Annotated in this window: 99 protein-coding genes and 6 tRNA genes (1 of these 105 cut by a window edge); 61 read left to right on the top strand and 44 right to left on the bottom strand. The window is 72.0% G+C overall.

What is annotated here, in order from left to right:
* The 3 genes from ACFWTE_RS00525 to ACFWTE_RS00515 form a co-directional block, all read left to right on the top strand.
* Nucleotides 1-202: the 3' end of an MFS transporter gene (locus tag ACFWTE_RS00525; RefSeq protein ID WP_378776439.1), read on the top strand. The gene continues 1,124 nt to the left of window position 1, outside the view; only the last 202 of its 1,326 coding nucleotides appear in the window; its start codon lies beyond the left edge, outside the window; the stop codon is at nt 200-202.
* A gap of 28 nt (nt 203-230) precedes the next feature.
* The gene (locus ACFWTE_RS00520; RefSeq protein ID WP_378776437.1) at nt 231-1,031 is read left to right on the top strand and encodes an SDR family NAD(P)-dependent oxidoreductase; all 801 of its coding nucleotides are present in this window, start codon (nt 231-233) and stop codon (nt 1,029-1,031) included.
* Nucleotides 1,032-1,230: 199 nt separating this feature from the next.
* The gene (locus ACFWTE_RS00515; RefSeq protein WP_378776435.1) at nt 1,231-1,449 is read left to right on the top strand and encodes a hypothetical protein; all 219 of its coding nucleotides are present in this window, start codon (nt 1,231-1,233) and stop codon (nt 1,447-1,449) included.
* Nucleotides 1,450-1,479: 30 nt separating this feature from the next.
* On the opposite strand, the gene ACFWTE_RS00510 is transcribed toward ACFWTE_RS00515, so the two are convergent.
* A complete protein-coding gene (locus tag ACFWTE_RS00510) occupies nt 1,480-2,691 on the bottom strand; it encodes an FAD-dependent monooxygenase (RefSeq protein ID WP_378776433.1) in 1,212 nt (403 codons plus the stop codon).
* Between the two features lie 445 nt (nt 2,692-3,136).
* Between ACFWTE_RS00510 and ACFWTE_RS00505 the strand changes: the two genes are divergently transcribed.
* From ACFWTE_RS00505 to ACFWTE_RS00425, 17 genes are all read left to right on the top strand, one after another.
* Entirely contained in the window at nt 3,137-3,589 is a 453-nt protein-coding gene (locus tag ACFWTE_RS00505) for a pyridoxamine 5'-phosphate oxidase family protein (RefSeq protein ID WP_378776431.1), read from the top strand.
* Nucleotides 3,590-3,936: 347 nt separating this feature from the next.
* Complete coding sequence (locus ACFWTE_RS00500) at nt 3,937-4,245, top strand: hypothetical protein (protein WP_378776430.1); 309 nt, start codon at nt 3,937-3,939, stop codon at nt 4,243-4,245.
* A gap of 231 nt (nt 4,246-4,476) precedes the next feature.
* Nucleotides 4,477-5,490, top strand: a complete 1,014-nt coding sequence (locus ACFWTE_RS00495; protein WP_378776428.1) for an oxidoreductase — start codon at nt 4,477-4,479, stop codon at nt 5,488-5,490.
* Nucleotides 5,483-6,352, top strand: a complete 870-nt coding sequence (locus ACFWTE_RS00490) for a sugar phosphate isomerase/epimerase family protein (RefSeq protein ID WP_378776426.1) — start codon at nt 5,483-5,485, stop codon at nt 6,350-6,352. The genes ACFWTE_RS00495 and ACFWTE_RS00490 overlap by 8 nt, the downstream gene beginning before the upstream one ends.
* The gene (locus ACFWTE_RS00485) at nt 6,349-7,629 is read left to right on the top strand and encodes a M20/M25/M40 family metallo-hydrolase (RefSeq protein ID WP_378776424.1); all 1,281 of its coding nucleotides are present in this window, start codon (nt 6,349-6,351) and stop codon (nt 7,627-7,629) included. Before ACFWTE_RS00490 ends, ACFWTE_RS00485 begins: the two co-directional genes overlap by 4 nt.
* Nucleotides 7,626-8,762, top strand: a complete 1,137-nt coding sequence (locus ACFWTE_RS00480) for an Ldh family oxidoreductase (RefSeq protein ID WP_378776422.1) — start codon at nt 7,626-7,628, stop codon at nt 8,760-8,762. Before ACFWTE_RS00485 ends, ACFWTE_RS00480 begins: the two co-directional genes overlap by 4 nt.
* Entirely contained in the window at nt 8,759-9,682 is a 924-nt protein-coding gene (locus ACFWTE_RS00475; protein WP_378776420.1) for a Gfo/Idh/MocA family protein, read from the top strand. Before ACFWTE_RS00480 ends, ACFWTE_RS00475 begins: the two co-directional genes overlap by 4 nt.
* The gene (locus ACFWTE_RS00470) at nt 9,679-10,149 is read left to right on the top strand and encodes a DUF6917 domain-containing protein (RefSeq protein WP_378776418.1); all 471 of its coding nucleotides are present in this window, start codon (nt 9,679-9,681) and stop codon (nt 10,147-10,149) included. The genes ACFWTE_RS00475 and ACFWTE_RS00470 overlap by 4 nt, the downstream gene beginning before the upstream one ends.
* Before the next feature lie 160 nt (nt 10,150-10,309).
* Complete coding sequence (locus tag ACFWTE_RS00465) at nt 10,310-10,840, top strand: EF-hand domain-containing protein (RefSeq protein WP_378776416.1); 531 nt, start codon at nt 10,310-10,312, stop codon at nt 10,838-10,840.
* 87 nt (nt 10,841-10,927) lie between these two features.
* Nucleotides 10,928-12,133 carry a DegT/DnrJ/EryC1/StrS family aminotransferase gene (locus ACFWTE_RS00460; protein WP_378776414.1) on the top strand — a complete coding sequence of 402 codons (1,206 nt, stop codon included), beginning with the start codon at nt 10,928-10,930 and terminating at the stop codon, nt 12,131-12,133.
* Nucleotides 12,130-13,275, top strand: coding sequence for a DegT/DnrJ/EryC1/StrS family aminotransferase (locus ACFWTE_RS00455; protein ID WP_378776412.1), 1,146 nt, complete (start codon nt 12,130-12,132; stop codon nt 13,273-13,275). Before ACFWTE_RS00460 ends, ACFWTE_RS00455 begins: the two co-directional genes overlap by 4 nt.
* Nucleotides 13,272-14,261, top strand: a complete 990-nt coding sequence (locus ACFWTE_RS00450) for a UbiA family prenyltransferase (RefSeq protein ID WP_378776410.1) — start codon at nt 13,272-13,274, stop codon at nt 14,259-14,261. The genes ACFWTE_RS00455 and ACFWTE_RS00450 overlap by 4 nt, the downstream gene beginning before the upstream one ends.
* The gene (locus ACFWTE_RS00445) at nt 14,258-15,607 is read left to right on the top strand and encodes a protoporphyrinogen/coproporphyrinogen oxidase (protein ID WP_378776408.1); all 1,350 of its coding nucleotides are present in this window, start codon (nt 14,258-14,260) and stop codon (nt 15,605-15,607) included. The genes ACFWTE_RS00450 and ACFWTE_RS00445 overlap by 4 nt, the downstream gene beginning before the upstream one ends.
* Nucleotides 15,604-17,211 carry a class I adenylate-forming enzyme family protein gene (locus ACFWTE_RS00440; RefSeq protein ID WP_378776406.1) on the top strand — a complete coding sequence of 536 codons (1,608 nt, stop codon included), beginning with the start codon at nt 15,604-15,606 and terminating at the stop codon, nt 17,209-17,211. The genes ACFWTE_RS00445 and ACFWTE_RS00440 overlap by 4 nt, the downstream gene beginning before the upstream one ends.
* Nucleotides 17,208-18,857 (top strand): CoA transferase, encoded by a 1,650-nt coding sequence (locus ACFWTE_RS00435; protein WP_378776404.1) that lies wholly within the window; start codon nt 17,208-17,210, stop codon nt 18,855-18,857. The genes ACFWTE_RS00440 and ACFWTE_RS00435 overlap by 4 nt, the downstream gene beginning before the upstream one ends.
* Entirely contained in the window at nt 18,854-20,470 is a 1,617-nt protein-coding gene (locus ACFWTE_RS00430; protein ID WP_378776402.1) for a class I adenylate-forming enzyme family protein, read from the top strand. Before ACFWTE_RS00435 ends, ACFWTE_RS00430 begins: the two co-directional genes overlap by 4 nt.
* A complete protein-coding gene (locus tag ACFWTE_RS00425; RefSeq protein ID WP_378776400.1) occupies nt 20,467-21,270 on the top strand; it encodes a methyltransferase in 804 nt (267 codons plus the stop codon). Before ACFWTE_RS00430 ends, ACFWTE_RS00425 begins: the two co-directional genes overlap by 4 nt.
* A gap of 111 nt (nt 21,271-21,381) precedes the next feature.
* On the opposite strand, the gene ACFWTE_RS00420 is transcribed toward ACFWTE_RS00425, so the two are convergent.
* The 10 genes from ACFWTE_RS00420 to ACFWTE_RS00375 form a co-directional block, all read right to left on the bottom strand.
* On the bottom strand, nt 21,382-21,834 hold the full coding sequence (locus tag ACFWTE_RS00420) for a carboxymuconolactone decarboxylase family protein (RefSeq protein ID WP_378776398.1): 453 nt from the start codon (nt 21,832-21,834) through the stop codon (nt 21,382-21,384).
* 285 nt (nt 21,835-22,119) lie between these two features.
* Entirely contained in the window at nt 22,120-24,051 is a 1,932-nt protein-coding gene (locus tag ACFWTE_RS00415) for an IucA/IucC family protein (RefSeq protein WP_378776396.1), read from the bottom strand.
* Complete coding sequence (locus ACFWTE_RS00410) at nt 24,048-24,668, bottom strand: GNAT family N-acetyltransferase (RefSeq protein ID WP_378776394.1); 621 nt, start codon at nt 24,666-24,668, stop codon at nt 24,048-24,050. Before ACFWTE_RS00410 ends, ACFWTE_RS00415 begins: the two co-directional genes overlap by 4 nt.
* Nucleotides 24,665-26,113 (bottom strand): lysine N(6)-hydroxylase/L-ornithine N(5)-oxygenase family protein, encoded by a 1,449-nt coding sequence (locus ACFWTE_RS00405; protein WP_378776392.1) that lies wholly within the window; start codon nt 26,111-26,113, stop codon nt 24,665-24,667. Before ACFWTE_RS00405 ends, ACFWTE_RS00410 begins: the two co-directional genes overlap by 4 nt.
* Complete coding sequence (locus ACFWTE_RS00400) at nt 26,110-27,747, bottom strand: pyridoxal phosphate-dependent decarboxylase family protein (RefSeq protein ID WP_378776390.1); 1,638 nt, start codon at nt 27,745-27,747, stop codon at nt 26,110-26,112. The genes ACFWTE_RS00405 and ACFWTE_RS00400 overlap by 4 nt, the downstream gene beginning before the upstream one ends.
* Nucleotides 27,748-28,125: 378 nt before the next feature.
* Nucleotides 28,126-28,578: a thioesterase family protein gene (locus ACFWTE_RS00395; protein ID WP_378776388.1), complete on the bottom strand. Its 453-nt coding sequence runs from the start codon at nt 28,576-28,578 to the stop codon at nt 28,126-28,128.
* Nucleotides 28,575-29,564 (bottom strand): 3-hydroxyacyl-CoA dehydrogenase NAD-binding domain-containing protein, encoded by a 990-nt coding sequence (locus ACFWTE_RS00390; protein WP_378776386.1) that lies wholly within the window; start codon nt 29,562-29,564, stop codon nt 28,575-28,577. Before ACFWTE_RS00390 ends, ACFWTE_RS00395 begins: the two co-directional genes overlap by 4 nt.
* Nucleotides 29,565-29,776: 212 nt before the next feature.
* Nucleotides 29,777-30,676: a 3-keto-5-aminohexanoate cleavage protein gene (locus ACFWTE_RS00385; protein ID WP_378776384.1), complete on the bottom strand. Its 900-nt coding sequence runs from the start codon at nt 30,674-30,676 to the stop codon at nt 29,777-29,779.
* A 110-nt stretch (nt 30,677-30,786) separates the two neighbouring features.
* The gene (locus tag ACFWTE_RS00380) at nt 30,787-31,671 is read right to left on the bottom strand and encodes a TetR family transcriptional regulator C-terminal domain-containing protein (RefSeq protein WP_378776382.1); all 885 of its coding nucleotides are present in this window, start codon (nt 31,669-31,671) and stop codon (nt 30,787-30,789) included.
* A gap of 410 nt (nt 31,672-32,081) precedes the next feature.
* Nucleotides 32,082-33,638, bottom strand: a complete 1,557-nt coding sequence (locus ACFWTE_RS00375) for a polysaccharide lyase family 1 protein (protein WP_378776380.1) — start codon at nt 33,636-33,638, stop codon at nt 32,082-32,084.
* Between the two features lie 871 nt (nt 33,639-34,509).
* Here ACFWTE_RS00375 and ACFWTE_RS00370 point away from each other — a divergent pair.
* Nucleotides 34,510-35,034, top strand: a complete 525-nt coding sequence (locus tag ACFWTE_RS00370) for a hypothetical protein (RefSeq protein WP_378776378.1) — start codon at nt 34,510-34,512, stop codon at nt 35,032-35,034.
* Nucleotides 35,035-35,228: 194 nt separating this feature from the next.
* Here ACFWTE_RS00370 and ACFWTE_RS00365 read toward each other — a convergent pair whose 3' ends face one another.
* Entirely contained in the window at nt 35,229-36,353 is a 1,125-nt protein-coding gene (locus tag ACFWTE_RS00365; protein ID WP_378776376.1) for a saccharopine dehydrogenase family protein, read from the bottom strand.
* Between the two features lie 101 nt (nt 36,354-36,454).
* Here ACFWTE_RS00365 and ACFWTE_RS00360 point away from each other — a divergent pair, with 101 nt between their 5' ends.
* Nucleotides 36,455-37,429 (top strand): helix-turn-helix domain-containing protein, encoded by a 975-nt coding sequence (locus ACFWTE_RS00360; protein ID WP_378776374.1) that lies wholly within the window; start codon nt 36,455-36,457, stop codon nt 37,427-37,429.
* Nucleotides 37,430-37,482: 53 nt separating this feature from the next.
* On the opposite strand, the gene ACFWTE_RS00355 is transcribed toward ACFWTE_RS00360, so the two are convergent.
* The 9 genes from ACFWTE_RS00355 to ACFWTE_RS00315 all read right to left on the bottom strand — a co-directional run bounded on the left by ACFWTE_RS00355 (nt 37,483) and on the right by ACFWTE_RS00315 (nt 46,105).
* Nucleotides 37,483-38,472, bottom strand: coding sequence for an NAD-dependent epimerase/dehydratase family protein (locus ACFWTE_RS00355; RefSeq protein ID WP_378776372.1), 990 nt, complete (start codon nt 38,470-38,472; stop codon nt 37,483-37,485).
* Nucleotides 38,463-39,065, bottom strand: a complete 603-nt coding sequence (locus tag ACFWTE_RS00350; RefSeq protein WP_378776370.1) for a dTDP-4-dehydrorhamnose 3,5-epimerase family protein — start codon at nt 39,063-39,065, stop codon at nt 38,463-38,465. Before ACFWTE_RS00350 ends, ACFWTE_RS00355 begins: the two co-directional genes overlap by 10 nt.
* 92 nt (nt 39,066-39,157) lie before the next feature.
* Nucleotides 39,158-39,871 (bottom strand): class I SAM-dependent DNA methyltransferase, encoded by a 714-nt coding sequence (locus tag ACFWTE_RS00345; protein ID WP_378776369.1) that lies wholly within the window; start codon nt 39,869-39,871, stop codon nt 39,158-39,160.
* A 305-nt stretch (nt 39,872-40,176) separates the two neighbouring features.
* Entirely contained in the window at nt 40,177-41,301 is a 1,125-nt protein-coding gene (locus ACFWTE_RS00340) for a DegT/DnrJ/EryC1/StrS family aminotransferase (RefSeq protein WP_378776367.1), read from the bottom strand.
* A gap of 3 nt (nt 41,302-41,304) precedes the next feature.
* Complete coding sequence (locus tag ACFWTE_RS00335; protein WP_378776365.1) at nt 41,305-42,654, bottom strand: NDP-hexose 2,3-dehydratase family protein; 1,350 nt, start codon at nt 42,652-42,654, stop codon at nt 41,305-41,307.
* A 394-nt stretch (nt 42,655-43,048) separates the two neighbouring features.
* The gene (locus ACFWTE_RS00330) at nt 43,049-43,879 is read right to left on the bottom strand and encodes a hypothetical protein (RefSeq protein ID WP_378776364.1); all 831 of its coding nucleotides are present in this window, start codon (nt 43,877-43,879) and stop codon (nt 43,049-43,051) included.
* Entirely contained in the window at nt 43,879-44,766 is an 888-nt protein-coding gene (locus ACFWTE_RS00325) for an LLM class flavin-dependent oxidoreductase (RefSeq protein ID WP_378776362.1), read from the bottom strand. The genes ACFWTE_RS00330 and ACFWTE_RS00325 overlap by 1 nt, the downstream gene beginning before the upstream one ends.
* Nucleotides 44,763-45,635 (bottom strand): hypothetical protein, encoded by an 873-nt coding sequence (locus ACFWTE_RS00320; protein ID WP_378776360.1) that lies wholly within the window; start codon nt 45,633-45,635, stop codon nt 44,763-44,765. Before ACFWTE_RS00320 ends, ACFWTE_RS00325 begins: the two co-directional genes overlap by 4 nt.
* A complete protein-coding gene (locus ACFWTE_RS00315) occupies nt 45,632-46,105 on the bottom strand; it encodes a VOC family protein (protein ID WP_378776358.1) in 474 nt (157 codons plus the stop codon). The genes ACFWTE_RS00320 and ACFWTE_RS00315 overlap by 4 nt, the downstream gene beginning before the upstream one ends.
* A gap of 454 nt (nt 46,106-46,559) precedes the next feature.
* On the opposite strand from ACFWTE_RS00315, the gene ACFWTE_RS00310 reads away from it, so the two are divergent.
* From ACFWTE_RS00310 to ACFWTE_RS00260, 11 genes are all read left to right on the top strand, one after another.
* Nucleotides 46,560-47,675, top strand: a complete 1,116-nt coding sequence (locus ACFWTE_RS00310; RefSeq protein ID WP_378776357.1) for an aminotransferase class V-fold PLP-dependent enzyme — start codon at nt 46,560-46,562, stop codon at nt 47,673-47,675.
* Nucleotides 47,672-48,484, top strand: coding sequence for a tryptophan 2,3-dioxygenase family protein (locus ACFWTE_RS00305; RefSeq protein ID WP_378776355.1), 813 nt, complete (start codon nt 47,672-47,674; stop codon nt 48,482-48,484). Before ACFWTE_RS00310 ends, ACFWTE_RS00305 begins: the two co-directional genes overlap by 4 nt.
* Nucleotides 48,481-48,633 (top strand): hypothetical protein, encoded by a 153-nt coding sequence (locus ACFWTE_RS00300; protein ID WP_378776353.1) that lies wholly within the window; start codon nt 48,481-48,483, stop codon nt 48,631-48,633. Before ACFWTE_RS00305 ends, ACFWTE_RS00300 begins: the two co-directional genes overlap by 4 nt.
* Nucleotides 48,630-49,676 (top strand): methyltransferase, encoded by a 1,047-nt coding sequence (locus ACFWTE_RS00295; protein WP_378776351.1) that lies wholly within the window; start codon nt 48,630-48,632, stop codon nt 49,674-49,676. Before ACFWTE_RS00300 ends, ACFWTE_RS00295 begins: the two co-directional genes overlap by 4 nt.
* Entirely contained in the window at nt 49,666-50,499 is an 834-nt protein-coding gene (locus ACFWTE_RS00290; RefSeq protein WP_378776349.1) for an alpha/beta hydrolase, read from the top strand. Before ACFWTE_RS00295 ends, ACFWTE_RS00290 begins: the two co-directional genes overlap by 11 nt.
* Nucleotides 50,496-51,683, top strand: coding sequence for a glycosyltransferase (locus ACFWTE_RS00285; RefSeq protein WP_378776347.1), 1,188 nt, complete (start codon nt 50,496-50,498; stop codon nt 51,681-51,683). The genes ACFWTE_RS00290 and ACFWTE_RS00285 overlap by 4 nt, the downstream gene beginning before the upstream one ends.
* Nucleotides 51,680-52,708, top strand: a complete 1,029-nt coding sequence (locus tag ACFWTE_RS00280) for an FAD-dependent monooxygenase (RefSeq protein WP_378776345.1) — start codon at nt 51,680-51,682, stop codon at nt 52,706-52,708. Before ACFWTE_RS00285 ends, ACFWTE_RS00280 begins: the two co-directional genes overlap by 4 nt.
* 97 nt (nt 52,709-52,805) lie before the next feature.
* Nucleotides 52,806-55,109, top strand: a complete 2,304-nt coding sequence (locus ACFWTE_RS00275; RefSeq protein ID WP_378776343.1) for an ATP-binding cassette domain-containing protein — start codon at nt 52,806-52,808, stop codon at nt 55,107-55,109.
* Between the two features lie 43 nt (nt 55,110-55,152).
* Nucleotides 55,153-56,961: an amino acid adenylation domain-containing protein gene (locus ACFWTE_RS00270; protein WP_378776341.1), complete on the top strand. Its 1,809-nt coding sequence runs from the start codon at nt 55,153-55,155 to the stop codon at nt 56,959-56,961.
* Entirely contained in the window at nt 56,958-61,361 is a 4,404-nt protein-coding gene (locus ACFWTE_RS00265) for an amino acid adenylation domain-containing protein (protein ID WP_378776339.1), read from the top strand. The genes ACFWTE_RS00270 and ACFWTE_RS00265 overlap by 4 nt, the downstream gene beginning before the upstream one ends.
* Nucleotides 61,354-62,739: an FAD-dependent oxidoreductase gene (locus tag ACFWTE_RS00260; RefSeq protein ID WP_378776337.1), complete on the top strand. Its 1,386-nt coding sequence runs from the start codon at nt 61,354-61,356 to the stop codon at nt 62,737-62,739. Before ACFWTE_RS00265 ends, ACFWTE_RS00260 begins: the two co-directional genes overlap by 8 nt.
* A 69-nt stretch (nt 62,740-62,808) precedes the next feature.
* Here the strand turns inward: ACFWTE_RS00260 and rfbB are convergent, their stop codons facing one another.
* Together rfbB and ACFWTE_RS00250 are read right to left on the bottom strand one after the other, a co-directional pair.
* Complete coding sequence (gene rfbB / locus ACFWTE_RS00255) at nt 62,809-63,786, bottom strand: dTDP-glucose 4,6-dehydratase (RefSeq protein WP_378776335.1); 978 nt, start codon at nt 63,784-63,786, stop codon at nt 62,809-62,811.
* A 69-nt stretch (nt 63,787-63,855) separates the two neighbouring features.
* Nucleotides 63,856-64,920, bottom strand: a complete 1,065-nt coding sequence (locus ACFWTE_RS00250; protein ID WP_378776333.1) for a glucose-1-phosphate thymidylyltransferase — start codon at nt 64,918-64,920, stop codon at nt 63,856-63,858.
* 458 nt (nt 64,921-65,378) lie between these two features.
* Between ACFWTE_RS00250 and ACFWTE_RS00245 the strand changes: the two genes are divergently transcribed.
* Nucleotides 65,379-66,311, top strand: coding sequence for an SAM-dependent methyltransferase (locus ACFWTE_RS00245; protein ID WP_378776331.1), 933 nt, complete (start codon nt 65,379-65,381; stop codon nt 66,309-66,311).
* A 117-nt stretch (nt 66,312-66,428) separates the two neighbouring features.
* Here ACFWTE_RS00245 and ACFWTE_RS00240 read toward each other — a convergent pair whose 3' ends face one another.
* Complete coding sequence (locus tag ACFWTE_RS00240) at nt 66,429-68,231, bottom strand: gamma-glutamyltransferase family protein (RefSeq protein ID WP_378776329.1); 1,803 nt, start codon at nt 68,229-68,231, stop codon at nt 66,429-66,431.
* Between the two features lie 4 nt (nt 68,232-68,235).
* Nucleotides 68,236-69,594, bottom strand: a complete 1,359-nt coding sequence (locus ACFWTE_RS00235) for an FAD-binding protein (protein WP_378776327.1) — start codon at nt 69,592-69,594, stop codon at nt 68,236-68,238.
* 539 nt (nt 69,595-70,133) lie between these two features.
* On the opposite strand from ACFWTE_RS00235, the gene ACFWTE_RS00230 reads away from it, so the two are divergent.
* The 3 genes from ACFWTE_RS00230 (at nt 70,134) to ACFWTE_RS00220 (ending at nt 73,062) form a co-directional block, all read left to right on the top strand.
* Nucleotides 70,134-71,018: an NAD(P)H-binding protein gene (locus ACFWTE_RS00230; protein ID WP_378776325.1), complete on the top strand. Its 885-nt coding sequence runs from the start codon at nt 70,134-70,136 to the stop codon at nt 71,016-71,018.
* 560 nt (nt 71,019-71,578) lie between these two features.
* Nucleotides 71,579-72,277: a response regulator transcription factor gene (locus tag ACFWTE_RS00225; RefSeq protein ID WP_378776323.1), complete on the top strand. Its 699-nt coding sequence runs from the start codon at nt 71,579-71,581 to the stop codon at nt 72,275-72,277.
* A gap of 404 nt (nt 72,278-72,681) precedes the next feature.
* The gene (locus ACFWTE_RS00220; protein WP_378776321.1) at nt 72,682-73,062 is read left to right on the top strand and encodes a helix-turn-helix domain-containing protein; all 381 of its coding nucleotides are present in this window, start codon (nt 72,682-72,684) and stop codon (nt 73,060-73,062) included.
* Between the two features lie 134 nt (nt 73,063-73,196).
* On the opposite strand, the gene ACFWTE_RS00215 is transcribed toward ACFWTE_RS00220, so the two are convergent.
* The 3 genes from ACFWTE_RS00215 to ACFWTE_RS00205 form a co-directional block, all read right to left on the bottom strand.
* Nucleotides 73,197-73,270: transfer RNA gene (locus ACFWTE_RS00215), tRNA-Val, on the bottom strand.
* A gap of 16 nt (nt 73,271-73,286) precedes the next feature.
* A tRNA-Cys gene (locus ACFWTE_RS00210) sits at nt 73,287-73,357 on the bottom strand.
* Nucleotides 73,358-73,398: 41 nt separating this feature from the next.
* A tRNA-Gly gene (locus ACFWTE_RS00205) sits at nt 73,399-73,471 on the bottom strand.
* Between the two features lie 261 nt (nt 73,472-73,732).
* Between ACFWTE_RS00205 and ACFWTE_RS00200 the strand changes: the two genes are divergently transcribed.
* Nucleotides 73,733-75,061 carry a molybdopterin molybdotransferase MoeA gene (locus ACFWTE_RS00200; protein WP_378776319.1) on the top strand — a complete coding sequence of 443 codons (1,329 nt, stop codon included), beginning with the start codon at nt 73,733-73,735 and terminating at the stop codon, nt 75,059-75,061.
* A 104-nt stretch (nt 75,062-75,165) separates the two neighbouring features.
* Here the strand turns inward: ACFWTE_RS00200 and ACFWTE_RS00195 are convergent, their stop codons facing one another.
* The gene (locus ACFWTE_RS00195) at nt 75,166-76,872 is read right to left on the bottom strand and encodes an MFS transporter (RefSeq protein ID WP_378776317.1); all 1,707 of its coding nucleotides are present in this window, start codon (nt 76,870-76,872) and stop codon (nt 75,166-75,168) included.
* A gap of 179 nt (nt 76,873-77,051) precedes the next feature.
* Between ACFWTE_RS00195 and ACFWTE_RS00190 the strand changes: the two genes are divergently transcribed.
* Nucleotides 77,052-77,603 carry a TetR/AcrR family transcriptional regulator gene (locus ACFWTE_RS00190; RefSeq protein ID WP_378776314.1) on the top strand — a complete coding sequence of 184 codons (552 nt, stop codon included), beginning with the start codon at nt 77,052-77,054 and terminating at the stop codon, nt 77,601-77,603.
* Nucleotides 77,604-77,614: 11 nt separating this feature from the next.
* Here the strand turns inward: ACFWTE_RS00190 and ACFWTE_RS00185 are convergent, their stop codons facing one another.
* On the bottom strand, nt 77,615-78,112 hold the full coding sequence (locus ACFWTE_RS00185; protein WP_378776312.1) for a GNAT family N-acetyltransferase: 498 nt from the start codon (nt 78,110-78,112) through the stop codon (nt 77,615-77,617).
* Nucleotides 78,113-78,486: 374 nt separating this feature from the next.
* Here ACFWTE_RS00185 and manA point away from each other — a divergent pair, with 374 nt between their 5' ends.
* Both manA and ACFWTE_RS00175 read left to right on the top strand, forming a co-directional pair.
* Complete coding sequence (gene manA, locus ACFWTE_RS00180) at nt 78,487-79,671, top strand: mannose-6-phosphate isomerase, class I (RefSeq protein WP_378776309.1); 1,185 nt, start codon at nt 78,487-78,489, stop codon at nt 79,669-79,671.
* Between the two features lie 121 nt (nt 79,672-79,792).
* A complete protein-coding gene (locus ACFWTE_RS00175; RefSeq protein WP_378776307.1) occupies nt 79,793-80,167 on the top strand; it encodes an FKBP-type peptidyl-prolyl cis-trans isomerase in 375 nt (124 codons plus the stop codon).
* A gap of 81 nt (nt 80,168-80,248) precedes the next feature.
* On the opposite strand, the gene ACFWTE_RS00170 is transcribed toward ACFWTE_RS00175, so the two are convergent.
* On the bottom strand, nt 80,249-81,424 hold the full coding sequence (locus ACFWTE_RS00170; RefSeq protein ID WP_378776305.1) for an acyl-CoA dehydrogenase family protein: 1,176 nt from the start codon (nt 81,422-81,424) through the stop codon (nt 80,249-80,251).
* 257 nt (nt 81,425-81,681) lie between these two features.
* On the opposite strand from ACFWTE_RS00170, the gene ACFWTE_RS00165 reads away from it, so the two are divergent.
* The gene (locus ACFWTE_RS00165; RefSeq protein ID WP_378776303.1) at nt 81,682-82,323 is read left to right on the top strand and encodes a TetR/AcrR family transcriptional regulator; all 642 of its coding nucleotides are present in this window, start codon (nt 81,682-81,684) and stop codon (nt 82,321-82,323) included.
* Between the two features lie 124 nt (nt 82,324-82,447).
* Here the strand turns inward: ACFWTE_RS00165 and ACFWTE_RS00160 are convergent, their stop codons facing one another.
* On the bottom strand, nt 82,448-84,118 hold the full coding sequence (locus ACFWTE_RS00160; protein ID WP_378776301.1) for a hypothetical protein: 1,671 nt from the start codon (nt 84,116-84,118) through the stop codon (nt 82,448-82,450).
* Nucleotides 84,103-84,876: an ABC transporter ATP-binding protein gene (locus ACFWTE_RS00155; protein ID WP_378776299.1), complete on the bottom strand. Its 774-nt coding sequence runs from the start codon at nt 84,874-84,876 to the stop codon at nt 84,103-84,105. Before ACFWTE_RS00155 ends, ACFWTE_RS00160 begins: the two co-directional genes overlap by 16 nt.
* A gap of 148 nt (nt 84,877-85,024) precedes the next feature.
* Here ACFWTE_RS00155 and ACFWTE_RS00150 point away from each other — a divergent pair, with 148 nt between their 5' ends.
* From ACFWTE_RS00150 to ACFWTE_RS00135, 4 genes are all read left to right on the top strand, one after another.
* The gene (locus tag ACFWTE_RS00150; RefSeq protein WP_378776297.1) at nt 85,025-86,326 is read left to right on the top strand and encodes a sensor histidine kinase; all 1,302 of its coding nucleotides are present in this window, start codon (nt 85,025-85,027) and stop codon (nt 86,324-86,326) included.
* Nucleotides 86,326-87,078 carry a response regulator gene (locus ACFWTE_RS00145; protein ID WP_378776295.1) on the top strand — a complete coding sequence of 251 codons (753 nt, stop codon included), beginning with the start codon at nt 86,326-86,328 and terminating at the stop codon, nt 87,076-87,078. The genes ACFWTE_RS00150 and ACFWTE_RS00145 overlap by 1 nt, the downstream gene beginning before the upstream one ends.
* A gap of 320 nt (nt 87,079-87,398) precedes the next feature.
* Nucleotides 87,399-87,845, top strand: a complete 447-nt coding sequence (locus ACFWTE_RS00140; RefSeq protein WP_378776293.1) for a carboxymuconolactone decarboxylase family protein — start codon at nt 87,399-87,401, stop codon at nt 87,843-87,845.
* 265 nt (nt 87,846-88,110) lie between these two features.
* Nucleotides 88,111-89,913: an AMP-dependent synthetase/ligase gene (locus ACFWTE_RS00135; protein ID WP_378776291.1), complete on the top strand. Its 1,803-nt coding sequence runs from the start codon at nt 88,111-88,113 to the stop codon at nt 89,911-89,913.
* Nucleotides 89,914-90,070: 157 nt separating this feature from the next.
* Here ACFWTE_RS00135 and ACFWTE_RS00130 read toward each other — a convergent pair whose 3' ends face one another.
* Nucleotides 90,071-90,583 carry a hypothetical protein gene (locus ACFWTE_RS00130; RefSeq protein ID WP_378776289.1) on the bottom strand — a complete coding sequence of 171 codons (513 nt, stop codon included), beginning with the start codon at nt 90,581-90,583 and terminating at the stop codon, nt 90,071-90,073.
* 251 nt (nt 90,584-90,834) lie between these two features.
* On the opposite strand from ACFWTE_RS00130, the gene ACFWTE_RS00125 reads away from it, so the two are divergent.
* The 3 genes from ACFWTE_RS00125 (at nt 90,835) to ACFWTE_RS00115 (ending at nt 92,851) form a co-directional block, all read left to right on the top strand.
* Nucleotides 90,835-91,371: an ArsR family transcriptional regulator gene (locus tag ACFWTE_RS00125; protein ID WP_378776287.1), complete on the top strand. Its 537-nt coding sequence runs from the start codon at nt 90,835-90,837 to the stop codon at nt 91,369-91,371.
* A 65-nt stretch (nt 91,372-91,436) separates the two neighbouring features.
* Entirely contained in the window at nt 91,437-92,468 is a 1,032-nt protein-coding gene (locus ACFWTE_RS00120; RefSeq protein WP_378776285.1) for a serine hydrolase domain-containing protein, read from the top strand.
* On the top strand, nt 92,465-92,851 hold the full coding sequence (locus ACFWTE_RS00115; RefSeq protein WP_378776283.1) for a hypothetical protein: 387 nt from the start codon (nt 92,465-92,467) through the stop codon (nt 92,849-92,851). Before ACFWTE_RS00120 ends, ACFWTE_RS00115 begins: the two co-directional genes overlap by 4 nt.
* A gap of 86 nt (nt 92,852-92,937) precedes the next feature.
* On the opposite strand, the gene ACFWTE_RS00110 is transcribed toward ACFWTE_RS00115, so the two are convergent.
* Complete coding sequence (locus ACFWTE_RS00110) at nt 92,938-93,357, bottom strand: nuclear transport factor 2 family protein (RefSeq protein ID WP_378776280.1); 420 nt, start codon at nt 93,355-93,357, stop codon at nt 92,938-92,940.
* Nucleotides 93,358-93,491: 134 nt separating this feature from the next.
* On the opposite strand from ACFWTE_RS00110, the gene ACFWTE_RS00105 reads away from it, so the two are divergent.
* The 10 genes from ACFWTE_RS00105 (at nt 93,492) to ACFWTE_RS00060 (ending at nt 103,983) form a co-directional block, all read left to right on the top strand.
* Nucleotides 93,492-94,061, top strand: coding sequence for a PadR family transcriptional regulator (locus ACFWTE_RS00105; RefSeq protein ID WP_378776278.1), 570 nt, complete (start codon nt 93,492-93,494; stop codon nt 94,059-94,061).
* A gap of 128 nt (nt 94,062-94,189) precedes the next feature.
* The gene (locus ACFWTE_RS00100; protein WP_378776675.1) at nt 94,190-95,182 is read left to right on the top strand and encodes an alpha/beta fold hydrolase; all 993 of its coding nucleotides are present in this window, start codon (nt 94,190-94,192) and stop codon (nt 95,180-95,182) included.
* 463 nt (nt 95,183-95,645) lie between these two features.
* On the top strand, nt 95,646-95,831 hold the full coding sequence (locus tag ACFWTE_RS00095; RefSeq protein WP_378776276.1) for a hypothetical protein: 186 nt from the start codon (nt 95,646-95,648) through the stop codon (nt 95,829-95,831).
* A gap of 82 nt (nt 95,832-95,913) precedes the next feature.
* Nucleotides 95,914-97,146 (top strand): diaminopimelate decarboxylase family protein, encoded by a 1,233-nt coding sequence (locus tag ACFWTE_RS00090; protein WP_378776274.1) that lies wholly within the window; start codon nt 95,914-95,916, stop codon nt 97,144-97,146.
* Between the two features lie 23 nt (nt 97,147-97,169).
* Entirely contained in the window at nt 97,170-98,474 is a 1,305-nt protein-coding gene (locus tag ACFWTE_RS00085) for an arginase family protein (RefSeq protein WP_378776272.1), read from the top strand.
* The gene (locus ACFWTE_RS00080) at nt 98,471-99,592 is read left to right on the top strand and encodes a diaminopimelate decarboxylase family protein (RefSeq protein WP_378776270.1); all 1,122 of its coding nucleotides are present in this window, start codon (nt 98,471-98,473) and stop codon (nt 99,590-99,592) included. Before ACFWTE_RS00085 ends, ACFWTE_RS00080 begins: the two co-directional genes overlap by 4 nt.
* The gene (locus ACFWTE_RS00075; protein ID WP_378776268.1) at nt 99,589-101,148 is read left to right on the top strand and encodes a hypothetical protein; all 1,560 of its coding nucleotides are present in this window, start codon (nt 99,589-99,591) and stop codon (nt 101,146-101,148) included. Before ACFWTE_RS00080 ends, ACFWTE_RS00075 begins: the two co-directional genes overlap by 4 nt.
* Before the next feature lie 11 nt (nt 101,149-101,159).
* A complete protein-coding gene (locus ACFWTE_RS00070) occupies nt 101,160-101,624 on the top strand; it encodes a hypothetical protein (RefSeq protein WP_378776266.1) in 465 nt (154 codons plus the stop codon).
* A gap of 8 nt (nt 101,625-101,632) precedes the next feature.
* A complete protein-coding gene (locus tag ACFWTE_RS00065; RefSeq protein WP_378776264.1) occupies nt 101,633-102,961 on the top strand; it encodes an MFS transporter in 1,329 nt (442 codons plus the stop codon).
* Nucleotides 102,958-103,983 carry a GNAT family N-acetyltransferase gene (locus tag ACFWTE_RS00060; protein ID WP_378776262.1) on the top strand — a complete coding sequence of 342 codons (1,026 nt, stop codon included), beginning with the start codon at nt 102,958-102,960 and terminating at the stop codon, nt 103,981-103,983. The genes ACFWTE_RS00065 and ACFWTE_RS00060 overlap by 4 nt, the downstream gene beginning before the upstream one ends.
* 213 nt (nt 103,984-104,196) lie before the next feature.
* On the opposite strand, the gene ACFWTE_RS00055 is transcribed toward ACFWTE_RS00060, so the two are convergent.
* From ACFWTE_RS00055 to ACFWTE_RS00035, 5 genes are all read right to left on the bottom strand, one after another.
* On the bottom strand, nt 104,197-105,042 hold the full coding sequence (locus ACFWTE_RS00055; RefSeq protein WP_378776260.1) for an NAD-dependent protein deacetylase: 846 nt from the start codon (nt 105,040-105,042) through the stop codon (nt 104,197-104,199).
* Between the two features lie 162 nt (nt 105,043-105,204).
* Nucleotides 105,205-108,579: a pyruvate carboxylase gene (locus tag ACFWTE_RS00050; protein WP_378776258.1), complete on the bottom strand. Its 3,375-nt coding sequence runs from the start codon at nt 108,577-108,579 to the stop codon at nt 105,205-105,207.
* Between the two features lie 198 nt (nt 108,580-108,777).
* Complete coding sequence (locus ACFWTE_RS00045) at nt 108,778-109,140, bottom strand: UBP-type zinc finger domain-containing protein (RefSeq protein ID WP_378776256.1); 363 nt, start codon at nt 109,138-109,140, stop codon at nt 108,778-108,780.
* A 52-nt stretch (nt 109,141-109,192) separates the two neighbouring features.
* The gene (locus tag ACFWTE_RS00040) at nt 109,193-109,840 is read right to left on the bottom strand and encodes an ATP-binding cassette domain-containing protein (protein ID WP_378776254.1); all 648 of its coding nucleotides are present in this window, start codon (nt 109,838-109,840) and stop codon (nt 109,193-109,195) included.
* A gap of 397 nt (nt 109,841-110,237) precedes the next feature.
* On the bottom strand, nt 110,238-110,411 hold the full coding sequence (locus ACFWTE_RS00035; RefSeq protein WP_378776252.1) for a hypothetical protein: 174 nt from the start codon (nt 110,409-110,411) through the stop codon (nt 110,238-110,240).
* A 698-nt stretch (nt 110,412-111,109) separates the two neighbouring features.
* Between ACFWTE_RS00035 and ACFWTE_RS00030 the strand changes: the two genes are divergently transcribed.
* Complete coding sequence (locus ACFWTE_RS00030; protein WP_378776250.1) at nt 111,110-111,469, top strand: hypothetical protein; 360 nt, start codon at nt 111,110-111,112, stop codon at nt 111,467-111,469.
* Between the two features lie 139 nt (nt 111,470-111,608).
* Here the strand turns inward: ACFWTE_RS00030 and ACFWTE_RS00025 are convergent.
* The 4 genes from ACFWTE_RS00025 to ACFWTE_RS00010 all read right to left on the bottom strand — a co-directional run bounded on the left by ACFWTE_RS00025 (nt 111,609) and on the right by ACFWTE_RS00010 (nt 112,509).
* A tRNA-Val gene (locus ACFWTE_RS00025) sits at nt 111,609-111,682 on the bottom strand.
* A 30-nt stretch (nt 111,683-111,712) separates the two neighbouring features.
* Nucleotides 111,713-111,784 (bottom strand) — tRNA-Cys (locus tag ACFWTE_RS00020).
* A 49-nt stretch (nt 111,785-111,833) separates the two neighbouring features.
* Nucleotides 111,834-111,906 (bottom strand) — tRNA-Gly (locus tag ACFWTE_RS00015).
* 171 nt (nt 111,907-112,077) lie between these two features.
* Nucleotides 112,078-112,509 (bottom strand): roadblock/LC7 domain-containing protein, encoded by a 432-nt coding sequence (locus ACFWTE_RS00010; protein WP_378776248.1) that lies wholly within the window; start codon nt 112,507-112,509, stop codon nt 112,078-112,080.
* A 383-nt stretch (nt 112,510-112,892) separates the two neighbouring features.
* Here ACFWTE_RS00010 and ACFWTE_RS00005 point away from each other — a divergent pair, with 383 nt between their 5' ends.
* Nucleotides 112,893-113,735 (top strand): aminotransferase class IV, encoded by an 843-nt coding sequence (locus tag ACFWTE_RS00005; protein WP_378776246.1) that lies wholly within the window; start codon nt 112,893-112,895, stop codon nt 113,733-113,735.
* Nucleotides 113,736-113,803 lie beyond the last annotated feature (68 nt).

The raw sequence follows: 113,803 nt of genomic DNA, 5'->3' as shown, positions 1-113,803 counted from the left end.
CCGCTACAGCGGGATCGCCCTCGGCAACAACGTGACCAACACGCTCCTGGGCGGCACCGCTCCGTTCGTGGCGACCTGGCTGATCAGCGCCACGGGCCAGTCGCTGGCACCCGCCGGCTACTTCGTCCTCACCGCGCTGATCACCCTGGTGACGGTCTTCTTCGTCGCCGAGACGCGCGGCACCGAGCTGCGGGTCGACTGAGTACACGGACGAGGAGGAAGGAGCGGGCATGGGGCACGGACTGGAGGGACGGACCGTCCTGGTGACGGGGGCCGCCGGAGGGATGGGCAGGGCCGAGGCGCTGGCGCTGGGGGCCGAGGGGGCCCGCGTCTGGGTGGCCGACCTCGCGGAGGAACGAGGCGGGGAGCTCGCGGACCGGATCCGCGGGGACGGGGGATGGGCGCGGTCCGCGCGCCTGGACGTCGCCGACCCCGGCGGGTGGAGGGAGCTGCGCGACCGGATCGGTGAGGAGGACGGACGGCTTGACGGCCTGGTCAACAACGCCGGGGTCAGCCACCGCTTCGGGATCGAGGACACCACCGACGAGGACTGGCGGCGGGTGGTCGAGGTCAACCTGTCCGGCGTGTTCTACGGGATGAAGTACATGGCGCCGCTCCTGAGGGGGGCCGGGGCGGCATCGGTGGTCAACGTGTCCTCCATCGCGGGCATGACCGGCTACTTCGCGGCGGGGTACGGCGCGAGCAAGTGGGGGGTGCGCGGACTGAGCAAGGTGGGTGCGCTGGAGTTCGCCGGGGCCGGGGTCCGGGTGAACTCCCTCCACCCGGGCCTGGTGGACACGCCGCTGCTCCGCTCCGGTTCGGACGACTTCGTCGACGAGAGCCTGAGGTCGGTGCCCGTCGGCCGGGTCGCCGCCCCGGAGGAGATCGCCGACGTGGTGCTGTTCCTGCTGTCGGACGCGTCCCGCTACGTCACGGGCGCGGAGATGGTCGTGGACGGCGGACTCACCTCCGGAGGCCTCTACCACCGCATCACCGGGGCCCTGCGGGAGGGCGGCGGGCGGGACCTCTGACGAGGCCCGCCACCGGGTTCCGGGGACCGTCCGCCACGGCCCCGCGCCCGACGGCGGCGCGGGGCCCCACGGGCCCCCGGGTGCCCGACCGCCCCACCAGGGTGCGAGTCGGACGAAAGCGGATGAGAAGGACAAAGGAAGTCCTCCCGGAGACGATTCCCCTGCGTCGGACCCGACGCGACAGACGTGGGGAAGTGACATGGACAAGCTTCGCAAGCTCATCGCCACGAGTGCGCTCTGCGCGGTTGCCGCCGCGGGTTCGCTCCTGCTGGCCAGCCCGGCCAACGCCGCGACGGACGCGGGCTACTACACCACCTGCGCCGGCCCGGTCTACCTGAGCGCTGCGGGGCACTGCGTCGACTGGTACGGCTACATCAGCGGCACCAACGAGCACCGCAACAACACCAACTGCGGCTGACCCCCGCCCGGTCGTGCACCGGCATCGCGGTCAGGGGGCGAGGATGCGCGCGTACCGGTCGGCGGGGAAGTCGTTCCCGACGTACTCGTAGGCGGAACGGGCGCCGTACTGGGCCATGAGGCGGCTACCGAACAACAGCGCCGCATCGGTCCGCTCACGCAACCACACCTCGCCACGGCTGCCCTCGGGGGCGAAGTCCCTCGTGAAGACCGGTCCAAGGCTCTGCGCCGCCCGCACCGTCCCGCGCATGGCCGCCTCGTACGAGAAGAAGGCCCGTTCGTGGTCGCCCTCGGCGAAGACGAGCTCCCCGGCCAGCGCCGTCGCACCCATCAGGGCCAGGGCCGTCCCCTGGCCCGCCATCGGGTCCGCGGCGTGCGCGGCGTCACCGACCAGCACGGTCCGGCCCCTGCTCCACACGTCCATCCTGATCTGGGTCGACGGCGCCAGGCGCACGTCCGCCCCGCGCATGGCGCGCAGCAGGCCGGGAACCTCCCAGCCGTCCTCGCCGTAGACCTCCTCCAGGAAGCGGTACCGCGCCTCCAGGTCCATCTCCGCCGGGGCGGCCGGGGTCCTGTTGCGCATCAGGAGCTCCACCTCCAGGCGGTCGTTGCCCGGGAAGGTGGTGACGACGCATCCCCGGTAGGGCCACACGTGGCACATCATCACGTCGCTGACGCCGAGGAAGTTGTCGACCTCGAAGGTGGCCAGGTTCGCGTCCAGGTGCTCGGCGTGCCCCTCCGCGTCCGCGCCGAACACCAGGCCGCGCACGGCCGAGTCCGGCCCGTCGGCGCCCACGACCAGGTCGAACCGGCGCGGCGGCGCGTGCGCGAACGCCACGTCCACACCGTCGGCGTCCTCGTCGACGGAGGTGACGGAGTCACCGAGGAGGTACTCGACGCCGTCGTCCGCGCGGTCGCGCAGGATGCTGGACAGGTCCCCGCTCCTGATCGCGACCGCCCCCACGTGCCCCTGCGGCAGGACGATCGGCCGCTCGCGTCCGCTGATGTGGGAGTGCACGTCCGGGAGGGGGCCGCCCGCCGCCCGGACCCTCTCGCCCACGCCCATGCGGTCCAGCACGCCCATCCCCTGGGGGGACACCTCGACGAGGTAGCCGCCCGCCGCGGGGTCCGGCGCCTGCTCGACGACCGTCGGCGCGAACCCGTGCCGGGCCAGCCAGTGGGCGAGCACGGGTCCTGCCGCTCCGCCGCCGGCGATGAGCATGTTCCTGTTGCTGATCGGCACTCGAACCTCCGTGTAGGGGGGCGGGGCGGGGGCCCGTCCGCCTCGCCCGCTGTGTGGGGGCCGTCCACGGGTTGTGGGGCCCCGGGGCCGGGTCGTGTTTCCTCGCCTCCGGGCCCGCGTCCACCGGGCAGCCTCCTGCCGCGTCCCCGCGTTCGTGGAGCACCGCCGGGCCGGACGTCGCACACCGTCGTGCGGGGGAGGGCCCGGAGAGCCGCTCGCCGACCCGGAAACCGGCGAACAACACTTTCTAGAACGTACCGTCCAGGCGGTTCACCGGCGGGGTCGGGCGTCGCGGCCATGTGCGGGTCCCGACCCGCAGGGGAGGCGGTCGCGGCCACCGCACCCGGTCCGGTGCGGCCTGCTCGACGGGTAGGCTCGCGAGGCCGACGACCGGAGCACGGGGGCGGTGTCCCCCCGCGCATCGCCAACGAAGCGGGAGCACAGGGTGAGGGAACAGCGCCGTGGCCGCAGGATCGCGATGGACGAGGCCGAGAGGTCGGCGTTCCTGCGTGCGGAGCACACCTGCCGGGTGGCCACCACGGGCGGGGACGGACCGCACCTGACACCCCTGTGGTTCGTGTGGGACGGCGCCGCCCTGTGGCTGTGGTCGATCGTCAGGAGCCAGCGCTGGACCGACCTCGAACGCGATCCCAGGGTGGCCGTCCTGGTCGACGCGGGCCGTGAGTACGGGGAACTGCGCGGGGTGGAGCTCAGGGGCAGGATCGAGAGGGTCGGCGACGTGCCCCGTACCCGAACGCCCGATCCGGTCCTTGCCGAACCCGAGCGGCTCTACGCCCGCAAGTACTTCGGGACCGACGAGATGCTGGTCGACGGCCGCCACGCCTGGCTCCGGCTCGTGCCGGAGAAGGCCACCAGTTGGGACTTCCGCAAGCTCTGAGCGGGCGTCCGGACCGCGGTTCCGGGCCGCCCGGCACAACGCCGCGGGGGTTCCGTCGCGTTCACCCCACCGGTGCGTGCCCCGGGGCCCAGGGCTTCGTGTGCGCACACCGCGGTGAGGGCCGACCTCTGCCCGTTTAGTCATCATAGGGGCGAAATGATTTGTTTTTCATGGCCGTGATGTCAGGGTTTTATTCGGTGTCACCCAGTGGTCCGAAAAGGGATTGCGATATTCCTCTTGCGGTGGGCGGTGGCTTCGGGGAGGATCGTCCCGGCGGTCCTCCGTCTTATTGGTGGAAGAGGGGATCGTCTCCGTGAAACGCGCATGCAGTGAGAAAGGATGGTGGAATGAAAGCTCTTTCCGCCGTGGTCGCCATGGTCGTGGGGGGCGTGCTCCTGGGCGCCGCGCCCGCGCAGGCGGCGACCGGTGAGGTCGTGGTCTTCACGACCGAGTTCGAGGACCTCGTCCGCTACGCCGACCCGGCTTCGGGGAGCTGTGTCCGGCTTCCCGCCACGGCACACGTCCTGGTCAACCTGACCGACGCGAACGTACGCCTCCACGCCGATCCCCTGTGCTTCGGTCCCGGGGTGACCGTGGAACCGGACCGGGGGTGGCACGCCCCGCCCAGCGGCCTGTTCAGCTTCTCCGTGGCCTGACACCGGAGGGCGCCCAAAAGGCGCAATACTCTCCTTTGGTGCACCACACGCTTTTCATCTTCTTTTTCCCGATGAGGGAATGGCTGGGGCGGGGGTTTGGGGCGCGTGCGGGCGTTACGCGCTTTGACGGTTTTTCCGTGATGCTCCAGTGTTGGTTTCCGTTCGATGGTTCCGACCGCCCCGAAAGGCGCGGAGCGATGGTGACGGCGAACTGAAAGGCGCGCTCCCTCCATGCTGCACACCCTCATCGTCGGCCTGGGCAGATCGGGAAGAGGGCTGCACCTGCCGTCGCTCGCCAAGGTGCGGGCGGTGGCCCCCGCCCTCTTCGCGCCGGGGCCGGTGATGGGCCACGACCCCCTCCGCCCGGAAGGGGACGGGATCCTGGCGGTCGCCTCCCCGCAGGAGGCCGCCCGCCGCCGCCCGCCCCGGGACACCGTGGTCCACCTGTGCACACCGCCCCACCTGCGCGCGGAACCGATGGAGTCGCTGGCGCGCCTGGGCTACCGCAGGATCATCGTGGAGAAGCCGCTGGCCCTGGACCTCGTCGAACTCGCCGTCATCGCCCGCCTGCGCCGCCGCTGGGACCTGGACCTCAGCGTCGCCACCCCCTGGTCGGCCAGCACGTTGAGCAGGCGGTTGTCGGCGGCCCGGCGGTCAGGTGCCTTCGGTCCGCTTCGCGCGGTCACCGTGCTCCAGCACAAACCCCGGTTCACCAGGAGCCTGGAGTCACCGGGGCACCCCACCGCGTTCGACATCGAGGTCCCCCACGCCCTCGCCGTGGTCGTGGCACTCGCCGGCGGCGCCGACGTGGCCGCGGCCGAACTGGAGGACATGGTCGTCGACGGGGCGCGCCTGCCAGGCCTGGGATGCGCGCGCCTGGACCTGGTCCACCACACCGGGGTGCTCACCCGGATCGAGTCCGACCTGACCGCGCCGCTGCGCGAGCGGCGCATCGTGCTGGAGTTCGACGAGGTCGTCCTGACCGGCCACTACGCGTGCAGCGAGGCCGACCACACGGCGCAGCTGTCGGTGTCCGTGCCGGGACGGGAACCCACCCGCTCGGTCTTTCGCGACGACGCCTTCACCGCGTTCCTGCGCGCCTGCTACACCCGCTACTCCCGGCCCCGGCGCGACAGGGGCGACCTGCCCGTCCACGTGGAGGCAGTCCGCCTGCTGGCCGAGGCCAAGAACCTCTGCTCCCCGTCCACCGCCCCCCGGGAGGTCGACAGTGTCGTCGGTGCCTGAACCGCCCCGCCTGGCCGGGATCGGAGACGAGGCCGCCCCGGGGCTGCCCGACCAGATCGCCGCCGTGCGCGCGCTCGGGTGGAACCTGCTGGAGGTACGCACCCTGGACGGCGTGCCGGTCGCCGCGATGGCCGAGGCCGACTTCGCGCGGGCCGCGGAGCGTATCCGTGCCGCCGGCCTGGAGGTGGTCGCCGTCGCCGCCAAGATCGGCGACTGGTCCCGCCCGGCCACCGGGGACTTCGCCGTGGACCTGGCCGAACTCGACGTGCTGGCCCGGCGCTGCCCCGTCCTCGGCACGCGCCTGGTGCGGATCATGTCCTATCCCTCCGGAGGGCTGGCCGAGCCCGAGTGGGGGCGCCTGGTACGCACGCGGGTGCGCGCACTGGTCCACCGCGCCGAGGACGCCGGTCTGGTCCTGGTGCACGAGAACTGCGCCGGTTGGGCGGGGGAGGACGCCGACCGGGTCCTGGACCTGATCGCCCACGTCGACAGCCCGGCACTGCGCGTGCTGTTCGACACCGGCAACGGGGTCGCCCACGGTTACGACGCGGCCGCGATGCTGCGCCCGCTCGTGGAGTACGTGGCCCACGTCCACGTCAAGGACGCGGTCGACGCCCCCGGAGGCGGCACCGCCTACGTGCTGCCCGGGCAGGGACGGGCCGGGGTCGCCGGGTGCCTGCGGATCCTGGCCGACCACGGCTACCGGGGAGCCCTGTCCATCGAACCCCACCTGCACCTGCGCCCCCATCTGAGGGGGACCGGTACCGACCCCGGCCGGGGCGATCCCGCCGCGTTCGCCGAGTACGGGCGGGCCCTGGAGGGGACGGTGCACCGGGTCTGGCGCACGGAGGCGGTCCGATGACGCTCGCCCGGGACGACCGCTCCCTGCTGCTGCGGCTGCTGGCCACCCCCACGGCCGGCCCCCTGGAGGTCGGTGCGGACGGCCCCCCGCCCCGGCTGTGGGAGGCCCAGCGCGACTACGCCCGCGCCGCCGCGCGGATCGGGTTCCGGGTGGTACGCCATGCACCCGCCGACCCGGCCGACCTGGCGGGGACCGGGGTGCCCGCGACCGTGCGCGCCGCCGCAGCGGACCCCGGCTTCCTCACCTGCCAGCCCAGCCTGGTCCTGCGGCTGGGGCCCGACACGGTGCCGCGCGAACGCACCGTGATGTTCAACGTGCACCTGGACACCGTCGCGGGCGGCCCCCCGGCCTCCTTCGACGGCGAGGTCTTCCGCGGACGCGGCGCCATCGACGCCAAGGGCCCGGCGGTGGCGCTCCTGGCCGGGGTACGCGCCGCCCGCGAACGCTCACCGGCCCTGGGCCGCGACAGCGCGGTCGTCGTCCAGGCGGTCGCGGGCGAGGAGGGCGGGGCGATGGGAGTGCTGGGCACCCGACCCCTGGTCGAACGCGGCTACACCGGCCGCCTCAACGTGTTCTGCGAACCCACGTCCGGGCGGTTCCTCACCCGCTCCACGGCGTCCATGACCGCACGGGTGTCGGTCCGCGGCGACGACGCCGTCGACGACCGGCCCCACAGCGGGCACAACGCCTCGGTCCTGTTGGGGTTCCTCGCGCAGAGGATGGGACGCGCACTGGACGTCCACGCCCGGAACGGGGCGGTGTGCGTGGCGGGGCTGCACACCGGAACCCTGCACAACCGGGTCTACGGCACCGGCGACCTGCTGTTCAACCTCTCCTACGCCGACGCCGGAGCGGGCAGGGCCCTGGAGGGGGCGGTGGACGACGCCTTCGACACCGCCCTGGCGGAGTTCGGCGCCGCCTTCGCCGGCACCGCCCTCTTCGCCCGGACCGCGACCGACGCGCGCCGCCTCACCCGCCTGGACTGGACCAAACGGGGCCTACCCGTCCTGGACGACCGGGACGGGTGGGGGCACGACCTGCTGCGCCGGGCCGGGGCGCCTCCCTGGCCGGACGACGAACCCGCCTTCACCTGCGACGCCATCTGGATGGCGGGGGTCCCCGACACCTGCACGGTCGTGCTGGGCCCCGGGGATCTGGCCGCCGACGGCGCGCACGGCGACGACGAGCGCGCCGACCTGTCCGACCTCGACGGGTTCGCCGACACGGTGGCCCGTCTCCTGACCGCCTTCACCGACGAGACCGACGGAGGATCGTGACCACCCTCTCCCCAGAGTCACCGCAAGCACCGGAACGCGGGACGGTTCCGGTCGACCACGACGCGCTGCTGGCCTTCCTCACGGAGGTCTTCGCCGGCCGGGGCCTGCCCCGGGGCAGGGCGGCCGAGTCGGCGCGCGCACTGTGCCACGGCGACCTCACCGGGATGGACTCCCACGGCGTCGCCAACCTGGCGGGGCTCTACCTGCCCCTGCTCGACGAGGGGCGGGCCGACCCCCGGGCCGAACCCCGCGTGGTGGCCGACCTGGGCGCCGCCGTGCTGCTCGACGCCCGGCGCTCGCTCGGCCTGTGGGCGGCCTCGGAGGCCATGGACCTCGCGGCACGGCGGGCCGGGCACCACGGTGTGGGGCTGGTGTCGGTGCGCGGCGCCACCCACCTGGGCTGCGCCGGATACCACGCGCTGCGCGCGGTCGACCGCGGCATGATCGGCGTGGTCGCGAGCAACTGCGGAGGCCAGCGCATCGCCCGGCCGCCGGGCGGCGCCGCCGCCCTGCTGGGCACCAACCCGCTCAGCGCGGCGGCCCCGGCCGGGGCACACCCGCCGTTCCTGCTGGACATGAGCACCACTGCCGCGCCCACGGGGCGGGTACGGCAGGCGGCCAGGGAGGGGCGTCCGCTGCCGGAGGGGGTCTTGTGCGACGACCACGGTGCCCCGGTCACCGACCCGTCCGCGTTCGACGCGGGACGTGCGCACCTGATGTGGCTGGGCGGTGAGGCGGGCCGGTTCAAGGGGTTCGGCCTCGGGCTGCTGGTGGAGGTGCTGTCCGCGGTGGTCTCCGGCGCCGGGCGGGGGCCCGCACCCGAGGCACTGGCCGGGGACGGGGGGCCCTCCGGCCGTGACGACGACATCGGCTTCCTGATGCTCGCCATCGCCCCCGACGCGCTCAGGGAGGGCGCGGACGCCGACGCAGAGGAGCTGTTCGGCGTGGTGACGGCGTGCCCGCCGGTCGACTCCGGCGACCCGGTGCGCTATCCCGGCTGGCACGAGCACCGCACGGCGCGTGAGCGCCGTGCCAGGGGCGTGCCGCTGGCCGCCGAACTGTACGCCGAACTCGTGGAGGTGGCCGAACGCGCGGGGATCCCCGCACCGGCGGTCGCGGGGGAGGGACGATGAGCGCTCCTCTGCGCGTGGGCGTGGTCGGTCTGGGCGTGATCTCCCGGTTCCACCTGGCGGCGCTCGTGGCGTCCCCGGACTGGGACCTCGCGGCCGTGTGCGACCTGGACCCGTCCAGGATCGCGGGGCCGCCGCCCGGGGCGGCCGGGTACACCGACCACACGAGGATGCTGGCGGAGGCGGGCCTGGCCGCGGTCGTGGTCACCGCCCCCAACGACGCGCACGCCAGGATCTGCGCGGACGCACTCGCCGCCGGGGTCGCGGTGTGCGTCGAGAAGCCGCTGGCCCTGGATCTGGCGGAGGGGGAGGCGCTGGCCGCTCTGTCCCGGGAACGGGGGGTGCCGTTGTCCACCGCCTTCCACCGCCGGTACAACTCCGGCTTCGCGGCGTTGCGCGAGCGGATCCACGGGCGTGAGGTGAGGGAGGTGACCGTGCGCTACCTGGAGCGGATCGAGGAGCACGCTGGTGACGACACCTGGTACCTGGACCCGCAGCGCTGCGGCGGCGGGTGCGTGGCCGACAACGGGCCCAACGCCTTCGACCTGGTGGAGACGCTGCTGGGACGGGCCGAGGTGACCGGTGCGCGGGTCGGGTACGACTCCGCGGGCGTGGACCGGCGGGCGGACATCGCGCTGGAGGCCGGGGGAGCCCGGGCGAGGGTACTGCTGGACTGGTCCCATCCGGGGGAGCGCAAGGACGTGGTGGTGCGCACGGCCGACGGGCGGGAGTGGACGGCCGACCTGCTGGCCGGCCGGCCGGCCTTCAAGGAGTCCCTGTGGCACGAGTACGAGGGCATCGCCGCGGACTTCGCGCGACGGGTGCGCGAGGGGCGGGTCGAGGACGCGTCCGGGGTGTCCGCGCTGCGCCTGGTCGGTGACGCCTACCGGGCGGCGGCGCTCGGGGAGCGGGTGGGCCCGTGAACCCGGTCGAGGACGGGGCCAAACGCGACGTGGCCGCGACCCTGCTCAAGGTCCTGGTGCACCGCAGGACCGAGCGGGGCATGCGGTTGGAACCGTTCGCGAGCCGGTGCGTGCGGGCCGGCGAGGTCCACGAGCTGGTCGCCACCGACCACACCGAGACCGCCGAGGGCGCCCGGATCGACCGGGTCGGGTTCCTGGGCTTCGCCGAGATCACCGCGGCCGGTGTCGTGGACCGCGGGGACGAGGTGTGGATCGGCCCGCGCAGGGTGGGCGTGGTGTTGGGGTTCGACGCCTGCCACACGCCCAACCACTACAACGTGCTGATCCACGCCGACCCGGCTCCCACCGGGCGCGATCTGGGGCTGCGCCCGGAGGAACCCGTGGTGTTTCGCCAGGGGAATGCGCATACCGTGGCCGAGACCTTCTCCATACCATCCGAGAGTAATGTCAAAAAATGTCCGAAATAAAATTCGCGCAGCGTCGATAAATTTCCTGAACTGGTTTTTTCAGGGCCCTGGGTTCGGTAATATTCGAATCGAGGGAGGGCGATTCTCGAATCGCATTGGAGTTCTCCTCCCTCTGGTATTCCTTTTGTTTTTATCGATTTGTTTACGTGAAGGAGAACGGATGACGACCGCCGTCAAGGCCAGTGACCGCCTCGAAGAGCGTTTCCGCCTGTGGGACCACAACGGCAACGGCGTGATCGAGCGCGCGGACTTCGAGCAGGAGGTCGAGGGCATCCTCACCCGCTTCGGCGTCGAGGCCTCGGCCCCCGGGGCCGCCGGCCTCCGGGCCGCGTACCTGGGCCTGTTCGACCGTCTGGCGCAGGCCGCCGGTACTGAGCAGATGAGCAAGGAGGACTTCGTTCGGGCGGCCGAGAGCGAGATCGTCAGCAGGGGCGACGCCGGTTTCTCCGAGGTCCTCCAGCCGACCATCCAGGCGATCATGACCATTGCCGACACCGACGGTGACGGCCGGATCAACCCGAGCGAGCTGGAGCGGTGGTTCGCCGCCATCGGCCTGAACACCGAGCAGGCCGACGAGGCCTTCCGCGAGATGGACACCGACAACGACGGCTCCCTCACCGTCACCGAACTCGTCGCCGCGGTGCGCGACTACCACCTCGGCAAGAACGACATCCCCCTCCTGGGCGTCTGATCCCCCCGGATTCCGACCCCTTCCGGCCCGGCCGCGCCCACAGCGCGGCCGGGTTCCGGCCCCCCTGTTATTCGTAGAACGGAATACATGAAGTCGGCACTCTCCTCCCCGGCCACGGGAGAACGCGGCGGGGAGCGCTCGCGCATACCCTTCTTCGACCAGGCGGAGACCTTCCGAAGACTATGGCCGGAGATCGAGGGGAACTGTATCCGCGTCATGGACGACGGAAAGTTCTCCCACGGCTCCATGGTGGCCGAATTCGAACGGGAGATGGAGCGCTACACCGGCGCCCGCCACGTCGTCGGCGTCAATTCCGGGACCGACGCCCTCGTCCTGCTGCTGCGTGCCGCCGGGCTGCGACCCGGCGACGAGGTGATCGTCCCCGCCTACACGTTCGTCGCCACCGCCACCGCCGTGGTGCACGCCGGCGGCGTCCCCGTCTTCGCCGACATCGAGGAACACGGGTACGGCATCTCCCCGGACGCGGTCGCGGACGCCGTCACCGCGCGCACCCGCATGGTCATGCCGGTCCACCTCTTCGACCGGCTCGCCGACATGGAGGGCGTGGGGCGCGTCGCCCGCGCGCACGGGCTGACCGTGGTCGAGGACAGCGCCGAGGCCATCGGCATGCGCCTGCACGGCACGCACGCCGGCCTGCTCGGCGCGGGCGGCGTGCTCTCCTTCTTCCCCGCCAAGACCCTGGGGGCCGTGGGCGACGCCGGGGCCCTGCTCACCGACGACGGCGCCATCGCCGAGACCGCGCGGATGCTGCGGCACCACGGCCGCTCCGGGCGCACCCTGGCGGCGTTCCCCGGCATCTCCAACCCGACGGTCGTCACCGGTGGCAACAGCAAGATGGACGACCTCCAGGCCGCCGTCCTCCTGGCCAAGCTGACCCGCCTCGACGCCGACATCCGGCGCCGCGCCGTGCTGTCGCGCCGCTACGACGACCGGCTGCGCGGACTGCCCGGTGTGCGCGCCGTCCCCGGCGACGCGGCCACCCGGCCCGGCGAGGAGCGCGTGGTCTACGTCCACCTCGTCGAGGTGGACGACCGCGACGGCCTCGTCGCGCACCTGGACGCCGCCGGTGTCGGCACCGAGGTCTACTACCCGCGCCCGCTGCACCTGCAACCGTGCTTCGCCCATCTGGGGTACCGGCCGGGCGACCTGCCCCGGGCCGAGGCGGTGTGCCGGTCGGCCGTGGCGCTGCCGCTGTACGCGGACCTGTCCGAGGAGCGGGTCGACCGCGTCTGCGACGAGATCGAACGCTTCCTCACCGGGGGGTCCCGATGACCGCGACCGCCGAACGGACCATCCCGTTCTTCCCGCCCGACCTGTTCGACACCGATCGGGAGGCCCTCCTCGCGGCCCTGTACGAGGTCGGCACCGATCCCGAGCAGAAGTTCATCCTCGGCCGGCGCACCGCCCGGTTCGAGGACGCCCTGGGCGCCTCCCTGGACGCCGGCCACGTCGTGGCCTGCTCCAGCGGTACCTCCGCGCTCACGCTGGTCCTGGCCGCCATGGACATCGGGCCCGGTGACGAGGTGATCGTCCCGGCCTTCGGCTGCGCCCCGCTGGCGAGCACCGTTCTGGCGCGGGGCGCGACCCCGGTGTTCGCCGACACCGACCCGGTGACGCTGACCATGGATCCCGACCACGCCGAGACGCTGGTCACCGACCGGACACGGGCCCTGATGCCCGCGCACATGTTCTCCGTCATGGCCGACATGCCGCGCCTGCGCGACCTGGCCTCCAAAGCGGGAGTGCGGCTCGTCGAGGACGCGGCGCTGGCCCAGGGCGGCACGCTCCGGGGCCGCCCCGCCGGGCTGTGGGGCGACGCCGGGGTCTACTCCTTCGTCCAGGTCAAGGTCTTCGGCATGCCCGGTGAGGGCGGTGTGGTCCTGTCCGGCGACGCCGAGCTCGCCGGTCGGCTGCGGATGCTGCGCAACCACGGACAGGACGGCCGCCACCGGTTCCTGCACCACCACATCGGCCACAACAGCCGGTTCGACGAGGTGATGGCCGCCTTCCAGCTGCACCGCCTCGCCGGACTGGACGAACGCGTCGCCCGTCGCACCGCGATCTGCTCGTACTACTCCGCGCACCTGGCCGACCTGTCCGAGTGCGGTGTCGTCGCACCCCCCGTGGGCGGGGACGGGCGCTTCCCCTACGTCTACACGCTGTTGTGCGAGGACCGCGACGGGCTGCGCGACCACCTGGCCGCCGAAGGGGTCGACACCCACGTCTACTACCCCCGCATCCTGCCCGAGCAGCCGGCCTTCGCCCCGCACGCGAACCCCGCCGGGGAGTGGCCCCGGGCACGCGGCGCGGCGCGGCGCAACATCTCCCTGCCCCTGTACCCGCACCTGACCGACGAACGCGTCGAGCACGTGGTCACCGCCGTGCGCGCGTTCGCCCACGGGAGGAACCGATGACCGACCACCTGACCGCGCCGTCCGCGGCGCCCGCCCCGGACGTCCCCGCCGCCGCACCGCGACCCGCCCTGGGCACCTACGCCCGGCTGGCCAAACTCGACATCGTCGACTACTACATCGGCCTGCCGCTGGTGTTCGCCATGACGCTGCCCCTGCTGGGGGCGCGCGCCGACACCTTCGGGTTCCTCCTGCTCGTCCTGGTCGCCGAGGTGGCGGTGGTGGCCGCCATGGTCTCCTTCGACGACGTCACCGGCTACCGGGACGGCTCCGACGCCGCCAACTACGGCTCCGACGCCGCCCGCCGCCGACTGGCCCGCAAACCCCTGGTCCACGGGACCCTCACCGAACCCCAGGCGCTGGGCTTCGGCCGGGCGGCGACCGTCGCGAGCGTGGTCCTGTGGACCCTGGTGGTGGCGCTGGCCCCGCACCGGCCCCTGTGGGCCGTCGCCGGGGCGGCCCTGTGCCTGGTCGCGTCGGTCCAGTACTCCTGGGGCCTGAAGATCAGCTACCGGGGCTTCCAGGAGATCTTCCTCGTCGGCCTGGGCGTGGGATGGATCCTGGTTCCCTACGGGCTGCTCGTCGGGCACGTCGACGGCTTCGTCGTCGTCCAGGCGCTGGTGTTCGGCGGCGGTCCCATGATCTTCGGCCTGTACTCCAACACCAACGACGCCGCAGGGGACCGGGCCGCCGGCCGCATCACCGTCGCCGCGAGGGTCTCACCGCGCGCCAACACCGTCTTCATCGTCGCGCTCACCGCACTGGAGACCCTGCTGGTCACCGGATCGCACCTGCTCGGCATCGCCCCCTGGTGGTTCACGGTGGCCCTGCTGCCCGTCATCGCCCTGCGGGTGGCGCAGCTCTTCATCGGGTTCGTGCTCGGCGACATCCTGCGCGCCCGCCGCATGGCCATCCACACCCACAGGGCCACGGTCGTGCTCCTCATCGGAGCCAACCTGGTCGCCCCGTTCCTGTGGGGCGCCCGGTGAGCGCGCCGCTCGACGTGGCGGTGGTGGGCGCCGGTCCCGCCGGGCTCGCCACCGCTCACCTCCTGGCCACCGCGGGGCGCACGGTACGGGTGCTGGAGGCCGCCGACGCCGTGGGGGGCAGGATGCGCACCCTGCGCACCGAGGGCCACCTCGTCGACACCGGCGCCGAGATGATCCCGCCGGCCGCCGCCTACCCCGCGACCTGGCGGCTCGTGCGCGCCGTGGGGCTCGACACCGACCCCGAGGCGATCCCGCGGGTGCGCGACGCCCTGTCGGTGTGGTGGGACGGGCGCGCCCGCCCCCACGCCGGACGTCCCCTGGGGCTGCTCACCGGCATGGGGCTGTCCGCACGGGCGCGCCTGGACCTGGCGCGCCTGCTGCGACGGCTGGACAGGGCCGGACTGGACCCCGCACACCCGGAGAGGGCCGACCTGGGGGAGGCGACCGTCGCCGACCTCCTGCGCCGGTACCACCCGCAGGTGGGCGCGCGCCTCCTGGGCCCGCTGGCCTCGGGATTCTTCGGCTGGCCGCCCGAGCGGGCCGCAGCCGCCCCCTTCGCCGCCCACCTGGCCGCCTCCGGCAGCACCGCGACCTGGCGCACCTACCGGGACGGGATGGACACCCTGCCCCGGGCGCTCGCGGCCCGGCTGGACGTGCGCACCGACCACCCGGTGACGGGGGTGGTACCCGGACCGCACGGGGTGCGCCTGGACTCGCCCCTGGGGCCGGTGACCGCACGCGCGGTCGTCCTGGCCGTGCCCGCCCCCGTCGCCCTGCGCCTCCACCCCGGAGCGCCCCCGGCCGAACGGGAGTACCTGGAGGCCTGCGTGTACGCGCCGATGCTCCGGGTGTCCCTGCTGCTGGACGCTCCGATGTCCCCGCGCGGGGCGCGCCGCGGCTTCGCCGTCCTGGTGCCCGACGACCCCCTGCTCGCCGTCGTCACCGCGGACCACGCCAAGCACCCCGGCAGGGCACCCCGGGGGCGCGGCCTGGTCTCCCTGATCGCCTCGCCCGAGGCGGCGCGCGCCCTGGTCGACGCCCCGGACGAGGAGGTGGGGCGGTGCCTGGCGCAACGCGCCGAGCGACTCCTGCCCGGAGTGGCGGACCGCGTGAGGCGGACGATCGTGCACCGCTTCAGGTACGGCCTGCCCCTGCCCGAACCCCGGGCGCTGGCCGCACGCCCCGCCTTCGTCGACCGCCCCCTGGCGGCCGTCGACTACGCCGGCGACTGGACCGCGCTGCGCCCGTGCAGCGAAGGGGCGGTGGCGTCGGCCTTCACAGCCGCCGACCGCACGTCGGCCAAGCTCACCACGACCCCCGAACCGATCCCGACCGAGGCACGATGACACCGCTGAGCAAACCCCTCCACCTGGGCACCCTCTTCGACGACCTGGCCGCACGCGGCTCCACCACCGCCGTACGGCTGAGCAGGCCCCTGGACATCGCCCCCGGGTCCGGACTCGAACTCGACGTGCCGGCCGTCGCCGACCTGGTGCGCCGGGTCTCCGGGTGGTTCGCCGAGGCCGGGGTGCGGCAGGGCGACCGCGTCGCCCTCGTCAAACGCAACCACTGGGACTACGTGCTGCTCTCGTGCGCCGCCGCCCGCCTGGGCGCCGTGCCCGCGTCGCTGTCGGCGCACCTGGCCCCGGACACCCTGGGGATCCTCCTGCGCCGGCTGGACCCGGCCCTGCTGGTCACCGACACCGCCCTGCTCGACACCGCCCGGGCTGCGGGGAGCGACCCCTCCGTCCACGCCGCCCGCACCCTGGTGGTGGACGGCACCGCGGAGCGCGCCCTGTCCCTGGACGACGTGCGGGGCGGCTCCGCGCCACCGGCGCGCCGCCCGCACCTGGACGCCCCGCTGGCGATCATGCACACCTCGGGGACCACCGGTGTCCCGAAACTGGCCGTGCACTCCACCCGCACCATCCTGCGCAGGCTGGCGGGGTTCGAATCGCACCGGTGGCCGGTCCTGGGCACCCGGCGCGACGACACCGTCGCCTCCTCGATGTCCTACGCGCACGGCCGGGCCCTGGCCTGGACGGCGGGGGTCATGTGGATGTTCCCGGAGGCGGTCTCGCTGATCACCTCGCCCGACTGGGACGAGGCCGGGCCCGCGCTGCGACGGCACCGCCCCACCACCCTGGAGGCCCAGCCCTCCACCCTGGTGCGCTGGCAGCGGCACGTCGACCGGGAGGGTGACGTGTTCGGGAGGGTGCGGTTGTTCGTCAGCACCTTCGACGCCGTGCACCCGACCACCGTCCGCACCTTCCTCAACGCCGGGCGACGGCGCTCGCCGGTGTGGATGCAGGGGTGGGGGCAGAGCGAGACGGGACCCCTGACCTTCCGGTTCCTCACCCGCAGGTCGTTGGCCCGGAGGCAGTGGGTCGACCCCACCACCCGCGACCTGGGGCGCCCGATCCCGGGCCGGACCCGGCTGCGTGCCGTCGATCCCAGGACCCTGCGCCCCGTCCCGGCGGGCACGCCCGGCCTGCTGTTCTGCCGTACCGACGCCCTGTGCCTGGGCTACGTCGGCGAGGAGGGGCGCTGGCGGTCCAAACTCGTCGGCCAGTGGTGGGGCACCGGGGACATCGGGTCCATCGACCGCACCGGTGCGGTCCGCCTCGTGGACCGGGCGGTGGACGCCCTGACCGACGGCGGCTGCCTGGAGATCGAGGACGTCGTCGACGAACGGCTCCCCCAGGTACTGGAGTGCGTCGTGCTCGGAACCGCCGACGGCCCGCCCGTCCCGGTCGTGGCCACGGCGGACGGGACCCTCGCCCCCGGGGTCTGGAAGGAGGCGGTCCTCGACCTGCCGACGATGGCAGAGCCGATCATCCTCACCTGGGACGACCTGCCGCGCACCGGTACCGGCAAGGTCCGCCGAGGGGTGCTCCGCGAGAGCCTCGGGCTGGGCCCCGGCACCCCGGAGAAGGGGCGGTGGACGTGACCGCGACGGCGGTCGCGGCCCCTCCCCTGGCGGGGACCGGGGTGCGGGCCGCGGGTGACACGGTGCCGGTGCGTGTCGCGGCGGCCCGCCTGAGGGCACTGGGGTGCGAGGTCGAGCGGGTCCCCGGGACGGCGGACGGGTCGGCCGGACGGATCGACCTGCTCACCGGGCCCGGGAGGGGACGCGCCGGGTGCGACATCGCGTGGTCGGCGTCGTCGGCTCCCCTGGGCGACGAGCGCGATGTCCAGGCCGCGTGCGGCCTGGCCCACCTGCACGGGCTGGCCCGGGGCGGGCCGCCCCGGTTCCTGCCGGTCGACCACGCCTCGGTGTGCGCGGGGGTGCTGGCAGCGCAGGCGGTGACGGCCGCGGTGCTCTCCGAGTCGCGCGGGGGACCGGCGCTGAGGGCTTCCGTCTCGGTGGCCGGGGCGGCGCTCCTGGCGGTCGCCCCGTACGTCGCCGACGCCACCGCGGCCAGGGGGACGGCGCCGTCCGTCCCGGAGGAGGGGGAGCCGCCGCCGTTCCGCTCCGCCGACGGGGTCCGCTTCGAGATCGAGACCCTCGACCCCGAGGCGTGGCTCCGGTTCTGGCGCGCCCTGGGCGCACCACCGAAGGCGATCGCCACCGCGTGGGGTCCCTTCCAGCGCCGGTTCGCCACCGCCGTGTGCCCCCTGCCCGCCGCGCTGTTCGCGACCCTGGCCGCGCTGCCGCTCGCCACCGTCCGCGACACCGCCCGGGAGTGCGGGGTGGGCGTGGTCCCCCTGCGTTCGGTGCGCGAGGCCGCGGGGGAGGACCCCGTGTCGCCGTGGCGGCTGCGCGGGACCGGGGGGGTACCGGGACCGGACCTGCCGCCGTGGCCCGCGGCCGGGTCGGGGCCGCTGTCCGGGCTGCGGGTGGTGGAGGCCACCAACCGCGTCCAGGGGCCGCTGGCGGGACTGCTCCTGACCCTGCTCGGTGCGGACACCGTGCGCGTCGAACCGCCGGGCGGAGATCCCATGCGGGGTGTTCCGCCCCTGGCCGGAGACCTCTCGGCCCGCTTCGAGGCGCTGAACCGGGGCAAGGGCGCGACCCGCCTCGACCTCAGGACCGCCGGGGGCCGCCGCGCGGCGGCCGACCTGGCGGCGGCCGGCCACGTGCTGCTCTACAACTGGCCGCCCGGCCGGGCCGAACGGTTCGGACTGGGGGTCGACGACCTCGCGACCCGCGCCCCGGGCCTGGTGCACGTACACGCCGACGGGTGGGCCGACGAGGGCCCCGGCCCCGGGATCCCCGCCACCGACTTCCTCGTCCAGGCCCACGGCGGGATCGCCGACCTGGTGGCCGACGGTGCCACGGCCACGGCCCCGTCCCTGGTCACCCTCACCGACGTGCTCGGCGGGATGATCGCGGCCGAGGCGGCGCTGGCCGGTCTGCTGCTGCGCGCCCGCACCGGTACGGGCGCGGTGGCGAGGACCGCGCTGGTCGACGCCGCCCGCCTGCTGCGCCGGGTCGGACGCGGTACCGCCCACCTGCCCCGCCCCGGGACCCCGCAGGTCGCCGACCCGCTCACGGTGGCCGGCGCCTTCCCGGAGGCCTTCACGACGGTCCACGGGGTCTCCCTCCCCCGTGCCCCGTGGAGGTTCACCCCCCTGGACGGGGAGGGCCGGTGACGACCTGGACCTCCGCGGCCGGCCTGGCCCTGACCGACCTCGTCCCCGCCGCGCAGCGCGCACGGTGGGTCGGGGAGGGCCTGTGCCCCGGCCGGGACCTGTACTCCCTGTTCCTCGAACGGGTCCGCGAGGATCCCGCGCACGAGGCGGTCGTGGACGGGCGCGGGACCCTGGACCGCGCCGGGCTGGCCGCGCGGGTACGGCGTGCCGTCGCGGCCCTGGCCTCCCGGGGGGGCGGTGCGCGCGACGTCATCGGGGTGCTGCTGCCCGACGGCAGGGACGCGATCGCGGTCGAACTCGCCATCGCCGCCCTCGGCGCGGTCGCCCTGCCGATCCCGTACGGGCGCTCCCGCGCCGACGTGCTCTCCCTGCTGCACCGTTCGCGTGCCGCGCTCGTGGTCACCGACCCCGCCCGCGAGGACGACCCACAGGGCACACCGGTCTGGTGCGCGGACGGCGGGGCACTGGACCCCGGCGGCCCCTTCACGGAGGCGACTGAGCCCGCAGCGGCACGTCCCGACCCCGAGTCGCCCGCGCGCATCCTCGTCTCCTCGGGGTCGGAGGGCGAACCGGCCATGGTCGCCTACTCGCACAACGCCATGGCCGGGGGCCGGGGCAACTACGCGCGGGCCCTGCTGGGCGGCGGCCCCGTCCGCGCCCTGATCCCGGTCCCCCTGGCCTCCTCCTTCGGATCGCTGGGCATCGTGTCCCTGGTCCGGCTCGGGGCGACCCTCATCGTCCCCGGGCGCTTCGACCCCGTGGCCGTGCTGCGGTCCCTCGGACGCCACCGGCCCACCCACCTGATCGGTGTTCCCACCATGCTGCGGCGCACCGCCCTGGTCGGAGAGAAGGCCGACACCGGGTCGCTGCGGGCGCTGGTGTCCAGCGGCGCGCCCCTGCACCACGACGTTCGCGACCTGTGCGAACGGCGCTTCGGCCGACCCGTGATCAACGTCTACGGGTCCACCGACGGGGTCAACTGCCACACCGCGCACGACCCCGGAGCATGGGTGCCCGGCATGGCCGGACGCCCCGACCCGGCCGTCGCCGAGATCCGGGTGTGCGATCCCCGCGGGCGCACACTGCCGGCGGGTGAGATCGGGGAGATCCGGGCGCGGGGACCGATGACGCCCCTGTGCCACGTCGCCGCACCCGGCCTGGACGCCGAACGGCGCGGCCCCGGCGGATGGGTGCGCACCGGCGACGCCGGGCGACTGGACGACGACGGGACGCTGTGGGTCGTGGACCGGCTGCGCCGCACCGTGATCCGGGGCGGCGTCACCCTCTTTCCCGCGGAGGTGGAGCGCGCCCTGGCCGCCCACCCCGCCCTGGGTGAGGCGCAGTGCGTCCCGGTGCCCGACCCCGACCTGGGCGAGCGCATGTGCGCCTGCGTCTGCCCTCTGCCGGGGGTGGCCCCGCCCACCTCCCGCGAACTGATCGCGCACCTGCGCGACGGGCACGGCGTGGACGTCCGCGCGCTGCCCGAACACGTGCTGTTCCTTCCCTCGCTGCCGCTCGGCCCGACCGGGAAGGTGTGCACGAGCACCCTGACCCGGTGGGCGGCCGGAGCGGTCCGCGACCGACCGACCGTACTCTCAGGAGGCCCACGATGACGGACACCGCCACCGCCGCACCCGGCTACGTCTTCGACAACCACAACGAGAACGCCCACGACCAGCACCGGTTCCTGTCCGCCGCCTACGACCCGCTGACCACCGCCAGACTGGCCGAGACCGGCGTCGGCCCCGGGTGGCGCTGCCTGGAGGTGGGCGCCGGGGGCGGAGGCGTCGCCCGCTGGTTGGCGGCCAGGGTCGCCCCCGGTGGAGGGGTGGTCGCCACCGACGTCAAACCCGACCACATCACCCCGGCCGAAGGGCTGGACGTGTGGCGGCACGACGTCACCCGCGATCCCCTGCCGGAGGCCGCCTTCGACCTGATCCACTCGCGTCTGGTGCTGTTGCACCTGCCCGAGCGGATCGAGGTCCTGGGCCGCCTGGTGCGGGCCCTCAAGCCGGGCGGTGTGCTGCAACTGGACGAGTTCGACATCTCCTACGGGCCCTCCCTGCTCATGCCCGACCCCGGGGCCCGGGAGCTCTACGAGGAGTTCCTGGAGGCGAAGATCCGGCTGATGGCCCGGGCCGGGGCCGACCCCGCGTGGGGGAGGGGCGTCGCCGAGGCGATGCGCCGGGCCGGGCTGGTCGGCGTCGATCCCCGGCCGCACGTGGAACTGTGGGACGCCGGGTCCCCGGGGGTCCGCCTGATCCGCCACCACACCCTGCACCTGCGCGACGCGTTCGTGCGCGAGGGGATGACGGACGAGGGGCTGGCCAGGGTGCGGGACCTGCTGGACGACCCCTCGTTCCGGGCCTGCTCCTGCGTGATCTACTCCGTGCAGGGCCGCCGTCCCGTGTGATCCCGCCTCCCGGGAGCGGTATGACCGCCCGCCCCGGAAGGGCCGGTCCCGGCGGGCCCCGCCGGGACCGGCCGACCGGACCGCAGCCGGCGCCCGGCGGGCCGGACGCGGTCAGCGCACCGGTGGTGCCGTGCCGGTGCCCACGCCGAGGCGGTTGTAGAGGTTGACGAGGCCGACGGCGGTGATGAGCGCGACCATCTCCTGTTCGGACAGGTGGGCGGCGGCCCGCTCGTAGACCTCGTCGGGGAGGCCGTTGACACCGACCCGGGTCAGGGCGTCCACGAGTTCCAGGACGGCGCGCTCGACCTCGGTGAAGTGGGCGCCCGCCTCCCGCCACGCCGCGACGAGGGCCACGCGCTGCGGGGACATGCCGGAGGCGAGGGCCTCGTGGTGGTGCATGTCGACGCAGAACGCGCAGCCGTTGAGGATCGAGGCGCGCAGCTTGACGAGGGTGTGGAGGTCCTCGTCGAGGGCGGCGTCCACGACCGTGCCGAGCCGGGTCAGCGCCGTGTACGCCTCGGGCAGGTGCTGTGCCAACTGTGCGCGGGTCGTGCCCATGGGCATCGTCCTCTCCTTGGTGCGTCCGGACGGCGGGCGTCCGCCGAGCACACGGAAAGTACCAAGGGCACGCCCTCGGCGACGTGGGTTTCCGAATGGTCGCACTCGTGGCGATCAGTCCTGTTCGGTCCTCCGGGGGAGGGCCCCCACCTGCGCCGGTGCGAGAGGGCACGCGCCACCGCACCCCGTCCCTGTGTCGGGCCTCACACCGGGGCGTCCGGTTCCGCCGCGGAGGGCCGCGGGGCCGACTCGGGGGAGCCGGCCCCGCGCAGTCCGCGGCGGAACCGCCCTCTACCGGGAGGAGCCACCCGGCCGGTGGGCGGCGATCGGGTTCTCCAGCGTCCCGACCAGTTGGAGGGCCCCGGCCGGGTCGTCCAGGTCCACCATCTGGCGGTTGTTCCGCAGCTGGAGCCGGTTCAGGCAGGACAGGGCGAACCGGTCCGCGAACAGGTCGTGGCGTTCGAAGCGCTCGGCCAGGTGGGGCACCGACGCCTGGTAGTCGGCGGCGCACTCCGCCACCGTCCGCCAGAAGTCGTCCTCCGCCAGGGTGCCCTCGTCGGCGAGGATGCCGTTGAGGAACCGCAGGAAGCAGTCGAAGACGTCGGTGAACAGCGACAGCAGCTTCATGTCCTCGGGGACCTCCGCGCGGATGCGCTCCACCGCCTCGGGCAGCTCCACGTCCGCGCCCATCACCGCGATCTCCTCGGCGATGTCCTTCATCAGCACCCGCTGGGGCACCCCGTCGCGCAGGACGAGGATGACGTTCTCCCCGTGCGGCATGAACACCAGGTCGTGCGCGTAGAACGAGTGCAGCAGCGGGACCAGGTAGGCGTCCAGGTAGCGGCGCAGCCACACGGACGGGGCCAGGCCCGACTCGGCGATGAGCGCCCCCGCCAGGGAGCCCCCGTCCGCGTCGGTGTGCAGCAGCGACGCCATCGTCGCGAGCCGTTCACCCGGACCGAGCGCCGGTACCGGGCTCTCGCGCCACAGCCCGGCGATCATCTTGAGGTAGGGCGAGCCCTTGGCGGCGGCCCGTGCGTAGTGCGAGGTCCGGTAGCCCACCGCGGCGCGCTCGCGCAGCACCCCGACCCCGGTCCCGCGCAGCACCGGATCGCCCGCGACCAGACCGGCCAGCCAGTCGTTGATCGCGGGGGTGGCCTCCATGTACTCCGCGGACAGCCCGCGCAGGAAGCCCATGTTCAGCACCGACAGGGCCGTCTTGACGTAGTGCCGCTCCGGTGCGGAGGTGTTGAAGAAGGTGCGGATGGACTGCTGGGCCCGGTACTCGTCCGGCCCGTACCCCAGGCACACCAGGTCGCGGCGGGCCACGTCGGCGGCGAAGGTCACCGCCAGCCTGTTCCACCACTGCCACGGGTGGACCGGGATCAGGTGGTAGTCCTCGGGATCGAGGCCCTGCCCGGTCAGTTCCGCGTGGAAGGCGGACAGGACGTCCTCCCCCAGCTCCGAGCGCAGGAAGGACCCGGGGTCGGTGTCGGCGCAGTGCGAGAAGGTGGTGCGCGAGCGGCGCGCGGCCACCCACACCAGCCGCACCGGGGCCGAGGCCTCGGGGGCGTAGGCCAGGTACTCGTCGGCGCCGAAGCCCAGGCGGCCGTTGTTGGCGACGAAGCACGGGTGGCCCTCCGTCATCCCCGCCTCGATCTCCTGGAAGCCCGAGCGCGCCAGCTCGGCGGCGCCGGTCCGGCGCTTCGTCATGCGGAAGGTACTGCTGGCCAGGGTGCTGGTGATCTCCTCCAGGTAGACCGGCAGGACCTCCTCGCCCAGACCCAGCGTCTCGCGCAGGTCCAGCACCAGCTCCAGCGCGTCCGGTTGCGTGGGAGTGCCGTCCGGGAGGAGGCGGACGATGCTGTCGGCGTCGATCCGCCAGTGGTCCAGGGCCATGACACGCGCCGTGAACCGGTACTCGGTCCCGTTGCCGGAGCGGACGGTGTACGTGCCGTCGGCGCCGGGTTCGGGGGTGATCAGCCGTTCGTGGGAGAACTCGGCCAGGGCCTTGCGGACGAGCAGTCGGTTGGCCCGCTCCCACAGGTCGGGGGACAGGTGGGCGGCGGCCCCCCGGGGGTCGGCCGGGACGCCGGTCGCCGGGGGGAGCGATCGGTCCCCCGCGGCGGGGGCCCGCGTCGCAAAGGGCCGGGGGCCGCCGCCCTCGGGGGCCTGCGTGGCCGGGACTCCTGCTGAGGTCTGCCCGGGGTGGCTGACGGTCATCGGTCGTCTCCTCTCGTGGGCGCGCCCGCCGCGAGGGCGGAGCGGAACCGGTCGCGCGTGCAGGTGCTCAGGTACGCGTCCTTGCCGCTCTCGGCCAGGGCGACGGTGGACTCGATCCGGAACCCCACCGCCTCGTTGAGCGCGTGGACGGGGCGGTTGCGCACGTCCGGTTCGACCACGACGCGTTCGGTGGCGGGGGCGCTGAAGGCCAGCTCCATCACCGTGGTGATGACGGCGCGGGTGAACCCGTGCACCGGGGTGTCGGTGGGCGCCACCAGGAAGTGCATCCCCGTGTCCCCGGGCAGCACGTCGTAGTGGGGGGCCAGCTCGCTGTGGGCGGGGGAGTAGAGCTCGGCCAGGAAGCGGGGTTCGCCCTCCCACGTACCGATGTAGGCCTGTTCGTGCTCGGACTCGTGCACGGCCCGGAACTGGCGGGCCACGTCCTCCTCGGTCGCCTCGGTCATCAGCCAGAAACGGGCCCGGGGCTCGGTCAGCCAGCCGTGCAGGAGCGGGACGTCGGTGTCCGGGTCGACGGGTCGGACGGCGAACGGGCCCAGCGCGGGGTCGACCCTGGTCAGCGAGCCCGGGAACCGGGTGTTCGGTACGGACCGGCTCATCGGTTGGTCACCTCCAGCGCCACGCCCTCCGCGGGCGCGGGCCCGGGGTCCTGAAGGCCCCCGGAGCCGGGGGGCGCGGGCGCGCCGAACTCCTGGAAGGCGATCGAGCGCTCCACGGCGTAGGGCTCGCGGCCCAGCATCGCGCGCAGGATGTAGGAGTTGCGGTAGGCGCCCATGCCCAGGTCGGGGGCGACGAAGCCGTGGGTGTGCAGCTCGGCGTTCTGCACGAACACCGACCCCGGCGGCGCCTGCGCGCCCGACTCGTCCGCGTCCTCCCGGGCGGCGCCGTGTGCGGCCGCGTCCACCCGGTAGTCGCGGCGCACCCGGAAGCGGCCGGCGGCGTCCCAGGCGAGACGGTCGGAGACCGGTGCCAGGAAGTCCGGCCGCCGGTACTGGTAGCCGGTGGCCAGGACCAGACCCTGCGTGTCCAGGGTGAAGTCGCGCTCCTGGTCGGTGTTGCGCAGTTCCAGGCGGTATCCGCCCGTGTCCGGCCCGTACCCGGCCCCGGTGACCTCGGTGTTGGTGAGCAGCCGTACCGGCGGCGGGCCGAGCCTGCTCTTGACGTAGAGCAGGTCGTAGATCGCGTTGATCACGTCGGTGTCGATGCCCTTGTACAGGTTCTTCTGCGAGGTCACCAGGCGGTCCCGGGTGGACTCCGGGAGTGAGTGGAAGTGGTCGGCGTACTCGGGGGAGGTCATCTCCAGGGTGAGCTTGGTGTACTCCAGCGGGAAGAAGCGCGGCGAGCGCGTGACCCAGTTGAGCTGGTAGCCGTCGCCGTCCACGTCCTGGAGCAGGTCGTGGAAGATCTCCGCGGCGCTCTGCCCGCTGCCGACCACCGTGATGCTCCGCTTGGACCGCAGGTCCTCCTTGGCGTACAGGTAGTCCGAGCTGTGCACGGCGTCCCCGCCCAGGTCCCGGCAGGAGGCGGGGACGTAGGGCGGGGTGCCGGTGCCGAGTACCAGGCGGCGGGCACGGTGCAGGTGCCGCGCGCCGGTGGCGGTGTCGGTGCTGTGCAGCAGGTAGGCGGCCTGCTCCGGGTCGTACTCGACGGTGTCGACCCGTCGGCCGAAGCGGACCGCGTCGCCCAGCTTTCCGGCGGCCCAGCGGCAGTAGTCGTTGTACTCCGCGCGCAGGGGGTAGAAGCGTTCACGGATGTAGAACGGGTACAGCCGCCCGGACTCCTTCAGGTAGTTGAGGAAGGAGTACGGCGAGGTGGGGTCGGCCAGGGTGACCAGGTCCGACATGAACGGGGTCTGGAGCTCCGCGTCCTCCAGCAGCATGCCGCTGTGCCAGTCGAACTCCGGCTTCTGGTCCAGGAAGAGGCCGTCCAGCCCGGCGATGGGCGCGCTCAGGCAGGCCAGGCCCAGGTTGAAGGGGCCGATGCCGATCGCGGCGAAGTCGTGGATCCGCTCGCCGTCGGGGACGTGGTGGTGGTCGCCGGTCAACGGTTCCTCCCGGTCTCGTGCGCGGGGGTGGTCGGGGTGCCGGTCTCCCGGGCGGGGGGAGGAGCCGGTGCGGGGTCGGCCAACGCGCCGTGCTCGGCGGCGTAGTGCTCCGCGTGCCCGGCGAGCAGGTCCAGCACCTGCGCGATGTCCTCCCGCGTGCTCCGGGGGTTGAGCAGGGTGAGCTTCAGGTACGGGCGCCCGTCCACGGTGGTGCGGGCCGCGACGGCGCGGCCGGAGGCCAGCAGGGCCTCCCGCGCGTACCGGTTGGCGCCGTCGGCGACCTCGTCCTCCACCCCGGGCAGGACGCACCGGAACACCAGGGTGCTGAGGGTGGGCCGGGTGACCACCGTGAACCGGGGGTCGGCGTCCAGCAGCGACCATCCGACGGCGGCCAGGTCCAGCACGCTGTCGAAGAGCGATCCCACCCCCTCCGCGCCCATCGTCCGCAGGGTCAGCCAGAGCTTGAGCGCGTCGAAGCGGCGTGTGGTCTGCAGGCTCTTGTCCACCTGGTTGGGGGCCAGGGCCGGGGTGCTGCCGTCGGAGCGGGAGTTGAGGTAGTCGGCGTGGTAGGTGACGTGGCGCAGGGAGTGGCCCTCGCGCACGACCACGGCGCTGGAGCTCACCGGCTGGAAGAACGACTTGTGGAAGTCCACGGTCACCGAGTCGGCGCGCTCGATCCCGCTCAGCAGGTGGCGGTGGCGTGAGACCAGCAGGCCGCAGCCGTAGGCGGCGTCGACGTGCATCCACAGCCCGTGGCGGGAGCACAGGTCGGCGATCCGGGGAAGGGGGTCGATACTGCCGAAGTCGGTGGTCCCGGCCGTGGCCACCACCGCGATGGGCAGGAGGCCCTCCTGCCGGCAGCGGCGCAGTTCGGCGGCCAGGGCGTCCGGGCGCATGCGGCGGCGGTCGTCGCAGGCCACCGTGATCACGGACTCGTAGCCGAGGCCGAGGAGCGCGGCCGACTTGGCGACGCTGAAGTGCCCGACCTCGGAGGTCAGCACGCGCATCCGCGGCAAGAGCTCGGAGAGGCGGCCCCCGTGGCGCCCGTGGGTCTCGTCGCGGGCCATGAGCAGGGCCTGGAGGTTGGACTGGCTGCCGCCGCTGGTGAAGATCCCGTCGGCGGTCTCGCCGAAGCCGATGCGCCCTGCGGTCCAGTCGACCAGCCGCTGCTCGATGAGGGTGCCGCCCGCGCTCTGGTCCCAGGTGTCGAGGGAGGAGTTCACCGCCGACAGGACGGTCTCGCCGAGCAGGGCGGGCAGGACCACGGGGCAGTTCAGGTGACCCATGTAGCGGGGGTGGTGGAAGTAGACGGCGTCGTCCAGGTAGAGGCGCTCCAGTTCGTCCAGGGCTGCGACCGGGTCCTCCAGGGGCCGGTCCAGGTCGACGCGGTCCATCCCGGGGCGCAGGTCCTCGGCGGTGGCTCCGGTGAAGGGCCGGTCGACCCGGGCGATCCGGTCGGCGACGCGGTCGACGGCCCAGGTGGTGAGGGCGCGGTAGCGCTCGGCGCTGTGGGCGTCGAGGAGCTGGGCCCGGTGGTCGGCCCCGGGGAGGGGCGGCGCGTCGGGGGCGTCCGCGGCCCCGGGGCCGAGCTCCTCTGTCGGCGGGTCCTGTACGGACCTCGCGAGGAAGGTCATAGGTCGTCCTCCTGGAAAAGGGCATGCCGAAGGCATCCGTGGACCGGATGTGGGCACGAGGGGATGAACTACGGGGGCAACACTGCCCGCACATGAAATCCAAGCAAGGGGAGCCTAACCTAACCAAATGGCACCCGCAGTGTGACCATTCCTACACCCCGAGAGGCTTCAGCTGCGCAGTGTGATGAGGTTGGGTGGGGGGCGCCGTGGCGTTCGTCCCCGCTCGCGCGCGTGGATCCGGCCTCCGGAACCGCCGGCGAAGGGGGCCCTCCGGCCGGTCCGGGTTCCGGCCGGGAGCCGCCGGAGCCCCGAGGGACGCCGCCGCGCCTGACCTGTCGACGGCCGCGTGCACGGCGGCACCCACCGGGTGAGGCCGTACTACTGGCCGACGGCGCGGCCCGCGTAGTCGGGGGCGGGCTCGGCGAGGCCCGCGAGGTTCGCGGCGACCTCCTCGGGGAAGGGCACCGCCCGGCCCCGCTCCTGGTCGACGTGGAGCGCCAGGATCTCCTCGGTCGCCGCCAGCACACCGCCGACCCGCATCTCGTGGCAGAGCCACGTCTTCTTGGTACCGGGTCGGTCCGGGCCCGGACCGACCACCCGGGTGCGGACCTCGACCTCGGCATCGGCGGGGACCTCGTGCAGGTACCGCACGTGCGCCTCGACCGTGTACAGCGAACAGCCGGTCCGCTCGCGGTAGGCGGCGTCCAGACCGACCCGGTCCATCAGCGTGTCCGTCGCGAACCCGAAGATCAGGACGTAGTAGGCCTCGCTGAGGTGGCCGTTGTAGTCGATCCACTCGGGCCGGAGCCGCTGGACGAGGGGCGCGCTCACGCTTCTCCCCCGGCCCGCTCGGCGGCCTCCGCGCGTTCGACCTCCTCCAGTGCCCGGGCCACCGCGATCAGACGGCGGTCCCGCTGGGCGATCAGTTCGGCGTTGGAACGCCCGGCCACGACCTCGTCGGTGCCCGCCACCATGCGGTCCCGCAGGTCAGCGGTGAGCTCGGGCGCTTCGAGGCGGGTCCACGGGGACTTCAGGGACGGGCCGAAGTGGTCGAGCATGTGCGCCATGCCGCCCTCTCCCCCCGCCAGGTGGAAGGTCAGACAGGGCCCGAAGAAGGCCCAGCGCAGCCCGGGGCCGCTGGTCATCGCCAGGTCGATCTGCTCGACGGTCGCCTCCCCCTCGGCGACCATGTGCAGGGCCTCGCGCCAGGCGGCCTCCTGGATCCGGTTGCCGATGAACCCCGGGAGCTCCTGCTCCATGCTGATCACCGACTTGCCCGCGGCGCGGTAGAAGTCCGAGGCCCAGTCGACGGCCCACCGCTCGCTCCGCCGGCCGCCGACGACCTCGACCAGGGGCACGAGGTAGGGCGGGTTGAACGGGTGGCCGACCACGAGCCGTTCCGGTGTCCGCGCCTTCACCTGCATCTCGCTCATGCTGTAGCCGGAGGTGGACGAGGCGATGACCACGCCCTCCGGGGTGGCGGCGTCGATCTCGGCCAACAGGTCGGTCTTCAGGTCGAGGCGCTCCGGTGCGCTCTCCTGGACGAAGTCCGCGTCGGAGACGGCCTCCGCCAGCGTGTCGGCGACCCGCAGGTTCGCCATGGCGGCCCCCTCGGCCAGGCCCAGGCTCTCCAGAGCGGGCCAGGCCGAGGAGACCAGCCCGCGCAACCTGCTCTCGGCGTCCGGGGCGGGGTCCCAGGCGACCACCTGGTAGCCGCGGCCCAGGAAGTGGGCGACCCAGCCGCCCCCGATGACACCCGCTCCGACGCAGGCGACCGTACGCACGGCCTCGGGGGTGGTTCTCGCGTTCTCCGTCATCGTGCTCCTCCGAGCGGTCGGCGGTTCGGGCCGGAGGCGGCCCGGGGAGTGTTCTCCGCAGGTTTTCGGGTCGGTGGGCGGCCGTCCGGGCGATCTCCCGCACGGCGGTGTGCGACGTTCGGCTTGGTTGTGCTTCACGGGCGCAGAGGCGCAGCGGCGCAGCGGGAGGAAGCCCGGTGGGGGCGAGCCCGGAAGGAGGCAGAGAACACGACCTAAGCCGCGCTGCGGAGCCCGAGCACGGCGCGGGTCTCCTCCGGCGTGGCCACCCGGGCGCCGAGCTGCTCGATGATGTTGACCGCCTTCTCGGTGAGCTGGCCGTTGGTGGCCTTCACCCCGCGGCTGAGGTAGAGGTTGTCCTCCAGGCCCACCCGGGCGTGCCCGCCGAGCAGCACCGACTGCGCCACCCACGGCATCTGTTTGCGGCCGATGGAGAAGCTCGCCCACTGCGCGCCCGCCGGGAGCAGGTTCACCATCGACTGGAGGACACCCGGGTCCGACGGCGCACCGTAGGGGATGCCCGTGCACAGCTGGAACATCGACGGGTCGTCGATGAGGCCTTCGGCGTGCATCGTCTTGGCGAACCACAGCTGGCCGGTGTCGAAGATCTCCAGTTCCGGACGGACCCCGAGCTCCTGGATGCGCCTGGCGCCCGCGCGCAGCATGTCCGGGGTGGAGATGTAGACCTGGCTGCCGTCGCCGAAGTTCAGGCTGCCGCAGTCCAGGGTGCAGATGTCGGGCAGCAGCTCCTCCACGTGCGGCAGGCGGTCCAGCCCGTTGACGAGGTCGGTGCCCTCCTCGAACCGGAGCGGATCGTCCTGTCCGATCACCAGGTCACCGCCCATCCCCGCGGTGAGGTTGATGACGATGTCGGTACCGGTCTGGCGGATACGGTCGACGACCTCCCGGTAGAGGGCGTTGTCCCGTGAGGGGGCGCCCGTCTCGGGATCGCGGACGTGGATGTGCACCGCACTGGCACCGGCCCCGGCGGCCTCGACCGCGGCGGCGGCGATCTGCTCGGGCGTCACCGGGACGTGCTCGCTCCGGCCGACGGTGTCCCCCGCGCCGGTGAGGGCACAGGTCAGGATGGGTCTGAGGTTCATGGTGTCGCTCACGGCGGGACTCCGTCTCTTTGCGTGTGTGGTGTTGCGGGCTCGGACCGGTCGGGCCGCCGGGCACGGTCGGGTCGCCCGGGTCCGAAGGGGCGGGGGTGGGGCCGGCGGTCTCAGTCCCTTCGGACCTCGCGGTCGACGACCGCGCGCAGGGTGTCGCGCATGTGGTCGACGGACCGTCCGGGCACACCGGTCATGACCTGGATACCCATACCGTCGATGAGGGCGGTGAGGTGTCCGGTCATCTCCTCGACATCGACATCACCGAAGACTCCGCTCTCCTTCCCCTCCCGCAGGGTGCGGGAGATGGTCTCGTGCCAGCGCCGGTAGGAGTCGGCGTGCAGCCCCCGCATACCGGGGTCCAGCGCCGCGGCCGTCCAGACCTGGAGCCAGATCGACCACTCCAGGCGTAGCCGGTCCGAACCTGGGAGTTGGAGCTCGATGAGTCGCAGAAGGCGCTCGTACGGGTCCCCGATGGTGTGCAGCTCCGCGACCTGGCGGTCGAAGGCCTGCTTCACCGAGTGGCGCAGCGCCTCCACGAGGAGGTCGTTCAGGGTCGGGAAGTGGTAGTGGACGGTGGCGGTGGAGGTCCCGCAGGCCTGGGCCACCTGGGCGACGCGGACCGCGTGGTACCCGCGCTCGGCGATGAGGGTCCACGCGGCCTCGACGATCTGGAGTTTCCGGTTGTGTTCCCGGGCCGCCTTCGGGTGGTCGGCCAGGCTCGCGGGCGGCGGCCTCACCGCAGACGAGTCGCGTGGCGCGGCCGAGACCGTCTCGGCGTCGTCATGGCCGTTGAGCAGCCAGTTGACCGTCACCCCGGTCTCGTCGGCGATACCGGCCAGTTCCCGGGCGGTGAAACGCCGGGTGCCGGTCAGGGACTTGGAGAGTTTGCCGGGGTCGATGCCGAGCCCGGCCGCGAACTGCCGCTGGGAGAGGCCGGATCGGCGGATCGCCTCGCGGACCCTGCCGCGCACGTCGTCGGCCGCGTTGTCGCTCACGGGGGAGAACGTAACAGCGAAATAGCGATTTTCGCAACGTCTGCGGTGGGTCTCACCCCGTTGGGCGGGCGTCGGTTTGAGGGCGCCAAGCTCACAGAACCCTTGGTCACATGCGTTTCCTGCGCCCCGACGGCAGGCGTGAACGCAGGCGCGCCGCGGCGAGCCGCCAACTGACTGGATGATCAGTCAAACGCAACACGGTGGTAACCGGATGGTCTGTACCCTCGATCTCGGAGGGACGAACCGCAGCCGAGGCGGTCACCCCCCGGCCCTGCCGTCACCCTCTGGAACGGCCGGCCCGCCCGGTGTGTTCGGGCGGGCCGGCCGGTTCCGGCTGTTGCCGGCCGGATCGGTGACAGGTCGACCTCGCCGCCCGCAGGCCGCGCGGTCTCACCTGTGCCGTTCGGCGGTCAGCCGGAGTAGGTCTCGAACTCGGCGACGCGCGGTGTGCCGTTCGAGCTGGTGATCTCGAAGTTGATCTTTCGCAGCGCCGTCGGGTCGAAGGTGATGACACCGGCTCCGCTGCCTGTGGTCAGCACCTCGCCGGTGTCGTTGTCGACGACGCGCCAGGAGCCGATGTTGCCTTCGGCTCCGGCCGCCTCGCGGATGTTGATCGCGGACACCGTGGTGTCGGAGCCCCACTTGACCGAGATGCGACCGGTCGAGCCGCTCGGCGACCAGTAGGTGCTCATGTTGCCGTCGATGACGGACCCGTAGCTGGTTCCGCCGCCCTTGCCGGAGCCGTCGGCGCCGGCCCCGACGCTGAGGTTGGTCCCGGTGGGGGGATCGGTCGGGTCCGGGTCGGTCGGATCGGTCGGGTCCGGGTCAGTCGGATCGGTCGGGTCCGGATCGGTCGGCTCCTCCGCTTCGCAGTTGCCGTCCGAGACCCGGTTGCCCTTGCCCGCGCCAGCGGTCTGCCCCAGCACATCCACCACGCAGCCGGCGTCGTCGAGCTCGTAGGAGTACGGAATGCTCACCGACGTCGTGGACTGCGGGTTGGGTCCGGCGGGGTAGTTCGAGTCGCCCTGGCTGGACCAGGTCACGTTGTCGAAGATGTTGCCGCTGACCTCCCAGGTACCCCTCTCGTTGGTGTAGAAGGTGCCCAGGACGTCCTTCGAGTCCTCGAAGTGGTTGTTCTCCACCTTGGCTCTGGCCCCGGCCCGGGAGTTGATACCGGACTCGTGGATATCCACGTAGTGGTTGTTGTACATGTGCCCGATGCCGCCGCGCAGCAGGGGGGCGCGGGAGTCGAGGTTCTCGTACCGGTTGTGGTGGTAAGTGACGTAGCCGTTCGAGCGGTCGCTCTCGCTGGACCCGACCAGGCCGCCACGGTCGGAGTTGCGCAGGATGCTGTAGGAGAGGGTGACGTACTGGGAGTTGTTCTTCAGGTCGAAGAGGCCGTCGTAGCCCTCCGACTCCCCGCCCGACGCCTCCAGGGTGGTGTGGTCGACCCAGACGTTGCGGACGCCGCTCTCCATCCCGATGGCGTCACCGCCGTTGGACGTGGGCGATCCGGACTTCTTGACGTTCCGGACGGTCACGTTCTGGATGATGATGTTGCTGGACTCCCGGATGTGGATGCCCAGCTGGTCGAACACGGCTCCGCTGCCGGTGCCGACGATCGTGACGTTGCTGATCCTCTTGAGCTCGATCACGTCGTCGGCGGTGTCGCAGCCGGTGCCCGACACCTTGGAGGTGTTGCCGTGGTTGATGGTTCCCTGCACCTCGATGATGATCGGGGTGCTGGTGCTGGGCCGACTGCACAGGGCCTGGTGGATCTGGGTTCCGGTCGTGGCCCGCACCGTCTGGCCGCCCGCGCCGCCGGTGGTCCCGCCGTTCTGGGACGCGTAACCCGTGGCGGTACCGGTCTGCGCCGATGCCATGGACACCGGCAGGGCCAGCCCGGCCGACACCAAGGCCGCGGCGGCCAGCGTCGATACGAGTCGACGCGTGATTGATCGTCTCACTACTCACCCTTCGTCGTAGAGCAAGAGCACTGGCGTGCTTTCCTTGAGAGTAAAGAAAGCGCTTTCCATGTCAAGGGGGGTTAATGCAATCGTTTGCAAGACGGTCGAACGCCCCAGTGGCCTCTCACGCCCCATGGCCTGCGGCTTCATCCGCATCCGGCGTCGACTTCGGAATCTGGATTTTTAAAGCGTGCAACCGGTTGGATCGCCCCCTCGGCGACGCAGCGGTCGGGCGCTGGTGCCCGGACGCGCCCGGAGAAGTGTCTCGGAAGGGCGGGAAAGGTCCCTTCGTCGGGTGATGCACTCTGGAGGAGAGGCCCATTCGGTACGGCGTCCAGATCTTTCACCGGACCCGGAAACGACGGGATCCCGCCCGATCAGAAATGTCGGGCGGGACCTCATGAACCGTTTGCCGGCCACACCGTGAACGGCTCAGGGGTGGGTCTCGTCGCTGCTCCGGGAGCGCAGGACCCGCGCGGACGGATCGTCCCGGAGTCGCTGCGGCTGTTCGATCGCATCCATGGGGGTTGATCGGCATCGCCAGTGGGAGAACAATGAATCCAGGCCGATCCTCAGAAGCTTGACAAAATTTCTGACGATGATGGGAAAACACGATGACCGCCATCGTTGATGGCCCCGAGTCGCGGTGCGCCGGGACGCAAACAGCCCGAGTCCGTGCACGCACGGTCCGGCCAATATCTCGTGCCGGAGGAAATGGGGTGTCGGTGTGCCCGGGGATCGGCCGTCGATCGCCTGTCTGGGCTCCTGCCGGAGGCCGAACGCGTGCTGGGAACGCAAGACCCCCGCCTTTCCTGTCACAACCGGCCTCACCTGCATCCTCATCTGCTATGAACGCCGTTCAGGCATACTGATGGCTGTCGAGATGAGCCCCAAGCCGCAAGCATGTCCCAACTGGCTGTTTTTTCGATCGGAAGAAGGGTTTGGCGAGATGAGTGAGTTTTCCTTCCGCCTTCTTCGGATGGCGGGTATCGGCTCGTCCGGGTTGGTCGGAGAGTATGACTGGCACGGAATCGAAGGGAGCGTCGGATTTTCCCTGCCGCGAGATTATAAGATCATCTCTTCTGCGTGTGAAGGTCTCAGGGTTGGCGCTGTCTCTCTGGTGCCCCCGCGGCAGAAGGGCCACTTCCCTGGAATCCTTGAGGAAACCGGGGAAAGAGCTGAGGTGATGAGTGATGTCTACGAGGTTGACCTCGGGAGCACCGAGGTTCCCCTGAGAAAGAACGGAAGCCCTCTCCGAGAGGGCAGCGACCCGTTCCACTTCCATCCTGTGCGGCCCGGACTCCTTGCTTGGGGTCAGATCACATCGGAGGGTCTTATTACTGGTACACCGAAGGGGAGCGCCCGATCAATGGTCCGTGGTCACGTATGCCCGTGACGGCTGGTGGGACAGGCACGAGATGTCCATGAGTCACTACCTTCTGGGCATTGCGACGGGAACGCTCACGTGTGAGGTCCTGCCTGGTCATTTTCGTGGATGGCCGCTGTTCGGCCACCAGGGCTGTGACCACCGCCCCGAGCGGTCGGACTGAGGGCGAGGGGCGGAGCGGGTCGTAGCAACATCAGGGCTCCCTACCGAAGAGGCGGACGAGCCGCGAGACCGGTGCCCGTTCCCGGCCACCGCTGGGGTGCGGCGGTCGCGTGTTCCGCACCGGAGGCCGACCCCTCGTGGAGCGGCCCCGGTGTGACGTGCGGGGACAGGGCCCGGAGGAACCCGGGCGCGTCGAAGATCTCGCCCGCGGAGGCGACCCCGGTGGTCCTCGTCCGCCCGGTGAGGATCCGCTCGACCGCCTCCACCGCGAGCGGCGCGGAGACGGCGTAGATGTCCTGCCCGGTGGCATGGGCGCGCCGCTCGGCGCCGCCCGAGCGCACGACGACGTCCACGAGGAAGGTCTGCTCGGAACGGCCGCGTCCGTCGACCGCGACCGGCCCCCGTGCGTCCGGGGCCGACAGGCCCTCGACCGCCTCGACCGTCATGTACGTACGCACCTCCGGAACCCTCAGGTGCCGGGGGATGGTGGTGACCTCGGCCATCGTGAACCCACTGAGGACCGCCCGAGTGCCCATCGGGTCGGGAAAGGTCCACTCCGCGGCCTGCGGGGATCCGTCGGCGTACTCCAGCCGCCCGTTCGTGTAGAGGACCCGCCGACCGTCCCTCCGCTGCCGGGACACCCGCCCTGCGGCACGGGTCCCGGCCGTGGGCGCCCACCCGCTCAACCCGTAGGCGACGTGCACCTCGTCGGCCCCGCTCCAGTCCCCCATCGCCGCTGTGGCCAACAGGTCGCCGAGGCCGCCGAAGAACGCCATGGCGGGCACCACGGCGACCCCCACGTCCCGGGCGTCCCGCTCGTAGCGCGTGAACGTGTCGGTGTTCGCCTCGATCTCGGCCGCCACGTCCACGTACGGGATGCCCGCGCGCAACGCCGCCCCGACCACCGGTGCCGCGGTCACGGCGAAGGGTCCAGCGCAGTTGACCACGGCGTCCGCGCCCTCCAGTGCGCGGTCGAGCGAGAGCGGGTCGTCCATCGACGCCGTCCGCATCGGCGCCCCCGGGTGGGCCGCGCCCGACTTCCGCAGCCTGCCCGCGTCACGGCCGACGAGGACGGGGGTGTGGCCGCGGTCGCGCAACTCCGCCGCCACGAACCGTCCGGTGTGCCCGGAGGCACCGACCACCGCCACGGTGTGCCCTGATTCCATCGGTACTCCCTGATGCTCGAAACGGTCCGCTGTGAAGATCATGGCTGCGGCCGTCGTCCCCCACCAGCGTCCGGAACGCCAGCACGCGTACACTTTCGGACATGCCCTCGGTCGCGTTCGCCCTCGCCGACGGAATGCTGCACTTCGAGCTCGCCGTGGCGTGCGAGATCTTCGGCACCGACCCGACCGGCTCGGACGGCCCCTGGTACGACATCGCCCTCTGCGGTTCGGGCACCGTGCGGGCAGGACGGTTCCGGATGGAGCCCGACCACGGGTTCGACCGGTTGGTGAGCGCCGGGACGGTGGTCGTGCCGGCCCTGGCCGACGTGGACGAGCCGCCCCCGACCGCCCTGGTCGACGCGGTGCGCGCCGCCCACGGGGCCGGGTCGCGGGTGGTGTCCCTCTGCACGGGCGCGTTCGTGCTCGCCGAAGCCGGTCTCCTGGACGGGCTGCGCGCGACCACGCACTGGGCCCACACCGGGGCGCTGGCCGCCCGGTACCCGCGGGTGGAGGTCGACCCGGCCGTGCTCTACGTCGACAACGGCAGAGTGCTCACCTCCGCGGGCAAGGCCGCCGCGGTGGACCTGTGCCTGCACCTGATCCGGCTCGACCACGGTTCGGCCGTCGCCAACGCGGCCGCACGCCGCCTGGTCGTGCCCCCGCACAGGCCCGGTGGCCAGGCCCAGTTCGTCGCCGCCCCGGTGCCCGTCCGGAACGGCCACCCCGTCGCGGACCTGCTGGCCTGGGCGGTGGAACGGCTGGAGCGGCCGCTGACCGTGGAGGACCTCGCCCGCCGGGCGAACATGAGCTCGCGCAACCTGGCACGCCACTTCCGGTCGACGACCGGCACCACGCCCCTGCGATGGCTGTTGGAGCAGCGGATCCGCCGGGCCCAGGAGCTGCTGGAGACCACCAACGACAGTGTCGACCTCATCGCCGGCGCGGTCGGGATGGGCACCGCCGCGACGCTGCGCCGACACTTCAACCGCACGGTGGGCGTGCCCCCGGACGCCTACCGGCGCACCTTCCGCGACCGGGGCGCGCAGCACGGTCGGGGACCCGGCCCAGCGTCCTGAGCCGTTGATGCGCCGGCGGTACGGAGCAGGGGGTTCGAGGATCTCCTCGACGCCTACACGGCGAGCGCCGCCACCGTTCTCCGCAGCCCCTCGGTGAGGGAGACCTCGGGGCTCCAACCCGTGGCCTTCCGAAACGGAGTGGGGTCGATGACCATGCTCTGGAAGTCGGTCGTCTCCGACTGCTCGGGGGGATCGACCGACACGACCGGCACCCGGGGCCGGCCCGTGGCCTCGGCGGTGATCTCGGCGATCTCGGCGAAGACGTCCCCGAGACGGGCGCCGTGGCCGGTGCCCACCAGCCAGTGGCCGCCCGCCAGGTGGTCCGGGTGGTCGAGTGCGGACGCGAAGGCCCGCGCGACGTCATCCACGTAGACCAGGTCGCGGAGCACGCTACCGTCGTGCCACATCGTCAGCGGTTCGTCCGCCAGGGCCCGGCGCACCATGGTGGACACCACCCCGCGGTCGCGCGCGGTGGACAGGGGACCGTGACCGAAGACGGTCGGCAGGCGCAGAGTGGCGCCGCGCAGGACCCCCTCGGCCGTCGCCGCTTTCAGGGCCCGCTCGGCCGTGAGCTTGTGCAGGTCGTAGGCGCTCCTGGGCCGGTCCTCCTCACCGCCGTCGAGCCGGATCCGGTCCGTGGGGCCGACCTGGGTCGTCGTTCCCGAGAACACCACCTGGGGAGGGGGCCCGGAACCCCGACAGGCGCGGAGCGCCTCCACCAGGTCGAGGGTGAGGCCGACGTTCACCCGCTCGGCCGTGTCGTCGCCGTCCGCGACACGCCACCCGGTCCCGCCGCCCAGGTGCGCGACCAGGTGGAGGACGGCGTCCGCACCGGCCACGCACCGGGCCAGTTTGCCGGGCTCGGTGAGATCGGCCGTGCGCGTCTCCACGTCCGCGGTGCAGCGGTCGGGGACTGGCGCCGGCCCCCTGGCCACCAGCCTGAGCCTGACCGGGCGTCGGGCCAGCTCGCGGGTGACGGCGGAGCCGATGAACCCCGAGGCGCCGAGCACCACGACGAGGGGGCGTGGGGAGTTCAACGGCACTTCTCCTCCTGGATTTCCATGCAGCGCTCGTAGGAGGGCAGGAGCCCTCGCTCCTGGGCCTCGGCGAACGTGGGTGCCGCCAGGTCCCGGGCGGAGAGGATCGCCTCTCCCACCTCCGGCAGGGGCAGGCCGAGATCCGGATCCGTGGGGGACAGGGCCAGTTCGTTCCCGGCCACGTAGGAGTCGGACAACAGGTAGGACATCACGGTGTCGTCCTCCAGCGCGACGAACGCGTGGCCGACCCCGACCGGCAGGTAGGCCGCCCGGAAGTCCTCCGGGTCGAGCACCACGCTGTCCCACTTGCCGAAGGTCGGGGACCCCACCCTGATGTCCACCACGATATCGATCGCCCGGCCGATCGGGCAGTAGACGTACTTGGCCGTGCCCGGGGGGGTGACCGTGTAGTGGATCCCGCGCACGACCCCGCGCCGGGACCGGCTGTGGTTCGACTGCGCCACGGGGAAGAGGGCGTGGCCCACCGCCTCCGCGAACACCGGTTCCTGGAACGGCGCGACGAAGATCCCGCGTTCGTCCGGGAAGACTCTCGGGGTGAACTCGTAGGCCCCGGTGACGGCCAGGGGTCGCGATGTCATCGTCTCGGTCCCCTTCTGGGGATCCGGCTTCGGCTGACTGGTTTCGGACAAGTCCTCGTACCTTTCGCTCTGGGGGAAGGGATGCGGCGCCATCAGCGGCGCACGGCCAGGAACAGGCCGCGGCCTCGGTGGACCTCTTCGATGTACTCCGGATCGAACCCCGCCTGATCGAACGCGGTCTCGTACTGCTCCCGGCTGAACAGGCTGGCCACGTAGGTCTCGGTGAAGTGCCGGATGCCCGTCTCGCGGTCCGCGACCGTGTAGTGCACCTCCATCCGCGACCGGTTCCCCTCGCGCACGGAGTGCGAGACCCGGGCGATGGTGCGTCCCCCGCCCTCGACCACGTCGCCGGAGACGAAACCGTCCAGGAAGGTGTCCGGAAACCACCAGGGGTCGACGGCGGCGATACCGCCGGGCTCCAGGTGCCGGGCGAAACAGCGCAGCGCGTCGGTCAGGGCCTCGACCGACTCCGGGTGGCCGATGGACCCGAACATGCAGGTGACCACGTCGAACGTGCGGCCGAGCGAGAAGTCGCACATGTCGCCGAGGTGCAGGGAAGCCGGCAGGTCCTTGGCCCGAGCCGCCTCGATCATGCTCTCCGAGAGGTCGAGCCCGGCGACTTCGTCGAACCACTCGGTGAAGGCCGCCAGGTGCGCGCCGGTGCCGCAACCCACGTCGAGCACGGAACGCGCGTGCGGGATCCGTGCCCGCACCAGCCCTTCGAGGTACTCGGCTTCCGCCCGGTAGTCCTTGCCGCGTCCCTCGTAGACCAGGTCGGAGATTTTGGTGAACTCTTCGCCGTACATGTTTCCGCCTTCGTTCGTCCCGTTCGGGGCTGAGATCGTCGCCCCGCCAACTCGTGCGTCGGGGCTCGGTACCAATCGACCGAGGAGCGTCGACGCTCCCCGGTCGAACATGCGCCTCCGGTCGGCGCTCCCGCCACGGAGGACGTTGTCCCCCGCATACGTGACGGGGCCGTCGTCCCCCGGCCACGGCCGCGCGACCGTGCGTGCCAGGGGCCGTAACCGGGTTCCGGAACCTCCGGCAGGGGACGGCGCCTTCACGTGTTCTCCTCGTCTGCGGTGCGGTTGACAGGAGCCGGACGGTCCCCTCAGAGGCCTTCCAGGACCTCGCGGAGGGCGGTGATCACCCGGTCCTGGGTGGCCCGGGGCAGGGAGGGGTACATCGGGAGCGAGAAGATCCGCTCCGCGAGCCGCTCCGTGACGGGGAGGGCGCCGACGGGCACGCCGAGGTGGGCGAAGCCCCTCATGGTGTGCACGGGCCAGGGGTAACTGATGTTGAGGGCGATGTCGTACCGCTCCCGCAGGAGGCGGAGGATCTCCTCCCGGTGCGGGTGCCGGACCACGTAGACGTAGTACACGTGGTCGTTGCCCGGGGTGACCGACGGCAGTTCGAGCCCGCCCTCCCCGCAGAGGTCGCCGAGGCCCTCCTCGTAGCGCCGGGCCACCTCCTGGCGTCCCTTGACGTACAGGTCCAGCCGCGTGAGCTTGCGTCGCAGGATCTCGGCCTGGACCTCGTCGAGCCTGCTGTTGTGCCCCGGCAGGCGCTCCACGTAGTAGGTCTCCTCCATGCCGTAGTAGCGCAGGCGGCGCAGGTTCGCGGCGGTGGCGTCGTCACCGGTGAGGACGGCGCCGCCGTCCCCGTAGGCGCCCAGGACCTTGGTCGGGTAGAAGGAGTAGGCCGCGGCGTCGCCGGTGGTCCCGGCGCGCACACCGTTCCTGCGCGCGCCGTGCGCCTGCGCGCAGTCCTCCACGACGGCCAGGCCGTGGCGGTCGGCCACGGCCCCGAGGGCGTCCATGTCGGCGCACTGCCCGTACAGGTGCACGGGCAGGATCGCCCTGGTCCGTGGGGTGATGGCGGACTCGACCAGGTCGGGGTCCATGAGGTGGTCGTCGTCCCGTACGTCCACGAAGACCGGTCTGGCCCCGGCCCCGTGGATCGCCACCACGGTCGGCGCGGCCGTGTTGGAGACCGTGACCACCTCGTCCCCGGGGCCGATCCCGCACGCCTCCAGCGCCAGTTTCACCGCGTTGGTGCCGTTGTCGACGCCCACGCAGTGCGAGACGCCGTGGTAGGCCGCGAACTCCGCCTCGAAACCCCTGACGCTCTCGCCGAGCACCAGGCGTCCGCTGGCGAACACCTTGCTCACCGCGTCGAGGAGGTCGTCCCGCTCCGCCTCGTACTCCGGAAGGTAGTCCCACACGTGGGTGACCATTCGTCACTCCTCCTCGTAGAATCCGAAGAACGTCAGCAGGCTCCTGGCCTCGACGTTCAGGTGGTTGCCGTACCTCACGAGCTCGGTCAGCTGCCGCAGGGTGACCCAGGTGTAGTCCTCGGGCACGTCGGAGTCGAAGCCGTCCTCGACCTCGACCATGAGGTAGCGGTTGCGTGCGTGGTAGAAGCGCCCGCCCTCTTCCGAGTGGACGCTGTCGAACCGGATGCGGTCCTCCGACGCCCCCAGCACCTCGTCCAGGAACAGGGGGCGGCGGGCCTCGGGGAGCCACTTGTAGTTCTCCGGTTGGCACTGGACCGTGGGCGCCATCTCGACCCCGTCGAGGGCGCCGGTCTCGATCCGTGCCTGGACCAACAGGTGCAGGACCCCCCGGATGCTCTTCACCAGGAAGGCGATGACCCCCTGGCCCCGGGGTTCGAACATGGGCTGCTGCCACCGCGTCACCTCGCGGCTGTCGCTCTCCACGGCCACCCCGATGACCGAGAAGTGCAGGTCCAGGTCGTGCTTGATGGCCCCGTCGCGGCGGGACCAGCCACTGACCTTGTCGAGCGGGATGGTGTGCCGGGTCAGGGTGCACCGCCCCTTGGCCTCGGTGAACCAGCTGAGGACCTCGACCATCGAGTGGAGCGACACCTCGGCCTCGCGCGACCGGGCCAGGGCACCCCGGAAGGAGTCCTCGGTACTGTCGCCCCCGCTGAGGCTGATCCCGGCGGCCCCGGCCAGCACGGTCCGCGTGTCCATGTTCATCAGGTTCGGCAGGCGCAGGAGCGCGCAGATCTGCGGGAAGCTGAGCCAGCAGAACTCGTCGAGGACCGGGACGTGTTCGTCCACCCGGACGATGATGTTGCGGTTGCGTTTGGCGAGGAACCACGAGGCCTGTTCCGACTGGAGGACGTCGGAGAGCACCAGCCCTTTCCTGGGGGCTGTGAAGTACTGGAGGTAGGGCACGTCCCGGCCCCCGTGGATCTTGGAGATGTTGCTCCGGGTGGCTTGCACGGTGGGCGAGAGCTGGAGGCCGTTGACGTTGCCCGGTTCCATCTTGGCCTGGAGGAGGCAGTGCGGGACCCCGTCGAAGTCCTTGACCAGGATGCCGAGGACGCCCTGCTCCGGCTGGACCAGGATCGGCTGCTGCCACGCCTCGACACCGCGACCGGAGCGGGTCAGGTCCAGGCCCGCGACGGTGAAGAAACCGCCCGTTCGGTGGACGAGGTTCCCGGTTCGGGGGTCGGCTGCCCATCCCCCGAGCTCGTCGAGGGGGATCCTGGTGACGTGCTGGCGCTGTACCTCGCCCCGGTGGGCGAACCACGCGTGGAATTCACTCAGATGGGTGAACAATTGACCACTCCATGTTCGTTGAGCGCGACAACGGTGCCTTCCGTTCGAGGAGTGCGAAATATTCGGTGGATATCCTGGTCAGGGGCGTGGTCCGGGCCCCGGGCCGGTGTCGTGCTCGTGGTTTCGGCGTGCTCGGAAAGGTGGAACCTTCTGGGATCGGTAATGTCCACGGTGTATGGTGCAATGGGTCCCTTTCCATTCTTCCCTTTCTGTCCCAAGCATCATGTGAGCGGTGTATTTCAGATGAACGGGAACTGCCCGGGCGTTCAGGCGTAAAAGGAGCCGTGTACTGACCCGGGGGAACGGGCACACGATCCGGCCACCCCGGCCACGGTGCGGTCAGGCTTTCCGGTCAGCGGCCGGGGAAGGCCCGGTGCTCCGCGATGGCAGCCCACTACAGACCTGACGTCGCCCGGCGTTGTCGGTCCATGACCCAGACCTTTCCCGTCACCGTGAGGTTGGCGGTGCCGTCGACGATCGAGCCCACACAGGTGAAGACCGATTCGGTGCCCCGCGCGGTCACCTGGGTCACCGTCACGGGCACGCCGTGCGATGCGGGGTCGAGGCCCAGCGCGGCGACTCCGAGTGCGCTGGCGGCGGGCAGGCAGCCGGCGTCCTCGGGGAAGCCGAACCCGGGGGCGAAGACCCTCGCCGACATGTGCCGGCGCTCGGGGTCCCACCGGAAGAGCGTGAGGTCGGTCAGGCCCGATTCCCGCATCAGCACGGGGTCGGGGGCCGGGAGGCTCCGCGGGTCCTCGCCGACGCGGACGAGGGTGAACTGGCGCCCGACCCCCGCGCCGATCGCCTGACCCGTGTACGGGGAGACGAGGTCGGGGTCGATCGGGACGTCGTGGTGGACCGCGGGCCCGTGGAACGGCACCCGGACGCGGTGCCCGTCGGTCCAGAGCCGCTGGGGGCCGTTGGGGGCGGTCTGTGCGACCTGATCGGAACCGGGCGCCAGATGGCCGCCCGCGACCAGGCAGGCGGCCACCCCGGCCATGGAGTGCGTGCCGAAGGGGCTCTCCCCGCCGGGATGGAAGATCCTGGTCGCGAAAGCGCGTTCCGCGCACGAGACCACCAGGGCGGTCTCGTGCGCGTCGGTGTCGCGTACGTGCGCGGACACCGCCGTCGCGTCCCACGGGTGCGCCGCGTCCGGCACGAGGACGTCCAGCGCGCTCCCCCTGCCGGGGGAGAGGCCGAACATGTCGACTCTGGTGCTGGACATCACGGTCTCCCGCTCAGGTTGCTCTGGGCGAAGTCGAGGATGACCCGTTCGTCGCCCTGGTAGGGATGGTCCGGCCGGGGCCAGTGGACGACGAGGTCGGTGAACCCCAGAGCTTCGAGCTCGCTCGCGGCATCCTCGTAGGCCGTCCGGGAAGCGGTGATCCCGCCCGCGGACGCGTCGGTCACGAACAGTCGGCGCACGTCGGCGGGATCGCGTCCCTCGCGTTCACAGGCTGAGTCGAGACCGCTCATCTGCTTGCGGAGTACCGGCACGATCTCGCGCAGGGGCCGCGACCGGAAGTCGTTCGGCGGCCCGCTGGTGATCCAGTACTGCCCTGACCGGGCGGTGAGCGCCATGCCACGGGGGCCGGCCGCGGCGACGGCGAAGGGCAGGCGTGGGCCCTGCCCCGCCCGCGGGTGGAAGGTCGCCCCGCGCACCGTGTACCAGCGCGAGGCCCGATCCAGGTCTCCTCCGGTGAGCAGTGTGTCGAGCAGGCCGACGAACTCCTCGAACCGCTCGGCCCGCTCGCGCGGGGAGATCTCCGGTTGGCCCAGGAGGCTCGTGTCGAACCCGGGTGCGCCCGACCCCAACCCGCAGATGACGCGGCCCCCGGCGATGTCGTCGAGCGTCGCGAGATCCTTGGCGAAGACGGCGGGGTGCCGGAAGTTCGGCGTTGCCACCAGCGTCCCGAGCCCGATCGTGTCGGTGACCATGGCCGCCGCGGTGAGGGTGGGCACCGAGCCGTACCACGGGCGGTCCGCGAACCAGCGCCACATCAGATGATCGTAGGTCCACGCGTGGTCGTAACCGAGCTCCTCGGCCGCGCGCCACCGCTCCACGGCGACCTTCCACTCGTGCTCGGGCAGCAACACGACGCCGTGCTTCATAGGTGGGCTTCCTCAAGTGAGTTCTCCGCCTCGGCTGAGAGCTGGGCGGCGCGATGCGCGAACAGGAGCACGTTCGCGGCCAGGCGCTCCAGCGCGCCGTCCGACGGCTCCGCGGCGACCGTGTGGTGCTCCCCGTCAACCAGGGGATACAGGCCGTTGCTGTCGAGGTCGGCGGTGATCCCCGCGATCCGCGAGTTCAGCTGGTCGGTGAGGGCGGAGCGGCTGACGGGGCGCCGGACGGTCATGAAGAAGTCGTCGAACAGGTCCTCCTTCTCCTGCGAGACGCCCGCCCTGCCGGAGTGCTTCTGCAGCAGCGACTGCCCGTCCGGAACGAGATGGTCGGCGATGCGGGCGTGCATCGCGTGGTTGAGCTCGATCGCTTCGCGCAGGGCCGCGCACGAGGGGTCTCCCTGCCAGGGGAACCGTGCCCGAAAGAGCGGACGGAGGGGGCGGTAGTCAGGCGCCCAGGCCCCGCTGAAAGCGGGGTGCTGGAGCGCCATGCGCTCGCGGATGTGCGTGTGGTAGAGCTCGCGGGGGACGGTGGCGGAGTAGAGCAGCATCGTGCTGTACCCGTCCACGCACGCCGCCATCGCTACGCGTTCCCGGCGCGTCGGCGCCCGGTGGGAGCTGCGTTCGAGGACGTCACCCACCAGCCGCCAGAGAAGGAACGAGATCTGGTGCCCTGTCACCCATCGGTACCAGAAGAGGTTGAACCCGTCCTTGCACGCGGGGCCGAACAGTTCGTACTTTTCCTGGCCGAGGGCATGGACGACGGAGGGGTCACCATCGTCCTCGCTGTAGCCGTGCCCGGCCGGCGGAAGGCGGAGCGTTCGCGGTAGGAAGGCTGCCTGCTCGTCCGGTGCGGTCATGTCTTCCTCTTCGGAAAGTAGATGAACTCGATCTCGAGCCCGTTGGGGTCGAGGACGTAGAGGCTCTGCATTCCGTCCGGGTCGACCACGATCTCCGACGGGGGCTCGTCCCGGTTCCAGCGGATCCCCGTACTGGACCCACGCACCCGCAGCCAGCGCTCCCGCAGCTCGACGAGGTGTGCCGGCTCGTCCACCTCGATCCCCAGGTGCTGGAACTGGTAGTCGAGGGGAGGCGGTCCGGTCCGCGAGTGGTCGCTCCGGTCGAAGACGTGGAACCGGACTCCCCCCGCCTTCAGCTCCACGAGTTTCCTGATCCCCGGGAGCCGTTCGAGGGTGAGCGGGGAGAAGGTGTCGAGTTTCCATTCGACGGTGGCGTCCAGGAAATCTCCATACCAACGGATCGTTGAGTCGACGTCATCGGTCTGGATGGCTATGTGGTTGAACTTCGGTGCGATTTCGATTCGGTTCATGAAGCCCCCATGGCTGGTGATACTCCTGACTTATGCTCGGTGAGCACGGTGCGGTCGGCAATCAGAAGATATTCAGAGGACCTAAAATTTTCTCGGGACGGGCATAAATCACCAGGTCGCGCCGGTGCGGGGAGAGGATGCCCGGCGGTCGCGAGCCCGGAATGGTCCGCAAAGCACGCCCTGGGCGCCGGTACTGGTCGGTCCGCCGTCGATCTGACGCCCGCGGGCCGGGCACCTGGTCCAGAGCTTCAGAAGATCTCTGACAATGGGCTGATCAATCTTTGATGGTGCGGGATCCTCTTGCTCGGCTACGTTCGTACGGCGGGGCGCAGGAGCCGCCCCCGGTTCGAAGCCTGAAAGGGGGGACATGCGCGAAACGCTCGATGAGGCCAAGCGCCGAGATGCCGAAGATCCGCTTTCCGGATGCGCGGACGAGTTTTCCGTGGGTGGTCTCGTGCACCTGAATGGAAATTCACTGGGTCCTCCGCGCGCAGACCTGCTGGGCGAACTCGAACGGGTGGTGGACCGCCAGTGGGCGCCCCGGCAGGTACAGGGGTGGTTCGCCGATGGCTGGCTCGACCTGCCGCGTACCGTCGGCGACGCGATCGGAACGCTGCTGGGGGCCCGGCCGGGGCAGGTCGTCGTCGCGGGGGAGACCACGTCGACGACGCTGTTCAACGCGGTGGTGGCCGCCTGCCGCCTGCGTGAGGAACGGCCGCTCCTGCTGATCGAGGCCGGCGCGTTCCCCACGGACCTGTACATCGCACAGTCGGTGGCACGCCTTCTCGGCCGACGACTGCTCGTCGAGTCGGCGGCAGGCTTCGACTCGGCCCTTCAGGCCCACGGGTCGCGGATCGCCGCCGCGATCGTCGCCCCGGTGGACTTTCGCACCGGCGAACTCCGCGAGATCGGGCCGACGACCGCTCGCTGCCACGCCGCGGGCGCGGTGACGGTGTGGGACCTCAGCCACGCGGCCGGGGTCCTGCCGACCGACCTCGATGACAACCGGGTCGACCTGGCGGTCGGATGCGGGTACAAGTACCTGGGCGGAGGCCCCGGAGCGCCGGCGTACCTCTACGTCGCGGAGCGGTTGCAGCCCACCGTGGACCTGCCCCTGTCCGGGTGGCACGGCCACGCGGCACCGTTTGCGATGTCCCCCGACTTCGTTCCCGCCGACGGCATCGACCGCGCCCGGACGGGGACCCCGCCACTTCTCAGCCTCGTCGCGCTGCACCATGCCCTGGGCCCGCTGACACGGGCGGGGATCGAGGCACTGAGCCGGCGCAACCGTTCACTGTCGGACTTCTTCCTCACATGCGCCGGGGAGCGCTCCCCCCGCCTCCTCGGGCAGCTCGCCTCTCCCGGGGAGGCCGCCCGCCGCGGCGGTCACCTGGCGTTGAACGTCCCCGACGCGGCGAAGGTCGAGCACGAGCTGGCCGATCGCGGTGTCCTCCTCGACTCCCGCCCGCCCGACCTGATCCGGATCGCCTTCGCCCCGTTGTACGTGAGCCACGTCCAGGTGTGGCACGCGGCGCGGGAACTCGCCCACGTCCTGGAGAGATCACGATGACCGGGGTACCCGAGTACGTCTCGTACGCGCGCATGGACGAGCTGCACGAACTACAGTGCCCGCGCAGCGACGTCCGGGGCGAACTCAGCTTCCTCCTGATCAGCCAGGTCAAGGAACTGCTCTTCCGGGTGGTGACCGACGACCTCGACTCGGCCAGGACCGCGCTCGGCCACGACGACCTCGACGGCGCCTGCCTGGCCCTGGCCCGGGCGGTCCGCAGCCAGGGCGTCCTCGTGGCCTGCTGGGAGTCCATGAACGGAATGTCCGCCGACGAGTTCGTCGCGTTCCGGCATGTCCTCGACGACGCGTCGGGCGTGCAGTCCTTCGCCTACCGCACCCTGGAGTTCGTCCTGGGGAACCGGCCCGGACGGCACGCCCGGGCCGCCCTGCGCGAGGGGCCCGAGCAGGTGCGGGCGGAGCTCGCGAAGCCGTCGCTGTACGACGCCGCGCTGCACTACCTGGACCGGCGGGGCTTCGCGGTACCGGTGTCCTGCTTGCGGCGTCCGCCGAACCGACAGCACGAACCGAGCACCGGTGTCGAGGACGTGTGGCTGGAGATCTACGCAGACCCGCGGCGCCACCGCGGCCCCCACCGGCTCGCGGAGTGCCTGCTGGAGGTCGCCTACCAGTTCTCGCGATGGCGTGCCACGCACCTGCTCGTGGTCGAGCGGATGCTCGGCGGCAAGGGCGGGACGGGCGGAACGGACGGCGCTTCCTGGTTGCGGGAGATCAACGAACACCGGTTCTTCCCGGAGCTGTGGACGTTCCGGACCCGTCTGGAGAACCCCGAGCGCGGGAGGACGCCATGAACGGACCCGGCGGGGACAGGGCGCCGGAGCACCAGTGCCGCGTGATCCGGCGCGGTCACGGACTCCACACCATGACCCATGACGCGCTCACCGCCGGACGCGTCGTCGGTGAGGAAGAGATTGTCGAACTGATCGGAGCTAAGACATGACGGGCAAAGCAGACCTTGAGTCCCTTGTTCCGCTGATTTTCGGGTTCTCCGCGTTCCAGCAGTTGCGGGCGGCCTCCGAACTCCAGTTGTTCGAGTACCTCACCCAGAACGGCCCGTCGACCTGCGAGCAGGTCGCCGAGGGGTTGCGCCTGCCCGCGAAGTCGGCGCGCAAGCTGCTGTTCGGCACGACCTCGCTCGGGCTCACCGACCGTGAGGACGGCACGTATGTGCCGAGCGCTCCACTGCGCGACGCGATCGAGGACGGCACGTGGCCGCTGATCCGCAACATCCTCGATTTCCAGCAGAGGCTCTCCTACCTTCCGGCGACGGAGTACGCGCAGTCACTGCGCACCGGGGAGAACGAAGGGCTCAAGCACCTGCCCGGCAGGGGGAACGACCTGTACACCCGGCTGGAGCAGTCGCCCGAGCTCGAAAACCTCTTCTTCCGGGGTATGCACTCATGGTCCGAGCTGTCCAATCCGGTGCTGCTGAGCCAGGTCGACTTCCGCGACACGGCCACCGTGCTCGACGTCGGCGGCGGTGACGCGGTCAACGCCATCGCGCTGGCCCGCTCCCACCCCCACCTGAAGGTGACGGTCTTCGACCTTGAGGGCGCCACCGAAGTGGCCAGGGACAATATCCGCGCCGCGGGGCTCTCCGACCGCATCGACGTCGTTGTCGGCGACATGTTCTCCGACCCCTGGCCGAGCGGGGCCGATCTCATCCTGTTCGCGCACCAGTTCGTCATCTGGTCACCGGAGCAGAACCAGGAGCTGCTCAAGAAGGCGTACGACGCGCTGCGGCCAGGCGGGAGGGTCGCGGTCTTCAACGCGTTCGCCGACGATGACGGGTGCGGACCACTCTACGCGGCCCTGGACAACGTCTACTTCGCGACGCTGCCCGCCGACGAGGCGACCATCTACCAGTGGTGTGAGCACGAGGCCTGGTTGAAGGAGACGGGGTTCGTCGATATCGCGCGCATCCGCGGCCACGGTTGGACGCCGCACGGCGTCATCGAGGGAAGCAAACCCGATGCCGTCTGACCGCCTCGACCTCGAGTACTCCCCGAGCTCCGTCGCGCGCGAACCGCGGCGGTCGCTACGGCTGTACCGGGAACGCGGGGACGCCGCCCGGAGCCGGCTCCGGGCCGAGGAGTCCGTGCCGTACGGGGACGAGTCCGGCGAGAGGTGCCACGTGTTCCCGGCCGACGGTCCCGGCTGCCCCGCCCTCGTCTTCGTGCACGGCGGGCACTGGCAGGAATCGGGCATCGACGATGCGTGCTTCGCCGCCGAGAACGCTGTGTCCCACGGCTTGGCCTACGTCGCCGTCGGCTACGGCCTGGCGCCGGAGCGTACGTTGCCGGACATGGTCGCCTCGGTGAAGCGGGCCCTGGCCTGGATCGCCGGCAGCGGACCCTCCTACGGCATCGATCCCGACCGGGTGTACGTCGCGGGCAGCAGCGCGGGCGCCCACCTGCTCGCGTGCGCGCTGGCCGATGCCGCGACGCCCCGTGTGCGGGGTGCCCTGTTGCTGAGCGGCCTGTACGACCTGGCCGAGATCCCGGACACCTACGTCAACGACGCCCTCGGCCTGACCCGAGCGACCGCGAAGGACTGCAGCCCGCTGCGGATGCCGGCCCCGCGGTGCGACGCGGTCCTCCTCGCCGCGGGCCGGTACGAGACCCGCACGTATCTGCGCCAGCAGCGTGCGTACGAGGCCCACCTCGCCTCCTCCGCCCTCCCGGTCGTCTCCCACGTCGTCCCCGACCGGGACCATTTCGACCTGCCGTTGGACCTGGCCGACCCCACGACCGGTTTCGGTCGACTCAGCCTGGATCATTTGGGAAGGGTGACCTCCACGTCATGAAGTACCTGTTCACATCGATGCCGGTCGTGTCCCATGTCCTGCCGTTGGTACCGCTGGCCCAACAGCTCACCCTGGACGGCCACGATGTCCTGGTGGCCACCACCGGCCCGGCGGCCGAGGCCGCGCGCCGCGCCGGGCTCACCACCGTCGATGCGGGCGGGCGGCTCGGCGCCCGAGAGCCCTATGACCGGTTGCTCGAAGTCATCGTGCGCGGAGAGTCCGGACACGCGGCGGACGACGCTGAGGCCCTGCGGGTGCACGGCGCCTACTTCGGCGACGTGGGGCTACGCATGTTCGACGACCTGCTCCGGATCGGTCGGGAGTGGGGCGCGGAGGCCGTCGTGTACCCGGGCATCCACGCCTGCGGTCTGGTCGCGGCCCACGCGCTCGGGGCCGTGGGGGTGCTGCACGGGTACGGGATCCCGCTCCCCACGTTCGCCCCGGCCCTGGAACACATGCTCGCGAACCGGGACGACCTGCCCGACCGCGTCCCGGAGGCGGAGGTCGAGGTGGACGTGCTGCCGCCGTCGCTGCCGAACTTCGCCGAGCTGCCCTGGACCAACGGGACTCCGCGCCACCGGCTGGGCATGAGGTACGGGTCCTTCAACGGCTCCGGAGACGTGCCCCCGTGGCTGCTCGGCGGGCGTGACGCGCCACGAATGATCCTGACCTGTGGGACCACCGAAGCCCAGGCCCAGCGGGGAGACACCTACCGTCGCATCATCGAGGCACTGGAGGGGACGGGGTGCGAAGCGGTGATCCTCTCCGGCGGAGCGGCCATGGACCGCCTTCCGGACCCGCTGCCCCCGTGGGTGCGGATCGAGCGGTGGCTGCCGCTGAAGTTCGCCCTCGACCAGGCGGACGCGATCGTCCACCACGGCGGCTCCGGAACCGTGCTGACGTCGTTCGCCGCGGGCCTGCCGCAGGTGGTGATGCCCATGCCCGGGACGGTCAGTATGAGCAACGGCCAGGCGGTGGAGGCGTGCGGTGCGGGCACGATGCTCGACCCGAACGGGCTGGACACCGCCGAACTCGCCAAGGCCGCCACCGACGTGCTCGCCTCCTCCGCCAAGCGCAAGGCCGCGGTCGCGATCCAGCGTGAGATGGAGGACATGCCATCGGTGCGCACCGTGGCCACACGGCTCTCGTCCATCGTCGGGGAGCGGTCCGGGGTGAGGTCGTGAGGGTCGCGGTCATCGGCGGAGGGCCGGCGGGGCTCCTCACCGCTTTGCTGTTCAAGAAGCGCGGGGCGGCGGACCACGTCGTCGTGTGGGAACGGAACCGGGGAGGGACCGCCGGCTTCGGCGTGATCCTCCCCCCGGAATCGCTCGACCTCCTCCGCGGCGCCGTGCCACACCTGGCGGACACCGTGGCCCGGCACATGGTCGGCTGGGAGAAGACGAGTGTCAGCAGAAACGGCGAGCCGTGGACGACGTCGGCCGCCCCGCCGATGGCGGCGATCGCGCGTTCCACACTGAACAGGCTGCTGTGGGAGGCGTGCCGCGCGCAGGGCGTGGTCCTCCGAGAGCGCGAAGCGCCCAAACTCTCCGCCCTTTCGAGTTCGTACGACCTCGTGGTCTGCGCCGACGGCGCGGGCTCGCTGGCGGACCGGGCCGGTTTCACCACCACCGTCGAGGAGGTCGGCCCGCCCTATGCCTGGCTCGGTCTCGACCAGGCCCTGGAGACACTGACCTTCCTGGCCGAATCAACGGCCGACGGTTGTTACGTGGCGCACGCCTATCCGTTCAGCGACTCTGCCAGCACTTTTCTGGTGGAAGGGCGGAGAGCGCTCGACCCGGACGATCTCACACTTCTTTTCGGCCTTTCCGTTCGTCCTGATCCTGCGCGAAAGGACTTGATTTGGCGGAAGTTCCGAGAACGGACGGTACGGCCGTGGTTCCGCAGTAACATCGTGTTGGTCGGCGACTCCGCGCATACGGCGCATTACTCGATCGGCAGCGGTACGCACCTGGCTTTCGAAGACGCCTTGGTACTGGTGGAAACCCTGGCCGCCGCCGACGACCTCCCTCGGGCGCTTTCCGCGTACGAGGAGGCCCGTCGACCGGTCGTCGAACGGTTCCAGAACCTGGGCAGAATCAGCGCCGACTGGTTTTCCCAGGTGGAAGACGTGTTCGACCTTCCGCTGAGCCGGTTCGCGGCCAGCCTCCTGACCAGAGGGGGGCGCTTCGGACGTGGTGCCGGAACGTGATCCCCGCCGCGACCGCCGTACCCGGAGCCCTGGAGGGTGCCGGAGTCACCGATCTCGTGAACGACCAGCAATAATCCATGAAAGTAGGTAGAACACGGTGAACAGTACGAGGCCGGCACTCGTCATCCACGGGGCCCGTGCGAACAACCTGAACGGTGTCACCGTGCGAGTCCCCTCACCGGCGCTGACCGTGGTCACCGGAGTATCCGGATCGGGAAAGTCGTCGCTGATATTCGAGACGATCGCCAAAGAATCACAGCGGCAGCTCAACGAGGTCTTCCCGCTTTTCATTCGGAACCGGTTGCCGAAGTTCGAGCGCCCCGACTTCGAATACATCGAGAACCTCGCCCCGGCCATCGTCGTCGACCAGCGTGCTCTGGGCCGCAACGCGCGCTCCACGGTCGGCACCCTCACCGAGGTCCAGCCGATGCTGCGCGTCCTGTTCTCCCGGCACGGAAGTCCGAGCGCGGGCGAGTCGACCGCCTACTCGTTCAACGCGCCGGAGGGGATGTGCCCGGAGTGCGAGGGGCTGGGCCAGGTGCTGAGCCTGGACGTCGACCGGTTGCTGGACCGGTCCAAGTCGCTGAACGGGGGAGCGATCCAGCACCCCAACTTCGCTGTCGGCACGAACTACTGGAAGCGCTACGCGACAGCCCACTTCCACGTCGACCAGCCCGGTTCCCGCCTCGGTGAGCCGCTGTTCGACGCCGACCTCCCGCTGCAGGACTACTCCGAGGAGAAACTGGGGCTCCTGTTGCACGGCGGCGGTTTCCAGACCACCCGGCCCGACGAATTCGGCAACGTCTCGGTGAACGATTACGAAGGCTTGGTGGAGCGGTTCACGCGGCGGTACATCAAGCCCGGCCTGGACTCGCTCAAAGCCAAGGAGCGCAAGCACGTCGAGAAGGTCGTCGACATGGCGGCCTGCACCGCCTGCGGCGGCACTCGGCTCTCCCGGGCGGTCCTCGACTCGCGCATCGACGGGCGCAACATCGCCGACCTGTCGGCTATGCAGGTGACCGAGCTGTTGGACACGCTCGTCGCGATGGAGGCCACGATCGGCGACGCCTCACTCCTGGCGCAACCGATCGCCGCGTTGCGGCGCATGGAAACGGTCGGGCTCGGCTACCTCTCCCTCGACCGTTCCTCCCTCACCCTCAGCGGTGGTGAGGGGCAGCGCCTCAAGACCGTGCGCCACCTCGGATCGAGCCTGACCGGCATGATCTACGTGTTCGACGAGCCCAGCACCGGCCTGCACCCGCGTGATGTCGAACGGCTGATCGCGCTGCTGTACCAGTTGCGGGACAAGGGCAACATCGTCCTCGTCGTCGAGCACAACCGTGCGGTCATCGAGGCCGCCGACCACGTGATCGACATCGGTCCCGGGGCGGGCAAGCACGGCGGATCGATCGTGTTCGAGGGCACACCGGCCGAACTCGCCGCGAGCGGCACCGCCACCGGCAGGGGGCTGTGTGAACCGCTCCCGGCGTCCAGGTCGCGCAGTTTCGACGCCTGCCTTCCGGTCCGGTCGGCCAACCTGCACAACCTGCGCGACGTCGACGTCGACTTCCCCCTCGGCGTCCTCACGGCCGTGACCGGGGTCGCCGGTTCGGGGAAGAGCTCGCTGACCACGCAGGTGCTGCCCAAACAGAACCCCGGTGTCGTCGTCATCGACCAGAGCGCGGTCGGCATCAATCCCCGGTCGACCCCCGCGACCTACGCCAAGATCTGGGACCACATCCGCCACGAGTTCGCGCGGGTGCACGGGGTCAAACCCGGACTGTTCAGCTTCAACGCCGAGGGTGCCTGCCCGACCTGCAAGGGGCGCGGGAGCGTGACCAGCGACATGGCCTATCTCGACCCCGTCACGGTCACGTGCGAGACGTGCGGGGGCGGTCGCTACCACCCTGACGTGCTGCAGTACCGGTTGTACGGCCGCACGGTCACCGAGCTGCTGGAGACGACGGTGGAGGAGGCCGTCGAGCAGATCGGCGGGACGGTCAAGGGGCGGCTGAAAGCCTTCGTGGACGTGGGACTGGGCTACCTCACCCTCGGCCGGTCGCTGTCCGAACTCTCCGGCGGTGAGCGGCAGCGCGTGAAGCTCGCGAGCCGGCTCACCGACAACGGGCGGATCTTCGTTTTCGACGAACCGACCTCCGGGCTGCACATGGCCGACGTGCGCAACCTGGTCGCCCTGTTCCACCGGATCATCGACGCGGGCAACACGGTGATCGTCATCGAACACGACCTCGATGTCGTGCGGCTCTCCGACTGGGTGATCGACCTCGGGCCGGGGGCGGGACACGACGGCGGCCGGGTCGTCTTCACCGGTCGGCCGGAGGACCTGGCCGCCGACCAGGACAGTCTGACCGGACGGTATCTGGCCAAGGAGCTGAACTGACCGGATGAGCGATGCCGAGCAGAGCTGTGATGGAGGAGTGGGAATGCTGTCGACGACCGCACACGGACGACCGGAGGCCGTCACCTCGGAGACGATCACCGGCGCGTTCGTGAGGACGGCACGGGATCACGCACACCGTGAAGCGCTCACGGACGGCGCGAGGACCCTGACGTACGGGGAACTGGACGCGGGCACCGACCGGATCGCCCGGGCCCTCGCCGTACGCGGGCTGGGGCCGGGGCAGCGCGTGGGCGTGCACCTCGACCGAAGCCTCGCCACCTACCAGCTCTTCCTCGGCATCCTCAAGGCCGGGCTCGTCGTGGTCCCGTTCAACCCCGCCCACCCGCCCGACTACAAGGCGCGGATGTACGAGGCCGCCGAGCCCGCCCTCGTGGTGGTCGGTTCCGGCCGGGCCGGGGGGCCCTGGGAGGAGGCCCTGCCGGTCTCCGACCTGCTGGCCGAGGCGGACGCGCTCCCGGCCGGGGCGCCTCCGGCCGGGCCGACCGCGCAGGCCCCGGCCTTCGTCCTGTTCACCTCCGGATCGACCGGGGTGCCCAAGGGCGTGGTGATCGCGCACCGGGGGATCGCCAGGGTCTCCCGACACCTGACCGATTACACCCCCGGGCCGGGCGACCGGTTCCTGCAACTCGCTCAGCCGAGCTTCGCGGCGTCGACCACCGATATCTGGACGTGCCTCCTGCGCGGCGGAAGGCTCATGGTCGCCCCGCAGGAGGTCCCCGCCCTGCGGGAGCTCGCAGAGCTGATCATCCGTGACCGGACCACGGTGCTGAACCTGCCCGTCGGACTCTTCAACCTCCTGGTCGAGCACCATCCGGAGACGATCGCCCAGGCCAGGTGGGTGATCGTCAGCGGGGACTTCCCGTCCTCCGCGCACATGGAACGAGCCCTCGGCGTCATGGAGGGCGCCTTGTTCAACGCCTTCGGCTGTACGGAGAACTCCGCGCTCACGGCGGTCCACAGGGTCACTGCCGCGGACCTGGCCACGGGGGAGATCCCCGTCGGCCGTCCGATGCCCACCGTGGAGCTGTCCGTCCGCGACGAGCACTTCGAGGAGTGTCCGCCCGGCCGGATCGGTGAGTACTGCATAGCCGGAGAGGGCCTCGCCCTGGGCTACCTCAACGACCAGGAGCTCACCGAGGAGAAGTTCGTCCAGCACGGCGGCCGACGGCTGCTGCGCACCGGGGACCTGGCCAAGTGGACCGAGGAAGGCGAGATCGTGCTCGGCGGGCGCGGCGACCAGATGCTGAAGATCCGGGGGTACCGGGTGGAGCCCCGCCACGTCGAGCTGACCGCAGAGGCGTTCCCGGGCGTGGCCCGGGCGGTCGTCCAGGCCTCCGCCGACGAGGGGGCCGCGGAACGGCTCGTGCTGTGGTGCACGGCCGACCCCGGAGCCGAAGGCGGGAGCGAGCTCAGTGGGCACACCCTCATGGCCCACCTGCGCGAGAGGCTGCCCGACTACATGGTTCCCTCGACCGTGACGGTCCTCGACTCGTTCCCCCTGAACGCCAACGGCAAGATCGACCGGGGTGAGCTGCGCACGCGGCTCGCCCCCGGGCGGGGGGCCGAGCGGAGCACGCAACGGACTCCGAGCGACGAACTCGCCGAGGCCGTCCGGTCGACGCTGGCCGCCGTGATGGACCATCCGCAGCTCGGCACCGACGAAGCGCTCATCGAGGCCGGGGTCACGTCGCTGCACCTGATCGACCTCGGGTCCCGGCTTGAGGACGTGGTCGGTATCGCCCTGTCCCCCAGCGATCTCCTCGACGCGGGCACGGTGGCCGGTATCGCGGCTCTGATCCGGTCCCAGCGCGGTGGAGGTGGTTCCAGATGACGAGTGTCGAAAGACAGGCCTTCCCGCCCTCACCGGTACAGGCCGGATTGTGGTTCGCGAGTACCTACGGCACCGGCGATCCCACGGCGTACAACCAGCCCCTGGTCCTGAGGCTCCCCGTCCAGCTGGACGACGACCACTTCGCGGCCGCCGTGCGCACGGTCCACCGTGAGCAGGTCTCCCTGCGTACGACGTTCGAGATGGGTCCGGAGGGTGACCTGCGCCAGATCGTGCACGACCGCCTGGACCCGATCGTCGAGCTGCGGGACTCGGGCGCGCAAGACCCGCGAACGTGGATCGGCGCACAGGTGGACGAGGTCGCCCGCACCGTCTTCGACCTGGGGGCGGGTCCGCTCGCGCGCGTCCGCCACCTGCGCCTCCTCGCCCAGGGCACGAGCCTTCTCGTGTTCAACATCCACCACACCGTCTTCGACGGGATGTCGTGGAAGCCCTACCTGCGCCGGGTCGAGGCGGCCTACGCGGCCCTGGCACGCGGCGACACGCCTGAGCGGCCGGTACGGCGGCAGTCGTTCGAGGCCTACGCCCGGTGGCGTGAGCGGGTGGCGGACGCCGCGGAGCCGGGGGCGGACTCGAAGACACTGGGCTACTGGCGTGAGAAGCTCGCCGACGCGCCCGTGGTCGTACCCGTCACGCTGACGGGTGGGCGGGCGCCCCGCAGCGCCTCCGCCCAGACGGTCCTCGACCCGGAGCTGATCACGCGGATGCAGGGGTTCTGCGCCGCGCAGGGGATCACCACCAGCATGTTCTTCATCGCCGTGTACTTCGTGCTGTTGCACCGGCAGACCCGTCAGGACGACGTCCTGCTGGGCATGCCGCTCTCCGTGCGCGAGGGGAGGGAGGACGCCGAGGTCGTCGGGCACTTGACCAACACCGTCGTGCTGCGCCACCGCCTGGCGGCCCAGGACACCGCCCACGACGTGCTCCAGGCCGTCAGGCGCGAGGTGCTCGACGTGCTCCGGCACCGGCACGCCCCGCTTGAGAGCGTGGTCGCCGACCTCCGGGAGAGCGGCAACCACCGCGACGGCACCGGCGAGCTGTTCAACGCGATGATCACCGTGATGCCGGCCGGCGCACGCGGCCTCGACCTCCTGGAGTGGGGGGTGACGACCTGGGAGTACACCTCGGGCGGGGCCAAGTACGATCTGGCGCTCATCGTCGATGAGGCACCGGACCGCAAGACGCTGATCGTCGAGCACACCTCGACCACCGATGACGGCGCCGTGTTCGCGGACCACCTCGTCCAGCGGCTCCGGCAGCTCGTCGAGGGCGTGCTCGCCGAACCGGACACGCCGGTCCGCGAGCTGCCGTGGATGGGCGCGCAGGAGGAAGCCGCGGTCATCGCGTCCTGCTCGCGGCAGGAGGACGCTCCCGAACTCGGCACCGAACTGACCGACGACCTTTTCGCCGCAGCAGCCGGGGCCGCCCCCGACCAGCCCGCTCTGGTCACCGACGGCGCCGTGTCCACGTACGCCGAACTCGACGGGCGGGTCCGGTCCGTGGCGGTGGGCCTGGCCGCGCGGGGGGTGCGTTCGGGCGCACCGGTCGCCGTCCTGCTGCACCCGGGGCCCGACCTCGTCGCCACGGTTCTCGGGATCCTGCGCGCCGGGGGGAGCTATGTCGCCCTCGACCCCGGGAACCCGGTGGAACGGCTGGGCTTCGCCGTCGTCGACAGCGGTGCCACGATCCTCGTCCGAGACCCCGCCATCGACCTGTCCGGTGCGGACCTGCCCGCGGGGCTGGAGGTCCTCGCCTCCGCCGACCTGGACGGCGGTCCCGCCGACCTCGTCGAACCCGGGCGCAAGAGGCCCGACGACACCGCCTACGTCGTCTACACCTCGGGCTCCACCGGCCGGCCCAAGGGCGTGGTGATCACCGAGGCCACGCTGGCCAACCTCGCGCACTGCCAGGAGCGGATGTCCTCCGGACAGCGGATGCGCACGCTCCAGTACATGTCTCCCGCCTTCGACGTCTTCGCGCTGGAGCTCGTCGGCTCCCTGTGCACGGGAGGCACACTGGTCATTCCGCCCGCACACGCCAGAACCGATTTCGAGGCCCTCGCCGAACAGCTCGCCGAACAGCGCATCGAGCGGGCGTTCTTCCCGTACGTCGCGCTCCGCGAACTCGCCGCGGTCCTGCGGACTTCCGCCGTGCCACTGCCGCATCTGCGCGAGGTGTACGTCACCGGTGAACGGCTGGTCGTCACCGATGACCTGCGGGCCATGTTCCGAGCGCTGCCGAACGCACGGCTGATCAACGCCTACGGCCCCTCCGAAGCGCACTGGTGCACGGCGGAGACCCTGGCCGCCGACCCCGACACGTGGCCCACGATGCCGCCGATCGGTGGGCTCGTCCCCGGAGTCGACGCGCGCGTCCTCATCGACGACGACCGTCTGGCCCCCTTCGGGGTGGAGGGAGAACTCTGCATCGCGGGGGCGGTGGTCTCTCCGGGCTATCTGAACCTGCCCGAGAAGACCGACAGCGCGATGCGGCCCGACCCCTTCGGACCGCCCGGGCAACGGATGTACCGGACCGGGGACGTGGTCGTGCTGGCGCCGGACGGACGCCTGCACTACCGCGGCCGGCTCGACGACCAGATCAAGATCCGGGGCTACCGCGTCGAGCCGGGCGAGGTGGAGTCCGCGCTCGAACGCGCACTGGACGTGGAGATGGCCGCGGTGGTCGCCCGGGTCTCGAAGGGCGAACGGCGGCTGCACGCGTTCGTGCAATCAGGCGCCGAACCGCCGCCCTCATGGCGGGCGCAGCTCGCGGACGTACTTCCCGGCTACATGGTCCCGGCGACGCTCACCCGCATCGACAGCATTCCCCTGACCCCGACCGGGAAGATGGACCGCCGTGCCTTGGAGGAATGGCACGGCGGGCACGCCGAGGACGGCGCCACCGGCGCCGACCGACCGCACCCGCCCCTGGCCGAGGCGGTCGGCCAGGACACGCCCGGGGCCCGGTACGTGCTCGCCATGGCCGAAGTGTGGACGGAGCTGCTCGGGTCCTCCCCGCAGACCCCGGACGACGACTTCTTCCTCCTCGGCGGCCACTCGATGCTCGCGGCCCGCCTGCACCGGCTCGTCCGGCAGCGCTTCGGCACGGACATCGCCCTGTCGGCCCTGCTCAAGACCCCCACCCTGCGGGGGATGGCCGGGTGCCTGGTGGGCGGCGACGGCACCGAGGACCGGACGACGGCGCAGGTGCTGCGCGACGACGCGCGTCTGCGGGACTTCTCCGTCTCGCCCAGGCGGGAGCCGGGCGACGGAACGGTCCTGCTGACCGGTGCGACCGGCTTCCTCGGCAGCCATCTGCTCGACGAGCTCCGGCGGGCCGGGCGACGGGTCCGTTGCCTCGTCCGCGCGGACACCGAGCACCAGGCCCGACAGCGCCTCGTGGGAGCTTTCGAGAAGTTTGCCCTGGACCCCTCCGTGCTCGACCAGGTCGAGGTCAGCCTGGGCGAACTGTCACAGCCAAAACTCGGGCTGGGGGAGGAGTACGAGCGACTGGCGCGGTCCGTGGACGAGGTCTACCACGCCGCCGCGCACATCAACTTCGTCGTTCCCTACCACACGGTCAGGCGGGCGAACGTCGACGGTCTGCGGGTGCTGCTCGACTTCTGCGCCGCCAACCGCACACCGTTGCGGCTGGTTTCGACGATGGGGGTCTTCCCCCCCGATTCGACCTCCGGCCGGGTGGCCGAGGACGCGGTGCCGGGGGACCCCGCATCGCTGGGCATCGGATACTCACAGAGCAAGTGGGTGGCCGAACACCTCGCCCTGCAGGCCAGGGAGGCCGGACTGCCGGTCACGCTGCACCGTGTCGGCCGGATCGGCGGCCATGACGGCACTGGGGCCTGCAGGCACGACGACTTCTTCTGGCTCCAGATGAAGAGTTTCGCGCTCCTCGGCCGCCACCCGGAGGACATAGTGGACGCGCCGCCCGTCGACCTGCTGCCCGTGGACTACGTGGCCCGGGCGATCGTGTCCCTTTCGACCGCCGGGCCGGACGACGAGAACTGGCACCTGTTCCACGACCGGGGGCTGTCGTGGCCCACGATCATCGAGGCCATCCGCGCGCAGGGGTACGGGATCGAACCGGCCACCCGTGCGCACTGGATGGCTGCTCTGGAGAAGCGGGCCGAATCCGATGCCCGGGGGGAAGGGCTCGGCCCGCTGGTGCCGTTCATGCGCGAGGGCGTGATGCGACTCGGCGACCACGCCTTCGACAACGAGAGGACACGCCGGTCCCTGGCCGGACTGGGGTGCCCGCTACCCCCCGAGGACACGGGATGGATCAACCGGATGTTCGAGTACTTCCGCTCCCACGGGGCGGTCCCTTTGCCGGAGAAGGAGCGACGGAAGGAGAGCCATGCCTGAAGAACGCACGTACTCGGTGGTGATTGTCGGTGCGGGGCCGGTCGGGTGCGCCCTGGCCACCCTGCTCCGGGGCCAGGGGATCGAGGTCGACCTCATCGAGCGGACCTCCGCGTCCGGCCCGGTCGGCTCCGGCCACTCCTTCAACCTCACGCTCACCTCGCGCGGACTCTCCACCCTTCCCCACGAGGTCAAGCGCCGCCTCTACCATCGGGGCGTGGTGCTGACCAAACGGATCATCCACCACCGGGACGGTGCGATCTCCACGCAGCCGTACGGGACGGCGGACACCCACCATCTGCTGTCCATCCCCCGGCAGGTCCTCCAGGACCTGCTGCGTGACCAGGCGGTCCGCGCCGGGGCGCGGATCCACTACGAGAGCGAGTGCGTCGGTGTGGAGGCGGGCCGGGCCGCGGTGACGGTCCGCGCCGGGGACGGCCGCAGGACGCGGTACGAGGGGGACCTCCTCATCGGCTGCGACGGCGCCAACAGCGCGGTCCGCGACGCCATCGCCGCCTCCGCCCCGACGCACATGCGGGTCACCCGCCGGTCCATCGCGCACGGGCACGCGGAGATCACGATGGACTACGCGGACGCGGACCCGAGCGGCCTGCACCTGTGGCCGCGCGGCGACCACTTCCTCCAGGCACAGCCCAACCGCGGGCAGACGTTCACGACGAGCCTGTTCAAGCCGATGGCCGGGAGCGACCGGCGGTCCCACTTCGCCGGACTCGACTCGGCCGAGGCGGTCCGCGACTACTGCTCGACCGAGTTCCCGGACGTGTTCGACCGGATGACCCGGGTCGGGAGCGGCCTCATGGCGCGGCTGCCGACGCGGCTCCGCACGGTCGACTGCGGGCCCTACCACTACGGCCGCACGGTGCTCGTGGGCGATGCCGCCCACACGGTGGTCCCGTTCTACGGCCAGGGGGTCAACTGCAGTTTCGAGGACGCGGCGACCCTGGCCGCCCTCCTGGAGAAGTTCCGCTTCGCCAACGAGAGCGAGGTCGGCGCGATCACGGAACTCGTCGCCAGGGAGTACAGCGACGCGCGGGTCGAGGCCGGGCACGCGCTCGCCGAGCTGTCCCTGGACAACCTGGCGGAACTGTCCGCCCATGTCGACGACTCGGCCTTTCTGGCCCGCAGATCGTTGGAGAGGCGGCTCCACCAGGAGTACCCGAAGCTGTACACGCCGCTCTACCAGTTGGTGGCGTTCACCTCCGTTCCCTACAACGAGGCCCGACACATGTACCGCGAAACGAACGCGGTGCTGGACAAGCTGTGTGCGGGGCGGGACCTCCACCAGGAAAGGGAGCAGATCATCAGTGAGTTCGCCAGAGCGAGTGAGGGCGGGCTCAGCCTGTCCGGCACCGCGGCCTGAGGGGCGGGTGCCGGCCGGGCGTACCGGGGTCCGGTTCCGCCGGGGGCTCCGGTGGTGGGGGGCGGCGGCTCACGACGCCGCCATGGCCCTTCGCAGCGGCTCCCACCACGAGGGATCGGCGCGGTACCAGTCGATCACCTCGGCCAGCCCCTGCTCGAAGTCGACCTTCGGCGCGTAGCCCAGGGCACGCAGCTTGTCGTCCGCGAGGGAGTAGCGCCGGTCGTGGCCCTTGCGGTCGGGAACCCACTCCACCCGGTCCCAGCCCACGCCGAAAGCGGTGAGCAGCCGCTCGGTGAGTTCGAGGTTGGTGATCTCGGCGGTGCCGCCGATGTGGTAGACCTCGCCCGGGGTGCCATGCTCCATCACGACACGGATGCCCTGGCAGTGGTCGTCCACGTGGACCCAGTCGCGGACGTTGCGCCCGTCCCCGTACACCGGGACACGCTGTCCTCGGAGCAGGTTGGTGACGAAGAGCGGGATGACCTTCTCCGGGTACTGGCGGGGGCCGTAGTTGTTGCCGCAGCGGGTGACGCACACCGGCAGGCCGTGGGTGCGGGCGTAGGCCAGGGCGATGAGGTCGCCCCCGGCCTTCGCCGCCGAGTAGGGGGAGCGGGGGTCGATCGGGGCGTCTTCGCTCCAGCTTCCCCTCGCGATGCTTCCGTACACCTCGTCGGTGGAGACCTGGACGACTCTGCTGACCCCGGCCTCAAGGCAGGCCTGCATCAGTGTCTGGACGCCGAGCACGTTCGTGCGGGCGAACGCCGTGCCGTCCGTGATGGAGCGGTCCACATGCGACTCGGCGGCGAAGTTGACCACCACGTCGTGGTCCGGAAGGAGCCGCGCGAGCAGCTCCGCGTCGCAGATGTCGCCCTGGACGAAGTCGATCCGTTCCGCGACCGCCTCCAGGTTCGACCTCCTGCCCGCGTAGGTCAGTTTGTCGAGTACCGTGACCGAGCCCTGAGTACGGGACGGGGAGCGCGCGCCGAGCAGCGTACGCACGAAATGCGAGCCGATGAAGCCCGCACCGCCGGTAACCAGAATTCTCATCGCTTCTCCTGCGTTTCTCTCATGCCGGCAGGGCCCGGCCCTGGGGCGTGGGGGACGGGGCGGGGCGGCTCAGGTGCTGATCCGCACCTGGCTGTGGTCACCGAGCACGAGCCGGTGCGCCCGCGGTGTGGGAGGGGCGGGGACGATCTGAGACTCCCGGCCGATCAGAGAGCGCTCGATGCGGCGCATCCCCTCGATCGAGGCGCCGCGGAGCACGATCGAGTACTCGATCTCGCTCGCGTTGATCCGGCAACCGCCCTCGATGGACGTGAACGGTCCGATGTAGGAGTCGTGGATGACCGCGTCCGGCCCCACGGTCACGGGGCCGACGATGCGCGAGCGGACCACCTGGGCGCCCTCGGCCACCACCACGCGCCCGACCAGCTCGCTGTCGGTGACGGTCCCCGCGATCCGCGGCTCCAGCGTTTCCAGGACGTTCCGGTTCACCTCCAACATGTCGTCCACGTTCCCGGTGTCCTTCCAGTAGCCGGTGATCGTGGCGGAGTCCACCCGCTCACCCGCGTCGATCAGCCCCTGGATGGCGTCGGTGATCTCCAGTTCGCCGCGCACGGAGGGTTTGAGGTTCGCGATGACGGCGTGCACGGCGGGCGTGAACATGTACACCCCGGCCAGCGCGAGGTCGCTCTTGGGGCGGGCCGGCTTCTCCTCCAGCCCGACCACCCGGCCGGCGGAGTCCAGTTCGGCCACTCCGAACGCCTGGGGCGTGCTGGTGCGGGTCAGCATGAGCTGGGCCGCGGGGCGCTGCTCCCGAAAGCGGGCGGCCAGGTCGGCGAAACCGCCGACGATGAAGTTGTCGCCCAGGTACATGACGAAATCGTCGTCGCCCAGGTACTCGCGAGCGATGAGAACACCGTGCGCCAGCCCCAGGGGGGCCTCCTGCCGCAGGTAGGTGACATCGAGGCCGAAACGGCTCCCGTCCCCGACGGCGTTCTCGATCTCGGCGGCCGTGTCGCCGGTCACGATTCCGGTTTCACGCACTCCGGCCGCGGCGATCGACTCCAGGCCGTAGAACAGCACGGGTTTGTTGGCGACCGGGACGAGTTGTTTGGCGGAGGTGTGCGTGATCGGGCGCAGCCGCGATCCCGACCCGCCGGCCAGCACCAGAGCTTTCATGGTCCGAGGGCCTCCTCAGAGGAGCCGAAGGGGGTGGTCTACGGGGGTATCCTTTCCTTCTTTCCCGGGGAGATTCCATCAAGGAAACTGAAGATATTTTCAAGACTTTCCCCGATCACGGTTCCGCCAGGTCCGCCGTGCGGCCCCGTGTGCGCAGTGCCGCACGCCGCTGGAGCGAGGTGGCGGGAGGCCCGGGAACCTACATAAGTTTTTTACGGACCGATGAATTTTGTTTGTCGATCCCCTGCTTGTCCTTTTTTCCGGTGAAAGTTACCCTTGGGTCCAATGGTCGTTGGCGAAAGGGTGGAAGCCCGACTCGCTTTTCCCTTGAGGACCTTGAGGAGTTTCAGTTGGACGCGCCGGATATCGTTGAAGTATGGAATGAAGAGCAAATTGGTCCATGGCATTCCTATCACATGTCCGGTATGCCGGAACTGATAAGCTCGATGCATCTGTGCATGTCGGTCTACGCTTTCGTCGACTCCGGATGCCTCGAACGGTTGCGGGCCAAGGAGTGGGTGTCGTCGGCGGAGATCCTCGACGGAGGGGACACCGACACCGGTCGGGGGTTCCTCGAATACCTGCGGGTGTGCGGCGTCCTCGACCGGAGGGAGGGGCGCTACCGGCTGTCTCCGAGAGGGGTCCTCCTCACCAGCGAGATCTCGCTGGCCCGGCTCGGCTTCTACCGTGAGGCGTACGCGCCCGTCACCGCCCGGATGACCGATCTGATCACGAACAAGGCCGAGTACGGGCGGGACGTGACCCGGGCGGGCGGGGCGCTCAGCCGGCACTCCGGAACCGTCGCCACGGTGTCCTACGTCGGGCTCGTCGCCGAGGCCCTCGCGGGACGGCGGCCGCGCCGGATCCTGGACATCGGGTGCGGGGACGGGTCCCTGCTCCTTCACCTGTGCGCGCGGCTACCGGAGCTGTCGGGCACGGGAATCGACATCTCCCGCGCCGCCATCGAGAACGCCAGGGCGGACAGCGAACGGGACGGGCTCGCGGACCGTACGAGTTTCGAGGTCGCCGACGCCTTCGCACCCGACACCTGGTCCGAGAAGGCGGCGGCCGCCGACGTGCTCGTCGGGGTCGGGGTGATGCACGAACTCTTCCGGGACGGCGAGGACGCGGTGATCGCGGTCCTGGACCGTCTCGCCGACGTCTTGACCGAGGGGAAGGTGTTCCTGCTCGGGGAGCCGGAACTCCGCTACGACAACCGGGAGAACGACTCCGACTTCTTCCTCGTGCACGTACTGACCGGCCAGGGCATACCGCGGGACCGGACGGCGTGGCTGGACGTGTTCCGGAGGTCGCGGCTGCGCTGCGAACGCATCTTCACCAACGCCGCCGCCGGGCCGCGGACGTGCTTCTACGAGCTGACCGCGCGGTAGCCGGCGACGCCCGGGGAAAGCGCGCGGGCGTCGCCCGCACGGGGGGCGGTGGCGGACGCAGAGCCGTCCACCACCGCCCCCCGTGGTTTCGCGAGAGCGGCGCTCAGACCGGGGACGTCAACGGCATACCGCGTAGGCCTGGCGGCCGCGCGGCCCCGCGCCCGCGCGCAGGAACCCGTCCCGGCCCACGCTCACGATGCAGGCCTTTGCGCCCATGGACATCTCAGGGACCACGTCGACCACGTGTCCCCGGCGACGGAGCTCGGCCACGGCCGCGGAACCGATCCCGGCCTCCGCCACCATCGTTTCGCGCCTGCGGCTGCGAGGGGTGAACGACGACGGGAAGTGGTCGGTGTGGAACAGGGGCACCTCGGTGCTCTGCTGGAGGTCCGCGCCGAACTCGGCCACGGCCAGGAAGGTCTCCAGCGTCCACTGGTCCTGGCGATCGCCCCCGGGGGTGCCGAAGGCCAGGTAGGGCCTTCCGTCACGGGAGACCAGCGTCGGACTCAGGGTCGTGCGGGGACGCTTGCCCCCGGCGACCGAGTTCGGGTGGCCCTCGACCAACCACATGGTCTGTCCGCGTGTGCCGAGCGGGAAGCCGAGGCCGGGAACGACGGGCGAACTCTTGAGCCAGCCTCCGCTGGGAACCGCGGCGACCAGGTTCCCGTACCGGTCGGCCACCACGAGCGCGCAGGTGTCGCCGGGATCCAGTGTGGCCCGCAGGACGACCGTGGGCATCCCGCTCTGCAGCTGACCCATCCAGTCCCCGCCCCAGTCGGGGACCGGATCGGGTTCGACCGTCGGCACCTCGGAGGTCCGGCCGCCCAGGACCCCCGGAGCGGGGGACGGGTTCGCCCGGTCCTCGATGAGTCGCCTCCGGGCGGTGTTGTACTCCGCGGAGAGCAGAGTCGTGAGCGGTGAGCCGGGATGGGTGGCGGGGTCCCCGTACCACGCCTCCCTGTCGGCGAAGGCGAGTTTGGCCGCCTCCGTCAGCAGGTGGACGTACTCGGGGCTGTCCGGGGCCAGCGAACTCAGGTCATCGCCCTCCAGGAGGGCCAGTTGCTGGAGGAAGACCGGGCCCTGGGACCAGGGCCCCGGCTTGTTGACGGTCAGCCCGCGGTAGTCGCGGCGGAGGGCGGGCTCGACGTCGGCCCGCCACCCCGCGAGGTCGTCGCCGGTGAGCAACCCCCGGTGCCGGCGCCCGGAGGCGTCGAGCACCACGGTCGAGGCGACGAACCCGTCGATGGCCTCCGCCACGAAGCCTTCGTAGAACGCGCGTCCGGCGTTCTCGATCTGCGTGTTCCGGTCCGCGCTCCCCGCTCGCGCCTCGGTGACGAGCCGACGCAGCACGGCGGCCAGGTCCGGGTTGGTGAGCCGTTCTCCGGCAGCCGGGGCGCGACCGCCGATCAGGTAGGTCTTGCCGGAGGAGGCCCACTCGTCCTCGAACAGCGGAACGAGTGCGTCGATCGCCTTCGCGGTGTCGGGCATGACCGGATAACCGTTCGTGGCGTATCCGATCGCCGGGTCGGCCACCGTCTCCAGGGGGAGCCGGCCGAAATCGGCGAGCAACCGCAGCCAGGCGCCCATGGCGCCGGGGACGGTGGCCGGAAGCAGTCCGGACCCGGGGATCTGGCGTAGGCCCAGGCCGGTGAAGTGCGTGAGGTCCGCGCTGCTCGGCATCGGCCCCTGCCCGCAGATGACGGAGGCGTTCTCCTCACCCGAGCGCTGGGCGATGATCGCGACATCGCCGCCGGGGCCGTTGGAGTGCGGCTCGACCACCTGCAGGACCAGCCCGCCCGCGACGGCCGCGTCGAAGGCGTTGCCGCCCTGCTCCAGGACGGCCATCGCGGCGCCCGAAGCCAGCGGTGAGGTACTGGAGACCGCTCCGATGTCTCCGATGAGTTCCGGTCGGGAGACCATGCGCTCACGCCTCCCCAACGGTGCCGGGGGCCCCGAAGATGCCGGGGCCGGGCGTGAGGACGTGGTCGGGGTCATACCGTTCCTTCGCGGCGCGGAAGTCACCCCACGCGTCACCGTAGTGGTCGCGCCACTCCGGTTCCGTCATACGCACCGAACCGATCGGGTAGAGCACGCCGCCGTGCCGCTCCCGGGTCAGGGACATCAGGCGCCTGTTGCGCGCGAGCATGGAATCGGCGAAGCCCGGTTCCGGGTCGGGGGTCTCGGACACGGTGTTGATGTCCACGACGAACATCCACTCCGATCCGTGCGGCTCGGGTACGCGTGGAAGCGGGCGCGTGGCGTGTGATCGTCGCTGCGGGTAGATCAGTCCGGCCCCGTAGGTGCCGATGTCCTGCGGGGTCAGGGTCGGGTGGACGTCGGCGAAGAAGTCCTCCATCCTCGATCCCGGGAGCCAGGTGTCGAACCACGGTTTGACGAGCCGGTCCCAGCCCTCGGTAGCGCACAACGGATCGATGAGGTTGTCGATCGAGAGCACGTGGTCCATGTACCCCCTGTCCTCGATGTCCGGCGAGGCTCCCAGGCCGGCCAGGATCTCCTGGTCGTCCGGAGGGGTGGGGGAGTCGTAGAACGCCGTCGCGAGCAGCGTGAACGTCGGGGTCGCGCCGGGCGCGACGAACTCGGCGTAGACGTGGTCGACTCCGGCGCGGTCGATGACCGTGCGGAGGTCGCGGAAGAACGTGCCGCCGTCGGTGTAGCCGAGAACGTAGGTGCGTGCCCGTTCGCGGGCGGGGGCGAGGTCGAGGGTCGCCTTCGTGATGATGCCGCACTGGCCGAGCCCACCGAGCATCGCTTCGAAGAGGTCGCTGCTTCGCGTGGGGGAACAGCGCTCGATGGCCCCGGTCCCGGTCACGACCTCCAGTTCACGCACATGGTCGACCTGGAGCCCGGTGCGCAGACCGCCGACGATTCCGCCGACGCCGCCCACGGACAGGGTTCCGCCCACGGTGAGCCCGGTGTAGCCGGTGAGGACCGGAGGCGTCAGCCGCGGCGACTGGGCATAGGCGGCTCTGGTCAGGTCCTTCCACAGGACACCGGCGTCGACCTCGGCGGAGTCCGGTCCGAGGGAATGGATGCGGTCGAGACAGCGGTTCTCGATCACCAGTCCGTGTGAGAGCCCCTGGCCGAAGGTGGTGTGTGCCTGGCCGCGGCTGGACACCGGAATTCCCTGCTCCCGGCAGAATCTGACCATCTCGGCCACGTCGTGTGCCGAACGGGGGCGGAGAACCGCGCCCGGTTTCTCGGAGGAGATGTTTCCCAGGTCCACGGCGACCGCGTTCCGGGACGCGTCGTCGGCCGCCAGCACGCCCTCCAACCGGGGGGTGGGGACGAGATCCGAGCCTGACTCCCCGGATTCGGCGGTTATCCATTTTTTCGCGAATGGATCGAAGCCGATGACCCTATCGGTCGAGTGGGTGTTTGTTTCGGGCATGTAATCCCCTTCGAGAGAATTTCTGTTCCCTGGTTCCGCTGAAGCGTATCCAGGAGTGGGGATTGGGCGCACTCAGGTATTCTAAAATTGTTTTTCAAATCTCTTTGTCGCTGCCTCTTGCTCCCGCTCGGAGGCGCTCCTGGCCGACCGCGGTGCCGGAGGCCCCGACAGGGCCCGTCGCCCCGGCGCTCACGACGGTGCCGCCCGCCCCGGCGCGGATGGCCCGACTTCGTCGATATCCCAGCGAAACAGCAGGTCAATCGGTAAGGTCCAGATCGGCTCCATCGCCTCCGCCGACCACGTTTGCACCTCACTGACGCGTCCGTCCGGCAGGTCGGAGGACGCTGCTCGGCCCCGGCGCTCACGGCCGTGAGGACGGATCTCCCGCTGACTCTTAAAGGAAGTTCACTGGTATGACGATCGTTGTGACGACGCCGACCGGGCATGTCGGCTCGCGCGTGGTGCGGCTGCTGATACAGGCCGGTGTCAGGCCCACGGTGTTGGTCCGCGACGCGGGGCGGCTCGGGGAGGAGACCCGTCGGCGGGTCGAGGCCAGGCAGGGCGACCTCACCGACGACGCCTTCGTCCGTGCGGCGGTCGCCGGTGCCCGGACCGTCCTGTGGGTCGATCCCACGCCGCACACGTGTCCCGAACCGGTCACGGTCTCACGGCGGACCGCCGAGGCGGTCGCGCGGGCCGCGGAGGCGGGGGAGATCGACCGGATCGTGCTGCTGAGCAGTGTGGGGGCCGAGAAGCGCGGCGGAGCCGGCCATATCGACGGCCTCGCCCAGATCGAGGAGCGGTTCGAAGCCACCAGAGCCGACGTGCTCCATCTGCGCTGCGGGTACTTCTTCACCAATCTGCTGGGAGCCGCCGACTCGCTCGCGTACGGTGTGCTCACCACGACGGCCGACCCCGACCGGCCCATGCCCTGGGTCGATCCCCGCGACGTCGGGGACGTCGCCGCCGCCCGCCTGCTGAACGACGAGTGGACGGGCCACGGGGTCCAGGCGGTCCACGGCCCGGAGGATCTGAGTTACCGGCGTGTCGCCGCGATCCTCAGCGAGGTGCTCGGCCGGGACATCCGGGTGCGCCACATGAGCGATGACGACCTGCGCGGGGTGCTGCGCTCGTCCGGTCTGCAGGACGGGGCGGTCGAGGGCATCGTCGGCATGGCGGCGGGCACCCGCGACCTGGTCCCCGAACAGTCCCGGGACGTGGTCACCACGACGCACAGCTCGTTGGCGGCCTGGGCCTACGCGCACCTGCGTCCGGTCCTTCTGTCGGAGCGCGTGTGAGAAGGGCCGGGACATGAGGTCCTGGACCGGGGCGGGGAGCCCACGGGCAGGCGCCGCCAGGAGCGACCGGTGCGCACCGCGTGCACGATCGCGTCCACCACGTCGCCGCGCAGATCCGCCTCCGGACGGCCGGTGGTGTTCCCCGGTGGGTGCAGGGGCTCGACCAGGGCCTACGGGGCATCGGTCAGGTCCAAGAGGTGGGTCGGACGTCGCGCCGCGGTGGCCGTGCTCGCGACCTGGCGGGCACGGTGCGGGCGAAGTGCCCGGACCGTTGCACCCTTCCCGAACACGCTGGAAATCTTCCGGCAAAGGCCAGGACGTACGCGTCGGCAAACCCTTTGAGCTGGGGTATTGTCGTGACGCTCTGATAGCGGGCCGGACGAAATCAGCCTCTTTACAGACGGCCCCATGTCATGATAAAAGTGTAAGGGTTGACTTTTATCACTAAAAAATTCCAAAGAATCTAGAATTGAATAATCGCTCGATTTCGTCAGTTCATTCTTTTTGTATCGGTTCACTTGAACTGAATGGTCGTTTCTATGGTAGGGAAAAATTTCAGCATGACTCGGGGTGGCCCTCCCATTCTGGTGGTTGCGGACTGCGAGGGTTGCGATGAAATACTCAGGGATCTGCGGAGGCACGGGTTCGTGGGGGAATTAGTCTCGACCGGGGGCGAGGCGATGTCCAGATATGAGGAATTCCAGTTAGTGCTCGTTGATCTCGATCTTGAAGATTTCGACGGCCTGACCCTGTGTCGGGAGATACGCAAGGTGAGCGACATACCCATGATCGGGTTCACGTCGTCGGAGATGCATCGAATTCTGGCGCTGGAGGGCGGGTGCGACGACTGCATCGACAAGCCCTATTCCAGCCGGGAGTTCATGGCACGTATCAGTGCCCTGCTCAGACGCTCCCGGGTCTCCTCGTCGTCGGCGCTCGCCTTCGGTGAGCTGTCGATACATCCCACGACGAGAGAGGTGCGGGTAGGCGACCGGTCGGTCAAGGCGACCCGCAAGGAGTTCGAACTGCTCCACCTGCTGGCGTCCCACTCGGACTCCCTTTTCTCCCGCGCCGAGCTTCTCCGCCGGGTATGGCAGTTCAACGTCGTTCAGGACGAGGTCACCCCCCTGGCCAGCCGAACAATCGACACTCACGTGAGCAGCCTGCGCAAGAAACTCGGTGCACCGCACTGGATCGTCACCGTCCGCGGTGTGGGTTTCCGGTTCAACGACCCCGATGCTTCGGACGAGTCATACTGAACCCCGTTCCGCCCCCGTGGCCCTTCGTCCGCCCTGTGCGGCTCGTGCCGCGCACAGACGCGAACCATCGGGTCCACGCCTAAGACGTCCCGTGAGTTCGGTGCTCGGCGGAGTGACCACAACCGCCGTGAGCCCCTCCCTCTGTCCCGCGATCGCCGTGCCGACCATGCCCCGACGTCGGCGGGCCCCGAGCCCCCTCCGGGGCCGCCTGCCGACGGTGTCGTCTGTCCGTCCGCCTCAGCAGCGCGGTCGACGAGGACACGTCGACGAAGGAGCGATGGGGTTCGGCTGCCCCGTTCCTGGAAACCCCTGCCGGGACCTGATCGAGAAAGGACCCCCCGAAGGACCGCGAGTACCGCCGGTTCACGTTGAGCACACAACCGGTGCGCATACTCGCCGTACGCGTGGACGCGTACGCACTGGGCCCGCACGGCCCGCTGTTCCCCGCTGTGGAGACGTCGGCCCCCAAGGCGCGGGCCCGCTGCCCCTCGCCCCAGACCAAGCGGTGTAAGCCGTTCTGCACCGGCGGGGCGCCTGGGCGTGTGGCCCTGGTCGACTCGTCGGGCGTGGGGGTGGTCGAGTGGAGCTCACCGCAGGCACGGGGGTCGCCGCCGACCGGGGCCTCGATGACCGCAGCGCGGGTGCTGGGGATCGGGCGGACCAAGGCGTACGAACTCGCCCGGGCGGGAGAGTTCCCGGTGCATGCGGTGCGGATCGGGGATCTGTACCGGCTCTCGACCGCCGACCTGCTCCGGTTCTTGCGGGCGGACCACGCCGACGCGTAGAGGGCCGTGCGGTGTCGCGTCTGACCGGTCGGGGCTGCCGGGTGCCGTCCGCTGCCACGGTCAAGCGACGGTCGGGCACAGCGAAGGGCATGTGCCGGATCTCTCCGGAACATGCCCTGAACTGGTCAAACGGGTGGGCGATACAGGACTCGAACCTGTGACCTCTACCGTGTCGAGGTAGCGCTCTAACCAACTGAGCTAATCGCCCGCGCGAAGCGGTTGTGAGGTGGAGACGGGATTCGAACCCGTGTAGACGGCTTTGCAGGCCGCTGCCTCGCCTCTCGGCCACTCCACCGAGTTGCACGCAAGCGCCTGGGCGCCTTCGCGTCTCCTCCGAGCGGACGACGGGATTCGAACCCGCGACCCTCACCTTGGCAAGGTGATGCTCTACCAGCTGAGCCACGTCCGCTTGCTGCCTGGTCGGTGGCCGCGTCCTCCGCGGTCCCTTCCGTGCTGCTGATAAGAACTTTAGCGGAAAGTCGTCAGACGGCAAATCGACGCAGGGAGGACCGGGTCCGCAACCGGGGTGACACCTGCCCGGCACGGCCGCCGCCGCGGGACGCGCGACGGCGCGCGGGGCCCTGGCACGACTGGGCGGAGCGGTGGCGTCCGACTCGGCACGCCCGGGTGGACAATTGGGTGCGCGTTGGCGCGACGACCGGGAGGCGGCATGGGCAGGAGCGGTGACATCCGCGGCGACACCCTCCGGGGCGGAGCCCCCGGGGAGGACGGGGCGACCGCGGGGCACGGCCGCGACGACGCACACCGCGCGGCCGGGACCGACGCGGTCCCGCAGGCACACGGGCCCCGAGGAGCCCCCACGGACCCCGGAGCCCCCGGGGCCCCCGGGGCGCACCGGTCGTGGGCGCGGGCGCGCGCCGAGGCCGTGGCGCTGGGCGGGCGCAGGGGCGCCGCCGTGCGCGAGGTGCCGCTGGACCGGGCCCTGGGCGGGGTCCTCGGCGCGGACGTCCGCGCCCTCGTGGGGCTGCCCGCCTTCGACGCCTCCGCCATGGACGGCTTCGCGGTGGCGGGGCCGGGCCCCTGGCGGCTGGTGGGCAGGCAGCTCGCGGGCGCGCCCGCGAGCGGTGCCGGGCTCCGGCCCGGCGAGGCCGTGGAGATCGCCACGGGGGCCCGGGTCCCCGAGGGCACCGAGAGCGTCCTGCCCTACGAACGTGCCGCGACCCGTGGCGGGGCCGTGGAGGGCCGGGCGGAGCGGGGACGCCACGTGCGCCGGGCGGGGGAGGAGACCGCGGCCGGTGAGACGGTTCTCACGCGCGGCTCGGTGATCGGTCCGGCGGTGCTCGGACTGGCCGCGAGCCTGGGGCACGAGACCCTGCCCGTGGCGTGTCCACGGCTGGCGGTCCTGGTCACCGGTGACGAGGTCGCCACCGAGGGACTGCCCGGCGAGGGAAGGGTCCGCGACGCCATCGGTCCGCTGCTGCCGGGGATCGCCGGCTGGGCCGGGGCGCGGCTCGAACGCGTACGGCACCTGGGCGACGACCGGTCGGCGCTGCTCGCGGAGGCGGGGGCCGGCGACGCGGACGTGGTCGCCGTGTGCGGCTCGTCCTCCCGGGGCCCGGCCGACCACTTCCGCTCGGTCCTGGACGACCTGGGGGCCACCGTCGCGGTGGACGGCGTCGCCTGCCGCCCCGGCCACCCGCAGTTGCTGGCGTACACGGACCGCACCGTGTTCGTGGGGCTGCCCGGCAACCCCGGAGCGGCGCTGGTCGCGGCGGTGACCCTGCTGGTCCCCCTGCTGAGCGCCATGACCGGCCGCGCCGACCCCGGGGGGCGCCTGCCCCGGGCCGTCCTGGACCCCGGGGTCGCGCCGCACCCGGTGGACACCAGGCTGGTCGCGGTGCGCCTGGCCGGCGGCCGGGCCGTGCCCGTCGGCCACGACCGTCCCGGCAGTCTCCGGGGCGCCGCGCTGGCCGACGCCTACGCGGTGGTGCCGCCGGGCTGGGACGGCGCCGACGTCGAGCTGGTCGGCCTCCCCTGACACGCGAGGACCCCGGAGGAACTCCTCCGGGGTCCTCGCCCCGCCTCGTCCGCGGGCCGTCCCGCGGTCCGCCACCGGGTCGGCGGCGGCTCCGCCGCGTCCGGTTACGGGCCGTGGTGTTCCGCGGGGCCCGCGGACCCGGGGGCGCCGACGGTCTCCACGTCCTCGGTGGGACCCGCCGCGCCGGCCGCCGAGGTGTCCGCCGCGGCCTCCGGGACGGGGGCCTGTGCCTCGGGGACCTCGACCGCCGGGTTGTCCAGGCCGCGCAGCAGCACCCACACCTGGGCGGCGGCGGCCAGCACGATCAGCACCGCGATGACGCTGGTCAGGTGCATACCGTCGGTGAACGCGGACCGGGCCGCGCCCATGAGGGCGGCACCGCCGGCTCCGCCCAGGTCGGAGGCGGCGTTCGCGGCGCCGCCGAGGGTCTCCCGCGCCGCCTCGACGGTGTTCTGGGGCACCCCTTCCACACCGGTCAGCTGGGACCGGTAGGAGGCGGTCAGCACGCTGCCCAGCACCGCGACACCCAGGGCCGCGCCCAGCTCGTAGGCGGTTTCGGAGATCGCCGAGGCCGCGCCCGCGCGCTCGGGCGGCGCGGCGGACATGATCGCGCCGTTGGTCAGCGTCTCGGCGAAGCCCGCGCCCGTGGAGATGAGCGAGAAGCCGAGTGCCACGGTCACCACCCCGGTGGTGACGCCGCTCTCCGGGGCCAGGACCAGGACCGCGAACCCGAAGGCGGTCACCAGGAGGGACCCGCCGATCACCGTGGCCAGGCTCAGGTGCCGTGACACCCGCACCGCGACCAGGCTCGCCAGGACCGACAGGATGAGCCCGGGGACCAGCACGAAACCGGCGCGCATCGGTGAGATGCCGAGGACCAGCTGGAGGTACTGCGTCAGGAAGAACAGCGACGACACCAGCGAGAACACGATCATCAGGTTCGTGGCCACGGCCACGCTGAACACGCGGTAGCGGAACAGGCCCACGTCGATGAGCGGTTCCCGGAGCTGCTTCTGGCGCCGTACGAACAGGTAGCCCAGGCCCAGGCCGACGGCCAGGGACAGGACCGGCAGGGCGCCGAGGCCCTCGGTGGCCAGCTTCTTGATCCCGTAGACGGCGGGCAGCATCGCGGCCATCGACAGGACCACGCTCAACAGGTCCGGGCGCCCCGCCTCCGGGTTGCGCGACTCGCTCACCAGCAGGGGGACCAGGACCAGGATCAGCGCCATGACGGGCAGGTTGATCAGGAAGACCGCCCCCCAGGAGAAGTGCTCCAGGAGCCAGCCGCCCAGGATGGGGCCGAGTGCCGCGCCACCGGAGAAGCCCGAGGCCCAGAGGGCGATGGCGAGCAGGCGCTGGCGCGCGTCCAGGAAGGTGTTGCGCAGCAGCGACAGGGTGGACGGCATCAGGGAGGCGCCCGCCAGCCCGAGCAGGGCGCGGGCCAGGATCAGGGTCTCCGCCGTGGGGGCGAACGCGGCGATCAGGGAGGCCGTGCCGAACGCAGCGGAGCCGATCATGAGCAGGCGCCGGCGGCCGATGCGGTCACCGAGCGACCCCATGGTGATCAGCAGGCCTGCCAGGACGAAGCCGTACACGTCGACGATCCACAGCAGTTGGCCCGCGGTGGGCCGCAGGTCCTCGCTCAGCGCCGGGACGGCGAACCCCAGCACGGTCGAGTCGACCGAGATCAGGACCACGGGCAGGACCAGGACGGCGAGGGCGGCCCATTCCCGCGGCCCGGCGAGGGCGGGTGCCGCTTGGTCGCGGGCGCGCGCGTTGGTGGGGCCGGTTCCGGCCTTGGCGGAGCTCATCTTTCCTCGTAACGTGTTGCTGGTTGCGCGCACCCTGCATGGGGGCGCGGTTGTGGCCCGAGGGGAGGCAGAGGACTCCGGGTCGGGCGGGGCGGGAAGTCTGGTCGACCGCGGGTGCGCCGCGGGACTCTTCAACCGTCCAGGCGGTACAGTACCGTCCGGACGGTACAGTGTCAATCGTGAACGCTTCCAACACCCGCGACCGAATTCTCGACTCCCTGCAGGACATCCTCATCGGCGAGGGCTACTCCGGGGTGACCCTGGAGGCCGTCGCCCGCGCGGCCTCGGTGTCCAAGGGCGGGCTCCTGTACCACTTCCCGTCGAAGGCGGCGATGCTCACCGGGCTCATCGAACGCCTGAGCGTACTGGCGGAGGAGGAGTTCCGCGAGGCCCGGGAGGGCGGCGAGGGCGTGGTGCGCGTGTTCCTGCGCACGTCGCTGCCGCGGAGCCCGGAGGAACGCGAGCTGTACTGGGCGGTCATCGCCGCCCTGCGCGGCCAGGAGGACATGCCCGAGGAGGCCACCCGCACGGTCCAGTACCTGTTCTCCCACTGGGGGAGGCTGCTGCACGAGGAGCTCACCGACCCGGTCCTGGCCGAGATCATCCTGCGTGCGGGGGACGGGCTGTACATGTCGGCGATCGCCGGTCTGCCCCAGCCCGACCCGGCGCTCACCCAGCAGATGATCGACCGCCTGGTGGAGGCCTCGGACAAGGTGCGCCGCCGACGGTGAGGGACGCCGGATCAGGGCCGGATCTGGAGGATCTGGACCTCCCTCTCGCCCACGGGCGCCCGCACGGTCGGGGTGAAGCCCTGGCCCTCGTAGTAGCGGATGAGCGCACCGTCGCCGCCGGACCAGCAGTCCACACGCACCAGTGCGACGCCGTTGCCGCGCGCCTGCCTGCGGGCGAACGCGAGCAGCTTGCCGCCGACGTCGGCCCCGGTGTGGTCGCGGGACACGAGCAGCAGGCGCACGTAGAGTTCGCGCTCCCCGGCCGGGGGCGCGTACTCGGGGGCCTGCTCGCGGACGGTGAGGACACCGGCGGGGGAGCCGCCCGCCTCGGCCACCCACAGCCCGTCGGCGACCAGTTCCTCGACGAGCCGCACCCGGTCGGGGTCGCGAGACCACGGCTGGTCGCCCCACTGCCCGGACAGCCCGCGCGCGGCCAACCACGCGACGGTGTCGTCGAACATGGCCAGGACCACCGGCAGGTCGGCCGGGCCTCCCTGTCGTAGTCTCATGGATCCGCCTCACGCCTCGGGAACGTTCACGACCGGGATACGGTAGCGGGCCGGTGCGACAGTCGGTGCGACCGCGCCCGCCACGCCGGACACGGTGTCCGCGCCCCTGGAAACGGGTGTCATCCGAGTCTTCGGAAGGTGACCACGCGGTGCTGTTCACGTGTCCACGATCATGGTTTACTTCCCAGTAACTTCGTAGCCGCTGCCGGGCCCCGCAGGAGTCGGGTGCCTGCCCACCCCGCGAGGTGAAGTGTGCACTACCTCAACAAGAGGGGCGTGCCGTGTCGACCGGGACGGCTCCCTTCGCGAGACTGTTGCCACCTCGCCGGAGCGTCCACGGGGTGAGAACACGCAGACGGGAAAGCGGGGGGCGGATGCACAGGCTCACCAACCAGGTACGACCGTACGCCTGGGGAGCACGCGCGGCCATCCCGCGGCTGCTGGGCACCGACCCCGACGGCACACCCCAGGCCGAGCTCTGGCTGGGCGCCCACCACGGGGCCCCGAGCACCGCCCACTGCGAGGACGGGCCCAGACCCCTGCCCCGCCTGATCGCCGACGACCCCGGCCGGGTGCTGGGGCGCGCGACCGCCGACCGGTTCGGCGGACGCCTCCCCTTCCTCCTCAAGTTCCTGGCCGCCGAGGCGCCCCTGTCCCTCCAGGTGCACCCCGACGCGACCCGCGCCCGGTCCGGGTTCGACGCCGAGGAGCGCGCGGGCATCCCGGTCGACGCGCCCCACCGCAACTACCGCGACCCCCACCACAAACCCGAACTCCTGCTCGCCCTGGAACCCTTCGAGGCGCTGTGCGGCTTCCGGGAGCCCGCGGCCACCGCCGCGGAGCTGAGCGGACTCACGTGTGAGCTGGCCGTGCTGCTGCGCGGGGACCTGGCGGTGTCCGACACCCACGCGGCCCTGCGCGCGGGCCTCACCCGCCTGCTCACCCTTCCCGACCGCCACCGCGACCGCCTGCTCGACGACTTCGTGTCCGAGTGGTCCGCGTCCGGTCCGCACGGGCTCCACGGCGACATCGTCGTCGACCTGGCCACCCGCTATCCGGGCGACCCGGGTGCGGTCGCCTCGCTCCTGCTCAACCGGGTCACCCTGTGGCCCGGTCAGGCCCTGTTCCTGCCCGCCGGCAACCTGCACGCCTACCTCCAGGGGACCGCGGTCGAGGTGATGGCCAGCTCCGACAACGTGCTGCGCGCCGGCCTGACCGCCAAGCACGTGGACGCGTCCGAGCTCCTGGACGTGGTGGACTTCTCGGTGCTGCCGATCCCCTACGCCCAACCCGGGTTCCTGGAGGGGAGGCGGGAGTTCCGTCCTGCCGCGCCCGAGTTCGCGCTGCACGAGATCGGACCGGGCCGCGTCACGGCCCACCTGCCGGGGGAGGGGCCGACCGTGGTGCTGGCCCTGCGCGGCCGGGTGGAACTGGTCGCGGAGGTCGGCCAGGGCCTGACGCTGCAACGCGGCGAGTCGGTGTTCGTGCAGGCCGACAGCGGACCGATCAAGGTCGAAGGGCACGGCCACGTCATCGCGGCGACGGTCGGAGCCCTCTGACGTTGCGCGGCCCTCCCCGCAGTGGCCGGCCGGGTTCTCCGGACCGGGCGCACAAGGGGGTGCCCGCGCGCCGATACCCTGGGCCTCTTCTGTTCCCACTGCACACACGAGGGGTACCACCATGGCGCTTGAGCGTCCGGAGATCGACTTCATCGAGGGCCCGCCGCCCGCCGAACTGGAGATCACCGACATCGAGGTCGGCGAAGGCGCGCAGGCCGGACACGGCAGCACCGTCGACGTCCACTACGTGGGCGTCGCCTTCTCCAGCGGCGAGGAGTTCGACGCCAGCTGGAACCGCGGAGCCCCGCTGAGCTTCCGCCTCGGCGCCGGCCAGGTCATCCAGGGCTGGGACCAGGGCGTCATGGGCATGCGCGTGGGCGGTCGGCGCAAGCTGGTCATCCCCGCGGACCTGGCCTACGGCGACCGCGGCGCCGGCGGCGCCATCAAGCCGGGCGAGACCCTGATCTTCGTCTGCGACCTGGTCGGTGTCCGCTAACCGGACCCCGGCACCCCGCCTCGCGGAGCGAGAAGGGGCCCGTGCCGCGCCCGTGGGCGCGGTCCGGGCCCCTTCGTCCGCCTAGCCCAAGGTTGCGCCCACCTTGATGTGGCCCTTGAGCAGGTCGCGGGCGATCGTGCGGCGCTGGATCTCGTCCGTCCCCTCGAAGATGCGCAGCAGCCGGACGTCGCGGTAGAAACGCTCGATCGGCAGTTCGCGGGTGTAGCCCATACCGCCGTGGATCTGCATGACCCGGTCGACGATCTCGTTCGCCTTCACACCGCCGAAGAGCTTGGCGATGGACTGCGCGTGGCGCGAGTCCCGGCCCACGGACACCTGCCACGCGGCGTGCAGGACCAGCAGGCGCAGCGCCTCGATCTCGGTCTGGGAGTCGGCGATCATCCACTGGATGGCCTGGCGGTCGGCGATGGGCGCACCGAACGTCTCCCGGGTCCGCGAGTACTCGATCGCCATGTCCAGCAGGCGCTCGCACCCGCCGAGCGCGCGGGCGGGCAGCAGGTAGCGGCCCTTGCCGATCCACTTCATGGCGAGGGAGAAGCCGTGGCCCTCCTCGCCCAGGATGTTCTCGTGGGGAACGCGCACGTCCTGGAAGACCAGGGACGCGGGACGCCGCTCGCCCATGGTGTCGATGGGCTCGGAGGTCCAGCCCGCGTCGCGGTCGACCAGGAAGCAGGTCACGCCCCCGTTGGCGCCCTTGTCCGGGTCGGTGACCGCGAAGACCATGGCGAAGTCGGCCTCGTTGCCGCCGGTGATGAAGGTCTTCTCGCCGTTGATGACCCACTCGTCGCCGTCGCGCACCGCGCGGGCGCGGATCGCCTTGGCGTCGGAGCCCGCGCCCGGCTCGGTGATCGCGAAGCACGAGCGGCGCTCACCGGCGATGGTGGGCAGCAGGTAGCGCTCCTTCTGCTCCTCGTTGGCGTGGTACAGGATGTTGTCGGCCTCGCCGCCGAACTTGAAGGTCAGGAAGGTCCTGCCCAGCTCGATCTCGATGACCGCCGCCGTGACCGCGTCCAGGCCCATCCCGCCGTACTCGGTGGGCGTCTCCACGCCCCAGAAGTCGGACTTGCGGGCCAGTTCGCGCAGGCGGGTGCGCTCCTCGGAGTTCAGGCCGGGCGGGTGCCCCTCGCGCTCCCTGCGCAGCACCTCGTTCTCCAACGGCATCAGCTCCCGCTCGACGAAGGTCCGCACCCAGTCGCGTACGGCGCGCTGTTCTTCGCTCAACGAGAAATCGATCACGGCCTGCTCCCCAATAACCTAACAGTGTTCGGTTATTTGAGGGTACGGTGTACAGGGCCGTACGTGCAAGAGGTCACCGCATCGGGGTTCCCACGCGTCCGGGCGGTGCGCCGGGAGGTGCCGGGAGTCCCGCCCCCACGGCCCCGGCCCCGGCGCGGAGTCCGGTGAGCGGCCGTGCGCCGTGCACTGACGTGCGATGATCGGGCCGGACGCCGGAGGGACCCGGTGCCCCCCCGCAGCGGAGAAAGGGATACCCCGTGGCCCGACCCAGGACGCCGATCCTGAGCAGACCCGCCATTCGCCAGGCCGCGCTCGCGCTCATCGACCGCGACGGGCTGGACGGGCTCTCGATGCGCAAGCTCGCCCAGGAACTCGACGTGCAGGCCGCCTCCCTGTACAGCCACTACCGGACCAAGGAGGAACTGCTCACCGAGGTCGCGGACGCGGTCACCGCCCACATCGACGTCTCGGGGTTCGACGGCGGCGACTGGCGCGAGGGCCTCACCGTCTGGGCGCGCTCCTACCGCGACGCCCTCGCCGAGCACCCCCACCTCCTCCCGGTCGTCTCCGCCGGTCCCGGCCGCCGCGAGGAGGCGCTGCGGCGCGCCGACGCCGTGCACGGCGGGCTGGTGGGCGCGGGCTGGCCGCCCCGCTACGCCACGATGATCGGCGCATCCACGAAGTACCTGATCGTGGGCGCGGCGACCAACTCCTTCGCCCGGGGGTTCGACGACGACGTACGCGTCTACCGGGACCGCTACCCCAACCTGTCGCAGGCCCACCGGCTCGCCGAGCACGCCACCGAGATCGACGACGCGAGCTTCGAGCTGGCGCTCTCGGCCTTCCTGGACGGGCTCACCGGCGTCTTCGCCGCGGTACGCGTCACACCCCAGGTCTGACCGGGCGGGGCGCGCACGCACCCGCGGTGCGGCGCCGCGCACGGCCCCGCACGGGGGACGGCGCGGCGCGATCCCCGTCCCGGATCGCGCCGCGCCCGGTACCCGGGTGCCCGGCCCCGGGAGCTCAGGAGCCGGTCGGCCTCGTCTCGGCGTTGCCCTTGATGGCGGTGCGCTCCAGCCGATCCAGCCAGGAGCCGTCCTTCGCCACCGTCCGCAGGGCGATCTCCTTGCCGTACCTGATCCTGGTGAACGTCTCGGGCAGCCGGGCATCCAGCCGCCGGTACGCGACCCGGCCCAGCCACCAGGCCGCGAGCGCCCCGTTGAGCAGGCCCACCGGCACCGCCAGCCACGGCAGGCCGGCCAGGCCGAGGAACACGGCGGCGAGCACGGCGGGAGCCGAGAGCACGGGCAGCGCCAGCATCGCGATCCACACCTGTACCTGGTTGTCGCCCGTGTCGTTGGCGTCCACCCTCAGCTGGGGGTCCACCCCCGGGGAGAGCGCCACCACCGACAACAGCAGCGACAGCCCGCTGCCCACCCCGAAGAAGACCGCCATCCCGGTGATCACCAGGGGCCACGCCCAGTGCGAGCCCGTCGCCAGGATGAACGCCGCGCTCATCAGGGTCGAGCCCGGCACGATCAGCAGCAGGATCGCCACCTGGCGTCCCCGCACGTCGGCGCGGATCGAGTCCCGGTCCTGGCCGACCACCGTCAGCCACATCGCCGTGCCGTCGTGCCCGTACATGTTCGCGGTGGCCAGCACCATGATGAACGCGGCGATCACACCGGCGAACGGGGTGAGGAAGGAGAACGAGTCGCCGGTCCAGGTCAGCAGGCCGACGAACAGCGCCGCCCACAGGGACGCGCGCAGTTCCAGGCCGCGCCACGGGTCGCGCCACCACTGGCGCAGCTCCTTGCCGACCACCGCGCCCAGGGGGGTGTCCGGCAGCAGGGAGAACCCGGGAGCCCCACCCGTCAGGGGGCGCGCCCCCAGCGGCCTGCTCCGGCGCCGCACGCCGCGCGCCCCGACCCGGGGGGCCAGCAGCACAGCGGTCACCGCGGCCAGGACCCCGGTGAGCAGCGCCAGCGCTCCCAGCCAGGCGGCGGCCACCCCCCACGAACCCGCCGCCGCGGCCTGGACGGCGAGTACCGGCCACGAGGTCGGCAGCACGGCCAGCACGGTGCCGACGGCACCTTCGCCCAGACCGTTCTCGCTCAGGCTCAGCGTCGCCGAGAACGCGGGCTGGACCGCCATCCAACCGAAGAAGAGCCCGGCGAGGATCAGCCCCCACTGCACCGACGCGATCTCCATCCCCAACCGCGAGTGCATGGCCGCTCCCAGGGCACGGAACACCAGCCGGGACAGGGAGATCACGAACACCCACAGGAGCAGGAACCCGGGGACCGCCACCAGCAGGGCCGCCGGGTCCACCGCCCACGCGTGCCAGGCCAGGGCGGCCAGCGCCACCAGGGTCAGGGCGGGGCCGATGTCGAAGAACATGGTCACCAGGAGGAGCGCGCCCAGCCTGCGCCGGTCCAGGGGCAGCAGCGCGAAGTACTGCGAGCGCAGGACCCCCGTACCGTTGGCGACGGTCGGACCCAGCATCCACGCCGCCGCCCACACCGCGAACACCAGGCCGAGCAGGTCGGCCCGCACGTCGTCCGAACCCGCGGCCAGGGCGAAATACCAGGTGAGTCCCAGTCCCAGGGCCGTGAGGGCGATGCCGAGCAGACGCATCCCCGTGGCGGAGTGGCCCAGCAGGGTGAACTTCAGCCGGATCAGGAGGCCAGCCACGTCAGCTCCCCCTCCCCGACCTCGCGGGCGCCCACCAGGCGGACGAAGGTGTCCTCCAAGGTGGCGTCCACCCCCCGCACGGCCTCCAGGGACCCGTCGGCCAGGACCCGGCCCCGGGCGATGATCGCCACGCGGTCGGTGAGCTGCTCCACCAGCGCCATCACGTGACTGGAGATCACCACCGTGCCGCCGCCGTCGGTGAACCGCCGCAGGATCGCCGTGAGCACCCGCGCCGACACCGGGTCGACCGCCTCGTACGGCTCGTCCAGCACCAGGAGCTTCGGGGCGTGCAGCAGGGCGGTGGCCAGACCGATCTTCTTGCGCATACCCGTCGAGTACTCCGCGACCAGGACGGAGTCCTCCTCGGCGCCGTCCAGCTCCAGCACGCGCAGCAGCTCCCCGGCCCGTGCCCGGGTCACCTCCCGGCCGAGTCCGCGCAACCGCCCCCAGTAGTCGAGGAGTTCGCCGCCGGTCAGGCGCTCCGGCAGCGCCAGCCCGTCCGGCAGCACCCCCAGCAGGCGTTTGGCGGTGATCGGGTCCGACCACACGTCCGCGCCCAGCACCCGCGCGGTCCCGCTGTCCGGGCGCAGCAGACCCACCGCCATGGACAGCGACGTGGTCTTGCCCGCCCCGTTGGGCCCGACCAGGCCCAGCGTCGCTCCGCGCGGGACGGACAGGGACACCCCGTCGGCCGCCCGCGTCCCGTTGAAGGTCTTCGTCAGCCCGACCAGTTCCAGTGCGGGCGCATCGTCACTCATCCCCCCACACTGGCGCCGCGCGGGCCCGGGCGCATCGTCCGAGTGGTCAGAACCGACGGTCCGACCGGCCACCCGGGGGCGGCCGTCGGACCGAGGCGCGGGGGGAGGGCGTCGGCTTAGGCTTGTGCCGAGGTGAGGGAGGCGGCCAGTGCGCGCGACACCGTCGGTGGCCGGTACGGACACCCGGGACGGGGCGGACCCCGGGGACGCGGGCGCGTCCGGCGGTACCGGCGGACGCGCCCGCGACGTGGTGACGGACGCCCTGCTGTTCGCGCTCGCCCTCCTGTGGTGGGCCAACGTCTCCGCCGGCTACCTCCTCGTGCACCTGATCGGCCTGTCGCACTACGTGCCGCAGTGGTTGTTCGTGCCCGACGTGGTCGGCGGCGCGGTCGGCTGCCTGGCCCTGTGGTGGCGCCGCAGCAGCCCCCTGGCCGTGGCCATGGTCCTGTGCGTGGTCGCGGCGTTCTCCAACTCCGCCACCGCCGCCCTGGTCATCGCCCTCGTCGGGCTCGCCGTCCGACGCCCGTGGCAGCAGGCGGCGTGGGCGGTGGCGGTCACCACGGTCCTGGGCCTGCCCTGGCTGCTCACCGTCCCGCCCGGCCGGATGGAGAGCATCCTCTCCGTCGCGCTCGCACTGTCCCTCGTCGCGGCCAGCGTCGGCTGGGGCGTGGCCATCCGGACCCGCGGCCAGCTGGTCGAGCGCCTGCGGGCGGACGTACGGCGCGAGCGCGCCGACCGCGAGCGCCGTCTGGAGGACGCCCGGTCCGAGGAGCGCCGCCGCATCGCGCGGGAGATGCACGACGTGGTCGCACACCGCATGTCCCTGCTGTCGGTGCACGCCGGAGCCCTCGCCTACAGGACCGAACGGGCCGAGGCGGGTACCGCCGCACCGCTGGACGCCGCGGAACTGGGCGCGGCCGTCCGGGTCATCCGGGACAACGCGCACCGCGCCCTGGAGGAACTGGGCGGGGTCCTGGCGGTGCTGCGCTCCTCCGACACCGCGCCCGGTGAGGCGGACGACCACGCCGGTACCGTCGGGCCCGCACCGGGGCTCGCCGACGTCGGGCGCCTGGTGGAGGAGGCGGTCGCCGCGGGACAGCGTGTCGGGTGGGACCTCGACGTCCCCGGTGGGGCCTCGCCGGGAGGGCAGGTGGCGCGCACCGTCTACCGGGTGGTGCAGGAGGGCCTGACCAACACGCGCAAGCACGCCCCCGGGGCGAGGGTGGGGGTGCGGGTGCGCGGCGGCCCCGGACGGGGCCTGGAGGTGTCGGTGGCCAGCGCGCTGCCGGTCGGGGTGGTCCCCAGCGAGATACCGGGGGCGGGGGCGGGGCTGACGGGTCTGGCCGAACGGGTCGCCCTGGAGGGCGGCGAGCTCGTCCACGGCCCGGAGGACGGGGAGTTCCGGTTGGTCGCCACCCTGCCGTGGCCCGGGTCCGCGCAGGTGCCATAGTGGTGGCCGTGCCTGGCGAACCCGTGCGTGTGCTCCTCGTCGACGACGACCCGCTGGTGCGGACGGGGCTGCGGATGATGCTCTCCGGCGGCGGCCGCATCGTCGTGGTGGGCGAGGCCGGGGACGGTTCCGAGGTCGCCGCGGCGGTGGCCGAGCACCGTCCCGACGTGGTGCTGATGGACGTGCGGATGCCCGGGATGGACGGCATCACCGCCACCGAGGGCCTGCGGGGCGGCGGCGCGGGCGGCGGCGCTGGCGCTGGCGGTGGCGGCCCGGTCGCCGGGCCCGACGAGGGAGGGGTGCGGCCCCGGGTCATCGTTCTCACCACGTTCGACGCCGACGCCACGGTGGTGCGGGCGCTGCGCGCCGGTGCCGCCGGGTACCTGCTCAAGCACACCGAGCCCGCGCGGATCGTGGAGGCGGTGCTCCGGGCGGCGGCGGGCGAGCCCGTGCTCTCACCGGGCGTGGCCCGCGCCCTGATGGACCGGGTGGCGGGGGACGATCCGGTCGAGCGCTCCGAGGCGCCCACGCGCAGGGAGCTGGCACGGCGGCGGATGGCGCTGCTCACCGAACGGGAGCGGGAGGTGGCCGAGGCCGTCACCGCGGGCCTGTCCAACGCGGAGATCGCGGATCGCCTGTACATGTCCATGGGGACGGTGAAGGCCCACGTGTCCAGCGCGCTCACGAAGCTGGACCTGTCGGGCCGGGTGCAGTTGGCCCTGCTCACCCACGACGCGCGGTCGGGGGACTGACGGGCGCGGCCCGCACGGGGCGGGCCCCTCTCCCTCCGCCCGTCGGGGCCACCGGTAGCGGTGCGGCGGGCACGCCTTCCCTCCGGGTGCGGACACCCGGGATCACCAGAAAACGTCACACCGGCGGCCGAAAAAGGACAGAGGGAAAGAACGGTGTCCGCGGTTGTCACAGCACACCCTTCCCGTGGGGGAGAACGGTGGCCGGAGGCGGCCCGGCACCGGGAGGTCCGGCGTTGGTAGCGTTGGCGGCAGTGCACCGGTGACACCCGGCCCGCCCGGACGGAAAGCGGGAGGGGTGCCCTACGAGGAAGGCGGTTCCCGTGGCCAGGACGCGCGTGGTCTGGGCGAAGAAACTCCCCGACGTCTACGGAAAACTGGACGAGATCGACAAAATCGTCGCCGGCCACCTGGACGCGACCCTCCTGGAACTGGTGAAGCTGCGCGCCTCGGTGACCAACGGCTGTTCCTTCTGCGTCGACCTGCACACACGGGCCGCCCTCGACGCCGGAGAGAAGCAGCAGCGGCTGTTCCTCGTCTCCGCCTGGTACGAGGCGGGGTCCGTCTTCACCGACGCGGAGCGGGCCGCCCTCGCGCTCACCGACGAGATCACCCGGCTGGGCGAACACGGGGTGTCGGACCAGACCTACGACGCCGCGGCCGAACACTTCGAGGACCAGGAACTGGCCGCCCTCATCGCCGCGATCGCGATGATCAACCTGTACAACCGGCTCGCGGTCACCAGCCACCTGCACCCGCGTCCGCGCTGACCGGGAGGCACCACCGGGCCCGTGCCGCCCCTGCTTCCCCACAACCGGGAAGCAGGGGCGCCGAACACCCGCGCCCCGGGGCCTTGCTCGCCCGTGTGCCCCCGGGGCCGCTCCCCGTCTCCGTGTGGGAAAACACGGATACGCCGGTTTATCCACGCTGTTATCCGAAAAACAATCAAGGACGAAGAATATCCCTTTTGTGAGGGAAATGATAAAGTCCAATGTGTTTCAGGTCACAGTGTCAGGACGACCGCCAGGAGCATGTATGCCCCCCACTGTCCCCACCGACCTCACCCTTCCACAACTGCTCGCGCGCACCGCGCGCGAGCACTCCGACTCCCCCGCGCTGTCCTGGCGGGAGGCCGGGTCCACCGCATGGACCACGCTCACCTGGGCGCAGGCCCGCGAACGGGTCGCCGAACTCGCCGAGGGCTTCGCCGCCCACGGGGTCGAACCCGGCGACCGCGTCCTGCTGATGATGGGCAACCGGTCCGAGCACTGGCTCTGCGACCTCGCCCTCGTCCACGCGGGCGCGGTCCCCACCACCGTCTACAACACCGCGGCGCCCGAGCAGGTCGCCCATATCGTCCGGCACAGCCGCGCCCGGCTCGCGGTGGTCGAGAACGCGGCGGTCGCCGCGGTCTGGGAGGGGCTGGTCTCCGACCCGGACACGCCACTGGCCACCCTGGTCGTGGTGGACGGGGCCGACACCGGGCGCGGGCACACCCCCTACGAGGACCTGTCCGGCACCCCCGGCGGCGCCGCGTTCGAGCGCTGGCTGGACCTGACCCCCGGCGACCTGCTCACGGTCCTGTACACGTCGGGGACCACCGGTGATCCGAAGGGTGTGGCGATCACCCACCACGACATGATCGCCAACGCCACCGCCGTGGACGCGGTCGTGGAGCTGCCGGAGTCGCCCGCCCACATCTGCTACCTGCCGCTGGCCCACATCGCCGAGCGGGTCCTCGGCCTCTACCTCCCGGTCATGCGCGCCTCCCACGTGTGGATGTGCCCGGACCCCCAGGACCTCGTGGGCGTCCTCCAGGAGGTGCGGCCGCCCCAGTTCTTCGGCGTACCGCGCGTGTGGGAGAAACTCGCGTCCGCCGTGCGGGTGGGGATCGCCCAGCTGCCCGACGAGTGGCGGACCGCCGTGGAGGACGCCATGGCCGTCGCGGCGGAACACACCGCCGTGCGCGAACGCGGCGGGCCCGTGCCCGCCGAACTCCAGGAGCGCTTCGACGAGGTCCGTGCCCTGGTTCTGCACCCCCTCCTGGCCCGGATCGGGCTGGACAGGGTGACCTGGGCGGCCAGCGCGTCGGCGCCCATGCCGTTGGAGGTCGTGCGGTTCTGGGCGGGGCTCGGCATCGTGGTCATGGATGCCTGGGGGCTCACCGAGTGCGTGGGGGTGGCCACGGCCAACACCCCCTCCACGGGGTTCCGCCTGGGGTCGGTCGGCCGCCCCATCAGCAGTGTGGAGCTCCGGGTCGCCGACGACGGCGAGGTGTTCCTGCGGGGGGAGTCGGTGTTCGGCGGCTATCTGGGGCCGGACGGGACGGTCCTGCCCGCCACCGACGCCGAGGGCTGGTTCGCCACCGGTGACGTCGGCCGGCTGGACGAGGACGGCTACCTGTGGATCACCGACCGCAAGAAGGAGCTGATCGTCACCTCCAACGGCAAGAACGTCTCGCCCGCACTGGTGGAGAACGCCCTGAAGGAGCATCCGCTGGTCGGCCAGGCGTACGCCCACGGGGACAGGCGGCCCTACCTGGTGGCCCTGCTGGTGCTCGACCGGGAGACGGCCCCGGTGTGGGCGGCGGCGCGGGGCATCGACACCGGAGGGGACTGGGAGGCGCTGGCCGCCCACCCCGAGGTGGCGGCGGAGCTGGGGCGCGCGGTCGAGGCGGCCAACAGGCGGCTCAGCCGGGCCGAGCAGATCAAGTACCACCGGACGCTCACCGAGGAGTGGGGGCCGGGGACCGGGGAGCTGACCCCCTCGCTCAAGCTCCGGCGGCGGGTCGTCAGGGAGAGGTACGGGACCGCGCTGGCCGAGCTCTACGGGGACTGAGCGGGTCGCCCCGGCCGGGCCGCCGGCCGGGGCCGCCGCCGCACGGCCGCGCACGCGGAGCGCTCCGGGACCTCGTGGCCGTTCTCCGGTGGCGGGGAGGGGTGCGCCCGCACGAACCGCCCCCGCCACCGGAGGGCGGGAGCGGTCGTGGCCGGGGTCAGGAGCCGTGGCCGGTGGCTTGCTGCCGACCGGTGGTCTCCTCCGGTGAGCGGGCCGGCCGCGGTGTCTCGTGGGACGCCCGGTAGCCGCTCTGGTAGACGGCCTCGTGCTCGGCCCGTCCGGGCGCCTGCGACCCCCGGGACGGCCATCCGGCGGTCAGGCCGTAGATCACCAGGATGTCCACGGCGATGGCCACCATCGACCACATCGGCATGGCCACCACGAAGGCCAGCTGGGCGAGGGCGTTCAGGGACGCGAGCACGATGCCGAACACCCGTGCCCAGGTGCTCCCGGACAGCACGGCCAGGCCGGCGATGGCCAGGACCGCTCCCCACAGTCCGAGCAGGACGCCCCAGGAGCCGTACTCGAGGAAGAGCATGTCCGAACCCGTGGCGACGTAGAAGTCGGGGGAGAACAGCGCCACCATCCCCTGGATGATGTTGACCGCCCCGATGACGATCAGCAGTGTGGCGACGAAGAACTGCCAGCCGTTGGCTGCCTCTGGTCGCATGTCAGCTCCTCACCGGCCCCCCGGGTGCCCTGTGTCCTGCTGCTCCGGGCAGGGGCGGCCCCTCCGGTCTGCGTGACGGGTGCGCGGGTCGCGCGCCGTCCTCTCATGATCGGCCCCGCCGGGTCACCGGGTCCTCACAGGTTTCTCCTGATACGGCAAAGCCCGCGTGTCGCCGCCGGTTCGCGGCGTACAGCCGTGGTCGCAGCTCAGCTGCTTTTACGTAATTACGGAATATCGTGTAACTTGGGGGCGTGACGGAACGAACGACTGAGCAACGACTGGACGACCTTGAGACCCGGGTCGCCGAACTGGAGGCCCGTGCGGGCGCGGAGCCCCCGGCGGACGGTGAGGGCGGACCCGCGCCGACGGGCTTCGGCGGTGCGCTGTTCGCCCTGGACGCGCTCCGCGAACACACCGCCGGGCGAGGGGGAGTGGTCTTCGCCGGCATCGTCCGGGAGGAGGACGGGGGCGACGGGATCGAGTGGCAGCAGGGCCTGCCCGTCGAACGCCTGGCCGGGGCCGACTGGTCCCGCGGCGCCGCGGTCCTCGACGCACTGGGCAACCCGGTCCGGCTCAACCTGCTGCACGCGGTCTGGGCCGGGACCGAAACCGTCGCGGGCCTGGCCGAGCTCTCCGACTTCGGTACCACCGGCCAGATCTACCACCACGTCAACCTGCTCGTCGCGACCGGGTGGCTGACCTCGGTCCGGCGCGGGCACTACCTCGTCCCCCCGGAGCGCGTCGTCCCCCTCCTGGCCATCCTCACAGCGGTGGGCGGCACGTCGTGAACGGCGGGGGAGGGGACTCCAGGAGATCCGGGCCCGGGACACGGGCCCTCGTGGCCGCCTGCGCGATGGCTGTCCTGGTCGTCGCCGCCGGTGTCGCCGTGCGCCCGCAGGTGCCGTCGCTGTCGGGGCAGGAGTCGGGAGACCCCGGCCTGCTCGACCGCGCCAGGCCCCTGCTGGCCGCTGAGGCCCGCGAGCGCGCCGGCGTCGTGGAGATCGACGGCGACCGGACGCGCGTCGCCCACTTCGGCGCCGACGGCGGCACCGTCTACGAGATCGGCTCGGTGACCAAGGCCATGACCTCCCTCCTCCTGGCCGACGCCGTGGAGAGGGGCGAGGTCACGGAGGACACCGAACTGGGCACGCTCCTGGACCTCGGCGACGCGCCCGCCGCGTCGGTCACCCTCGCGGAGCTGGCCGGCCACCGCTCCGGCCTGCCCCGGCTCCCCGCCGGCCTCTCCGAAACGGTCGGAGCGGTCGTCGCCAACTACCGGGGGAGCGACCCCTACCGGGCCGACCTGGACACGCTCCTCGCGCAGGTCGCCGCAGCCGAGCTGAGCGGCCGGGGCGAGGTCGCCTACTCCAACATGGGCGCCGCCGTCCTCGGCCACGCCGTGGCGGCGGCCTCGGGGACCGACTACCCCTCCCTCCTGCGCGAACGCCTCCTGGACCCGGTGGGCATGGACGCGACCACGCTGCCCGTCACGCCGGACAACCTTCCCGAGGACGCCTCGGTCGGGCACGGGCCCCAGGGGCGCACGGCCGATCCGTGGACCACCGGCGCCTACGCCCCGATGGGCGGTGTCCGGTCCACCCCCGACGACATGGAGCTCCTGGCCCGCGCCCTGCTGGAGGGGGACGCTCCGGGGTCCGACGCCATGGAGCCGCGCCACGACGCGGGCGGCGGTGGACGGGTCGGTCTCGGCTGGTGGATCGACGTCCACGGCGAGACGGCGGTGACCTGGCACAACGGAGGCACGGGCGGGTTCTCCTCGATGCTCGCCCTGGACAGGGAGGGCGGCAGGGCGGTCATCGTGCTGGCCGACTCCTCCCTGGCCGTGGACGACGTCGCGCACACCCTGCTCCTGGAGGCGGAGTGACCACCTGGATCCCCCTCGCCCTCGGAGCCGTCCTCGTCGCCTACCTCTCCCTGGACGCGGTGCTGACCGCCCTGCGGGGCTGGCGCGGCTCGGGGCGGCTCCGCTTCGCCGACCGCTGGGACGCGGTCTCCCGGACGCTCGGCACCGCCGCCATGGCCGTCCTCCTCCTCGTCGTGGTGCAGTGGATCCACCTCCCGGTGGCCCTGTGGTACCTGGTGGTCGTCCTCGTCGCGGCGGCGCTGTCCGGCGCGGTGCGCCGCTGGCCGCAGCTGCCCTGGCGGGGCGGGGACGGGGCGGCCTCCACGCGCAGGGCGTCCGCGCTCGGCGGCGTGGTGTTCCTCGTGTTCGCGCTCTCCCTCGCGGTGTTCGCGCTGGTCCTGTGAGGCGGGGATCCCGGACGGGCCGCCGTGCCCGGCACGAACGCCCGTGCCCGGACCGCGTGCCTTTCCGGGGCGGCCCCGGCCGCTCGTCACACCGGTCCCCGCCCGGCCCCCTCTTCCTCCCGGGCCTCACGGGCGATGCGGTCGAACTGGGCGCCCATGGCCTCGGCGAGTGCGGTGGCGGCGGAGAGGGGGCGGACCATGACGACCAGCTCGTCGACACGGCCCTCGCCGTCGGTGTGCAGGAGGTCGCATCCGTTGATCTCCCGGTCCCCGACCCGTGCCTCGAACACCAGGGCGTGGTCGCGGCCGTCGGCGCCGGAGAACTCCCGGACGTAGCGGAAGTCCTCGAAGACCCGGGAGACGCCGCGCACGACGGCGGCCGTGATGGCCCGGCCCCGGTAGGGCCGGAACGCGACCGGGCTCGTGAACACGACGTCCTCGGAGAGCAGGGCGTGGATCGCGTCGTGGTCGTCCGCCTCGACGGCCGCGCGGAACGGGTGGGTCATCGGGCTCTCCATAGTCAACTTGTTGAATAGGGGTGGGGAGGGTAACAGCGGCCGGCGGGGTGTGTCCAGGGTCGTCCGCGCCGGGAGTGAGCCGTCCGGACCGTCGTTCCCCGGTCGCGGGCTATGCTGCCGGGATGGCACTGCGCAACGCTGTGATGGCCGCGCTGCTGGACGGCGCGGCGTCCGGATACGACCTGGCGAAGAACTTCGACGCCTCCGTGGCCAACTTCTGGATGGCCACCCCCCAGCAGCTCTACCGGGAACTCGACCGCATGGAGGCCGACGGGCTGATCGACGCCGTCGTCGTCGAACAGGAGAAGCGCCCCAACAAGCGGGTCTTCTCCCTGACCACAGCCGGTCGCCGCGCACTCCACGAGTACACGGAGCGCCTGCCCCGGCCCGCCGCGATGCGCGACGAGCTCCTCGTCCAGATCCAGGCGGTGGACTCGGGGGACGCCGAGGCCGTCCGGGCCTCCGTCGCCGAGCGGATCTCCTGGGCGCGCGGCAAACTGGCCCGCTACGAACGCCTGCGCCTGCGGCTGCTCGACGGCCGCACCGAGGACGAGCACGTCGCCCGAGCCGAACGGATCGGCCCCTACCTCACCCTGATGGGCGGCATCTCCCTGGAGAAGGAGAACATCCGCTGGGGAGAGCGGGTCCTGGCCCTCCTGGACCGGCGCGCGGCCTCCGTCAGCGGGACCTGACCCGGTCCGGGGCCTCCGGCGGGCGCCCCTGTGGTCCGGCCCCCGTTCCCCCTCCGTGCCCCGGGAGGGCCCGCCACGCCTGGGATAGCGTGGCCGGCACTGTCGCCCAGGTCACCGAGGAGTACACGATGAACGTCGAACACAGGGACGTCGAGGTCAACGGCGTCCGGTTGCACGTCGCAGAACAGGGGAGCGGTCCGCTCGTGCTGCTCCTGCACGGTTTTCCCGAGACCTGGTACTCCTGGCGCCACCAGTTCGCGCCGCTGGTGGAGGCCGGGTACCGGGTGGTGGCCCCCGACCAGCGCGGCTACGCCCGTAGCGACCAGCCCGAGGACGCCGGCGCCTACACGCTGCCGGACCTGGTCGGCGACGTCGTCGCCCTGATCGCCGCACTCGGTGAGAAGGAGGCGGTCCTCGTCGGCCACGACTGGGGAGCCCCCGTCGCCTGGAGCACCGCCATGATGCGGCCCGACCTGGTCCGCGGCGTCGTGGGCCTGAGCGTCCCGCCGTTCCCGCCCGCGATGATGCCCGCGCCCTCGGTCAGCCGCCGGATCTACGGGGAGGGCTTCTACCAGGTCTACTTCCAGGAGCCCGGCGTCGCCGACGCCGAACTCGCCGCCGACCCGGCCTCGTTCCTGCGCCGCGTCCTGGTCGGCGCCTCCGGCGACAACCCGGAGACGGACCAGGCCCGGCTGTGGATGGTGCCCGAGGGCGGGACGCTCCTCGACGGACTGCCCCCGGCGGACGAACTGCCCTCCTGGCTCACCGAGGAGGACGTGGCGGTCTTCGCCCGCGACCACGCCAGACACGGCGCCCGCGCCTTCACCGGCGGGCTCAACTGGTACCGCAACATCGAGCGCAACCAGACGCTCATGTCACCCTTCCAGGGGCGCGGCATCGACGTCCCCGCGCTGTACATGGTGGGGGACATGGACCTGGTCACCGTCATGCGGGGGATCCCCGAGCTCCGAAAGGCCCTGCCGCTCCTCGTGCCCCGCCTGCACGCGGACGTCACCCTGCCCGGCTGCGGCCACTGGACCCAGCAGGAGCGTCCGGAGGAGGTCAACACCGCCCTCCTCGACTTCCTCGGCCACGTCGAGGCGCGGGAAGCGGCGCGGTAGCCGCCGTCCCGCCCTCCCCGCCCACACGACCGGTCGGGACGCACGAGGGGGCGGGACGATTCCGGGGCGGTGCCCACCGTCGAGGGGGCCCCGTCCCGGTCCACCGGGCATTTCCTGCGCCGGATCAGGGCCGGATTCGTGTTCCCGTGAGGCCCCGGGCGCGTGCGACCAGGTGGCCCGGTTTTCCGGGAGAAGGGCCTTCGCGCGGTTCTCCCGCGCGTTCTCGATAGCCCTTTTCTGGTGTTATGGCATTGTGTTATGCCAGGGAAAATCGCATTTATGAAGACCTTTCTCCTTTTGTTTCCGCGCACGTCGTCATGCCTTCCTGTCCGGAAGTGGTCACTCTGCTGTTGTCCTCTGGCGGGTGAAACTACAGTGGTCGGTGCGTTCGTCCCTCCCTCGGTGAAAACGAATAGGGGGCGAATGCGGACCTTTGTTACCAAGCGCAGTGAAGGGAAGCTCTATGTCCACGCTGGAGTTGAAGCTCGTCGAACTCGAAGCGGAGTTCGACGCCACGTTCACCGGTGACGCCTGGGCCGAGGGCCCCGCCGGCACCGACGAGTCCATCCGCGAGATCGGCGGCGCCGACGTACGCGAGATCTCCATGGACCTCGGCACCCTCGGCGGCAGCCGCCCCCGTTCCAACTAGTTCCCGGCCGGGGAACCCCTCCGGGCCGGTGGTTCCCGCAAGACACCGGCCCGGGGGCACCCCGCCCCGACTGAGGACGCCGATGACATCCGCAGCTCCCCTGTTCACCCCGCCGAGCGAACGCCTCTTCGCGCTCGCGGCCCATCTCCCCACGCCCGCGCTCGTCTACGACCTCCCCGGCATCCGCGCGGGTGTCGAGGCGATGCGCCGGGACGTGGCCCGGCTGCCGGACGCCGGTCTCAACCTCGCCCTCAAGGCCTGCCACACACCCTCCGTGCTCCGCGAGATGGCCTCCCTCGGCCTGGGCTGCGACGTCGCCAGCCCCGGTGAACTGGAACTGGCCCTGGACTGCGGGTTCACGGAGGTCTCCGCCACCGGGCCGGTCTTCGGCGGAGCCGACTTCGACACCCTGGCCGCCCACGGGATCACCCCCGACTGCGACTCCACGGACCAACTCGACGCCTACGGCCGCCGCCGCCCCGGCACCGAGGTCGGTCTCCGCGTACGCGTGGCCCTGCCGCGCGCTCTGGAGGGCGACACCACCTTCGCCTCCGACAGCCGGTTCGGCATCCCTCCCGGCGACCCCGACCTGCCCCGCCTGCTCGAACAGCACGGTCTGCGCGCCACCCGCCTGCACGTCCACACCGGCCAGATGACCCCCGACTCGCTGCGCTACAAGGCCCGCTACCTGCTCACCGTGGCGGAACACCTGCCCGACGTCCGCACCCTCGACCTCGGCGGCGGGTTCCTCCACCTCTACCGGGACCGCGCGCGGGCCCTCGCCGCCCTGGACGACGTGGCCTTCCTCGTCTCCGGCTGGCAGGTGATGACCGGGCGCCGGATCGCCCTGCGCTTCGAGCCCGGCGGCGCTCTGCTCACCCCCTACGGCTACCTGGTCGCCCGGGTGCGGTCGGTGGAGGCACAGCACCCGGTGTTCGGCACCAGGGTCGTCACCCTCGACGCCTCGGCCTGGAACCTCGCACCCTGGCACAACCGGCCGCAGGTCCTGGCCCTGGACGCGCGCCCGTCGGACGTCCCCGCGCTCGTGGCCGGCTGCACCCTCTACGAGAACGACTTCTTCGGTGCGACCCCGGCGAGGGCGCGCACCACCCTGGCCGTCCCCGAGTGCCGCCGCGGTGACCGCTTGATCGTCACCGCCACGGGCGCCTACACCATGACCAACGCCCGGTGGTTCAACCGGATCCCGCCGCCCGAGGAGTTCCTGTTCGACGGCGAACGGATGCTCCCCGCCGCGGAGGAGACCGCGCCCGCGACCACCGCCGCGCCCGCGACCACCGCCGGGGCCACACCCTGAACACGGACCACCCGGAGCCGCCGATGCCCGCCACCGAACCACGCCCCGCCGCGCAGCCCCCCGCACGGGGCGAACCCGCAGCCACGGAGAAACACCCCTGGGGACGGGTGCCCGCGACGGATCCCCCGTTCACCGAGGACACCCTCCTCGCCACCGACCCCGCGCTCGCCCTGCGGTGCGCGGAGGACGGCCGCACCGTCGTGTGGCACACCGTCCAGGGGTGGGAGCTGGGCGTCGGCCCCGCCACCGCCGCCGTCCTGACCGCGTTCGCGCTGCCGCGCACCCTCTCCAGCCTCCCGTCCGGGGAGAACGGGCGCCGTACGCGCGCCGTCGTCCACACCCTGGGGGAGCGCGGACTCATCCGGCGCCACGACCCGGACGGCGTCCCCGCCCCCGGAGGCCGGGGCGGCATGTTCGGCGCCCCCGTGCTCAGCCTCGCCGAGGCCCTGCGCGGTGACGGCTGCGACGTGGTCTTCCTCGGTATGCCCTACGACCTGGGCGCCTCCCACAGGCCGGGGAGCCGCTTCGCCCCCGCCTACCTGCGTCGCACCGGTGGTGCGCTCTTCCAGTACAGGGACACCGCCTCCGGGCCACCCGGGGCGCTGGACCCGGTCACCGGGCGGCGGGTCCTGTCCGGGGTCCGCCTCGCCGACACCGGTGACGTGTCCGCGAACGTCCACCGCTCCGGAGGTCCCACGTGGGGTTCCCTGGAAAGGATCGTGTCCCGCGTCGCCGGCCACGGACGCCTGCCCGTCGTCCTCGGCGGAGACCACTCCGTCACGCTGCCCGTCGTGCGCGGGCTCGCCGACTCCCACGGCTCCCTCGGGGTGCTCCACGTCGACGCCCACAGCGACTACGGGCGGCCGCGGCTGGACGGCGCCCACCTCTACTGCCACCACGGCAACGTCATGGACTGGGTGGTGGGCGACCCCCGCGTGGTCCGCCTCGCCCAGTTCGGCCTCCGCCAGCTGGAGGACCGGCCGGGAGTGCCCGACACCAAACTCCGCCGCTGGCCGGGGACGTCCGCCTGCCGCACCCCCCTCGACGACATCCTCGCGGAACTCCCGGAGGACCTGCCGTACCACCTGACCGTGGACGTGGACGCCCTCGACCCGTCCGTGCTCTCCGCCACAGGGACCCCCCTTCCCGGTGGCTTCACCCACGCGCAGCTCACCGAACTCCTCACCGGGCTGTGCTCCGCGCGGCGCATCGTCGGCGTCGACGTGGTCGAACTCCTGCCGGGGGAGGGCGAGACCGACGGGCTGATCGTCGCCGACCTGCTGCTGCGCGTACTCGACGCCGCCACCCGGACCGGGGGGAGCCGGTGACGATCGTGCCGACGGTCCCCGGCGCCGCGGTCCTGCGCGCCGCCGAGCGGACCCCGACCCCCGTCCTCCTCCTCGACCTGGACGCGGTCTCCGCCGTCGTGGGCGCGCTGCGCGAGGACCTGGCCTGCCTGGGCGACCCCGTCCTGCTCTTCGCGCTCAAGGCCAACCGCTTCGCGCCCCTGCTCCGCCACCTGGCCGGGCTGGGCGTCGGCGCCGACGCCGCCTCACCCGCGGAGTGGCGGGCGGCACGGGACGCGGGAATGGCCCCGGTCAGCGTCACCGGGCCCGGCCTGACCGGAGAGGACCTGGCATCCATGGCACGGGAGGGCGCGCTGGTGGACGTCGACGGCCTCGACCAGCTGCGGGCCCTCACCCGCGCCCCCGACCCCCCGTCCGAGATCGGGCTGCGCCTGCGCGTCCCCGTCGCCGAGGCGGACCGGACCGCCGGACGCCGCCTGAGCCGGTTCGGCGTGGACCCCGCCTCGCCCGTGCTGCACCGCATCCTCACCGAGACGGGGACCAGGGTCACCCGGTTGCACGTCCACAGCGGTGAGATCGGCACGCCCCGGCGCGCCGAGCGCCTGGCAGCCGCGCTCGCAGGCTGCACACGCGTGTTCCCCGAGGTCCGGGAACTCAACCTCGGCGGCGGCTTCACGACCCTGTACGCCGACCGGCGCAGGGCGCAAGAGGCCTGGAGGCGCGTCGCCGACAGCCTCGCGGGCACGCGGGTGCGCGTCCTGCTCGAACCCGGCATGCTCCTGACCGCACTGGCAGGCTTCCTCGTGGTGTCCCTGCGCTCCGTCGAACCCCACCCGGACGGCGGCAGGTGCGCCACGGCCGACGCCTCCGGCTGGAACCTCTTCACCTGGGGGCGCCCCCGGGTCGTGGCCCGGATACCCGAGCGCGGCGGGACGCCCGAGCCCCACCTGGTCGCGGGGGTGACCTGCTACGAGAACGACGTGCTCGCCGAGGAGGTGGCGCTGCCCCCGCTGCACGAGGGGGACCGCCTCGTGTTCAACGCCGCCGGGGCCTACACCGCGAGCATGGCGCGCGACCTGCACGGGTGGGGGCGCCCACGGGAGGTCGCCGTGGGCGGGGACGGAGGGGGACGGGTATGACCGGGACATCCCGCCGCGCCGCGCGCCGGGCCCCGGAGCCGCAGGGCGGCGAGGCCCCCTCCGCCGCGGCGCCACCCGACCCGGACCCGGACGTCACCGCCCTCCAACGGCTGGCCGACCTCTGCTTCCCCCCGGGCGCCGACGGCGCGCCCGCCCCGGACGGGACCGCCCGCGCCGTTCCCGGTCTGGACCACTGGCGGGAGGAGACCGCCGCGCTGCACCTCCTCGCACCCGGCCCCCGGCTCGAACGCGCGCTCGACGACGCCGAGGCCGGCTTCCGCGCGCTGTGGACGACCCACGCCCACGGCTTCACGGACCCCCTCCTCAAGTCACCGCCGCTGGGAACACCCATGCGCCTGCCCGCGGGCAGGCCCTCCACGCACAGCTACGAGCGCAACATCGAGTGCCACGCGCTGGAGGACCGCCTCACCGCCCAGGACACCCGGCTCCGCGGCCACGACGCGGCCCACGTCGTCTACTCCAGCGGTATGGCCGCCATCGCCGGGGTCGTCCAGGGCTACCAGGGGCTCACCCGCCCCACCGCCGACCACCCCCTGCGCCTGACCATGTGGGGCGCCTACTACGAGACCGCGGTCCTGCTCGACCTGATCGGCGACGACTGCCTGCGCTGGACACGGGCCGGGACCCAGGAGGAGCTGCGCGCCGCCGTCACCGGCGGCGGCGCCGACGTCCTCCTCCTCGAACCCGTCCGCTACGAGTGGGAGCTGGAGGTCCTGGACCTGCCCGCCCTGCTGCGCGCATGGCGGGAGCGGCGCGGCGGGCGGCCCGGCCTGGTGGTCGTCGACTCCACCCTCGTGTCCCCGGCCTGGCCCATGGAACGGCTCGTCGAGGAGCTCGCCGCCCCCGGACTCCTGCTGGCCGAGGTGCGCTCCGGGCTCAAACTCGACCAGCGCGGACTCGAACTCGGCAACCTGGGCGTCGTGTCCCTGTACGCGCCACGCGAGGACCCCTCCCTGCCCCCGGCCCGCGACCTCGCCGCCTACCTGCGCAAGATGCGCACCGTCACCGGTGCCGGCCCCGGCCTGGACACCCTCGCGCTGCTCAGCGCACCGTTCGTCCTGGACCGGGCGAACGCCCGCGACCACACCCGCGCCGTCTTCCGCAACAACGCCCTCGCCGCACGCCTGCTCGCCGAACAACGCGGGGGCCTCTTCGCCCGGATCGCCCACCCCTCCCTGTCCGACCACCGGGCCCTGCCGTGGGCGCAGGCGCCCTTCGTCGTCTGCCACCTGCGCGAGGACCGGCTCGACCACCACGGATTCCTGCTGGGGGTCCTGCGCGCCGAGGCCCGGCGCCGCCGGCTCCCCCTCGTCCACGGGTCCAGCTTCGGCTTCCGCGCCCACCGGTTCGAGTGCGTGGTCCCCTCCCTGAAGGAGGGGCGCGGACTGTTCAAGGTCGCGATGGGCTCCCGTGCCGGGTGGGGGCGCACGGCCGTCCTCCAGCTCCTCCTGGAGGTGGCCGCCCACCCCGACACGGCCGCGCTGCGGCGCGCCTTCCCCGACACCGAACCCGTCGACCTGACCGACCTGGAGTGAAGGAGACCCCGATGCCCCCCACCACCGACCGGGTGGACGTGCCCGCCGCCCACACCCTCCTGGGGGAGGTGGCAGCGGCGATGACCGGCCTGCCGCCCTCCGCCCCGGCGGACCTGGACGGGGCCCGCTCCCGGCACACCGAACTCGTCGTGGGCGACGCCGCCCCGGCGGGCACCCGCCGAGACGACTACTACGTCCAGGTCAGCCGGTACGACCGGGGCGACTACGTGCTGCCGCACCGCGACTCCCTTCGCCAGGGGCTGTACATGCTCACCACCTCCGACCGGGACGGGCTGAACGCCCAGCACGACGAGGCGACGGTGGTGTTCGTGCCCGACCGCGCCGGAACCCGCGTCGAGCACGACCCCCGCGCCTGGCACTGGGTGGCCCCCGTCGCGGCCGAGGAGCGCTTCACCCTGGTCACCATCCCGCCGCTTCCACCCAGGGCGGACGCGGCCCGGCGCGAGGCGGGGTAGCGGCGGGCATGCGCGGATTCTCCCTGGTCTGGGCGGGCCAGTTCCTCTCCGTGATCGGATCGGGCACGGCGTGGTTCGCGGTGACCCTGTGGGTGTGGGGCGAGTCGGGTTCGGCGACGCTCTTCGCCCTGCTGACCCTGTTCTCCCTCGCCCCCGGCCTGGCCGTGGCGCCCGTCGCCGGAGTGGTCGTGGACCGCTGCGGCCGCCGTGCCGCGATCCTGGTCGGCGACACAGTCCTCGCCGCCACGTCCTGCACGGTCCTGGTCCTCTACCTCAACGGCGGCCTGGAGATCTGGCACCTGTACGTGATCGCCGTGGTCGAGGGCGTGATGGAGTCCCTGCACATGGTCGCCTACTCCGCGCTGGTGCCCCTCCTGGTCCCCGAGGCAGGCCTCGTCCGGGCCAACGGGATGATCAGCCTCGCCGGCCCGGGCTCGGAGATCCTCGCCCCCGCCCTGGGCGGTGTCCTGCTGAGGGTGGCGGACCTGTCAGTCGTCCTCGCCCTGGACCTGTTCACGTTCGGGTTCGCGGTCCTCACCCTGCTGGCGGTGCGTGTTCCCGAACCGGGGCCGGACCGCGCGGCGGGGCGGCGGGACGCGCGGGGCGGGCCGCGGGAGGGGCCGCGACCGTGGTCGGTGCTCCGCGCAGACCTGGCGTTCGGCTTCCTCTACATCGCCCGGCGCCGGGGGCTGTGGACCCTCCTCGCCCTCTTCTTCGTGCTCAACCTCTCCGGTGCGGTGTCCTACGCCCTGACGACACCGCTGCTCATGCTGCGCAGCGGGGACGACCCGGCGGTCCTGGGGGCGGTGCTGGCGGTCGGCGGCGCCGGCGGCGTCGCGGGGGCGCTGGTGGTCGGCGCGGTCGGGGCGCGGGTGGGCCGGGTGCCGCTCGTCCTCGGGGGGACGGCGGTCGGATCCGCCGCGGGCCCCCTCCTGATGGGGATCGCGCAGACGCCGTGGCTGTGGGCGGCCTCGGCGTTCGCGGCGGGGGCCGCACTGCCCGCCGTCAACTCCGCCTACCAGGCCATCTGGCAGGCGCGGGTGCCGACGCAGGTGCAGGGGCGCGTCTTCGGTGCCCGCCGCCTGCTCGCACAGTCCTCGCTGCCGCTCGGCCTCCTCGTGGCCGGGCCCGTGGTCGACCACCTCCTGACACCGCTGTTCGAGAACGGTGGCGCGGAGGCCGCGTCCGGCCTCCTCGGTGAGGGCAGGACGGGGGCGACGGCCCTGCTGCTGGGGATCGCGGGGCTGGCGGGCCTCGCCGCAGCCCTGCTGGCCGCGGCGTCGCCGCGCCTGCGCCGCTTCGACGAGCCGGCGCGGGAGGACGCGCCGAGCCGATGACGTACTCCGACCCGACGAGAGGAACCGATCCGGTGATCAGCCGCATCGACACCACGGACGACACGGCGCTGCGCGCCTGGCACTCGACCATGCGGGAGGCGGCCCTGGCCGACCGGCCGGAAGCCGCCGTCATGGGCTACGCGGACCTGCGGGGGATGGTCACCGCGCACCGGGAGGACCGGAGGTACCGGGTGTACGCCGCGACCGAGGCCGGCCGGGTCGTGGGCACCCTGCTCATGGAACTGCCCGACCTGGAGAACCGGCACCTGGCCGAGCTGGACGTGTCGGTGGCCCGGGACTGCCGCCGCCGCGGGCACGGCAGCGCCCTGCTCGCCCTCGCCGAGGGGGTGATGGCGGAGGAGGGACGCACCACGGCGCTGGGCGAGGTCTACGTTCCCGACGGGTGGGCAGCCGAGGAGTGGCCGGGGGCCGGGTTCGCCCTGGCACACGGGTTCGAGTCCGCGCACGAGGAGGACTACCTCGTGCTCGACCTGCCGGTGGAGCCCGGGAGGCTGGCCGCGATCCCCACCCACACCGGGCCGTACCGGGTGCGGACCTGGACGGGCGCGTGTCCGGAGGAGCTGGTGGAGGCCTACGCGAAGATGCGCACGGCCATGGCGGAGGACGTGCCCACGGGTGGGCTGGACACCGAGCCCGAGGTGTGGGACGCGGCGCGGGTCAGGGCGGAGGAGAGGCGCCGCGAGGAACAGGAGTACGGCACCGTCGTCTCCGTCGCGCAGTCTCCCTCCGGCGGGCTGGCCGGGTACAGCATGGTCCTCGTCCCCGCCGAGAGCGGGGGAGAGGTCTACCAGGAGGACACGCTGGTGATGCGCGCCCACCGGGGGCTGCGGCTGGGCTCCGCGCTGAAGCTGCGCAACCTGGAGGTGCTCGCCCGCGAGTACCCGGGTTCCACCCAGGTGCGCACGTGGGTGGACCCGGCCAACGCGCCGATGAGGGACGTCAACCTGCGGTTCGGCTTCCGGCGGGTGGAGCGGATGGTGGAGTTCCAGCGCGTCCGTTAGCGGGCGGACCCCGATGACCGCGCACGCGTGCCGACCGGGCCCGCGACGGGTACACGGTCACGGCGCGGGGGCGGCCGGTCGCCGCGCGAGCCGCAGGAGGAACGGGGCGCGGGCTGCGGCCGGGCGGTCACCGCCCGCTCGCCTTCCGCGAGGGGGTCCTGCCCGCCCGGCCCCGGCGGCACCCGCACCGGTACGGGTGCCCGGCGCCGCGGCTCAGGGGGTGTAGGCGCGGACGAGGGAGCGCAGGACCTGCGAACAGCCCGCGTCCACGGTGAGCGCGGCGACGCCGTCCGACCGGGTCTCCCCCCTGTTCAGGATCACCACCGGCTTGCCCTGCTCGGCCGCGCGCTTGACGTACCGGCGCCCCGAGAAGACCGTCAGCGACGAACCCGCCACCAGCAGGGCCGAGGCCTCGTCCACGAGCCGGTAGCCCTCCAGCACGCGCGGTTTGGGCACGTTCTCGCCGAAGTACACGATGTCCGGTTTGAGCATGCCCCCGCAGGAGCCGCAGTCCGCCACCCGGAACCCCTCGGTGGACGCCAGGACCGCGTCGGCGTCCGGTGCGACCTCGACATCGGCGACGCCGTCGGCGAAGTCGGGGTTCAGGGCGGTGAGGCGCTCGGCCAGGCTCGCCCGGCTGACGACCTCGGCGCAGGCCAGGCAGACCACCCGGTCGTAGCGGCCGTGCAGGTCGACGACGCGCCGGCTGCCCGCCACCTCGTGCAGGGTGTCCACGTTCTGGGTGATGACGGCGGACACCGCTCCCGCCGCCTCCAGTTCGGCCAGTGCGCGGTGGCCGTCGTTGGGCAGGGTCCGGTGCACGTAGTGCCAGCCGACGTGGTTGCGGGCCCAGTAGTGGCGGCGGAACGCGGCGTCGCCCACGAACTGCTGGTACGTCATCGGCTTGCGCGGCGGGGAGCCGGGCCCACGGTAGTCGGGGATCCCGGAGTCCGTGGAGACCCCCGCCCCGGTCAGCACGGCCACCGGCCCAGCTCCCAGGACCTCCCGCATCCGGGCGGCCACGACCCCGGGGGTGTCGGGATTGAGCGTGTTCGTCACACTTCGAGGGTACGCGGCCCGCCGGGGCTGCCCCCGCGGAGCCGGAACCGCCCGGCCGCCGGAACCGCCCGGGGACGACGCGGGGGCGGCGCCCGCCCCGTGAGGGACCGGCCGCCGCCCCCGCCGGCCCGGGCCTCGGTACGGGAAGCCCGGGGTCCGGCGTCAGCGCAGGCAGACCAGCAGGTCGCCGCCCTCCACCCGCGTCACGGAGTCGATCGCCAGACGGGTGACGGTGCCCGCCCGCGGCGCGGTGATCGACGCCTCCATCTTCATCGCCTCGATGGTGGCCACCGTCGCCCCGGCCTCGACCTCGTCGCCCTCGGCGACCGTCGGCGTGACCACGCCCGCGAAGGGCGCGGCGATGTGCCCCGGGTTGGACTTGTCCGCCTTCTCCGCGGCGCGCACCTTGGAGGCCAGCGCCCGGTCCCGGATCTGGAGCGGTCGCAACTGGTCGTTGAGCGTGGCCATCACCGTGCGCACCCCGCGCTCGTCGGCCTCTCCCAGGGCCTCCAGCCCGATGAGGAGCCGCACACCGGGGGACAGGTCGACCACGTGCTCCTCCCCCGCGTCCAGACCGTAGAAGAAGTCCGCGCTGGACAGCACGCTGGTGTCGCCGTAGGCGTCACGGTGCTCCTCGAACTCCCGCGTCGGGCCGGGGAACAGCAGCCGGTTGAGCGTCGCCCGCCGGTCGTCGGCCAGCCCGTCCCGGTCCTCCTCCGACAGCTCCGCCACCGGGCGCGCGTCCGCGCGGCCGGCCAGCGCCCGCGTGCGGAACGGCTCGGGCCACCCGCCGGGCGGGACCCCCAGTTCGCCGCGCAGGAACCCGACCACCGAGTCCGGGACGTCGAACCGTCCCGGTTCGGCCTCGAAGTCGGCCGGGGACACCCCCGCCCCGACCAGGTGCAGGGCCAGGTCGCCCACCACCTTGGAGGAGGGCGTGACCTTCACCAGGCGGCCGAGCATCCGGTCGGCGGCGGCGTACATCGCCTCCACCTCCTCGAAGTGGTCGCCCAGCCCCAGCGCGATCGCCTGCGTGCGCAGGTTGGACAGCTGGCCGCCCGGGATCTCGTGGTGGTAGACCCGCCCGGTCGGCGACGACAGCCCGGCCTCGAACGGCGCGTAGACCCGGCGCACGGCCTCCCAGTACGGCTCCAGCTCGTTGACCGCGTCCAGGCTCAGGCCGGTCGCGTGCTCGGAGTGGTCGAAGGCGGCCACGATGGCCGACAGCGACGGCTGCGAGGTCGTCCCGGCCATCGACGACACGGCCCCGTCCACGGCGTCCGCCCCGGCGTTGACCGCCGCGAGGTAGGTGGCCAGCTGGCCGCCCGCCGTGTCGTGGGTGTGGACGTGCACCGGCAGGTCGAACTCCCGGCGCAGGGCCGAGACCAGGCGTGCGGCGGCCGGGGCGCGCAGCAGGCCGGCCATGTCCTTGACCGCGATCACGTGCGCGCCCGCGTCGACGATCCGCTCGGCGAGCTTCAGGTAGTAGTCCAGCGTGTACAGCTTCTCCGCCGGGTCGGACAGGTCGGAGGTGTAGCACAGCGCGACCTCCGCCACCCCCGTGCCGGTCTCGCGCACCGCCTCGATCGCCGGGCGCATCTGCTCGACGTCGTTGAGCGCGTCGAAGATCCGGAAGATGTCCACGCCCGTGGCCGCGGCCTCCCGGACGAAGGCGTTGGTGACCTCCGTCGGGTAGGGGGTGTAGCCCACGGTGTTGCGACCGCGCAGCAGCATCTGGAGACAGATGTTGGGCACGGCCTCACGGAGCGCGGCCAGCCTCTCCCAGGGGTCCTCCGCCAGGAAGCGCAGCGCCACGTCGTAGGTGGCGCCGCCCCAGGCCTCCAGCGACAGCAGTTCGGGAAGGGTGTGGGCGACCGTGGGCGCCACCGCGAGCAGGTCCTTGGTACGGACCCGTGTGGCCAGGAGCGACTGGTGGGCGTCCCGGAACGTGGTGTCGGTCACCCCCAGCTGCGGCGACTCGCGCAGCCAGCGCGCGAACCCCTCCGGGCCGAGCTTCGCCAGGCGCTGGCGCGATCCCGGGGACGGCGACCCGGCGGGCAGCGGCGCCAGCTTCGTGACCGGGTCCACCAGGTGGGGGCGCCCCCCGTGCGGCTTGTTCACCGTCACGTCGGCCAGGTAGGTCAGCAGCCGCGTGCCGCGGTCGGCGGAGGGCCGCGCGGTCAGCAGCTGCGGACGCTCCTCGATGAAGGAGGTGGTGACCCGTCCGGCCTGGAAGTCGGGGTCCTCCAGCACCGCCTGGAGGAAGGGGATGTTGGTGGAGATGCCGCGGATGCGGAACTCGGCCACGGCCCGGCGGGCGCGGCTCACCGCCGTGGCCAGGTCGCGGCCGCGGCAGGTCAGCTTGACCAGCAGGGAGTCGAAGTGCGGGCTGATCTCGGTGCCCGCGGCGGAGGTGCCGCCGTCGAGGCGGATGCCCGAGCCGCCGGGGGAGCGGTAGGCGCTGATGATCCCGGTGTCGGGGCGGAAGTCGTTGGCCGGGTCCTCGGTGGTGATGCGGCACTGGAGGGCCGCTCCGCGCAGGTAGACGGTCTCCTGCGCGATCCCGAGGTCGGCCAGGGTCTCGCCGGAGGCGATCCGCAGCTGGGACTGGACGAGGTCCACGTCGGTGACCTCCTCGGTCACCGTGTGCTCGACCTGGATGCGCGGGTTCATCTCGATGAAGACGTGGGTGCCGTCCTCACCGACCAGGAACTCGACCGTGCCCGCGTTGCGGTAGCCGATCTGGCGGGCGAAGCGGACCGCGTCCTGGCAGATGCGGTCGCGCAGCGCGGGGTCCAGGTTGGGTGCCGGCGCCAGCTCGATGACCTTCTGGTGCCGCCGTTGCAGCGAGCAGTCCCGCTCGAAGAGGTGGACCACGCCGCCCTGCCCGTCGGCGAGGATCTGCACCTCGATGTGGCGCGGGTTCACCACGGCCCTCTCCAGGAACACCGTGGCGTCCCCGAAGGCGGTGGTGGCCTCGCGCATGGCGGCCTCGATCGACTCGCGCAGCTGCGTGGCGTGCAGGACGCGGCGCATACCGCGTCCGCCTCCGCCCGCGACGGCCTTGACGAACAGCGGGAAGCCGATCCCCTCGGCGGCGGCGACCAGGGCCTCCACGTCGTCGGAGGGCTCGCTGGACTCCAGGACCGGGACGCCGGCCTCCCGGGCGGCGGCCACGGCGCTGGCCTTGTTGCCGGTCAGGTCCAGGACCTCGGCGGGCGGGCCGACGAAGGTGATGCCCGCCTCCGCGCAGGCACGGGCCAGCCCGGGGTTCTCGGACAGGAAGCCGTAGCCCGGATAGACCGCGTCGGCCCCGGCCTCGTGTGCGGCGCGGACGATCTCGTCGACGGACAGGTAGGCGCGGACCGGGTGGCCCGGCTCGCCGATCTGGTAGGCCTCGTCGGCCTTGAGCCGGTGGAGGGAGTTGCGGTCCTCGTGGGGGAAGACGGCGACGGTGCGGGCGCCCAGTTCGTATCCGGCGCGCAGGGCGCGGATGGCGATCTCGCCTCGGTTGGCCACGAGCACTTTGCGGAACATGCCGGGTTCCTCCTGATCGTCAGGTGTGATGCCGGGGCGTTCGTTCCGGCGCCGTTGCCGGGGCCCACGGGAGGGTGGATCACGGGCACCCTAGCCACCCGGCGGGAACTGGCCGCCACCTGGGGGCGTCCTTCACACGGGCGGCGGCCTGCGGCGGACGTCCCCGGGTGGCGGGGAGGGGCGTCGGGCGCCCGGGGCTCAGGGGTTGACGCGCTCCTTCCAGTCGGGCGGGACCTGCCCCTCGGGTCCGGGAACCGGCTGTTCCACCGGGTGGCTGCTCGGCGGCGCGAGCTCCGGGCCGATCGCCATCTGCTGCCCCCGGAAGTCGAAGAACCAGTCCTCGCCCGGTTCGAAGCTCTGGATGATCGGGTGGCCCGTGTCCTCGTGGTGAAGCGTGGCGTGCCGGGCGGGCGACGAGTCGCAGCAGCCGACGTGCCCGCAGGCGGCGCACCGGCGCAGGTGCACCCACCACCCGCCGCCCTCCGCGCACTCCTGGCAGCCGGTCCCGCTCGGCGGCACGGACGGGTCGATCTCGGGAACAGCGTTCTCTCCGTTGCTCATGGGAACAACGCTACTCACCGGCCCCCCGATCCGAACGCGACCCGCGGGCACCTCACCCCGACTCCTCCGCCTCCAGCGCCTCGCGCACCCCCTCGGCGGTGGTCTCCCGCAGTTCCTCGTCCACGGGCAGCCACCGGGTGATCCCGACCGGCTCCAGGAAGGACAGGTCGTGGCCGGCGATCACGAGCGCGCCCTCGAAGGAGTCGAGCGCTCCCGACAGCTGCCGCACGCCGGACCTGGCGAGGTTGTTGGTCGGCTCGTCCAGCAGGAGCAGCTGCGGGACCGGCGCGGCGAGGGCGGCCCGGAGGCGCTCCCCGCCCGAGAGGGTGCCCGCGGCCTGTTCGGCGCGCTTGCCCTTGAACAGGAACCGTGCGAGCTGGGACCGGATCTGCTGGTCGGTGACCCCCGGCGCCATGCGCGACGCGTTCTCCATCACGCTCAGCTCGTCGTCGAGCAGGTCCAGCCGCTGCGGTAGGAACCGCATCGGCACGAACACCTCGGCCTCGCCGGCCGCGGGCGCGAGCTGCCCGGCGAGCGTGCGCAGCAGGGTGGACTCGCCGGTGCCGTTGGCGCCGACGAGCCCGGTACGGCCCTGGCCGACGGTGAGGGAGAGCCCGTCGAGGACGGGCGTGCCGTCCGCCCACTGGAAGGACAGGGCGGAGCAGGTCAGAAAGACTCCGGTGGCGGGTGCACTCGACATGGTGGTCCTCGCGGTCGCAAGCGCTGTGACAGGTGGTTTCGTGGGCGAGCACCACGCGGCGGCCGGATCGAGGAAGCCGGGTCCCGGGAGGTCGGGGACCACTGGCGCCGAGGTCGCAGACACGCGCGGTCACGGACGGCGTGGAAGCCAGTCGTAGCGTGACCGGTGTACGGCTCAGCCGTACCGCGTGATGGTCGCGGACCTCAGATGCGCAACGTCCACCCCTGTCGTCGACAACAGGACGTGGGCCACTGCAGGGGGTGGGCGGACCGGAAGCAAACCGTGTTTCCCGCATGTCGAAAGCCCGGCTCGGGCCGGGCGGGCCGCGCCGGGCCCGCGCGGCCCGGTGCGGGAGACCCGCGGCGGGGCCGTGACGGAACCGGCACGGGAGCCGGGGTCACCGGCGGCCGCGGCGCCCCCAGCCGGAGCCGTAGCCGGCCACGTGCAGGGCGAGGAACAGCAGACCGGCGAGGGTGAGGGTCCTCGGGGTGACCAGGTCCTGGATGTTCTGTCCGAGGAGCTCCAGGAGCAGCGCCAGTCCGAACAGGACGGCGGCGATGGTGGCGAACACGTGTGCCTCCGGGGGAGTAGGTGTGTTCCGGGGTGCTACCCGTGTACCCGCCGATCGGGAGGGTAACCACGGTGTTCCTCCCCTGTGGTCTCCGCGCCCCACCGCGCCCCGCCCGCGGGGGCGGGGCACCCCGGATCGGCGACGGCCCACCGCGCCCCGCCCGCGGGGGCGGGCCGGGCCGGGACCGGGGTCCGGCCGCGTGTCACTGGTCGGTGGCCGGGCGCTCCTGCGCAGACCCCTCCCGCCCCTCGGGGCGGTCCGCCGGACCCTCCGGGGAGGCGCGGGGGTGGTGGCCGCCGTCGGGCGGCGCGCCCTGGGACCTCTCGTGCGGGGGCCGGGTGGAGGGCGGAGCGTCCCCGGGCTGCTGTCCCTGGGAGCCGTTCAGGCCCGTTGGAGCGGTTGGGAGACCTTGCGATCTCCGTTTCGTCCCCACATCACGGAGGTAGTACAACCGCCTGCATCCCGGCCCGAGGAATCGCACAGCAGGTTCGCAAGGGTAGGGCTCAGCCCTTGGACGGCTCCCTCCCACTGTCCATGACCCGTGGGGGATCGTGGACGAAGTTGGCTGTTCAGGTAGGCGAACCCGCGTTCGACCTGGACGACCCGGTCGGGGTGAAACGCATGTGGAAACGCGGGTGGGCGGCCAACCAGACCTTGCCTGCGGGGGCCTTGCGGGTGGCGTAGTTGTCGCAGACCGGGTGCACGTCCAACCCAGCGGGCACTCGCCGATCGATGAGGGGCAAGAACTTGACGAAGTCGATCGCGCGGTGGTCACCGGCCAGGCACGCGATGTCGCCCGCGCGACCAGGCTCGGCCACACGGTTCCGGGGATGGGCCGGGTCTACGAACACGTCACCCCGGAGATGGAGCGGCGTGTACGCAGCGTGCTGGAAGGCCGGTGGGTGCGGAGCGTGGACGCTCTGACCTACTGGGAGCGGGACCGGCTGTTCGGTTTGGCGCCGATCCCGCAAGAGCACCACCGTGGAAACAGCGAAAGCGGGCTCCCGGAGGAACCCGCTTCGAAGTCGATCTCCCAGATATCTCCCAGGGCGGGATGATCATCTTCGCCGCCACGGCCAGATGACTCTCTGACCTGTGGTGGCGCATGACCGGGGGTCTGGGGGGCCGTCCCCCGGGGAATGACGAAGGCGACCCGGTGAGCGCGGTGACGCGCGAACAGGGTCGCCTTGAGTCGAGTGGGCGATACAGGACTCGAACCTGTGACCTCTACCGTGTCGAGGTAGCGCTCTAACCAACTGAGCTAATCGCCCTCATCGGGGGATGAGGTACTGCGTACTGCGAGGCGGAGACGGGAATCGAACCCGTGTGCAGGGATTTGCAGTCCCTTGCCTCAACCACTCGGCCACTCCGCCAGGAAACGACATGGGGGACCGTCGAGTGACACCCATGCGGGCCTCTCCGAGCGGACGACGGGATTCGAACCCGCGACCCTCACCTTGGCAAGGTGATGCTCTACCAGCTGAGCCACGTCCGCACGGCGAGTGCTGTGGACCTCCGAGATCTCCCTCGTCCGTCCCCCTCGCTGCGTTAAGAACTCTAGCGGATACCCGGCCAAGCGCGAAATCGGATCGGTGGGGCGCACGCGGAACCGCGCCCGCGCCCTGCCGTGGCAGGCCCAGCGGACGACCTGCCGCGGTGGCAGGAGTCAGTTCTCCACGTGCGCGGGTGTCGAGGGCATGTCGGGGCGCGGGGGCGCGGAGAGGTACTGGCCGACGCGTTCGATGACCTTGTTCATCTCGTAGGCGATCAGGCCCACGTCGCTGTCGGAGTCGGACATCAGCGCCATGCAGGCTCCCTCGCCTGCGGCGGCGACGAAGAGGAAGGCGCGGTCCATCTCGATGATGCTCTGGCGGATGTCGCCGGCGGAGAACTGCCTGCTCGCCCCGCCCGCGAGGCTGTGCAGCCCCGAGGCGATGGCCGACAGGTGTTCGGCGGCAGGGCGGTCGAGGCCGCTGGAGGTGGCCATGAGGAGCCCGTCGGTGGACAGCACGATGGCGTGCTGTGTTCCGGAGGCGCGCGTGAGGAGGTCGTCCAGCAGCCAGCTGAGTTCTCCGCGGGCGGTGCTCGGTGGGGTCATGTCTCTCTTTGCTCTGTCAGTGTTCGGGTGTGCCGGGGACACGTGCACCCGGGGTGCGGCAGGATCGGTCGGGAGGGGAGAGCTCGGATCAGCTGCGACCGGTCCCGCATAAGCGTTGCCCAGATGATAGTCATTCGTAACTTATCTGTCTGGCAGTCACAGCGTGTGTCGGGCGGTCCGTGCTCGGGTTCGAAGCGTGTGACCAGTCCTGATGGGCGGCTCCCGGCGCGGTGGAAGCCGGATCGGAGGCCGGTGCTGGTCACTGCCCTTGCCAATCCCGAGGCACGGCGGGTAGGGAGGGCCCCGGGCCCCGGTGGCCGCCGAGGTGGGAGTATCGGGAAGTCACCGGCCCGACCTGGGCACTTGAGAACGTGGGGGTTGGAATGAGGGTGTGGATCGCGGGTGCCGGGTACGGCCGCGGCGCCGTCGTCGACGAGAGCGAGGCGCGCATCTCCGCGCTCGACCACGGGATCACCGTGGGGGACGGGGTCTTCGAGACCGTGCGGTCCCGCAACGGCCGCCCGTTCGCGCTCACCCGCCACCTGCGCAGGCTGGCCCGCTCCGCGGCGGGTCTGGGGATGGCCGAGCCCGACCTGGAGCTGGTCGCCGACGGCGTCGCCCTGGCCGTGGCCGCCAACCCCGAGTTGGCCGACGCCCGTGTGCGCGTCACCGTGACCGACGGCGCGGGCCCGCTGGGATCGGACCGCTCCCCGGGTGAGCAGACCGTCATCGTGGCGCTGGGCCCCTTCCCGGGGATCCCCCCGCACACGGACGTGGCGCTGGCCCCGTGGCCGCGTAACGAGTTCGGCGCCCTGGCGGGCCTCAAGACCACCTCGTACGCCGACAACGTGCGCGCGCTGGCCCACGCCAAGGAGAGGGGGGCGAGCGAGGCGGTCTTTCGCAACGTGAGCGGGAACCTCTGCGAGGGCACCGGCAGCAACATCTTCGTGGTGCTCGACGGCGCGCTGGTCACCCCGCCCCTGTCGGCCGGGCCGCTCGCGGGCATCACCCGGGAGCTGGTCCTGGAGTGGTTCGGAGGCGAGGAGGCGGACGTGCCGATGGAGCGACTGCCGGAGGCCTCCGAGGCGTTCTTGACCTCGACGGGTCGCGACGTCCAACCGATCCTGCACATCGACGGCCGACAGGTCTCGTCCGAGCCCGGACCGGTGACGGCCAAGGCCATGGCCGTGTTCGCCGAGCGCTCCGCCGCCGACCTCGACCCGTGACCGGCGCGGGGCCGGGCCCTCCCGGCCCCTGACACGACGTAAGCGGCGGCCGGGAGGCCGACCAGCCC

This window comes from Nocardiopsis sp. NPDC058631 (assembly GCF_042716955.1).
Lineage (GTDB): Bacteria > Actinomycetota > Actinomycetes > Streptosporangiales > Streptosporangiaceae > Nocardiopsis.
This window is presented reverse-complemented; position numbering and strand designations above follow the sequence as displayed.

What these genes read in the sequence shown, in the direction of transcription:
- ACFWTE_RS00265 (WP_378776339.1), top strand. Translation starts at nt 56,958, where the DNA reads ATGACGAGTGTCGAAAGACAGGCCTTCCCGCCCTCACCGGTACAGGCC.
- ACFWTE_RS00050 (WP_378776258.1), bottom strand. Translation starts at nt 108,579, where the DNA reads ATGTTCCGCAAAGTGCTCGTGGCCAACCGAGGCGAGATCGCCATCCGC.
- ACFWTE_RS00095 (WP_378776276.1), top strand. Translation starts at nt 95,646, where the DNA reads ATGTCCACGCTGGAGTTGAAGCTCGTCGAACTCGAAGCGGAGTTCGAC.
- ACFWTE_RS00390 (WP_378776386.1), bottom strand. Translation starts at nt 29,564, where the DNA reads ATGACGGAGAACGCGAGAACCACCCCCGAGGCCGTGCGTACGGTCGCC.
- ACFWTE_RS00365 (WP_378776376.1), bottom strand. Translation starts at nt 36,353, where the DNA reads ATGGAATCAGGGCACACCGTGGCGGTGGTCGGTGCCTCCGGGCACACC.
- ACFWTE_RS00450 (WP_378776410.1), top strand. Translation starts at nt 13,272, where the DNA reads ATGACCGACCACCTGACCGCGCCGTCCGCGGCGCCCGCCCCGGACGTC.
- rfbB (WP_378776335.1), bottom strand. Translation starts at nt 63,786, where the DNA reads ATGAGAATTCTGGTTACCGGCGGTGCGGGCTTCATCGGCTCGCATTTC.
- ACFWTE_RS00410 (WP_378776394.1), bottom strand. Translation starts at nt 24,668, where the DNA reads ATGAGCCGGTCCGTACCGAACACCCGGTTCCCGGGCTCGCTGACCAGG.
- ACFWTE_RS00330 (WP_378776364.1), bottom strand. Translation starts at nt 43,879, where the DNA reads ATGTCCAGCACCAGAGTCGACATGTTCGGCCTCTCCCCCGGCAGGGGG.
- ACFWTE_RS00200 (WP_378776319.1), top strand. Translation starts at nt 73,733, where the DNA reads ATGGGCAGGAGCGGTGACATCCGCGGCGACACCCTCCGGGGCGGAGCC.
- ACFWTE_RS00100 (WP_378776675.1), top strand. Translation starts at nt 94,190, where the DNA reads ATGAACGTCGAACACAGGGACGTCGAGGTCAACGGCGTCCGGTTGCAC.
- ACFWTE_RS00135 (WP_378776291.1), top strand. Translation starts at nt 88,111, where the DNA reads ATGCCCCCCACTGTCCCCACCGACCTCACCCTTCCACAACTGCTCGCG.
- ACFWTE_RS00060 (WP_378776262.1), top strand. Translation starts at nt 102,958, where the DNA reads ATGACGTACTCCGACCCGACGAGAGGAACCGATCCGGTGATCAGCCGC.
- ACFWTE_RS00075 (WP_378776268.1), top strand. Translation starts at nt 99,589, where the DNA reads ATGACCGGGACATCCCGCCGCGCCGCGCGCCGGGCCCCGGAGCCGCAG.
- ACFWTE_RS00070 (WP_378776266.1), top strand. Translation starts at nt 101,160, where the DNA reads ATGCCCCCCACCACCGACCGGGTGGACGTGCCCGCCGCCCACACCCTC.
- ACFWTE_RS00515 (WP_378776435.1), top strand. Translation starts at nt 1,231, where the DNA reads ATGGACAAGCTTCGCAAGCTCATCGCCACGAGTGCGCTCTGCGCGGTT.
- ACFWTE_RS00270 (WP_378776341.1), top strand. Translation starts at nt 55,153, where the DNA reads ATGCTGTCGACGACCGCACACGGACGACCGGAGGCCGTCACCTCGGAG.
- manA (WP_378776309.1), top strand. Translation starts at nt 78,487, where the DNA reads ATGCACAGGCTCACCAACCAGGTACGACCGTACGCCTGGGGAGCACGC.
- ACFWTE_RS00195 (WP_378776317.1), bottom strand. Translation starts at nt 76,872, where the DNA reads ATGAGCTCCGCCAAGGCCGGAACCGGCCCCACCAACGCGCGCGCCCGC.
- ACFWTE_RS00300 (WP_378776353.1), top strand. Translation starts at nt 48,481, where the DNA reads ATGAACGGACCCGGCGGGGACAGGGCGCCGGAGCACCAGTGCCGCGTG.
- ACFWTE_RS00400 (WP_378776390.1), bottom strand. Translation starts at nt 27,747, where the DNA reads ATGACCTTCCTCGCGAGGTCCGTACAGGACCCGCCGACAGAGGAGCTC.
- ACFWTE_RS00485 (WP_378776424.1), top strand. Translation starts at nt 6,349, where the DNA reads ATGACGCTCGCCCGGGACGACCGCTCCCTGCTGCTGCGGCTGCTGGCC.
- ACFWTE_RS00350 (WP_378776370.1), bottom strand. Translation starts at nt 39,065, where the DNA reads ATGACATCGCGACCCCTGGCCGTCACCGGGGCCTACGAGTTCACCCCG.
- ACFWTE_RS00155 (WP_378776299.1), bottom strand. Translation starts at nt 84,876, where the DNA reads ATGAGTGACGATGCGCCCGCACTGGAACTGGTCGGGCTGACGAAGACC.
- ACFWTE_RS00045 (WP_378776256.1), bottom strand. Translation starts at nt 109,140, where the DNA reads ATGAGCAACGGAGAGAACGCTGTTCCCGAGATCGACCCGTCCGTGCCG.
- ACFWTE_RS00245 (WP_378776331.1), top strand. Translation starts at nt 65,379, where the DNA reads ATGTCGGTCTACGCTTTCGTCGACTCCGGATGCCTCGAACGGTTGCGG.
- ACFWTE_RS00130 (WP_378776289.1), bottom strand. Translation starts at nt 90,583, where the DNA reads ATGCGACCAGAGGCAGCCAACGGCTGGCAGTTCTTCGTCGCCACACTG.
- ACFWTE_RS00085 (WP_378776272.1), top strand. Translation starts at nt 97,170, where the DNA reads ATGCCCGCCACCGAACCACGCCCCGCCGCGCAGCCCCCCGCACGGGGC.
- ACFWTE_RS00345 (WP_378776369.1), bottom strand. Translation starts at nt 39,871, where the DNA reads ATGTACGGCGAAGAGTTCACCAAAATCTCCGACCTGGTCTACGAGGGA.
- ACFWTE_RS00340 (WP_378776367.1), bottom strand. Translation starts at nt 41,301, where the DNA reads ATGGTCACCCACGTGTGGGACTACCTTCCGGAGTACGAGGCGGAGCGG.
- ACFWTE_RS00090 (WP_378776274.1), top strand. Translation starts at nt 95,914, where the DNA reads ATGACATCCGCAGCTCCCCTGTTCACCCCGCCGAGCGAACGCCTCTTC.
- ACFWTE_RS00415 (WP_378776396.1), bottom strand. Translation starts at nt 24,051, where the DNA reads ATGACCGTCAGCCACCCCGGGCAGACCTCAGCAGGAGTCCCGGCCACG.
- ACFWTE_RS00040 (WP_378776254.1), bottom strand. Translation starts at nt 109,840, where the DNA reads ATGTCGAGTGCACCCGCCACCGGAGTCTTTCTGACCTGCTCCGCCCTG.
- ACFWTE_RS00360 (WP_378776374.1), top strand. Translation starts at nt 36,455, where the DNA reads ATGCCCTCGGTCGCGTTCGCCCTCGCCGACGGAATGCTGCACTTCGAG.
- ACFWTE_RS00290 (WP_378776349.1), top strand. Translation starts at nt 49,666, where the DNA reads ATGCCGTCTGACCGCCTCGACCTCGAGTACTCCCCGAGCTCCGTCGCG.
- ACFWTE_RS00465 (WP_378776416.1), top strand. Translation starts at nt 10,310, where the DNA reads ATGACGACCGCCGTCAAGGCCAGTGACCGCCTCGAAGAGCGTTTCCGC.
- ACFWTE_RS00520 (WP_378776437.1), top strand. Translation starts at nt 231, where the DNA reads ATGGGGCACGGACTGGAGGGACGGACCGTCCTGGTGACGGGGGCCGCC.
- ACFWTE_RS00305 (WP_378776355.1), top strand. Translation starts at nt 47,672, where the DNA reads ATGACCGGGGTACCCGAGTACGTCTCGTACGCGCGCATGGACGAGCTG.
- ACFWTE_RS00315 (WP_378776358.1), bottom strand. Translation starts at nt 46,105, where the DNA reads ATGAACCGAATCGAAATCGCACCGAAGTTCAACCACATAGCCATCCAG.
- ACFWTE_RS00455 (WP_378776412.1), top strand. Translation starts at nt 12,130, where the DNA reads ATGACCGCGACCGCCGAACGGACCATCCCGTTCTTCCCGCCCGACCTG.
- ACFWTE_RS00175 (WP_378776307.1), top strand. Translation starts at nt 79,793, where the DNA reads ATGGCGCTTGAGCGTCCGGAGATCGACTTCATCGAGGGCCCGCCGCCC.
- ACFWTE_RS00260 (WP_378776337.1), top strand. Translation starts at nt 61,354, where the DNA reads ATGCCTGAAGAACGCACGTACTCGGTGGTGATTGTCGGTGCGGGGCCG.
- ACFWTE_RS00285 (WP_378776347.1), top strand. Translation starts at nt 50,496, where the DNA reads ATGAAGTACCTGTTCACATCGATGCCGGTCGTGTCCCATGTCCTGCCG.
- ACFWTE_RS00295 (WP_378776351.1), top strand. Translation starts at nt 48,630, where the DNA reads ATGACGGGCAAAGCAGACCTTGAGTCCCTTGTTCCGCTGATTTTCGGG.
- ACFWTE_RS00105 (WP_378776278.1), top strand. Translation starts at nt 93,492, where the DNA reads ATGGCACTGCGCAACGCTGTGATGGCCGCGCTGCTGGACGGCGCGGCG.
- ACFWTE_RS00185 (WP_378776312.1), bottom strand. Translation starts at nt 78,112, where the DNA reads ATGAGACTACGACAGGGAGGCCCGGCCGACCTGCCGGTGGTCCTGGCC.
- ACFWTE_RS00500 (WP_378776430.1), top strand. Translation starts at nt 3,937, where the DNA reads ATGAAAGCTCTTTCCGCCGTGGTCGCCATGGTCGTGGGGGGCGTGCTC.
- ACFWTE_RS00225 (WP_378776323.1), top strand. Translation starts at nt 71,579, where the DNA reads ATGACTCGGGGTGGCCCTCCCATTCTGGTGGTTGCGGACTGCGAGGGT.
- ACFWTE_RS00005 (WP_378776246.1), top strand. Translation starts at nt 112,893, where the DNA reads ATGAGGGTGTGGATCGCGGGTGCCGGGTACGGCCGCGGCGCCGTCGTC.
- ACFWTE_RS00240 (WP_378776329.1), bottom strand. Translation starts at nt 68,231, where the DNA reads ATGGTCTCCCGACCGGAACTCATCGGAGACATCGGAGCGGTCTCCAGT.
- ACFWTE_RS00460 (WP_378776414.1), top strand. Translation starts at nt 10,928, where the DNA reads ATGAAGTCGGCACTCTCCTCCCCGGCCACGGGAGAACGCGGCGGGGAG.
- ACFWTE_RS00250 (WP_378776333.1), bottom strand. Translation starts at nt 64,920, where the DNA reads ATGAAAGCTCTGGTGCTGGCCGGCGGGTCGGGATCGCGGCTGCGCCCG.
- ACFWTE_RS00440 (WP_378776406.1), top strand. Translation starts at nt 15,604, where the DNA reads ATGACACCGCTGAGCAAACCCCTCCACCTGGGCACCCTCTTCGACGAC.
- ACFWTE_RS00325 (WP_378776362.1), bottom strand. Translation starts at nt 44,766, where the DNA reads ATGAAGCACGGCGTCGTGTTGCTGCCCGAGCACGAGTGGAAGGTCGCC.
- ACFWTE_RS00370 (WP_378776378.1), top strand. Translation starts at nt 34,510, where the DNA reads ATGGCTGTCGAGATGAGCCCCAAGCCGCAAGCATGTCCCAACTGGCTG.
- ACFWTE_RS00230 (WP_378776325.1), top strand. Translation starts at nt 70,134, where the DNA reads ATGACGATCGTTGTGACGACGCCGACCGGGCATGTCGGCTCGCGCGTG.
- ACFWTE_RS00475 (WP_378776420.1), top strand. Translation starts at nt 8,759, where the DNA reads ATGAGCGCTCCTCTGCGCGTGGGCGTGGTCGGTCTGGGCGTGATCTCC.
- ACFWTE_RS00495 (WP_378776428.1), top strand. Translation starts at nt 4,477, where the DNA reads ATGCTGCACACCCTCATCGTCGGCCTGGGCAGATCGGGAAGAGGGCTG.
- ACFWTE_RS00010 (WP_378776248.1), bottom strand. Translation starts at nt 112,509, where the DNA reads ATGACCCCACCGAGCACCGCCCGCGGAGAACTCAGCTGGCTGCTGGAC.
- ACFWTE_RS00110 (WP_378776280.1), bottom strand. Translation starts at nt 93,357, where the DNA reads ATGACCCACCCGTTCCGCGCGGCCGTCGAGGCGGACGACCACGACGCG.
- ACFWTE_RS00420 (WP_378776398.1), bottom strand. Translation starts at nt 21,834, where the DNA reads ATGCCCATGGGCACGACCCGCGCACAGTTGGCACAGCACCTGCCCGAG.
- ACFWTE_RS00320 (WP_378776360.1), bottom strand. Translation starts at nt 45,635, where the DNA reads ATGACCGCACCGGACGAGCAGGCAGCCTTCCTACCGCGAACGCTCCGC.
- ACFWTE_RS00120 (WP_378776285.1), top strand. Translation starts at nt 91,437, where the DNA reads ATGGCTGTCCTGGTCGTCGCCGCCGGTGTCGCCGTGCGCCCGCAGGTG.
- ACFWTE_RS00425 (WP_378776400.1), top strand. Translation starts at nt 20,467, where the DNA reads ATGACGGACACCGCCACCGCCGCACCCGGCTACGTCTTCGACAACCAC.
- ACFWTE_RS00065 (WP_378776264.1), top strand. Translation starts at nt 101,633, where the DNA reads ATGCGCGGATTCTCCCTGGTCTGGGCGGGCCAGTTCCTCTCCGTGATC.